The 115,343-nt window shown below is 59.3% G+C and carries 95 protein-coding genes, 1 other RNA gene and 4 pseudogenes (1 of these 100 running past the window's edge); 61 read left to right on the forward strand and 39 right to left on the reverse strand.

Going from position 1 to position 115,343, the window contains the following annotated elements; all coding sequences use genetic code 11:
- Positions 1-348: 348 nt before the first annotated feature.
- Positions 349-1,041, reverse strand: coding sequence for a cell division protein FtsZ (locus tag V5D86_RS01425; RefSeq protein WP_414594918.1), 693 nt, complete (start codon positions 1,039-1,041; stop codon positions 349-351).
- Between the two features lie 116 nt (positions 1,042-1,157).
- Positions 1,158-1,517: a ribbon-helix-helix domain-containing protein gene (locus V5D86_RS01430; RefSeq protein ID WP_414594919.1), complete on the reverse strand. Its 360-nt coding sequence runs from the start codon at positions 1,515-1,517 to the stop codon at positions 1,158-1,160.
- A 415-nt stretch (positions 1,518-1,932) separates the two neighbouring features.
- Between V5D86_RS01430 and leuS the strand changes: the two genes are divergently transcribed.
- Genes leuS through V5D86_RS01445 form a run of 3 tightly spaced genes read left to right on the forward strand, consistent with a single transcriptional unit; the run spans position 1,933 to position 5,803 of the window.
- Positions 1,933-4,827 (forward strand): leucine--tRNA ligase, encoded by a 2,895-nt coding sequence (leuS, locus tag V5D86_RS01435; RefSeq protein WP_414594920.1) that lies wholly within the window; start codon positions 1,933-1,935, stop codon positions 4,825-4,827.
- Between the two features lie 2 nt (positions 4,828-4,829).
- Positions 4,830-5,285, forward strand: coding sequence for a nitroreductase family protein (locus V5D86_RS01440; RefSeq protein ID WP_414594921.1), 456 nt, complete (start codon positions 4,830-4,832; stop codon positions 5,283-5,285).
- Positions 5,282-5,803, forward strand: coding sequence for a GNAT family N-acetyltransferase (locus V5D86_RS01445; RefSeq protein ID WP_414594922.1), 522 nt, complete (start codon positions 5,282-5,284; stop codon positions 5,801-5,803). The genes V5D86_RS01440 and V5D86_RS01445 overlap by 4 nt, the downstream gene beginning before the upstream one ends.
- A gap of 6 nt (positions 5,804-5,809) precedes the next feature.
- Here V5D86_RS01445 and V5D86_RS01450 read toward each other — a convergent pair whose 3' ends face one another.
- The 4 genes from V5D86_RS01450 to V5D86_RS01465 all read right to left on the reverse strand — a co-directional run bounded on the left by V5D86_RS01450 (position 5,810) and on the right by V5D86_RS01465 (position 9,716).
- Positions 5,810-6,352: a UbiX family flavin prenyltransferase gene (locus V5D86_RS01450; RefSeq protein WP_414594923.1), complete on the reverse strand. Its 543-nt coding sequence runs from the start codon at positions 6,350-6,352 to the stop codon at positions 5,810-5,812.
- 798 nt (positions 6,353-7,150) lie between these two features.
- The gene (locus V5D86_RS01455) at positions 7,151-7,975 is read right to left on the reverse strand and encodes a hypothetical protein (protein ID WP_414594924.1); all 825 of its coding nucleotides are present in this window, start codon (positions 7,973-7,975) and stop codon (positions 7,151-7,153) included.
- Positions 7,972-8,685: a hypothetical protein gene (locus V5D86_RS01460; RefSeq protein WP_414594925.1), complete on the reverse strand. Its 714-nt coding sequence runs from the start codon at positions 8,683-8,685 to the stop codon at positions 7,972-7,974. Before V5D86_RS01460 ends, V5D86_RS01455 begins: the two co-directional genes overlap by 4 nt.
- 35 nt (positions 8,686-8,720) lie before the next feature.
- On the reverse strand, positions 8,721-9,716 hold the full coding sequence (locus tag V5D86_RS01465) for a PhoU domain-containing protein (RefSeq protein ID WP_414594926.1): 996 nt from the start codon (positions 9,714-9,716) through the stop codon (positions 8,721-8,723).
- Positions 9,717-10,050: 334 nt separating this feature from the next.
- Here V5D86_RS01465 and V5D86_RS01470 point away from each other — a divergent pair, with 334 nt between their 5' ends.
- From V5D86_RS01470 to phoU, 4 genes are all read left to right on the forward strand, one after another.
- Positions 10,051-10,905: a phosphate ABC transporter substrate-binding protein gene (locus V5D86_RS01470; protein ID WP_414594927.1), complete on the forward strand. Its 855-nt coding sequence runs from the start codon at positions 10,051-10,053 to the stop codon at positions 10,903-10,905.
- Positions 10,906-10,925: 20 nt separating this feature from the next.
- On the forward strand, positions 10,926-12,944 hold the full coding sequence (gene pstC / locus V5D86_RS01475) for a phosphate ABC transporter permease subunit PstC (protein ID WP_414594928.1): 2,019 nt from the start codon (positions 10,926-10,928) through the stop codon (positions 12,942-12,944).
- A 149-nt stretch (positions 12,945-13,093) separates the two neighbouring features.
- The gene (pstB, locus tag V5D86_RS01480; protein WP_414595143.1) at positions 13,094-13,870 is read left to right on the forward strand and encodes a phosphate ABC transporter ATP-binding protein PstB; all 777 of its coding nucleotides are present in this window, start codon (positions 13,094-13,096) and stop codon (positions 13,868-13,870) included.
- Between the two features lie 5 nt (positions 13,871-13,875).
- The gene (gene phoU, locus V5D86_RS01485) at positions 13,876-14,523 is read left to right on the forward strand and encodes a phosphate signaling complex protein PhoU (protein WP_414594929.1); all 648 of its coding nucleotides are present in this window, start codon (positions 13,876-13,878) and stop codon (positions 14,521-14,523) included.
- A 37-nt stretch (positions 14,524-14,560) separates the two neighbouring features.
- Here phoU and V5D86_RS01490 read toward each other — a convergent pair whose 3' ends face one another.
- Positions 14,561-15,130, reverse strand: a complete 570-nt coding sequence (locus V5D86_RS01490) for a zinc ribbon domain-containing protein (protein ID WP_414594930.1) — start codon at positions 15,128-15,130, stop codon at positions 14,561-14,563.
- Positions 15,131-15,494: 364 nt separating this feature from the next.
- Between V5D86_RS01490 and V5D86_RS01495 the strand changes: the two genes are divergently transcribed.
- The 6 genes from V5D86_RS01495 to V5D86_RS01520 all read left to right on the forward strand — a co-directional run bounded on the left by V5D86_RS01495 (position 15,495) and on the right by V5D86_RS01520 (position 18,952).
- Positions 15,495-16,028, forward strand: a complete 534-nt coding sequence (locus V5D86_RS01495) for a helix-turn-helix domain-containing protein (protein WP_414594931.1) — start codon at positions 15,495-15,497, stop codon at positions 16,026-16,028.
- A 1,061-nt stretch (positions 16,029-17,089) separates the two neighbouring features.
- On the forward strand, positions 17,090-17,518 hold the full coding sequence (locus tag V5D86_RS01500) for a 30S ribosomal protein S19e (protein WP_414594932.1): 429 nt from the start codon (positions 17,090-17,092) through the stop codon (positions 17,516-17,518).
- A gap of 12 nt (positions 17,519-17,530) precedes the next feature.
- Entirely contained in the window at positions 17,531-17,860 is a 330-nt protein-coding gene (locus tag V5D86_RS01505; protein ID WP_414594933.1) for a DNA-binding protein, read from the forward strand.
- A 2-nt stretch (positions 17,861-17,862) separates the two neighbouring features.
- Positions 17,863-18,018 (forward strand): 50S ribosomal protein L39e, encoded by a 156-nt coding sequence (locus tag V5D86_RS01510; RefSeq protein WP_178197285.1) that lies wholly within the window; start codon positions 17,863-17,865, stop codon positions 18,016-18,018.
- A gap of 5 nt (positions 18,019-18,023) precedes the next feature.
- Positions 18,024-18,287 (forward strand): 50S ribosomal protein L31e, encoded by a 264-nt coding sequence (locus tag V5D86_RS01515; RefSeq protein ID WP_414594934.1) that lies wholly within the window; start codon positions 18,024-18,026, stop codon positions 18,285-18,287.
- 5 nt (positions 18,288-18,292) lie between these two features.
- The gene (locus V5D86_RS01520) at positions 18,293-18,952 is read left to right on the forward strand and encodes a translation initiation factor IF-6 (RefSeq protein WP_414594935.1); all 660 of its coding nucleotides are present in this window, start codon (positions 18,293-18,295) and stop codon (positions 18,950-18,952) included.
- A 599-nt stretch (positions 18,953-19,551) separates the two neighbouring features.
- Here V5D86_RS01520 and V5D86_RS01525 read toward each other — a convergent pair.
- The 3 genes from V5D86_RS01525 to V5D86_RS01535 all read right to left on the reverse strand — a co-directional run bounded on the left by V5D86_RS01525 (position 19,552) and on the right by V5D86_RS01535 (position 21,582).
- Positions 19,552-20,040, reverse strand: coding sequence for a hypothetical protein (locus V5D86_RS01525; RefSeq protein ID WP_414594936.1), 489 nt, complete (start codon positions 20,038-20,040; stop codon positions 19,552-19,554).
- Positions 20,037-20,756 (reverse strand): TIGR04255 family protein, encoded by a 720-nt coding sequence (locus V5D86_RS01530; protein WP_414594937.1) that lies wholly within the window; start codon positions 20,754-20,756, stop codon positions 20,037-20,039. Before V5D86_RS01530 ends, V5D86_RS01525 begins: the two co-directional genes overlap by 4 nt.
- Positions 20,757-20,940: 184 nt before the next feature.
- On the reverse strand, positions 20,941-21,582 hold the full coding sequence (locus V5D86_RS01535) for an MBL fold metallo-hydrolase (protein WP_414594938.1): 642 nt from the start codon (positions 21,580-21,582) through the stop codon (positions 20,941-20,943).
- Positions 21,583-21,697: 115 nt separating this feature from the next.
- Here V5D86_RS01535 and V5D86_RS01540 point away from each other — a divergent pair, with 115 nt between their 5' ends.
- From V5D86_RS01540 to V5D86_RS01560, 5 genes are all read left to right on the forward strand, one after another.
- A complete protein-coding gene (locus tag V5D86_RS01540) occupies positions 21,698-22,828 on the forward strand; it encodes a DUF373 family protein (RefSeq protein ID WP_414594939.1) in 1,131 nt (376 codons plus the stop codon).
- Positions 22,815-23,474 carry a 6-hydroxymethylpterin diphosphokinase MptE-like protein gene (locus tag V5D86_RS01545; RefSeq protein WP_414594940.1) on the forward strand — a complete coding sequence of 220 codons (660 nt, stop codon included), beginning with the start codon at positions 22,815-22,817 and terminating at the stop codon, positions 23,472-23,474. Before V5D86_RS01540 ends, V5D86_RS01545 begins: the two co-directional genes overlap by 14 nt.
- 80 nt (positions 23,475-23,554) lie before the next feature.
- Positions 23,555-25,165: a site-2 protease family protein gene (locus V5D86_RS01550; RefSeq protein WP_414594941.1), complete on the forward strand. Its 1,611-nt coding sequence runs from the start codon at positions 23,555-23,557 to the stop codon at positions 25,163-25,165.
- Positions 25,166-25,179: 14 nt separating this feature from the next.
- On the forward strand, positions 25,180-26,139 hold the full coding sequence (locus V5D86_RS01555; RefSeq protein ID WP_414594942.1) for a magnesium transporter CorA family protein: 960 nt from the start codon (positions 25,180-25,182) through the stop codon (positions 26,137-26,139).
- On the forward strand, positions 26,115-27,098 hold the full coding sequence (locus tag V5D86_RS01560; protein ID WP_414594943.1) for a methanogenesis marker 2 protein: 984 nt from the start codon (positions 26,115-26,117) through the stop codon (positions 27,096-27,098). The genes V5D86_RS01555 and V5D86_RS01560 overlap by 25 nt, the downstream gene beginning before the upstream one ends.
- Positions 27,099-27,417: 319 nt before the next feature.
- Here the strand turns inward: V5D86_RS01560 and V5D86_RS01565 are convergent, their stop codons facing one another.
- The 3 genes from V5D86_RS01565 to ffs form a co-directional block, all read right to left on the reverse strand.
- A complete protein-coding gene (locus V5D86_RS01565; RefSeq protein WP_414594944.1) occupies positions 27,418-32,151 on the reverse strand; it encodes a hypothetical protein in 4,734 nt (1,577 codons plus the stop codon).
- Positions 32,152-32,603: 452 nt separating this feature from the next.
- A complete protein-coding gene (locus V5D86_RS01570) occupies positions 32,604-37,598 on the reverse strand; it encodes a hypothetical protein (protein ID WP_414594945.1) in 4,995 nt (1,664 codons plus the stop codon).
- Between the two features lie 487 nt (positions 37,599-38,085).
- Positions 38,086-38,394: signal recognition particle sRNA (gene ffs, locus V5D86_RS01575), an RNA gene on the reverse strand.
- A gap of 524 nt (positions 38,395-38,918) precedes the next feature.
- Between ffs and V5D86_RS01580 the strand changes: the two genes are divergently transcribed.
- From V5D86_RS01580 to twy1, 7 genes are all read left to right on the forward strand, one after another.
- Positions 38,919-39,047, forward strand: coding sequence for a hypothetical protein (locus tag V5D86_RS01580; protein ID WP_414594946.1), 129 nt, complete (start codon positions 38,919-38,921; stop codon positions 39,045-39,047).
- Positions 39,040-40,674 carry a sodium:solute symporter family protein gene (locus V5D86_RS01585; protein WP_414594947.1) on the forward strand — a complete coding sequence of 545 codons (1,635 nt, stop codon included), beginning with the start codon at positions 39,040-39,042 and terminating at the stop codon, positions 40,672-40,674. The genes V5D86_RS01580 and V5D86_RS01585 overlap by 8 nt, the downstream gene beginning before the upstream one ends.
- A gap of 110 nt (positions 40,675-40,784) precedes the next feature.
- Positions 40,785-41,114 carry a hypothetical protein gene (locus V5D86_RS01590; protein ID WP_414594948.1) on the forward strand — a complete coding sequence of 110 codons (330 nt, stop codon included), beginning with the start codon at positions 40,785-40,787 and terminating at the stop codon, positions 41,112-41,114.
- A 24-nt stretch (positions 41,115-41,138) separates the two neighbouring features.
- Positions 41,139-41,933 (forward strand): ABC transporter ATP-binding protein, encoded by a 795-nt coding sequence (locus tag V5D86_RS01595; RefSeq protein ID WP_414594949.1) that lies wholly within the window; start codon positions 41,139-41,141, stop codon positions 41,931-41,933.
- Between the two features lie 4 nt (positions 41,934-41,937).
- Entirely contained in the window at positions 41,938-42,477 is a 540-nt protein-coding gene (locus V5D86_RS01600) for a zinc ribbon domain-containing protein (protein ID WP_414594950.1), read from the forward strand.
- Positions 42,408-43,868, forward strand: a complete 1,461-nt coding sequence (locus V5D86_RS01605) for a replication factor C large subunit (RefSeq protein ID WP_414594951.1) — start codon at positions 42,408-42,410, stop codon at positions 43,866-43,868. The genes V5D86_RS01600 and V5D86_RS01605 overlap by 70 nt, the downstream gene beginning before the upstream one ends.
- Before the next feature lie 4 nt (positions 43,869-43,872).
- Positions 43,873-44,820 (forward strand): 4-demethylwyosine synthase TYW1, encoded by a 948-nt coding sequence (twy1, locus tag V5D86_RS01610; protein WP_414594952.1) that lies wholly within the window; start codon positions 43,873-43,875, stop codon positions 44,818-44,820.
- A 555-nt stretch (positions 44,821-45,375) separates the two neighbouring features.
- Here the strand turns inward: twy1 and V5D86_RS01615 are convergent.
- From V5D86_RS01615 to V5D86_RS01625, 3 genes are read right to left on the reverse strand one after another with little or no spacing between them, the layout of a single operon-like run.
- Positions 45,376-45,654, reverse strand: coding sequence for a DUF1294 domain-containing protein (locus tag V5D86_RS01615; protein WP_414594953.1), 279 nt, complete (start codon positions 45,652-45,654; stop codon positions 45,376-45,378).
- Positions 45,655-45,656: 2 nt separating this feature from the next.
- Entirely contained in the window at positions 45,657-46,067 is a 411-nt protein-coding gene (locus V5D86_RS01620; protein WP_414594954.1) for a flavodoxin family protein, read from the reverse strand.
- Positions 46,068-46,085: 18 nt separating this feature from the next.
- Complete coding sequence (locus tag V5D86_RS01625) at positions 46,086-46,643, reverse strand: flavodoxin family protein (protein ID WP_414594955.1); 558 nt, start codon at positions 46,641-46,643, stop codon at positions 46,086-46,088.
- A gap of 151 nt (positions 46,644-46,794) precedes the next feature.
- Between V5D86_RS01625 and V5D86_RS01630 the strand changes: the two are divergent.
- Positions 46,795-47,052, forward strand: a pseudogene (locus V5D86_RS01630) (winged helix-turn-helix transcriptional regulator); the annotation flags it as partial.
- Positions 47,053-47,090: 38 nt separating this feature from the next.
- Here the strand turns inward: V5D86_RS01630 and V5D86_RS01635 are convergent.
- Positions 47,091-47,492, reverse strand: a complete 402-nt coding sequence (locus tag V5D86_RS01635; protein WP_414595144.1) for a secondary thiamine-phosphate synthase enzyme YjbQ — start codon at positions 47,490-47,492, stop codon at positions 47,091-47,093.
- 999 nt (positions 47,493-48,491) lie between these two features.
- Here V5D86_RS01635 and V5D86_RS01640 point away from each other — a divergent pair.
- Positions 48,492-49,442: a hypothetical protein gene (locus tag V5D86_RS01640; protein ID WP_414594956.1), complete on the forward strand. Its 951-nt coding sequence runs from the start codon at positions 48,492-48,494 to the stop codon at positions 49,440-49,442.
- Here the strand turns inward: V5D86_RS01640 and sfsA are convergent.
- On the reverse strand, positions 49,391-50,128 hold the full coding sequence (gene sfsA, locus V5D86_RS01645; RefSeq protein ID WP_414594957.1) for a DNA/RNA nuclease SfsA: 738 nt from the start codon (positions 50,126-50,128) through the stop codon (positions 49,391-49,393). The two genes, V5D86_RS01640 and sfsA, sit on opposite strands and share 52 nt — an antisense overlap.
- 54 nt (positions 50,129-50,182) lie before the next feature.
- On the opposite strand from sfsA, the gene V5D86_RS01650 reads away from it, so the two are divergent.
- The gene (locus V5D86_RS01650) at positions 50,183-50,839 is read left to right on the forward strand and encodes an exonuclease domain-containing protein (RefSeq protein WP_414594958.1); all 657 of its coding nucleotides are present in this window, start codon (positions 50,183-50,185) and stop codon (positions 50,837-50,839) included.
- On the opposite strand, the gene V5D86_RS01655 is transcribed toward V5D86_RS01650, so the two are convergent.
- From V5D86_RS01655 to V5D86_RS01665, 3 genes are read right to left on the reverse strand one after another with little or no spacing between them, the layout of a single operon-like run.
- Positions 50,840-53,428, reverse strand: a complete 2,589-nt coding sequence (locus V5D86_RS01655; RefSeq protein ID WP_414594959.1) for an HAD-IC family P-type ATPase — start codon at positions 53,426-53,428, stop codon at positions 50,840-50,842.
- Between the two features lie 48 nt (positions 53,429-53,476).
- Positions 53,477-56,398, reverse strand: coding sequence for a UvrD-helicase domain-containing protein (locus tag V5D86_RS01660; RefSeq protein ID WP_414594960.1), 2,922 nt, complete (start codon positions 56,396-56,398; stop codon positions 53,477-53,479).
- Positions 56,391-59,069 carry a PD-(D/E)XK nuclease family protein gene (locus tag V5D86_RS01665; protein WP_414594961.1) on the reverse strand — a complete coding sequence of 893 codons (2,679 nt, stop codon included), beginning with the start codon at positions 59,067-59,069 and terminating at the stop codon, positions 56,391-56,393. Before V5D86_RS01665 ends, V5D86_RS01660 begins: the two co-directional genes overlap by 8 nt.
- A gap of 162 nt (positions 59,070-59,231) precedes the next feature.
- On the opposite strand from V5D86_RS01665, the gene V5D86_RS01670 reads away from it, so the two are divergent.
- Positions 59,232-59,888, forward strand: a complete 657-nt coding sequence (locus V5D86_RS01670) for a hypothetical protein (RefSeq protein ID WP_414594962.1) — start codon at positions 59,232-59,234, stop codon at positions 59,886-59,888.
- Between the two features lie 322 nt (positions 59,889-60,210).
- On the opposite strand, the gene V5D86_RS01675 is transcribed toward V5D86_RS01670, so the two are convergent.
- A complete protein-coding gene (locus V5D86_RS01675) occupies positions 60,211-60,642 on the reverse strand; it encodes a PaaI family thioesterase (protein ID WP_414594963.1) in 432 nt (143 codons plus the stop codon).
- A gap of 84 nt (positions 60,643-60,726) precedes the next feature.
- On the opposite strand from V5D86_RS01675, the gene xseA reads away from it, so the two are divergent.
- Positions 60,727-62,064 carry an exodeoxyribonuclease VII large subunit gene (gene xseA / locus V5D86_RS01680; protein WP_414594964.1) on the forward strand — a complete coding sequence of 446 codons (1,338 nt, stop codon included), beginning with the start codon at positions 60,727-60,729 and terminating at the stop codon, positions 62,062-62,064.
- Positions 62,061-62,312 carry an exodeoxyribonuclease VII small subunit gene (gene xseB / locus V5D86_RS01685; RefSeq protein ID WP_414594965.1) on the forward strand — a complete coding sequence of 84 codons (252 nt, stop codon included), beginning with the start codon at positions 62,061-62,063 and terminating at the stop codon, positions 62,310-62,312. Before xseA ends, xseB begins: the two co-directional genes overlap by 4 nt.
- On the opposite strand, the gene V5D86_RS01690 is transcribed toward xseB, so the two are convergent.
- Together V5D86_RS01690 and V5D86_RS01695 are read right to left on the reverse strand one after the other, a co-directional pair.
- Positions 62,305-63,162 carry a DUF4435 domain-containing protein gene (locus tag V5D86_RS01690; RefSeq protein WP_414594966.1) on the reverse strand — a complete coding sequence of 286 codons (858 nt, stop codon included), beginning with the start codon at positions 63,160-63,162 and terminating at the stop codon, positions 62,305-62,307. The two genes, xseB and V5D86_RS01690, sit on opposite strands and share 8 nt — an antisense overlap.
- Positions 63,155-64,201, reverse strand: a complete 1,047-nt coding sequence (locus V5D86_RS01695; protein ID WP_414594967.1) for an AAA family ATPase — start codon at positions 64,199-64,201, stop codon at positions 63,155-63,157. The genes V5D86_RS01690 and V5D86_RS01695 overlap by 8 nt, the downstream gene beginning before the upstream one ends.
- A 61-nt stretch (positions 64,202-64,262) precedes the next feature.
- On the opposite strand from V5D86_RS01695, the gene V5D86_RS01700 reads away from it, so the two are divergent.
- The gene (locus tag V5D86_RS01700; protein WP_414594968.1) at positions 64,263-65,096 is read left to right on the forward strand and encodes a tetratricopeptide repeat protein; all 834 of its coding nucleotides are present in this window, start codon (positions 64,263-64,265) and stop codon (positions 65,094-65,096) included.
- On the opposite strand, the gene V5D86_RS01705 is transcribed toward V5D86_RS01700, so the two are convergent.
- Together V5D86_RS01705 and V5D86_RS01710 are read right to left on the reverse strand one after the other, a co-directional pair.
- Complete coding sequence (locus V5D86_RS01705) at positions 65,097-66,659, reverse strand: TrkH family potassium uptake protein (protein WP_414594969.1); 1,563 nt, start codon at positions 66,657-66,659, stop codon at positions 65,097-65,099. It abuts the gene before it with no gap.
- A gap of 133 nt (positions 66,660-66,792) precedes the next feature.
- Positions 66,793-68,016, reverse strand: a pseudogene (locus tag V5D86_RS01710) (NAD-binding protein); the annotation flags it as partial.
- 192 nt (positions 68,017-68,208) lie between these two features.
- Between V5D86_RS01710 and hisD the strand changes: the two are divergent.
- From hisD to V5D86_RS01765, 11 genes are all read left to right on the forward strand, one after another.
- The gene (gene hisD / locus V5D86_RS01715) at positions 68,209-69,465 is read left to right on the forward strand and encodes a histidinol dehydrogenase (RefSeq protein ID WP_414594970.1); all 1,257 of its coding nucleotides are present in this window, start codon (positions 68,209-68,211) and stop codon (positions 69,463-69,465) included.
- Between the two features lie 4 nt (positions 69,466-69,469).
- The gene (gene ppk1 / locus V5D86_RS01720; RefSeq protein ID WP_414595145.1) at positions 69,470-71,569 is read left to right on the forward strand and encodes a polyphosphate kinase 1; all 2,100 of its coding nucleotides are present in this window, start codon (positions 69,470-69,472) and stop codon (positions 71,567-71,569) included.
- Positions 71,553-73,187 (forward strand): HD domain-containing protein, encoded by a 1,635-nt coding sequence (locus V5D86_RS01725; protein ID WP_414594971.1) that lies wholly within the window; start codon positions 71,553-71,555, stop codon positions 73,185-73,187. Before ppk1 ends, V5D86_RS01725 begins: the two co-directional genes overlap by 17 nt.
- Positions 73,188-73,356: 169 nt before the next feature.
- Positions 73,357-74,631 carry an Nre family DNA repair protein gene (locus tag V5D86_RS01730; protein WP_414594972.1) on the forward strand — a complete coding sequence of 425 codons (1,275 nt, stop codon included), beginning with the start codon at positions 73,357-73,359 and terminating at the stop codon, positions 74,629-74,631.
- Positions 74,632-74,731: 100 nt separating this feature from the next.
- The gene (locus tag V5D86_RS01735; RefSeq protein ID WP_414594973.1) at positions 74,732-75,412 is read left to right on the forward strand and encodes an SPL family radical SAM protein; all 681 of its coding nucleotides are present in this window, start codon (positions 74,732-74,734) and stop codon (positions 75,410-75,412) included.
- A gap of 99 nt (positions 75,413-75,511) precedes the next feature.
- Positions 75,512-77,137 carry a thermosome subunit alpha gene (gene thsA / locus V5D86_RS01740; RefSeq protein WP_414594974.1) on the forward strand — a complete coding sequence of 542 codons (1,626 nt, stop codon included), beginning with the start codon at positions 75,512-75,514 and terminating at the stop codon, positions 77,135-77,137.
- Between the two features lie 187 nt (positions 77,138-77,324).
- The gene (locus V5D86_RS01745) at positions 77,325-78,119 is read left to right on the forward strand and encodes a recombinase family protein (RefSeq protein ID WP_414594975.1); all 795 of its coding nucleotides are present in this window, start codon (positions 77,325-77,327) and stop codon (positions 78,117-78,119) included.
- The gene (locus tag V5D86_RS01750) at positions 78,098-78,955 is read left to right on the forward strand and encodes a recombinase family protein (RefSeq protein WP_414594976.1); all 858 of its coding nucleotides are present in this window, start codon (positions 78,098-78,100) and stop codon (positions 78,953-78,955) included. Before V5D86_RS01745 ends, V5D86_RS01750 begins: the two co-directional genes overlap by 22 nt.
- 174 nt (positions 78,956-79,129) lie before the next feature.
- Positions 79,130-79,639, forward strand: a complete 510-nt coding sequence (locus tag V5D86_RS01755) for a hypothetical protein (protein WP_414594977.1) — start codon at positions 79,130-79,132, stop codon at positions 79,637-79,639.
- A gap of 182 nt (positions 79,640-79,821) precedes the next feature.
- A complete protein-coding gene (locus V5D86_RS01760) occupies positions 79,822-80,574 on the forward strand; it encodes an SDR family NAD(P)-dependent oxidoreductase (protein WP_414594978.1) in 753 nt (250 codons plus the stop codon).
- Entirely contained in the window at positions 80,571-81,161 is a 591-nt protein-coding gene (locus V5D86_RS01765) for a GNAT family N-acetyltransferase (RefSeq protein WP_414594979.1), read from the forward strand. The genes V5D86_RS01760 and V5D86_RS01765 overlap by 4 nt, the downstream gene beginning before the upstream one ends.
- 2 nt (positions 81,162-81,163) lie before the next feature.
- Here the strand turns inward: V5D86_RS01765 and V5D86_RS01770 are convergent, their stop codons facing one another.
- Both V5D86_RS01770 and V5D86_RS01775 read right to left on the reverse strand, forming a co-directional pair.
- Positions 81,164-81,658: a 4Fe-4S binding protein gene (locus V5D86_RS01770; RefSeq protein WP_414594980.1), complete on the reverse strand. Its 495-nt coding sequence runs from the start codon at positions 81,656-81,658 to the stop codon at positions 81,164-81,166.
- Between the two features lies 1 nt (position 81,659).
- Positions 81,660-82,301, reverse strand: coding sequence for a rubredoxin-like domain-containing protein (locus V5D86_RS01775; RefSeq protein ID WP_414594981.1), 642 nt, complete (start codon positions 82,299-82,301; stop codon positions 81,660-81,662).
- 203 nt (positions 82,302-82,504) lie between these two features.
- Here V5D86_RS01775 and V5D86_RS01780 point away from each other — a divergent pair, with 203 nt between their 5' ends.
- Positions 82,505-83,743 (forward strand): excisionase, encoded by a 1,239-nt coding sequence (locus V5D86_RS01780; RefSeq protein ID WP_414594982.1) that lies wholly within the window; start codon positions 82,505-82,507, stop codon positions 83,741-83,743.
- On the opposite strand, the gene V5D86_RS01785 is transcribed toward V5D86_RS01780, so the two are convergent.
- Positions 83,736-84,593 (reverse strand): EamA family transporter, encoded by an 858-nt coding sequence (locus V5D86_RS01785; RefSeq protein ID WP_414594983.1) that lies wholly within the window; start codon positions 84,591-84,593, stop codon positions 83,736-83,738. The two genes, V5D86_RS01780 and V5D86_RS01785, sit on opposite strands and share 8 nt — an antisense overlap.
- A 146-nt stretch (positions 84,594-84,739) precedes the next feature.
- On the opposite strand from V5D86_RS01785, the gene V5D86_RS01790 reads away from it, so the two are divergent.
- From V5D86_RS01790 to V5D86_RS01810, 5 genes are read left to right on the forward strand one after another with little or no spacing between them, the layout of a single operon-like run.
- On the forward strand, positions 84,740-85,030 hold the full coding sequence (locus V5D86_RS01790; RefSeq protein ID WP_414594984.1) for an STAS domain-containing protein: 291 nt from the start codon (positions 84,740-84,742) through the stop codon (positions 85,028-85,030).
- Positions 85,031-85,049: 19 nt separating this feature from the next.
- Complete coding sequence (locus tag V5D86_RS01795) at positions 85,050-86,474, forward strand: ATP-binding protein (protein ID WP_414594985.1); 1,425 nt, start codon at positions 85,050-85,052, stop codon at positions 86,472-86,474.
- Positions 86,467-87,648 carry an acyl-protein synthase gene (locus tag V5D86_RS01800; protein ID WP_414594986.1) on the forward strand — a complete coding sequence of 394 codons (1,182 nt, stop codon included), beginning with the start codon at positions 86,467-86,469 and terminating at the stop codon, positions 87,646-87,648. Before V5D86_RS01795 ends, V5D86_RS01800 begins: the two co-directional genes overlap by 8 nt.
- 32 nt (positions 87,649-87,680) lie before the next feature.
- Positions 87,681-90,104: an acyl-CoA reductase gene (locus V5D86_RS01805; RefSeq protein ID WP_414594987.1), complete on the forward strand. Its 2,424-nt coding sequence runs from the start codon at positions 87,681-87,683 to the stop codon at positions 90,102-90,104.
- Entirely contained in the window at positions 90,101-91,810 is a 1,710-nt protein-coding gene (locus V5D86_RS01810) for an MATE family efflux transporter (RefSeq protein WP_414594988.1), read from the forward strand. The genes V5D86_RS01805 and V5D86_RS01810 overlap by 4 nt, the downstream gene beginning before the upstream one ends.
- 104 nt (positions 91,811-91,914) lie before the next feature.
- Here the strand turns inward: V5D86_RS01810 and V5D86_RS01815 are convergent, their stop codons facing one another.
- The 6 genes from V5D86_RS01815 to V5D86_RS01840 all read right to left on the reverse strand — a co-directional run bounded on the left by V5D86_RS01815 (position 91,915) and on the right by V5D86_RS01840 (position 100,116).
- The gene (locus tag V5D86_RS01815; RefSeq protein ID WP_414594989.1) at positions 91,915-93,348 is read right to left on the reverse strand and encodes a PP2C family protein-serine/threonine phosphatase; all 1,434 of its coding nucleotides are present in this window, start codon (positions 93,346-93,348) and stop codon (positions 91,915-91,917) included.
- Between the two features lie 99 nt (positions 93,349-93,447).
- Positions 93,448-94,527 carry an acyltransferase family protein gene (locus V5D86_RS01820; protein ID WP_414594990.1) on the reverse strand — a complete coding sequence of 360 codons (1,080 nt, stop codon included), beginning with the start codon at positions 94,525-94,527 and terminating at the stop codon, positions 93,448-93,450.
- A 733-nt stretch (positions 94,528-95,260) separates the two neighbouring features.
- Entirely contained in the window at positions 95,261-96,397 is a 1,137-nt protein-coding gene (locus V5D86_RS01825; RefSeq protein ID WP_414594991.1) for a hypothetical protein, read from the reverse strand.
- Between the two features lie 25 nt (positions 96,398-96,422).
- A complete protein-coding gene (locus V5D86_RS01830) occupies positions 96,423-97,223 on the reverse strand; it encodes a hypothetical protein (protein ID WP_414594992.1) in 801 nt (266 codons plus the stop codon).
- Positions 97,224-97,404: 181 nt separating this feature from the next.
- Positions 97,405-99,156, reverse strand: a complete 1,752-nt coding sequence (locus V5D86_RS01835) for a DUF4261 domain-containing protein (RefSeq protein WP_414594993.1) — start codon at positions 99,154-99,156, stop codon at positions 97,405-97,407.
- Positions 99,157-99,216: 60 nt separating this feature from the next.
- Complete coding sequence (locus tag V5D86_RS01840; RefSeq protein ID WP_414594994.1) at positions 99,217-100,116, reverse strand: hypothetical protein; 900 nt, start codon at positions 100,114-100,116, stop codon at positions 99,217-99,219.
- A 96-nt stretch (positions 100,117-100,212) separates the two neighbouring features.
- Here V5D86_RS01840 and V5D86_RS01845 point away from each other — a divergent pair.
- The 3 genes and pseudogenes from V5D86_RS01845 to V5D86_RS01855 all read left to right on the forward strand — a co-directional run.
- A pseudogene (locus V5D86_RS01845) lies at positions 100,213-101,049 on the forward strand (pyridoxamine kinase); the annotation flags it as partial.
- A 24-nt stretch (positions 101,050-101,073) separates the two neighbouring features.
- On the forward strand, positions 101,074-101,559 hold the full coding sequence (locus V5D86_RS01850) for a GNAT family N-acetyltransferase (RefSeq protein WP_414595146.1): 486 nt from the start codon (positions 101,074-101,076) through the stop codon (positions 101,557-101,559).
- 1 nt (position 101,560) lies between these two features.
- The gene (locus tag V5D86_RS01855) at positions 101,561-103,267 is read left to right on the forward strand and encodes a YgiQ family radical SAM protein (RefSeq protein WP_414594995.1); all 1,707 of its coding nucleotides are present in this window, start codon (positions 101,561-101,563) and stop codon (positions 103,265-103,267) included.
- Positions 103,268-103,387: 120 nt separating this feature from the next.
- On the opposite strand, the gene V5D86_RS01860 is transcribed toward V5D86_RS01855, so the two are convergent.
- Positions 103,388-103,708 carry a hypothetical protein gene (locus tag V5D86_RS01860; RefSeq protein ID WP_414594996.1) on the reverse strand — a complete coding sequence of 107 codons (321 nt, stop codon included), beginning with the start codon at positions 103,706-103,708 and terminating at the stop codon, positions 103,388-103,390.
- 248 nt (positions 103,709-103,956) lie between these two features.
- Between V5D86_RS01860 and V5D86_RS01865 the strand changes: the two genes are divergently transcribed.
- Both V5D86_RS01865 and V5D86_RS01870 read left to right on the forward strand, forming a co-directional pair.
- The gene (locus tag V5D86_RS01865; RefSeq protein ID WP_414594997.1) at positions 103,957-104,826 is read left to right on the forward strand and encodes a tetratricopeptide repeat protein; all 870 of its coding nucleotides are present in this window, start codon (positions 103,957-103,959) and stop codon (positions 104,824-104,826) included.
- Positions 104,827-104,875: 49 nt separating this feature from the next.
- Entirely contained in the window at positions 104,876-105,541 is a 666-nt protein-coding gene (locus tag V5D86_RS01870) for a tetratricopeptide repeat protein (protein WP_414594998.1), read from the forward strand.
- 160 nt (positions 105,542-105,701) lie between these two features.
- Here V5D86_RS01870 and V5D86_RS01875 read toward each other — a convergent pair.
- Positions 105,702-106,550, reverse strand: a pseudogene (locus V5D86_RS01875) (tetratricopeptide repeat protein); the annotation flags it as partial.
- Between the two features lie 34 nt (positions 106,551-106,584).
- Here V5D86_RS01875 and V5D86_RS01880 point away from each other — a divergent pair.
- Together V5D86_RS01880 and V5D86_RS01885 are read left to right on the forward strand one after the other, a co-directional pair.
- The gene (locus tag V5D86_RS01880) at positions 106,585-107,163 is read left to right on the forward strand and encodes a hypothetical protein (RefSeq protein ID WP_414594999.1); all 579 of its coding nucleotides are present in this window, start codon (positions 106,585-106,587) and stop codon (positions 107,161-107,163) included.
- Positions 107,164-107,165: 2 nt separating this feature from the next.
- On the forward strand, positions 107,166-107,867 hold the full coding sequence (locus V5D86_RS01885; RefSeq protein ID WP_414595000.1) for a hypothetical protein: 702 nt from the start codon (positions 107,166-107,168) through the stop codon (positions 107,865-107,867).
- A gap of 27 nt (positions 107,868-107,894) precedes the next feature.
- Here the strand turns inward: V5D86_RS01885 and V5D86_RS01890 are convergent, their stop codons facing one another.
- Both V5D86_RS01890 and V5D86_RS01895 read right to left on the reverse strand, forming a co-directional pair.
- Positions 107,895-109,985, reverse strand: a complete 2,091-nt coding sequence (locus V5D86_RS01890) for an AAA domain-containing protein (RefSeq protein ID WP_414595001.1) — start codon at positions 109,983-109,985, stop codon at positions 107,895-107,897.
- Between the two features lie 74 nt (positions 109,986-110,059).
- A complete protein-coding gene (locus tag V5D86_RS01895; RefSeq protein WP_414595002.1) occupies positions 110,060-110,503 on the reverse strand; it encodes a hypothetical protein in 444 nt (147 codons plus the stop codon).
- Between the two features lie 116 nt (positions 110,504-110,619).
- Between V5D86_RS01895 and V5D86_RS01900 the strand changes: the two genes are divergently transcribed.
- The 5 genes from V5D86_RS01900 to V5D86_RS01920 form a co-directional block, all read left to right on the forward strand.
- Positions 110,620-111,504 carry a trypsin-like peptidase domain-containing protein gene (locus V5D86_RS01900; RefSeq protein WP_414595003.1) on the forward strand — a complete coding sequence of 295 codons (885 nt, stop codon included), beginning with the start codon at positions 110,620-110,622 and terminating at the stop codon, positions 111,502-111,504.
- Complete coding sequence (locus V5D86_RS01905; protein ID WP_414595004.1) at positions 111,501-112,010, forward strand: YcxB family protein; 510 nt, start codon at positions 111,501-111,503, stop codon at positions 112,008-112,010. The genes V5D86_RS01900 and V5D86_RS01905 overlap by 4 nt, the downstream gene beginning before the upstream one ends.
- A 53-nt stretch (positions 112,011-112,063) precedes the next feature.
- Positions 112,064-112,384 carry an ArsR/SmtB family transcription factor gene (locus tag V5D86_RS01910; RefSeq protein WP_414595005.1) on the forward strand — a complete coding sequence of 107 codons (321 nt, stop codon included), beginning with the start codon at positions 112,064-112,066 and terminating at the stop codon, positions 112,382-112,384.
- 120 nt (positions 112,385-112,504) lie between these two features.
- Complete coding sequence (locus V5D86_RS01915) at positions 112,505-114,589, forward strand: ATP-dependent DNA helicase (RefSeq protein WP_414595006.1); 2,085 nt, start codon at positions 112,505-112,507, stop codon at positions 114,587-114,589.
- A gap of 47 nt (positions 114,590-114,636) precedes the next feature.
- On the forward strand, positions 114,637-115,343 hold the 5' portion of the coding sequence (locus V5D86_RS01920; protein ID WP_414595007.1) for a bile acid:sodium symporter family protein. Its footprint extends 241 nt past the window's final position; the window shows 707 of its 948 coding nt (coding positions 1-707); the start codon lies at positions 114,637-114,639; its stop codon lies off the right edge, out of view.

The raw sequence follows: 115,343 nt of genomic DNA on the forward strand, positions 1-115,343 counted from the left end.
CCCCCCCCCCGTGACTTCCATTTTATTCGTTTTCATGTGTATTCCTCCGGATCTTCTCCGGTGACCGGACACTCCGGACGCCTCGGCCTCTCTCCAGACCATGGTTTCCCGTGTCCGATCGCGTCGATGCATTCTCGATATAAACCCGAGACCGTAGAGAATTCGGAGGGAGTGTGAGGTTTCGACGTTGTTTCGCACACCATGCAGAACATCGAAGGACACGACGGGTCGGGATCGACACATAGAATGAGGTCGCGCCCGGGGACCGGCATCCCGGCCCCCGGGGCGTAAATAGGAGGACGCGGAGAGGCGGCGCCTCTCCGCATGGGGAGATAAGCTTCAGTCCGATCAGGCGCTCATGAGCGTCTGGATCGGGTGGTCGCATCCTGCGTCCGTCTCGACACCGACCTCGGAGGGCCTTATCCTGGTGTCGCGGAACCTGTCGTTGAGACCGGCGATGCAGCCCATCACATGGGCGCGGATGCTCCTGTTCACCTCTCCGAACGCCTGTGCGACGGTGAGGTCGGCCATCCTGAGGAGGACCTTGTCGTTGTCGACGAGGATGCTGTTCTCGCAGACCGCCTTGATGTGGCTCCAGCCTTCCCTCGCGACGTCCTTGCGCCTGCCTTCCATGGTGAACGGGCTTATGGCGACAGCGAAGGTCATGACCCCTTGCGACTGCGCCGCGTCCAGGACAACGGACATGGCACCGGTTCCGGTGCCTCCCCCGAGACCAGCCACCACGAAGACGGCGTCGTATCCGGAGACGGCCTCGCGGATCTCGTCCATGTGGATGTCCGCGCACCTCTTCCCGAGGGTGGTGTCCCCGCGTGCCCCCTCCCCGTGGAGGACCTCCTTGCAGATGTACAGCTTGAGGTCCGCGCTGCAGGAGTGGAGCGCTTCCTTGTCGGTGTTGATCGATATCGTGTCCACTGGGCAGCACTCGTCCATGAACGAGCTCACAACGTTGCACCCGGCACCGCCGACCCCCACGATTGCTACGCGGGCCCCGGCCGCATTCCCGATACTCTGTCCGATCATCCGTATCACCCAATGGCTTGATTCTAGTTCCTAACAGGTTTCACCGGCACACACCGGCCCTCCGTTCGCACGGTTCCCATCCGGGCCGAGTGTGCCATTCCCATCCCTTTTTCTCTTCACTTTAGCGCGGCGTTCCTCTGTGCCGTCCTCACCGCGTTGGCGATGACATCATCCTCGTACGATTCGGGAATGATCTTGTCGAGCACGCACTTGCGGACGTACGCCTCCTCGTCGATCTGCAGTCCGCTCTCGACGAGGTTGTGGAGCACATCCAGCTGGAAGTCGCTGAAGCGGACGAAGATCCCGCTTCCCGACGCTGTGTTGCCGTCCGTGTTCTTGATGGACACGTAGCACTTGATCGCGTCGCGGATGAAGTCAGACCTGGTGCCCACGTCGTGCTCAGCCATATAGTCCTCCATCATCTGGATTTCTTCAGGTCCCATCCTGAGCGTGACCTTGGTTCCTTCGTCAGCCATCCTTCATCACTTCCGCAGTAGGGAATACATCCCATCCTTTCCCATCTGCGAATCATACAACATCATGGGGGTATTTAAAACTGTCTGACAAACGTAAGACGCTTGTCCGACGTTCCGAGGAGAAAGGAGCGCCGATCCCGTGGTTTCCGCCGATAATCGGACGACAGCGCCCGCTCATCGGTAAGTGTACGTTAGGTTCGGATAGTAGATAAAGGCTTTGAGAATGCTTTTCCGATGATCTCCGGATGATTGTCTTACGTATTGTCGGAAACACGTAAGACACGCCCCCATCCCACGGGTCCGGGCCGCGGACGGTCCCGTCCGACACGTCCGACAGCCTGTCGGACACGGACCCCCCGTCCCCCGAACGACACATATTAATTGGTTCTCCTGTTGCGCGTGCGTATAGAAGGGGTTGAAGCAAGCAATGGCGAACGACTACGGCAGCATGGAATCTAAATGGCAGGCCCGTTGGGTCGAGGCAGGCCTCGACAAGGCAGACAGGGTCGACGGCAAGCCGAAGTTCATGATCATCTTCGCGTATCCCGGGGTCACGGGATACCTCCATGTCGGACACCTCCGCGGATACACGTACGTGGACGCGATCGGGAGGTACAAGCGCATGACCGGGTACAACGTTCTGTTCCCCGTGGGGACGCACGCCACCGGGAACGGGGGCATAAGCCTCGCGACGAAGATCGCGAGGCGCGACGAGAAGACCGTCGACTACCTGATGAGGAACGGCTGTCCCCCCGAGAAGCTGGACGAGCTCAAGGATCCCATGTCCGTCGTGGAGTTCTTCAACCAGGTCTATGTGAACGACTACTGGAAGAGGTTCGGGTTCCTCGCCGACTGGAGGAGGTTCACCTGCACCCTGTATCCCGACTACTCCAAGTTCATACAGTGGCAGTTCCACAAGCTCAGGGACGCCGGGCTCCTGATCCAGAAGCCCTACTACGCGCCGTTCTGTCCCAACTGCGGCCCGGTCGCCGTCGACCCCTCGGAGACGGACATCTCCAAGGGTGGCAAGGCGGAGACGCAGGAGTACACCCTCCTGAAGTTCAGGCACGGGGACGAGTTCCTCGTCGCCGCCACCCTCAGGCCCGAGACCGTGTACGGGCAGGTCTGCTTCTGGGTGAACCCCGAGGTCGAGTACAGGAGGGTCAGGAAGGGCGGGGAGGTCTGGATAGTGTCCCCCCAGGCCGCCGAGAAGCTGCAGCTCCAGAAGGACGGCATCGAGGAGATCGGGACCGTCCCCGGCTCCGAGATGATCGGCTGGATGTGCGAGGCCCCCATGATCCACCGCGAGATCCCCGTGTTCCCCGCGTCATTCTGCAACCCCGACGTCGGTACCGGGCTGGTGACCTCCGTCCCCTCGGACGCACCGGACGACTGGATGTCCCTGGAGGCCGTGAAGAGGGACCCCGCCCTCAGGGAGAGGTACGGCCTCTCGCAGGAGCTCATCGACTCCGTAGTCCCGATATCGATCATCGACATCAAGGGATACGGCGACTTCCCCGCCAAGGACATGATCGACCGTCTCGGCATCACCGCCCCCGGCGACGAGAAGCTCGTGGAGGCCAAGAAGCAGGTCTACAAGGACGGATACCACATGGGCCGCATGAAGGACGTCTGCGCCGAGTACGCCGGCATGCGCGTCGACGAGGCCAAGGACAGGATGCGCCAGGCCATGATCGACGCCGGCGAGGCCGAGCCCTTCCATGACCTCTCCGAGGAGGTGGTCTGCAGGTGCGGGTCCCGCGTCCACATCAGGAGGATCGACGACCAGTGGTTCATCAACTACGCGGACGAGGACCTCACCGAGAGGACCAAGGCCCACGTCAAGGACATGGACCTCAACCCCCCCGAGTTCTCCGAGAACGTCCAGGGCATCCTGGACTGGTTCAGGGAGAGGGCGTGCGTCCGTCTCGGCAACTGGCTCGGTACGAGGTTCCCCTTCGACGAGAAGTGGATCATCGAGGCCATCTCCGACTCCACCCTCTATCCGATTTACTACACGATATCGCTGTACGCCAACACCGGACAGATCGCCCCGGAGCAGATGACCATCGGGTTCTTCGACCACGTCATCCTCGGCCAGGGCGATGCCGCGAAGGTCTCCGAGGAGACCGGCATCCCCGTGGAGCTCGTCGAGAGGATCAGGAAGGACGTATCGTACTGGTACCCCCTGGACATCAACCTCGGAGGGAAGGAGCACATGACCGTGCACTTCCCGGTGTTCCTGTTCAACCACCAGGCGATCCTGCCGGAGGACATGCAGCCCCGCGGGATCACCGTGAACTGGTACGTCACCGGCAAGAACAGCGACAAGATCTCCAAGTCGAAGGGAGGGGCCCAGCCCATCCCCGGGGCCGCGGCCAAGTTCGGGGTGGATGCGATGCGCCTCTACTACGCGCACGTCGCGTCCATGTTCGTCGACGTCGAATGGAGCGAGGACACCGTCATGACCTACAAGCAGAGGGTCGACAGGGTGTACGGCGCCGTGTCCGACCTCATCGCCGGCGAGTCCGACGCCCCCGCGGGGGAGATGGACTCCTGGCTGCTCTCCAGGTTCAACAGGCACATACAGGGGATCCGTGCCAGCATGGAGAAGTACGACCTGAGGCAGATGTGCACCACGGTCTACTTCGACATGCTCAACGACATCCGCTGGTACACCAGGCGCGGAGGCAGCAACAGGGCGACCATCCAGAAGGCCCTCAGGATCTGGATCCAGGCCATGATGCCGGTCACCCCCCATACCGCCGAGGAGCTGTGGGAGCAGGCCGGGTTCGAGGGCCTGGTCTCCGCGCAGGAGCTCCCCGAGGCGGACCCCGGGCTGATGTCCGCGTCCTCCGAGCACGGCGAGGACATGCTCCGCGACCTGATGTCCGACATCACCGAGATCAGGAAGATCGCCGGCATCGAGGCTAAGCGCATCGTGCTGTACACCTCCCCCGAATGGAAGAGGGAGGTCATGAGGCGCGCCGCGGCCATGAAGGAGGCCGGGGAGCTCTCCGTCCCCGCGCTGACCAAGGCATGCATGACGGACGAGGGGATCAAGAGGAACGGCAAGGCGGCGCAGGAGCTGGCGAAGAAGGTCGCCATAGACTTCTCCAGGTCCGACCTGTCCTCCTGGGTCCCGGTGTACACCACCGACGAGTTCTCCCTTCTGGACTCCGCCAAGGGGTTCCTGGCCGACGAGCTGGGTCTCCAGGTGGACGTCTATCCCGCCGATTCCGCCGAGTACGACCCCCAGAACAAGGCGAGGCAGGCCGCCCCCGGAAGGCCCGCCGTCCTCCTGGAGTGAGGATGTTCGCCGACATCGCCCGCACGAGGAGGAGCTGTCGCATGTTCAGCGACGAGCCCCTCTCCGAGGACGAGATCGACACCCTCCTGGAAACGGGGGCTTTGGCCCCCACGTCCAGGAACCTCCGTCCGGTGAGGCTCGTCCCGGTGAGGGACGCGGACGTCATCAGGAGGCTCTCGGGATGCAAGGACTCCGGCGCGAAGGCGCTGGAGACCGCCCCGTTCGCGATAGTCGTAGCCGCGGACCCCGCGGTGGACACGTGGGTCGAGGACTCGTCCATAGCGTCCATCTTCCTGCAGATGCAGGCGGAGGACATGGGCATAGGCTCCTGTTGGATACAGGTGAGGATGAGGTCCCGCGGGGAGACCCCCGCGGAGGACCTCGTGCGCGAGGCCGCGGGCATCGACGGGAGCTTCAGGATACTCTCCATAATCGCGTTCGGCAGGAAGTCGGAATGATAGCCGTCGGGCTCCGCGACGCGGACAGGGCCCGCATGGAGGCCCTGTACGCATCATCCTTCCCGGAGAACGAGATGACCTCCACCGCGCGTCTCGACGCGCACGTCCTGCGCGGTGACGCGGAGTGGATCGGACTGTATGACGACGGGTTCGTCGGATTCTCGTATGTGGTGTACGACGGGAGCCTGCTGTTCATCCTGTATCTCGCGATAGACCCGGGACGGAGGGGGGAGGGGCACGGCTCGAAGGCCCTCGAGGCCATAATGTCGAGATATCCCGGGAGGAGATGCTTCCTCAACATCGAGGACCCAGATGTACCCTGCGACAATTCCGGACAGCGCCTGAGGAGGCTCTCGTTCTACGAGAGGAACGGATTCTCCGTGACAGGGAGGATGACGGCCGACGGCGTGGACTTCGTCAGGATGAGCATCGGAGGGCCGGTCTCCGACAGCGAGACGGACTCGTTCGGGAGGGAGCACAGGCTGGACCTTCTGTTCGGGGCCCCGGACGGAACGTGACCGGGCTCATCCCCATCTGTTGTAGATCCTGCGGTCGATGCCGACCTGGTCCAGGCATCTTCCGACCACTATGTCGATGACATCGTCCACCGACCTCGGACGGGGATAGAATCCCGGATTGGCGTCCATGATGACGACGCCCAGCCTCGCGAGCTTCAGCTCGTTCTCCAGCATTATCGCGCTCTTCGGGGTCTCCCTGACGAGGAGGATGAGCTTCCTGCCCTCCTTTATGCAGACCGCCGCCGCCCTGGTGATCAGGGTGTCGGCTATCCCGTTGGCGATCTTCGCGACGGTGGATTCGGTGCAGGGAGCTATGAACATGACGTCGAAGCGGAAGCTCCCCGACGCGATCGGCGAGAACATGTCCGAGTCCTCGTGCACATGGGATGCCATTGAGTACACGGTCTCGGGCTGTATGTCCGTCTCCGCAGGCAGGACCTGCTTGGCGGTCTCCGACATGACGAGGTGCTTCTCGCCTTCGAGCTCCTGCAGGAGCCTCACGCCATACATCGAGCCGGATGCCCCGGTCATCGCCACTACGCTTATCACGGTCCGACCCAAGGCTCCTGGAGATTAAAGACTATCTCATGTCCTGATGCTAAGGTATCAGGTGGGTGTGATGCGGGAAGTGTTCCCACATGATGTCAGTGACATAAGGGGTGTAAGTATGATTGTAAACAAAACGTTTATGTTTAAATCGCAATCTATGCAGAATTGCCGTAAGGCGGGGAGTCCGCATATGTCGTGACCTTCCACTTTCACGGCATATGAGGAATCGCCCCGACAGGAGGTGAGAGAATCGTCCTGATTTTCTTTATCCATCGGAACCACAGGTTCCGCCTGATAATCACGACCGACGAGGTTGTGATCGTCATCGACATCCCATAAGGGGCGTCGAAGAGTGACTCCCTCAAGGAATCCGGTCCCTTCGGGGACCATCATACCTCCACACTTGTCGTATGATTCGATGATATAAAATGATTTATTCTGATAGAATTTTGATTTGTCTCTCTTTCTAAGCTACCAGAAAAATGTCAGATTGAGGAATGGGCAGTGAGCCTTGCGAGCTACATACCGTTTAGCAGGTATGAGTTTGAGAGGTCATCATCAGAAAAGGACGGCATAGTTGCCAATAGGACCAGGATGGATAACACCAGCGAAGGTGAGCAGACCTTGTTTCGATGCCAATGGGTCCAGCGGGTGTGATGCCGCAGGATGCATTCGGGATCGCTGATGGAAGCGTTCCCGCATGATGTCAGTGACCTGAGGGGCGTCGGAGGGCGATCCATTCACGGCGTTGATGAATGCGGGTAGAGAGGGTGCGTGGAATCTTCCTAACAGATGACATCACGTCTTCCGACGGTACGTGTGGCACTGTTCGTCCCTGACCCATCTGTCGGGATCGGCGATCCTGTGCCATATGAAGAAATCCAAGTGGTCGTAGTCATCGTCTATCTCCATGCCGGCGGGATTGTACAGCGTCACGTCGCGGGCTGATATCGTGAACACCCTCAACCTCCCATCGACGTGATGCTGGAACTCTATCACGTAGCGTCCGTCCTCCCTTCCGCAGGTCTCGTACAGTCCCTCGAAGCTGTCGGGGAGGTCTCCATCCACGACCTCTGGGTCATGGAAGACTATGCGTTTGGAGACGCAGAGTCCACCGGTGCATCTCATGTCTATCATTCCGTCAGCCCTGGTGACCGTGACGATGGCATCATGGGTTCCTAGGAACCCGATGCGCCTCTCCATGGACGATCTGCAGGAATACACCCATTCCCTGCATTCCGCCTCCTTCCTATCGATCACCTCGGACAATCTGTCATACTTGGCGGCGATCGCATCATGGAGCTCGGGCGAGACGATGCCGTGTGCGAACAGGTCGGGATGCTCGACCCGTCCGACCAGTTCCGGGTCCCTCTCCCCGTAGTGTTCCATCTGCCTGTCCACGAAGTCCGACATCTCCCTGCGGACGTCCTCGTCCGTGGGAATCGGGGTCAGGGGCTCGCAGTAGGCGTCGATGAGCGAGCGGAACGCTTGTACGTACCATTCCCGGAACAGGGAGGAGCGGAGTTCGTCCGGATCAGAATCCACGCGCGGGTCCGGAGCGAATTGCGAAGGATCGATGATCTTCCAGTGGGCCTCCGCCCACTCCGAGTCATGGAATCTCATGGGGATGCACCCTTGGAGACGGAGAATCCGTCGCATTCTATCGTCAGGCAGTCCCCGTCGCGGTCTGCGAGCTCTATCATCCACACGCCGTCCTTGCGGTACATCTCCAGGTATCTGCAGTATATGGAGTCGGGGAACGGGGCAGGTCCCCGCACGCCTCTCAGGACTATGGAATAGGGGCTGTGTTTCCATCCCATGTGGACGGTATCGCCCTCCGTACGGCATTCGTAACGATGTTCCAGCAGGGCATGTGCGAGCATCTCCGCATCCGCCCCGAGTCCCGGGACCTCCTCCAGGATGTGCCACGCCCATCTCCCGTAGGTCTCGTCGGCCTCATCTCTCAGAGGTCTCCGTATCCCGTCCAGGGCATTGCGGACTTCCGGTGAGCATACACCGAGGCAGAACAGGCGGGGGTCGGCCACGAGATGGCGAACCTCCTCCGGGATACCATCGATCCTCGCGGAGACCCTCCTCTCGGCGATGGTTTTCGCGCACGAGACCACATCGTCGGACGTTGGGAGGGCGAGCGTCCGATCGGACCTCATCTCATATGAGAGATGCTCCAGCGCCTCCCCGTAGAGCGATAGGACGACCTCATCGTACAAATCCGGGTCGAAGACGGACGCCCTCGGGTCCGATCTCATGAACGGGAATTCCAGGCCGGATGCCCGGTCACACAGGTCGAACCATCTCCGGGTGAGTATCTTCATCGGCACTGGACACCGTATGCCGCGTAGATAACCGTTCAGTCCATGGCCGAGTTTATTGCGATCTCCGCGATGTCCATGGAGTACTCGGCCACCCTCTTGACCGAACCGGCGATGAGCTCCGTGGCCATGGCGGGCTTCCCGCTCAGGGAATCGGCGAGGTCGCTGAGCTCGAGGGACCTCTTGACGAGCCTCTCCCCCCGCTCTATGCACCTGTTGGCCGCGTCCATGTCCTTGTTGGACCAGGTCCCGACCGAGTCCACCATGAGTGCGATGACGTCGCGCCCGGTGGCAATGATCTCCCTGTCCAGGTCGGTTGGGTCGTCGATCAGCGGTCTGAAGTTGGATGCCAGGAGGACGGCGTGGTCCCCGATCCTCTCGAGGGAGCGGCTGATGTACCCGCACCTGGAGATCTCGCACAGGTCCAGCCCCATCCTGCGGGACAGGCCGGTGTCCCTCTGATGTATGTTCACCTGACGCGATATGAGCCAGTCTATCCTGTCCACCTCGCGGTCCCTGTCCACCATGGGGTCCAGGAGGGACACGTCGCCGTTCTCCAGACCGTCCATGATGTCGTTGAGCATGTTGCGGACAAGGACCTTCATCCTGTCCACGGACTTGGCCGGCCTCATCTCCCCGCGGTCCATCAGGTCCTTGATCATGATGCTGGTGTCGCTCTCCTCCATGATCTCCAGGCCTATGGCGATCTGTGCGAAGGAGGACGCGGTGCTGGCCGCGAGGCTGGAGAGTCCGACATCCGAGTGAAGGATTATGGAGTCGTGGCCTGCGATGTAGGCGCCCACGAGCTTCCTGTAGAGGAAGTCCTTGTCCTCCACCCCGTCAGCCTCGATGGTCTTCGTGGACCCCTTGGGGGAGGTGCTCGTCCCGCCGGGATAGATGATCATGCTCCCGTCCGCCTGCGGCTGAAGCCCGACGGTGTCGTTCTTCTTCAGATTGACCGAATCCGCCCACTCCTTGGGGAGCGTGATCATGAACGACGAGCCGCCCGTTATCTGAATCTTCCTTAGGTCCATCTCTATCCAACCGTCTCCGTATGGAGTATGGGGTCGCAATGGGCAATGGAATATATATTATTCTGTGTCGAATATATACGATTGAAAATCCCGTAGGATTCGGATGTTCTTTTAACGAGATCGAGACATTTTTCTACGTTTATATCTCCTTAAAATAAGGTCCCTCTCGTAGATTGTTGCTGATTTCCGTCGAATATGGCGAGATTCAGAAGCTTAAACTCAATATAATATATACAATATATTGAAATCTATATTTCTCTTTAGGAATCAATATAATAAATCGAGTAACTATATATTCAAAATACCAATAGCGTGTTTTCGAGGTGTAATAACCTTGGACAACAAGATAATTGCAATCGCCGCAGTCGCGATCATCGTCATTGCAGCAGTCGGGATCTACATGGTCGCCGGCAACAATGACGGTGACAACACCGACGAAGGCGACAAGGTGTCTCTGACCATCGGTGGGTCCACCACTATTGAGCCCATCATGGGAGAGCTTGCCAAAGTGTACAGCGAGAAGAACAACAACGTCTCGATCAACGTCCTGGGAGGAGGTTCCGGTGTCGGAGCGTCCAACACTGCAAACGGTACATTCGACATCGGAATGTGCTCCAGGAACCTTAAGGCAAGCGAGGTCGAACTCGGACTCAAGGAGACCAAGATCGCTCTCGATGGAGTCGCAGTCATCGTCAACGGGGCCGGAGTGTCCGACCTCACCCTCGAGCAGATAGCCAAGATCTTCAGCGGAGAGATCACCAACTGGAACCAGGTCGGCGGAAACGACAGGACCATCGCAGTCGTGATCAGGGATGACTCCTCCGGAACCCGCGAGTGCTTCGACACCGCCATGAAGGGCGCCGTCGACGGATGGACCGTGAAGTCCGGAGTCCCCGAGCAGAGCTCCACCAACGGTGTCATCAGCATGATCTCCAGCACCCCCGGGTCCATCGGATACGTCAGTATCGGTGCCCTGAAGGGAATCACCTCTTCCAGCGTCGATGCCATCTCCGTCAACGGAGTCGAGGCCACCGAGGAGAACGTCCTCAACAAGACCTACGACATCCAGAGGGAGCTCGTCCTGTGCACCAAGGGAGATGCCACCGGGCCCGCAGCAGACTTCATCAACTGGATCCTCAGCGCCGAGGGACAGAAGATCATCGCCGAGGAGTTCGTTCCTCTGAGCTGATTCACTGACAGGTGAATACCATGGAAACGTATCAGCGCGGTCTTGCTAGGAGAGGAGTGGCGGACAGTGATCAGTTGATGAGGTACGTGCTCACCGCTGTTGCCAGCGCGGCCGTGCTGATCATCTTCCTCATAATCTTCTTCATAGCTTCGAACAGCGTCGATGCCCTGAAGGACATCGGCCTGTTCAACTTCCTCTTCGGCACCGAATGGGATTCCCATGCGGGGATCTACGGTGCCCTCCCGGTCATAACGGGAACCATCCTTGTCACACTGGGCGCGATCGCATTCGCTCTGCCCATCGGACTCGGGAGTGCCATCTTCATCTCGGAGGTCGCACCCGCCCGCTTCCGCAACATACTCAAGCCCATCTGCGAGATCTTCGCAGGGATCCCCTCGGTCGTCTACGGTTTCTTCGGACTCGTGGTCCTGGTGCCGTTCCTGAGGGAGACCTTCCCGGACCAGCTCCTGTACGGGTCGTCCTGGCTGGCCGGCTCCATACTGCTGGGCATAATGGCCCTGCCGACCATAATCTCGGTCTCGGAGGACGCCATACACTCCGTGCCCCAGTCCTACAGGGAGGCCTCCCTGGCCATGGGCGCATCCAGATGGGAGACCACCATCAAGGTGATCGTGCCCGCCGCGATCTCCGGCATATCAAGCGCGGCCATCCTCGGTATCGGAAGGGCCATCGGAGAGACCATGGCGGTCATGATGGTCACCGGGAACACGCCGATCTTCCCCGACCCGATATGGAACATATTCTCCCTGCTGACGACGATAACCGGAACGTTGGCATCCGAGATGCCCGAGATCGTCGTGGGGAGCACGCACTACTCCGCGCTGTTCCTGCTCGCCCTCGTGCTGATGGCCATGGTCTTCATCATCAACCTGATGGCACGCGCCATCATCAACAGGACCAAGAGGAGGCTCGGCGAGATGCCCGAGTCCAAGGGCGGCCTGATGGACAGGCTGTCCGAGCCGTTCACGAGGGTCTACGGGACACTGTGCGACTCGGCCGTCGGGAGGTTCCTCTCCGCGAAGAGGTCCGTCATTGTCAAGTCCTGCGTGCTGACCCTCGCCTTCGTCCTCGTATGGATGATGTCCTCGCTCTTCATAGGGGACGTGTACTCGCTGGCGGCAGCCGCCGCGATCGTCGTCCTGTTCGCCGGGGTGAAGAAGGTGTTCTCGATAGTGGACTCCAAGGTCACCCAGAGGGTGGCCCACGGGGGACTCGCGATCATCATGGGGTTCGTGCTGTTCCTCCTGGTCGTGATCCTCGGGCACATCTTCGTCAACGGTCTCTCCGTGATCTCGTGGGACTTCCTCACCGGAGGCATAGAGTCCCAGGGACGCGAGGGAGGGATCTACCCTGCGATCATCGGTACCCTGCAGCTCATAGCCGGTACCGTCGCCATAGCCCTGCCGCTCGGGATAATCTCCGGGGTCTACCTCGCGGAGTACTCGAAGGACAACACCTTCACCAGGATCATCAGGGAAGCCATCGACATACTGAACGGGACCCCTTCGATCGTGTTCGGACTGTTCGGGTTCGCCGCCCTGGTCACCGCGGCGGGATTCGGATACTCCCTGATCGCCGGATGGATAACGCTGTCGATCATGATCCTCCCGGTCATCATCCGCACCACGGAGGAGTCGATCAGGGCCGTCCCCAGGGAGCTTCGCGAGGCATCCCTCGCGATGGGGGCCACGAAGTGGCAGACCACGGTCAAGGTGGTCCTTCCCGCGGCCTTCGGCGGTGTGATCACCGGGTCCATCCTCGCAATGGGCAGGGCCGCGGGGGAGACCGCGCCCATCATGTTCACCGCTGCGGTCGGTTTCAGCACCGCCGGTACCGCGGACAGCATATTCGACCCGGTCATGGCACTGCCCTTCCACCTGTACCACCTGGCCACCGAGGTGGCCGGTGCCACCGACATGCAGTACGGGACCGCATGCGTCCTGCTGATGATCGTCCTCTCGATGTTCCTCTTCGCATCCGTCCTCAGGGCATACTACAACAAGAAGATCAAATGGTGAGTAAAGTGAGATTCAACCTCAGAAAGAACGATGGGGCCGCGCAGGAAGCGGTCCCGACGGTCGGGGCGCCGGAGAACACGGCCCCCGACAACGTCAGCGGTCCCGCAGAGGACGCGAACTTCCTGGCATGGAAGAACAACGCCGACCCGATGGTCGCGAGGATCGACGAGGGGGACAGGTGCATAGACATCAGGAGCATCAACCTCTGGTACGGGAAGAAGCAGGCACTGTACGATGTGGACCTCCCGATTAAGAAGAACGCCATCACCGCGCTGATCGGCCCTTCGGGATGCGGCAAGTCCACGCTGCTCAGGTCGATCAACAGGATGAACGACCTCGTGGACGGCTGCAGGATCGAGGGGCAGATGCTCTTCCACGGGAGCGACCTCTACGATCCCAGCGTGGACCTCAACCAGCTGAGGTCGCGCATCGGGATGATCTTCCAGAAGCCCAATCCGTTCCCGATGACCATCAGGGAGAACATAACCTACGGGCCCAAGATCCACGGTATCAAGGACAAGAAGGAGCTCAACGAGATCGTGGAGCGCTGCCTCCAGCAGGCCGCGATATACGACGAGGTCGCAGACCGTCTCGACACCTCCGCCCTGGGACTCTCCGGAGGACAGCAGCAGAGGCTCTGCATAGCACGTGCCCTCTCCGTCAATCCGGAGGTCATCCTGATGGACGAGCCCACCTCCGCCCTGGACCCCATCGCGACGTCGAAGATAGAGGACCTCGCGATCCAGCTGAAGAAGGACTACACCGTTGCGATCGTCACCCACAACATGCAACAGGCCTCCCGTATCAGCGACTACACCGGGTTCATGTACCTCGGCAAGATGATCGAGTTCAACGAGACCGAGCCGATGTTCAACAAGCCCGAGAAGGAGATGACCGAAAGATACCTCACAGGAAGGTTCGGGTGATACAGATGCAGAGATTCGAAGACGATGTGGATTCGGTGTTCAAGGACACCTGCGACATGGCCGACCTCGCGGCGGACATGCTCAAGCGCGCTGTCCGTGCGATAGTGGACGGGGATGTCGGCATGGCCGAGTCCGTGATAGCGGATCAGAGGAGGATAGACTCCTACGACGACTCGATAGAGGAGTCCGCCATCCGCATACTGACGATCTACCAGCCCACGGCGGTGGACACCAGGACGGTGGCGACCATCCTGAAGTCGATCACGCAGCTGGAGAGGATCGCCAAGTACAGCACGAACATCGCGAACGCGACCAAGTACCTCAGCGACAAGCCGTCGTTCGAGGTGGTGGACCTCATAACCCCTGTGGGGGACACGGCCATGAGGCTGGTGGACCTCGTCATCGGGGGGTTCAAGGACCGCTCGGTCGAGGGATTCCCGAGGATCACCGAGATCGACGATTCCCTGGACGATGCGATGGTCGTCAGCATATCGAGGGTGGTGGAGTTCATCAACACCCACGAGAACAGCGCGGACGTGTGCACATACTACATCTCCGTCCTGAAGTTCCTCGAGCGCGTGGGGGACCACGCGTGCAAGATGGCCGAGAAGGTCTGCTTCATGGTCACCGGGAAGCGTGCGACCATAAGGTGAACGCCCGGGGGGTCATCCCCCCGGTAAAACGATTTGCTCAGGATACGAAGGTATCCTTCTTCACGAACATCAGAACGGTCATCACCAGTCCGATGGCGAACAGGGGGATGCCGAGCGATGCGAACATCGTGAATGCGCAGATCCCCAGGCACATCACCGTGGACGCCGCGCACAGCATGATGGAGACCTTCCAGTTCTCGCCCTTCCTGCACATGGCGAAGCATGCCACCGCGAGCACGCCGCTCACCGTCAGGCACGCCATGCTCAGGGTCATCAGCAGGGCCATGTCGGGCGTCCACGCGGGCATGATGGTCCATGCATCGATCCCGCTGATCTCGGACATCTGGTTCACCAGGTCCACGTACGTGGCCTCGTCGAGCCCGATGTACGTGACGACGTCCATCAGCCCGATTATGGTCGCGAATATCCCGTACACAAGGATCATCGGCGCCAGACCGAACCTGCCGGTCTTGGCCTGCGGCCTTTGGACATACGGATCTACATCGTCTCCCACCGTGGCCCCGCATCCGGGACAGAACGTGGCCCCTTCGGGCAGCGTCGCGCCGCACCGGGTGCAGAACGCGGGACTCTCGTCGTTGTTTCCCATGATTCGGGGATTTCACGGTTGCTATAAAAGGATGTCATGGATCGGTACGGATGTCGGGTAAGCATCCGTCGATCTACATGACTGCAGAGGATGACGGACCATACGGTTTCCAAGCTGGATGTATGTGATATCCTGGATGTAACTATTTACCCTTAATATCATAATAGCATAATAGCCTGTAATATGTATACAAAAAGAATATAAATGGATGGATGATTCATTGACATGGTTAGATGCATTGCGTAAAGATTCTGCTGGACCGTTCTACGATTCACGAGGAGCATCCATGCCACGCTATGCTTCCGCTTTCGCTGTTTGACGAGGAAGAGGGGGGGGGGCCAAGGTCAAAATTCAGGCATGTTCCATGCTTGATGCCGGTTCCGGTTACTCCATAATTCATATCACAGACCCGTCTGATTCCATGCCCACGGGGCACTACGAGTCCTCTCATGGGGAGTGCACGGTGTCCAAGGTCTCACGGACACAGTATCATGCATTCGTCCTCAATCGCAAGTGCATCCTGTCCACTCTGATCAATGAGTCCGGATGCTTCCTCTCGTCTGCGGTCCCGCGCACGGACACGCTCATAGAGTGGTCCATAATAGGCCCGAACAGTCCCAGCATCAACTCATTATTGAGGAACATGCGCGATGCAGGATACCAGTACGAGAAGGTCTCCAGCGAGGCCCTGGTGAGGGACACCGTCCTGACGTCCAAGCAGGACGAGTACTTCAACATAGCATTCGACCTGGGGTACTACAGCGTTCCCAAGAAGATCGGACTCGACGACCTCAGCAGGATCCTGGGCTGCTCCAAGTCGACCCTGAACGTGGTCCTGAGGAACGCGGAATACAACATATTCAGGTTCTACAGGGACTCCTACCGCGGGACCGGATGACGTGAACATGTTCGTGGTTTCGATTATAACCCCGCATCGCATGGTCAATATCAGAGGTCGATGGGATCCCTTTAGTCATGGGGGAGTCCGTGCGGCCGTTGACGCCACGGGACGGAGGGACATGGTGCCTCCCGTGATTGGCCCTGTCCGGATGTCGCTGTGAGGGACGGACGGTACGGGGCGGTCAAACAATTGACGGGCCTGGATTTCTTGTTTTCCTCCGGGTCCGTCGAACCCATGGTCATGCGGAAGGTCGCACCCATCCTCTCCGTTAACGTTGATTCGGTGCAGTATAACGATTTCACAAGTCTTGATTTGGTGCAATTTTTCCATTTCGTTAACGTTGATTTGGTGCAATTGTATATTTGTATCACATACCGTCAGGCATGGTGAAGATCGAGCTGGAGCGCCGACCTTCCCCTCATTGGTGGCACGGAGTGCCGCCCTGACGGCCTCCGCCTCCAGGAAACGGTCCAGTTCCGCTATGAAACGACCTTCCGCTCCATTGTCCCTCTGCCAATTCCTTTTAGAACCTGTTCCCTTCCTGCTCATGACGGCCACCCTACGGCCGTCCGTCTCCTGCCCCTCGAAAGGCCATTGCCGTGGCCAGGCAGGGGGCGTTTCTTCGATACTCGGATCGCTTCAGAGACGGACTTCCATCATTCCTTTTAGTGATTGAATTATAATCAATCAGCTTTGCTGATTGATATATATTCAATATCATAAAGGTTTGCAAAAATACCACAGACTTTTTGAAGAAACAACCAGATTGAATTACAGGATCGAAGAATTAGGAAGCGCACTAGTCCTCGGCATCATTATATATGTATTCATCATGCGGTGGAATCACGGATATCAGGCGACCGTGGTTCGCGGTCGTTCTGCCGTGGGGGAAGTTTCTTCCCCAGGCCGTACGGGGGCATGTGCCGAACGTGCGGAGCTCGAAGATTGGTTCTATCCATTTGTCTTGACTATTCTAGCAATGCTTATATACAAAATCAGCCTACCACGCGCCCGTAGCCGTTCCGTGACTCGATCGCGGGGCGGTGCGAGGTATCAAAATGGTTACCGTCTACGACGTTCCCGCCGAGGCACTCATCCTCAAGACGGCCCAGAAGCTCAAGGAGAACCCCAACATCGTTCCTCCTGAGTGGGCCGAGTTCGTGAAGACCGGCAGGCACACTGAGAAGGCTCCCTGCCAGGAAGACTGGTGGTACAACAGGGCTGCCTCCATCATGAGAAAGCTCTACGTGAAAGGCCCTATGGGATCCTCCAAGCTCGCAGCCGAGTACGGTGGATACGCCGACAAGGGATCCATGCCCAACAGGGCAGTCAAGGGAAGCCGCAACATCGCCAGGAAGTGCATGATGCAGCTCGAGGCCGCAGGCTACCTCGTCTCCAAGGACAAGGAGGGCCGCGCAATCAGCCCCGCCGGACAGTCCCTTCTGGACAACACTGCGAAAGAGGTCTACGACGAGATGAAGGCCTGAGGTGGATTCAGCATGGAAGACCCCGAACTGGAAGCATTGAGACAGAAGAGGTATGCCGACCTCCAGCAGCAGGCCCAGAATCAGGCCGCGCAGCAGGAGCAGGCCGCCAGGATGGAGGCGCAGAAGCAGGGTGCGCTCAGGCAGATCCTTACGCCGGAGGCCCGCGACAGGCTCGCCAACATCAGGCTCGCCAACCCACAGATGGCAGCCTCTGTCGAGAATCAGCTGATCCAGCTTGCCCAGAGCGGCAGGCTCAGGGGAGTCATCGATGACGCCATGCTGAAGAACATCCTTGCCCAGATCACCCCTCAGCAGAGGGAGATCACCATACAGAGGAGATAATCATGTCAAGCACTAAGGCCCCCGCAATGAAACAGAGGCTGAACAAGAAGGTCAAGCAGAACCGCCGTGTCCCCGCATGGGTCATGATCAGGACCAACAGGCAGTTCCTCCGCCACCCCAAGAGAAGGTCGTGGCGCATGAGCAAGATCAAGGAGTGATTACGATGGCAGACGAGATAGAGAGAATCATGGTCATTCCCCTCAGGAAGACCAAGCAGGCCCCCCGCACCAGGAGGGCGAACCGTGCCGTCAAAGAGGTCAGGGAGATCGTCAAGAGGCACATGAGGGTTTCCGAGGAGAACGTCTGGATCGATGCCAGCGTCAACGAGAAGCTCTGGGAGAACGGAATGCGCAACCCTCCCAACAAGATCACCGTCAAGGCAGTCAAGTTCGAGGACGGCCTTGTGGAAGTCTCCCTCGCGGAGTGATTCAAATGATGAGGCTCTCGCGTTACGGGGGGAATCCCAACATTGCCGTGTTCGCCACCGCGAACGAGAGCCTCGCCCTTACCGCCGCCGACGCCTCGCCCGAGTTCGAGAGGACCCTTGGCGAGGTGCTCGGCGTCGATGTCGTGAAGCTCTCCGTCGGCGGATCGTTCGTCGTGGGCTCGCTCGTGGCCATGAACTCCAACGGTGCCATGGTCTCGATGCTCGCGGACGACGGGGAGATCGCAAGGATCTCCGCCAGGATCCCCTGCACCCGTCTCGATGACAGGCTCAATGCTGCGGGGAACAACATCCTCGTGAACGACCATGGTGCGATAGTGAACCCCGACTACTCCAAGAGGATACTGGATCAGATCCAGGACGTCCTCGGGGTAGAGGCTGTGCCTTCCCTGATCGGTGGGATCAACACGGTCGGTTCCGTATGCAGGGTGACCAACAAGGGTTGCATCTGCCACATGGACGCGTCCGACGAGGAGATCGCCCTGATAAAGGACGTCCTCAAGGTCGATGCGGTCCGCACGACCGTGAACCACGGTGTCCGCGCCGTCGGCGCAGGCGTCATAGCCAACTCGAAGGGAGCGGTCATAGGAGACGAGACCACGCCCATAGAGATGGGGAAGGTCGAGGACGGACTCGCTCTCTATTGACCCGGGGAATCCCCCGGGTCGTTCTTTAGATTTCATCGATTTTTGTTATCGTCTAGATTATTCTCAACTTTTAGTTGAAAGTTGAATTGCCAGAATGCATCGGATCTAGGGATTGGATACGAATCCTATAGATCATATGTTTCTGTAAGTGCGGACTCGACAAAAGAATGGGATGGGAATAATATCGATATCGAACAACGGCTTCAAGAAATGAATCCGCAGATGCTTTCGCATGACATTGCCAGTTTTGCTGCGAAGCGTCTGGCATCTATCGGGTCGTTCCCTATGAGTATATTGCCGTGGAACCTGTTATGTTTGGTAGGCTTACGCTCATAGTCCACATCGAAATCATTCTTCATCCTATCGATGGTGCTTCTCAATATGACTGCATATCCTCCTTGGAATAATGGTCTTCCTTCCCGACTTTGGGACCTGAGAAGGTCGAGTGCTTCCTCGCAATCATACCAGTATATAGACATCTCACGCTGCCATCTTTGCGTATGGATTCATCGAAGAAGAATGCGGATCTATAAGGCGGCGCATCGTTCGCCCATTCTTTCCTTTTGATTCCGCGAATCATTCTCGGAGGGTATTCGGAATCAGGATTCATTGCCATAGGTTCTCACTATGTTTGCGATCCTCATCATTCCTTCAATATCCAGCTTGTATTTCTCATCGACATCGTTCATGACTGTGTCGCCCACAATAAACCATGCGTCAGAGTTCTCATCGTTGTGGATGAGCAGACCTATTCTGAAGTGTGCGAATATCCACTCGAAATATATCTCGTCTGGACATACGTCGATCAGGATTTTTGGAAGATTGAAACGGACATCGTACAGGTTGATGTAGAAATCCAGGTCATCGATCAGGTCCCTAGCACGTCTAGAGCATTTCCGACCATTAGGGATTGTATCTCTGGCTTCATTGAATATGGATGCATTGATGCTAGATCTTTGACTGTAGAATGAGTCGCGGTTGCATCCTGCTGATCCTTGGATGTTGAAGTTGCTATGTCCAATCCCATCCGTAATCATCTGGGTGGGATATGGCATGATATGTTGGAATCCCCAGTGTGTTTGGGTCATCTCATCATCTCCATGAGTTTGTCTGTGATCATCGATTCGAACAGTTCATAGCAGATATTGTTGAACTTATCGAGGATGTTGAAAACATCATCCACATTCTCGCCCTTATCTGTGAACACGTCGTTGTCTATCAGGAATCCGACTTCTCCATCATCATTGAATCTTATTTGTCCAGATGTGGTGCAACATTTGGATTCTTTGTATTCGTACTCTATCCTGGAACTGTACGTGTTCGTGGAATTTGCATGCACACCCATGAGACCGAGTGTGTGGACATCGATGAGATCGCTCCATTCGGGCAAATCACTTGGATAGGTGGCTAATCTGCTCCTGCGGATCGTATTGATGTATCTGAGGCCTATGCGCGTCGTACTGTCGAGTTTAAGATGCTTGCAAACGATATCCATGACGTCGTGCAACCTGTCTTTGAAATCATCCCAGTTCTGGTAGGCACATGTGGATATGGATAGGAACCCTCTTGTTATGTTGACCTTCCATCTACGATCATCGGATTCGAAGCAGTAATTGTTTATGGGGCTGATGCCAGGGGATGGCAATGGTTCTCCTTCTACGGAAATGCTACTGAAGGGGTACCTCGATCTGAGGTCTTCTTGGATTGCACCCATTCTTTCATCGATACCGAATATCACATTGAATCCGATTTGGCATACTACGACATCAATCTGATTCTTGTGAAGTATCCTCTCCCTGTTCATGCACTTACATGGAGTTGTAGATATCTTGTTGATATAATTTTTCGTGCTGCTATTATGCTATATAAAACGGCGTTATTGATGAAATGCACCCGATGATGTTCCAAATACATCCATCTTACAGGCAGATCGATTTTTGTCCTTTTCTTCGGTGATGTTTTGGCGTCAAGCCTCTGAAACCCATGCATCACCTGCTGAAGACCCAGCACTCCTTCATGTCGGACATGTCGTCCGGAAGGATGTCGATCTCGTTGCCCATGTACTCGACGGTCTCCTCAGGGAGTATGCCGAGGAAGTCGTCCAGAGGGGACAGGGGGAGCGAGAGGCCCCCGACCCTGTAGTGCATGGGGACGATGACGTTGGGGTTCACGAGCTCCAGGAACGTCCTGATCTCGGGGATGGTCATGGTGATGACCTCTCCCACCGGCACGAACAGGAAGTCGATGCCCTCGATCCTCCCGATGACGTCCGGTCCGGGGACGCATCCCAGGTCCCCGCAGTGGCAGAACGTGAGACCGTCCATCTCGAAGCGGTACATCATGTTGATCCCGCGGTCCTCGCCGTTGCGATGGTCGTGGAACGTCGGTATGCCCTCCACACGGAGCCCCTTGACCTCGAACTCCCCCTCCCTGCACATGATGTCCGTGTGGTCGCCGCGGATCGAGCGCGCGGAGGAGTGGTCGTAGTGCCCATGGGTCATGAGGACGACGTCCGCTGATGCGGTAGGCGGCCTGATCCCGATCGATTTCCCGTCATGCGGGTCGATGACGACTGTGATGCGGGAATCGGCGAACTCGAAGCATGAATGCCCGTGGTGGACGATCCTCATAGCCCGCCCCAACGGCATCGGCCATATAAGGATGCGCGTCCGATCGCGGCCCGGAGCGTACGGAGGGCGTAGCGTCTGTCGCAAGTCATTAAAATGGGGAAGCGAATCCTCAACCATGAAGAAGACTCTGGTCCTGGTCGTCGACAGGGACGACGACTTCGGTGTCAAGGGCAAGGTGAACACCCCCGTCATAGGTGTCCAGAACTGCCTCGACGCGGCCACTGCCTTCGGAATAGCGGATCCAGAGGACTCAGATCTCAACGCGCTCTATGCGGCGGTCAGCGTCTGTCTCGAGCTCCAGGAGGACGGCCATCAGGCGGACGTCGCGCTCATCTGCGGCGACGAGAAGGTTGGGCACAGGTCCGACCTCGCACTGGTGTCGCAGCTGACCGAGGTGCTGGAGGAGATCGAGCCGGACAGCGTGGTCCTCGTGGGGGACGGGGCGGAGGACGAGTACATCTACCCGATCATCTCGTCCCGTGCGCACGTGGACTCGGTGAGGAAGGTCTACGTCAAACAGGCCCCGGGCCTGGAGGGGACGTTCTACATCCTCACGAAGATGATGGCCGACCCCGACAAGAGGAAGAGGTTCCTCGTCCCGCTGGGGTTCATACTCCTCATGATATCGCTGTTCTTCATCGTCCCCGGTGTCCTTCTGATGATATCGGAGAACGACATCTCGTCACTGACCAACATGTCCGGGTCGCTGGTCGTCCTGTTCATAGGTCTGATACTCATATTGTACGGGTACGATGCGATGGAGTGGCTGCACAGGGTGAAGCGGAGCATGACCTCCGTGGTCGTCGGGAACACGACGTCCGTGATCTTCCTGTGCATATCCGCCGCGATCGTCATCGTGATGGCGGCCTATGCGGCCATAGAGATCGGGAACCTGTACCTCAAGAGCGACATCCTGAGGGTCCTGTACTTCGCGTCCGCGATGATATGGCCTGTCATAATGGCCATTGTGATCTACCAGATCGGGATGCTCATAGACGCGTTCGTCCAGAGGAGGGAGATCGTGCTCTCGTCCATCATGGGGTTCACCGGCCTCCTCTCGCTCGGCCTGGTGGTGTTCGGAGTCCTGGACATAATCATGTCCTCCATGGGCCTGCTCGTGTCCGTCAACGCGGGCATAGTGGAGATCGTCGCCGGTGTCGCCATATCAATCCTCAGCAACTTCCTGAAGAGCAGGCTGCTCCCGCTCAGTATCGTACCTGAGAGGCAGGAGGATGAGGTATTCTGAATGGGAGCCCCTGTACTCCGGGATACTGGAGGACATGGGCTATTCCCGGGAGGAGGACGAGTCCTCCGTCCGCGTGCTGAAGGCGGTCACGCTGAACTCCGACCTGGTGGACCCGGACGACGTGAGGGAGAGGTTCGGTCCCGAGGCCACGGTCTTCGGGGACGCGGATCGCCTGGAGTCGGATGTCTCGGCCCATCCCCCGGTGGGGACGCTGATATGCTCCGGGTCGGCCGTGGGGAGGGTGATGGCGCTCGGCATAATGCCGGATGCGGTCGTAACCGACCTGGACGGCGACATCGGTCCGCAGCTGGAGGCCAGCGCCCGCGGGGCGGTGACGTTCGTCCACGCCCATGGGGACAACGGGGACCTCGTGATGTCCTATGCGGGGCTGTTCCGCGGACCCGTGGTCCTGACCACCCAGTCCAGGCCGGAGAACACCGTCTTCAACTTCGGCGGGTTCACGGACGGCGACAGGGCGGTCTGCATCGCACAGGAGATGGGGTGCAGGCGCATACTCCTGGAGGGGTTCGACCTGGACCGTCCGCGTGCGAAGGAGGGCTCCGACCCGGCGGTGAAGGCGAGGAAGCTCCGCTGGGCGGGGAGGGTCATGGATTCGTTGCGGGACGTTGAGATCGTTCGTCTGTGAAACAGCGCGGGAGGCGGAGCGTCTCCCCCACTCCGATATATATATATTAGGATGGCATCCCGCGGATAGGGAGATTTCTAATGAGCACGGCGTATCTGGTTCTTATCATCCTGCTTGTCGCGTACATCCCCATCTGGATATGGGCATGGCGCAGGCCGGAGGCCGCTGCCAGGTGGCATCTCCAGAAGTACGGCCCCTGCATCATGATCAAGACCCAGCTCGGGATGAGGACAATGGACCGCTTCGCCAGGTACAAGCGGTTCTGGCACGCCTTCGGGTTCTTCTCGAAGATCGTCTCCGCCGTCCTGTTCCTGATGATGATGTACATGCTCATCGTCGCCGTCATCGCCCTTCCGGAGCGTCTCGCGTCCGGTTCGTCGATCGGCATCGAGTACGCCCTGGCCATACCCGGGTTCAACCCCATACTCCCGCTGAGCTACGGGGTCGTGGCCCTGGTGGTCGCGATGGTGGTTCATGAGCTGGGCCACGGGATACAGGCGAGGGTCAATGGCATGCGCGTGGACTCGTCCGGGCTGCTCTACGGCGTGGTCCCACTCGGGGCCTTCGTGGAGCCGAACGAGGAGGACCTCAGGAAGGCCGACCGCAAGGCGCAGATCGATGTCTACGCGGCGGGGATCACGGTCAACACGATAGTGGCGGTGCTGAGCATCGTGCTCATGCTGCTGTGCTGCAGCTTCGTCACCACGGACCACGGCTCGACGCCCGGCGTCTACTCCATCGATGCGGAGTCCCCCGCGTACGACGCGGGCATACCCACGTCGTCGCTCATAATCGGCATATCGGACGAGGATGGGACCCTGCTGTCCGGGACGGATCTGACCGGCACGGCGTCCGGCGACCTGACGACCACGTCCTCCGGGAACGCGGCATCGGTCGACTTCGACTTCGATCCGACCGAACGTTACATACTGACATACCTGTACCACGACGAGACGTTCCAGACGGAGCCTGTCCAGATGGGCGCGTTCGTCAAGACCATCACCAAGGGCAGCCCCGCGGACGATGCCGGCATCGCCGCCGGGACGTTCCTGTACAGCCTGACGGTGGACGGTGATGAGACGATGATCGGCAACCCCGGCGACTTCACCTCGTTCATGAAGGGCACCCACGGGGGGCAGACCGTCACGGTCACCACCGTGTCCAAGATGGACGACCAGGGCAGCTACGTGATGACCTCGGAGGAGGTCGTCCTGACAGACAGGAACGGGATAGGGTTCTTCGGGGTCTCCACCACGACCGGCGGGATGACCCTGACCACCCCGGACCTCATGATGGACCGCGCGACCGACCCGTTCTACAACGCGGACTCCGCGTACGGGATGTTCACGTCGTTCTTCTCGTACCTGTCCGGACCGTTCAACGGCATGGACCCCATATCGGATGACATCCGCTGGTGGTACGACGCCCCGGGCGGGGACCTGATGTGGATGGTCATAACGATGCTCTACTGGCTGTTCTGGCTGGACATCCTCCTGGCGATATCCAACGCCCTCCCCACGTACGTGCTGGACGGAGGGTTCATATTCGCGGGAGGCGTCAGCTGGCTGTTGGAGAAGCTCAGGATCGGGGACGAGGAGCGCAGGAGGAGGATGACCGACAACATCGCCGGCAGCATCTCCAGCGTCGTCCTGTTCCTGTTCGTCCTGGTGATCATATCCATGGTGCTCTGAGGAGGTGAGGGTCGATGATGGAGGTCTACGAGATGAGGGAGGGCCGTCCCGTGAGGACGGACGAGATAAAGAAGGATGTCTGGATCAACCTCGTCGCCCCCACGGCGGAGGAGATCGACACCGTCCAGGCGTTCCTGGGCGTGGACAGGGAGGCCCTGACGTCCGCACTGGACGACGAGGAGGGGTCGAGGACGGAGGTCGCCTCCGACTACACGCTGATCCTGGTCGACGCCCCTACCAGGGAGTGGAGGAACAACCGCGAGGAGTTCACCACCTACCCCGTCTCGATAACCGTCACCGACTCGGCCATCGTCACCGTCTGTCTCCAGGAGCTCTTCGCGCTGTCGAACATCGCCACCGGGAAGAGCAAGAGCAAGAGCGTGTACGACGTGTCCAACAGGTCGCGCTTCGTGCTCCAGATCCTGTTCAGGATCGCGATCAACTATCAGACCGACCTCAAGTACATCGAGGTCAAGAGGATGGCCATCGAGGAGTCCATCCGCAAGGCCACCAGGAGGGACGACCTCTTCGAGCTCCATGAGCTGGAGTCCAACCTGGTCTACTTCAAGACATCCCTCAGCGTGAACGCGTCCATCATCGAGAGGATGAGCAAGCAGTCCCGCTTCGTCTCCACCATGGAGGACAGGGACCTCATGGACGACGTGATAATCGAGACCAACCAGGCCCTGGAGATGACCATGACGTACAGTCAGATCATCAAGGGTACCAGGCAGCTGGTCGAGGCCGACCTGAACAACTCGCTGGCCAGCGTCATGAAGTTCCTGACGTCGATCACGCTGATCATCTCCATCCCGACGATGCTCGCCAGCTTCTACGGCATGAACGTCGGCCTTCCGGGGGAGAACTTCCAATACATGTACGTGGTCCTCTTCGTTGCGATGATCGCGCTCTGCGCGCTGTCGATCTGGGGACTCAGGAGGAAAGGACTGTGGCGTCGATCACAGACATCGTAGATTCTATACGCGCCTATCCGGGCGTTACCAGGAAGAACGCGATCCACAGGATCGTGGACCTCCTGCCGACGACGGGGTTCCCCCAGGTCGTCGCGGCGGAGGGAGAGGACGCGGCGGCCTTGGATGTGGGGGACCAGTACATCCTGTTCGCCGCGGACGGCATAATGGAGTCCCTCGTCACGACGGACCCGTACTATGCGGGGTACTTCGCCGTCCTCGTGAACGTGAACGACATAGCGGCCATGGGTGGCAGGCCCCTGGGTATGGTGGATGTGATGTCCATCGTCCACGGTGCGGTGTGCAAGGAGATCATCCGCGGCATGAAGGAGGGGATACGCAAGTTCAACGTCCCCATCGTGGGAGGCCATGTGCATCCCGACTGTCATTACAACGCCATCGACATATCCATCGTCGGGAGGGTGGCCAAGGACGCGCTCCTCAGGAGCAGCACCGCCGTGCCCGGCGACGACATCGTCTTCGTCATAGACACGGACGGGTTCTACCCGGACAACCTGCACTACGCGTTCGTCACCACCGTGCAGAAGTCCGACGAGATCGTCAGGGACCAGATGGAGGCCGTCGCCGTGGTCGGCGAGAGGCATCTGGCCCATTCGTGCAAGGACATGAGCAACCCCGGCAGCATCGGGACACTCGGCATGATGCTCGAATCGTCCGATGTAGGTGCTGTCGTGGACGTCACGAGGATCCCGAGACCCGAGGGGGTGGACGAGATCAGATGGTACCTCTCGTACCAGGGATGCGGGTTCTGCTTCGCATGTCCCCCGGAGAACTCCCAGGAGATCATCGACATCTTCGGGGAGGTGGGCTGCGAGGGGGCGGTCGTCGGGAAGGTGGACGGCACCGGGGTCCTGAAGCTCACCGACGGGGTCGAGACAAAGGACCTCTTCGACTTCAGCAAGGACATAATCACGGGATGCCGTCCCAAGGGCGGGCAGTGATCCCGTCACAAACACCATTCATTTTTCCTTTCAACAGGATATTTGCATATTTCTCATGGGAGAATTGACCGCCCTGTTTTTTGCAGGGCGTAAGTAGGTCCGACGGAGGAATACGCATTTTTCCGACACCGGGGACCGGTTTAGCGGCATTTAGTGATGCTGTGATGTTGTGAGCGTGATGTGTGACGTCCCGTGCCCAGAGAGGCACGGGGAAGGGTGTTTGCTGTTCAGGATTGGGCTGGTGCCGGGGCCCTTACGGGCCCCTGTGTTTGCTCTTCAGGTCAGTGGGGATAGCCTTCGCTCATCCGTGTGTTCGCGATCAGCTCCTCATGAGCCTCATGGCGACGATGATGGCCATGACGACGATGAGGACGACGAGGATGATCAGCAGGTAGTCTGTGATGGTCATTCCGCCGTTGTCGCCGGAGTCGGGTGCGTCGGGGACGTATCCGGACTTCTCGATGCCGGTGAGCTGGAGGGTGACGACGGGATTAGACTCGAAGGCAGTATCAGTGTCGTACTCAGTGAACTTTCCAGAGATGTTGAAGTCCATTCCGTTCAGTGTGCAGGTGGCGCCTTCATAGACGGCCCCATTGATCGCCATCTTCGCTTCTCCGCTGAATCCGTTGGCGAGGGTGTATGTGATGGTGTGCTTTCCTGCAGAGACGGTAGCCTGGTAGAATCCAAGAAGCGGGTTGTACATCATGAGGTTACCATCGATGGAGACATCGTTGACACCGACGTTGGCGAGAACGCGGACGACATAGACATCGTACTCGATCTTCGCATCGACCTTGTCGACGGACCCGATCTTCTCTCCGTCCTTGATGGAGGTTCCGTCAGCCTTCACCCATCCATTGGGGTCGGCGTTGGGAACGACGTACTTGATGTCGTTTATGTCGACCTTGTTGGCGGCGGATTCGTTGAAGTCGTATACTGTGACGAACTTCTCGTCCTCGACGTAGAACTCGGTGCTGGGGATACCCTTCACGACATCGGCGGGGATCGTGGATCCATCGGAGACGACTGCCATGTTCTTGACGGTCATCTCTCCGGAGACGGATGCCGCAGCACCGGTCTTCCCTTCGTCGATGACCTTCTTGGCCACACCTATGTACAGGTTGTTGACGACGATGTTGCCCTGTCCCTTGCTGTCGGTCTTGGCGACGGCGACGAGGGATCCGAAGACCTCGATGTTGTCGGATGTCAGGGTCTTCTCGTTCTGGACGGTGACGGTCCCGTTGATCACGAGGTCGGCGATCTTGGACTCGACATCCGCGACGGACAGCTCTCCGTCGACGGTCATCATGGCGATGTCTGCCTTTCCGAGAGTGACCTTGCCGACAGCGGTGAAGACAGTGGTCTTCTTGGCATCGGTGTATTTGTCGAACCCTCCGGTGACCTTCAGGGAGACGACGTCATCTGCGGTCACGGAGGCGATCTTCATGTCGGTTCCGGCGAGTCCGGAGATGTCTACGGACCCGACGCCGTTGGCGATGGTCCCTACGAACGTCTTTCCGGCAGCGAATATGATCTGGGCGTTGTCCAGTGTGATGGTCCCTGCGGAGAGGTTGTTCTCGACGTAGATCTTCGCAGGCTTGTCTGTGGTGGACGCGAAGGTGACGTCGCCGATGGCGAGCTCTCCCCTCAGGTTCATGGTCTGGTCCTCTGCATCCGCGATCTTGGCGGCCGCATTGGCGACGGGCTCTGCGATGTTGTAGGTGGTTCCCTTCTCGACGATGGAGTAGAACGCTCCTGCGAGTCCGAGTGCCGCGGGGATGCTGCTCTCCTTCGACTTGATCATTCCGTTGAGGACGACCTTCATGTTGTCCTTGAGGTCGTCGGTGCCCACGATGTGGGTGTTCACCTTGATGGTGCTCTCGTTGATGTACAGGGTCCCGTCGACGGTGAGGGTGACTCCCTTGTGGATGCAGAGCTCATATCCCTTGGTGTCGAGGGTGACGCCGGCGGGGATCTTCATGGACTCCTTGATGCAGGTATTGTTGCTGAGCTCGACGACCTCGTTCTCCTCCGCGTTGTTGAGCGCGTAGGCGAGTCCGCAGTATGTGATGTCCTTCTCGCCGGCGATGGTGACATCGCTGGTGATCGTGGCGGGGTTCTTGGTCCCCTTCACGTCCTCGATGTAGAGGACGCCGTTCACGACGATCCCCTCTCCTTCGCTGTTGGTGTTCTGGAGCTTGGACCCGGTCTTGAAATCGACCTTGGACTCCTTGGCGATGGTCAGGAGCCCCTCGTTCTTGACCGTCACATCTGCAGGGATGGTGACGGACTCGGTCTTGATGGTGTTCTCTCCCTTCATGGTGATCTTCTTGGCACCATCGGCGAGGGCGGTCTCGAGGGTCGTGTAGATGTTCTGCTTCTTGACGCCAGTCGTTGCAGGAATGTCGTACTTCGCAGCATTCACTGTACCGCTTCCAGTGATGTCCGATCCGACCAGCGTGATCTTTCCAGACACAGTCAGGTCATTGTTCCCAGAGGCAGCAAAGGTGAATGCACCCTCTTCGACAACCGATACATCTCCAGAGACGATCATGCCGAAGTCACCGGAGTTGGCAGTCTTGATGGCAACATCCTTTCCAACGGAGAACTCTCCTGCGATTATGTTCCTTCCTGTGAATCCCACATCCACATCAGTGTGACTGTTAGGAACGTCACCTTCTTTGAGATAGGAGGATACGACGGATCCAGCGATGTCGAACTGCTTGTAATACTCGGTTGTTGTCGTGATCTTAGTATTCTTCACGATCTGGGTCGTTATAGTGAGACCCTCTATGGACCAGTCCGCGACAGGCGAGAGGACCACGGTGTTCGTATTGTCATTCGTATACTGTTTCTTAGCTGTATCAACAATCTTGAGGTCAGATATAATGAGGTCGTAGACAGTACCGTTGTTGTTCCAGCTCTCCAGGGACACAATCTCCACTTTCGCTCCGTCGGCAACCTGGTGTATCGTCGTGTTGACCCTGATGTTCCCATTGATGATCACGAGTCCTGCGTTTTCGAACGTACCCTTGAGTGCACTCTGTCCATTCAGCTCGAACGTCGCATCTGCATTGTTCTTCACGACGGATGTTTCATTCGGGACAAACCTGGATGTCTCTCCAACGATGATCTGACCGTCGTTGATGAGATTCGCCCCATTAACTGTCATCGTGGCGTTCATAGAGTCTGTTGTCTGATTGGTGAGAAGTGTGTAATCCAGAGAGATCACTCCGTTGTTGATCACCTTAGCACCGTTGGAGGCCGCAAGACCTCCGATGTAATTTGCCATTCCACCGTAAACGGTAGCTATCGCTTCCTTATCGGACTGGACTACGACCGTTCCATCGTTCTCAAGGGATGCGGTTCCATTGTATATGACAAGTTTCGCCCCATCCTCGATGGTCAGGGTCATCCCCTCGGGGATGATCAGCTTTCCCTGGATGATGATGACAGTCCCATCGGCGAGAGTGGTGTCTCCGCTCAGGGTGATGGTCTGGTATGCTCCGTAAGGGGTCTCGGTCTTCCATTCTCCGCTGATGGTTCCATCCTTCGCGACCTGGGACGCATCGAAGGTTCCGGGTCCAGTGATCGCGGGGAGGGTGACGTCCTTGTCGGTGAGATAGACGATCCCCTCATTGTTGACGATCGCTCCGCTCATGTCGCATCCTATGGTGAGCTTCCCTGTGGGTCCGACATTGATCTCCTTGCTCTGTCCCTCATATGTGCCCTCGACCTTGAGAGCTCCATCGACGGTTATGTTACCTTCCAGGGTGAGCTTTCCCTTGACCGTGACGTCTGCTCCGATGACCGTGTTCGTGGACACGGTGAGATCGTCGACGATGACCTTTCCCTGGGTGAGGTCGAGGGATCCAGCGACGAACTTCGCGTCGGAGTCCACGGTGGCGTAGGTGAAGACGGTTTTCTCACTCTCTGTAGTGACATTCCCGAATGTCATGGTGCCGTCTTTGCTAGCGGTCTTGGTCCCGGTGATGGTTCCGGCGATGGAACATCCGGCCTCGACGTAGAGCTCCCCGGCATCCTTGACGGTCAGTGTCGTAGCGCTACCGGGATTGCCGTTGCCATCTTCTCCGTAGAGGATCAGTCCTCCGGGGATGGCGATCTTGTTCTCTCCGTCAGCGGCCCTCATGTTGAGGGAGTTGTACTCGACATACAGCTTTCCGCTGATCTCCGAGCCAGATCCGACGATGTGGACACCGTCGGCCTTGAGCACAGAGTCCTTGTCAACCGTGAGTTTGCTCGCTTTCAGGGCGAACGCGTCATCGGACCCTCCGTTGAGTCCGCCGGTCTCCAGCAGCTCCAGGTCTATGTAGGATTTGATCAGGGTCACTCCGCCGGTGCAGGTCTTCGCCTGGATCGCCTTCTCGTGTCCACTGAGTACGAAGGGAGCTTCTGCAGATCCGCAGTCAGTGAAGATCAGAGTGTTCGAACCATCCATCTGGATCGCACGGTTCCCTGCGGTGATGAAGCCGTCGACGTTGGTGAATGCCTTGTTTGCGCCACCGTAGATTCCGAATGATTTCTCGTTGTCCACGGACACGGTCATCTTCAGAGTGAGGTTGGTGAATTTGAGCGTCTTTTCTGTTGTCTCAGTGTAGAACGCAGCCATACTCAGAAAACTTGCTATGTCATCTGTGGGTGCACCGGTTAGGGTGACGACTAGTGTTCCATCTTTAAACTCGAGATTCTCAGAGAACGTTATGAGCTTCGGAAGGTTCTCACCAGTGATTGTCAGGGTCTTCCCGTTGAGATCGATTGTTTTCCCCTCGGAGAAGATGGTAAGGGTGTTAGAACATGTCAGTGTTAGGTCGGCACCGAGGTTTATGGAAGTACTTCCAGTAGTGGTCAAAGCATTAGTGAGAGCTTCAACGGTTGTGATAGCTCCACTGGAACTGGTGCTGCTCTCAACACCAGTATTCGCGTCGCTGTCCTCGGCGACTGCAGGTACAGCCGCGAACACAGCGAACGCGATCGCCAGAACGGCGACGGCCGCGAGGAGTTTCGAGCGGGATAGCCCCCCCCCCCACAGCATCCATTTTGGTTGTTTTCATGTGTATTCCTCCGGATCTCTCCGGTTTCAGGCACCTGATGTCTCATCCATCTCCGTTCTCAGGTATACACAATGCCTAATCCCGCCTAAGTCCCGTCGGATATAAACCCCGGATCCCCGTTGATTCGAGCGCCGTGTGCGGGAAACGCGGTACTTTCGCATGAGACCTCACATGCCGTCGTGTTGACCGCCCTGTTTTTTGCAGGGCGTAAGGAGGTCTGCGGAGGAATACGCATTTTTGAAACCGCAGTCCGGTTTAGCGTCATTGCGCGAGCATGTGAGGTGTGAGCGTGATGGTGACGTCCCGTGCCCCGGAGGGCACGGGGAAGGTGTTTGCTCTTCAGGATCTATGTGGGTCTCGGGGCCCTTCCGGGCCCCTGTGTTTGCTCTTCAGGTGATTGGTCGATAGCCTTCGCTCATCCGTGTGTTTCCGATCAGCTCCTCATGAGCCTCATGGCGACGATGATTGCCATGACGACGATGAGGACGACGAGGATGATCAGCAGGTAGTCTGTGATGGTCATACCGTCGTCACCGGAGGGTGCGACGGGGGTGACGGGTGCGTCGGACTTCTCGACACCGGACAGCTGGACCATGTACTCCGTACCGGTTCCCTCCGCCTTGTCGCCGGATGCCTCGAACGAGGTTCCGCTGACGTCCTTGCCGTTGACCTTCATGGTGACGTTGCCGTTCCATCCCTGTGCGAGATCGAAGGTTATGGTGTAGTCCCCTGCCTTGACGGTCGCCATGAATCCCTGGATGGTCTTTCCACCCTCGTCTATGGATCCCTTCTTCATGATGTCGCCGTTGAGGTACACGTTGGCGATGCCGTCGTTGGCGTAGACGAAGACGTCGTAGATCTCGTAGTTGACCTCGGCGTAGACGGTCTCGTAGTCCTTCTCTCCGACGGGCTTGTCGTTAGCGGGCTTCTTGTCGGCATCGAGCCACTTTCCGGTGAACTCTGCGTTCTTCACAGGAGCCTTCTCGATCCATCCGATCTGGAATCCGCCGGTGCTGTCGTAGACGGTGATCCAGACGGATCCCTCGACATCGTACGCGGTGGACTTCATGTCCTTCATGGACTCGAGGGTGGACTCGGACAGAGAGGAACCGTTCAGGACGACGATCTCAGAGACGTCCAGCGGTCCGTTGACGGTCGCCGCGGCTCCGGTCGTTCCGTCATCCTCAGTGTCAATAAGATCGTCTATGTCAACACCGATCATCAGACCCTCTCCGTTGAGAGTTCCGGCTGCGGTGGTGTCGGTCTCTGCTGCGACATCGAGCGTTCCGAAGATAGAGACGCCGTATACGGTCATGGTCTCTCCGGAAGCGACCTTGACGGTTCCGTAGATGACGGTGTCGGCTATGGCTGGGAGACCGTAAGACGATGCATCGTTCTCCGAGAGCGTCGCCTTCGTCGGAACGACGACGGTGGCGTCAGCGGACACCTCGGCAGAGACCAGATCGAGAACCGCGACGGTTCCCGACTCGATCTTGAGAGATGCCTTGTCATCCTCGTCGGAGGCATCTCCTTTGATGACCATCCTGTCCTCGTCCCCGTCCTCGGAGGAAATGACCAGGTATCCCACCTTGTTGGCGGCGACGGTCGCATCCGCGACGGTAACGGATCCGGTGAACGTTCCGTAGATGTAGATGGAGGCCTCGTCAAGCGTGATCGAGGATGCGGTCAGTTCCGCACTTCCGATGACATTGATCGTTACGGGCACATCCTCGGTTCCGATGAACTCGACATCTCCGGCCGTGTTCTTTCCGTAGACGTATATGGTTCCGCCATTGATCTCGGCCTCGACATGTGCCGCGACATCGAGAGGGGACACGTAGTCGTAGTCTCCGAGGCTGTTGACGATGGTGTAGTAGGCTCCGGCGATCTCGTAGGTCGCGTAGTCGACGGGCTCCATGCTCATGAAGGTGCCGTTGACGACCATCGCGGAGGTCTTGTTGAGAACGGAAGCCTCCTCGGCGAAATCGGTCTGGGGTGTGACCTCATGGGCGGTCTTGAGCGTACCGTTGACGGTCAGGGTGACACCGTCGTTCAGTTCCAGGTTCTTGGAGTTGGGGACGTCGAGGGTGACACCGGCCTTGATCGTGGCGTTGGCGTCGAGGACGACGGTCTCCTCGGAGGTGATGGTGACGACATCTCCGGACTCCGCCTCGTTCAGAGCGGTGTAGATGTTGGTGTATCTGGAATCGACCTCTCCGATGACGGACACATCGCTGACGATCTTCCCGGCCCTGTTGTCCTTCTTGTTCTCGAACACGAGGGTTCCGTCGACCTCGACGTTTCCGTTCCTGATCGTGGCACCGTTCTTGACGGTGACGACGACATCCCTCTTATCTTCGTTTCCGATGACGATGGTGCCGTTGTTCCTGACGGTGACTCCTGCGGGGATCTCGAGGGTCTCGTTGACCTTGACTTTCCCGGAGGTGGTGATGTCGGTGGCCTTGGAGTCGATCGCGGCCTTGAGGGTGGTGTAGTTGTACACGGTCTCTCCCTCGACGGTGGTCTCGTACATGGCCGCGTTGACGGTGGCGGTCTTGATCTTCTTTTGTGTTTGAATCAGTCCAGTGACGGTGATTTCCCCGCTTCCATTGATTTCCTTGTCGGTATTGGCGGTGAGGGTTCCGGCGACGGACATCTTCCCGTTCACGGTGAGGGTCACGTCTGCGGGCACCACGAGGGTCTCGGGGACCAGGATGCTGGGTCCGGCGACGACAACTGCGCGTGCGTCAGGATCGTCGTTCGCTTCAGAACGCTCATCGGCGATGCCGAGGGTTCCGGAGAGAGCGATGTGGTTCTTGTAGACAGTCTTGTTCTCCTTGTCTTTGTAAGAGGTTATGCTCTCGGTGATGACGATTCCCTTGAATCCAGTCTGATTCTCGGTGATCTTCAGCTCGATCGAGTTGGGATTGGTAACGTATGCGGTATCCTTCTTGAACTCCATTCCGAGGTCGGTGATGGTCAGGGTGTTGTCGTTGTTTCCAGTAAAGCTCTTGATCTCGACGACCGCGCCGTTGGCAGCCATGTTGATCGCGACATTGCCATTCAGGACGGCTCCGTTGAGCGTGACGGTTCCCTTATTGGTGATCCCGTCGTCACCGGTAGTGACCGCAGTACGGACATCCAGGATTCCGCCTGCCTCGACGGTAAGTCCCTCGGTGATCGTCAGGGAGGATTTATCCCCGGAGTCGGCGAGGATCCTTCCGTCGGCCTTGATGGTGACGGTGCTACCGATCGTGACGGCTCCCTCGGACTCGATGGACCCGGCGACCTTGACATTGTCCGCGTCTCTGACCTCGAGGACAGCGCCCTCTTCGACGATGATTCTTCCGTCTATGACCATGGATGCGGCGACGCTGTCGATGATGAGCTTCGATCCACTCTCGATGGTCAGGGTGACACCTTCGTTGACGTGGAAGCTTCCCTCGACGGTGACGGTAGAGTTGTTCTTGATGTTCAGGGTGTCTACGATGGTGACGCTCTCCAGCTGACCGTATGTCTTGTCCGCGGAGATGTCCTCTCCGACGTTCTGTGGGTTCTGGGCCTGGCTGAGGTCGATCTTTCCGCCCTCATAGGCCTTGATCGTGATCTTTCCGGAGATCTTCGCCCCGGTGAACGCCTTCAGTGCAGCCTTGTCACCGACGGTCATCTCCACGGGTTTGTCATTCAGGGGGACGATGGTTCCGTAGATGTAGTTGTCCTCACCCTTGAAGGAGTAGCTGGTGATGTTCTCGTCGAGCTTCACGACGGCACTGCTGTTGATGGTGACGTTCTCGAAGATGACGTTCGTGTTATCTGTATTGCTCTCTTTATCGACGATGACCAGGTTCCCGTTTATCTCGCCAGTGATCTTGACGTCGTTCTTCCAGACCGTGATCTTCCCCTCATCGATGGTTCCGGTGATCTTGATGCTACCCTCGGTGAACTCGAAGCTCCCGCTGAATAGTCCATCCTCGGCCTTTCCGATAGGTCCGAAATGGGCGATGGATCTGTCGGTGTCACTTGTCTCTCCATTCCTCAGGAGAATGTCCAACTCGCCGTTGTTCACGAACTTTCCGGTACCAGTGATGCTGATCTTTCCGGTACTGTTCGTCGTGTCGTCCCTGGCCATAGTCCCATTGTTGGTCAGAACAACACCGTCTCCGACCTTCAGACTCTTTCCGCTCGAGACAACAATCGTGATCCCTTGGGGAATCTCCAGATCGGACGAGAGCTGGATGTCTTCAGTGACCTTGATGCTCGGAACGTTGGCATTGATCATCGTGACGAGCATCTCCTCAGTCTTCACGGACTCAGGTGTGGTAATCGGAATCTCAACTTCTTCTCCGTTGATTTTCGCGCCCTTGTAAGCTTTGATCGTCCCAGTGGGGGTAACTCCACTGGTCTCGGACCCGGGTGTGGCGGTGAGTGTCGCCCCAGATTTCAGGTCGACCTTCGCGGTGGAATCCTCTGTTTCGATGACTCCTCCGTTGACGATATTTCCTCCGTTACTGACCTCGAGGGTCATAGACTTGGGGATGGTCAGCGTGGACCCTGCATCGATCGAGAGGGTCACGCCGCTGGGGATCGTGACCTTCCCGGTGAGCTTGGCCTCGCCGAACACGGTGATTATCCCGTTGTTCTCAGTGACACTTCCTTTGATCCCGATCACATCGGCGGCGGCTCCAGTGGTCTTCGCCACTGTCGCGGCCCCGTAGGAGAATTTGATCCCGTCGGTTCCGCCCGTCACATCGATCATCGTGACCTTGCTGTTCCCGAATCCGAGTGTTCCTGAGAACTTGGCTCCGTTCGAGATGGTGACAGAGGCTCCGGGCTGGACGGCAAGGACCTTGCCGTCGGTGTCGATGGTGTCGGTTTCGCCGATGGTGAAGGCGGAGGTTATCTTACCTCCCTCGAACCAGACGGCCCCCATCCCTTTACTCTGTATATCAGAGGTCTTCTGCCATCCGTACTTCTCGAAACCGGCAGCATCGACCTTCCCGGCTTCCTCGCTCCAGATCTGGAATCCTGTGCCGAGGTCGTTCTCTCCGGTCAGGGTGAGTTTCGAGGTCTTGTCCACGTTGATGGCTCCCCACTGGTTTCCGTTGGCGGTGATGTCCATGGCTGTGACATTGGAACCGTTCACCTGGATTCCGGCGGCCCCATTGTTGTTGGACGTGACGTTCACGAGCGTCACATCATCAGATTCGTAGATGTTGATCCCGTGGTGGTTCGTGGAATTATTTGCGAGTGATCCCTTGAGGGTCAGGTCATAGATCTCAACGGCTCCGGTGCTGCTGATGAACATTATGTTCTTGTTCTTCGCACCGTCCAGGGCCGTGATGGAGTGACCGTTTCCGTTGATGATGACATCCTCGGCTCCGGTGATCTTGATCTTACCCTCATTATTAGTAGAAGTCTCGTCGGTCAACTTGATTTCGAAGTCTCTCAGAACGTCAATAGTGACGGTGTCGCCGGCTTTTGAAATCGCACTGTTGAGTTTAGAAATCTCTGTAGCGGTGTATGATGTTGGTTTCTCATCACCGATGGTCACCTCGAGCACTTTGGCCGTGTCGTTCTCGGTGACACCCGTTCCGGTATTCGCATCGCTGTCATCGGCAACTGCAGGTACAGCTGCGAAGACCGCGAACGCGATCGCCAGAACGGCGATAGCCGCGAGGAGTTTTGAGCGGCATAGCCCCCCCCCGTGACTTCCAATTTGGTTGTTTTCATGTGTATTCCTCCGGATTTCTCCGGTCAGGCACCTGAACTCTCATCCTCTCCGTACTCAGGTATACACAATGCCTGTCACCGCCCAACGGTCCATCGATATAAACCCTTGCGTGGCGGTTCTTCGGTGCGTGTATCAGGAAAACATGTTGTTTCTCATCGGGAAACATGGAATAATCGGGAATAAGTGCCTGACCACAGGGGTTGACCTAGCCTCTCGGTCCAAGTTTGCCATTCTGCTCCTCGACCCTGCCACCCCGCAAACGTCAGTAGTCCGGAGTGAGGCTGCTCCCGTCAGGACCTGACCCGGTTCCCCCGGTTGATGCGTGAACTGCGACCCTCCGGCCGTATTCGTCGCAAACTCCGACTCTGCAGGACAAGATTTCATTGTCGCTCGATGGGCTTGAACTGTTCAGCTGGGCCGTCCCCTGCTGTCACCCCCGCGTATTGACGATTTCGGGTATAGGGCACGCCAAGCGCCCCGGTCAAGCCAGACGACACCCCAATATGCGACCTCATTAAAAACACTATGGAATGTATGTGCACGATGGGTATTCCCTCACACACGGTTGAAACACTCGTCATGAGTATGCTGAGAAGATCAATATCTTCTATCCGCCAGGTGACTTAATCTCAACGACCTGGTCGGTCAATCCTCGTATGCGGGAGATATATCCCGGATTGCATCGGTCTCTTTGGGATCGGATGTGGTTTCATGGACGGACGGTAACTTGTGAATCCGAAAAATAGGCATGGACTCCTGGGTACACCATAAAGGTGCAGTGCCATGGGTGTGCTACTTATCGACAAGGGGTATGTCCCGATATATGTCAGAACTTTCGATTAGCATTTCCGACATAAAGTCTGATGTGCTGGAACACAGGGGTATTCGGTCTCATCTATGGATGCTGAATGAAACAGCCGGCAGATGGACCATATGTCCAATCATCACCCTTTAAGTACCAGAGACACATGCTCGGATTAGCGTGCTAAGTGTTAGCACGGTACATACGGTGACAAAATGGCGTTCTTCGGACTGACCGACCCATGGATAATCGGAGGATATGTTCTCAGCATACTGAGCGTGATCTTCTGCTGCGGATATGCTGTGATCAGAGGTATAAGGGCGGAGGATGAGGAAGATGAGTGACGGTGTCGATCTGGTCACGTTCGGGTCCATGGTCGCCGTCTTCGTCGTGGTGACCCTCGTCCTCGGATGGTACGGTTACAAGAACACCAAGAGCAACGAGGAGTTCCTTCTCGGAAGGAGCAAGGCCGGGCCGGTCATCCTCGCCCTCTCGTACGGTTCCACCTTCCTCTCCGCGTCCGCGGTCATAGGGTTCGGCGGACAGTCCGCCGTCCACGGTATGTCGCTGATGTGGCTGTGCTTCCTCAACCTGTTCGTCGGACTCATCGTGGCGTTCCTCGTCTTCGGAGGGCGCACCAGGCGCAAGGGCAGGGAGTACGGCGCGTCCACGTTCGCCGACCTCCTCGGCAAGATATACCATTCCAAGGGGATCCGCGGGTTCACCGCGGTGCTCATCATCGTGATGATGCCCATCTACGCCGCGGCCGTCCTGAAGGGCGGGGTGAACTCGCTCGCCACCATCACCGGCCTGAACGAGTACTACGACATCATACTGATCGCACTGTCCGTCATAGTAGCCGTCTACGTCGTGTACGGCGGGATCATCGCGGTCATGTACAACGATGCCCTCCAGGCCGCGATCATGTTCGCGGGAATGGTGGTCATCCTCCTCGTCACCTTCTCCTACTTCGGAGGGGTGACCGTCGCGAACACCAGCCTCGGGGACCTCTGGGGCACCGTCGGGGAGTCCGCCAACGGGACGCTCCCGGGATTCAACGGATGGACCAGCTTCTCCGACTTCGGGTCGATGGAGTGGATGACCGTGGTGACCACGTTCCTGCTCGGTGTGGGCATTGGGGCGCTCACCCAGCCCCAGCTCGCCGTCCGCTTCATGTCCGCCAAGACCGACAGGGACCTCAACAAGTCCCTGCTGGTCGGGTCGATATTCATGATGGTCATCGTCGGGTCCGCCTACACGGTCGGGTCCCTGAGCAACGTGTACTTCTTCAACGAGCACGGGACCATAGCGTTCGACTACATCACCGGCCTCGGCCTCGGGACCGACTTCATCATCCCGCAGTTCATACTGGAGATCTTCTCCAACGCGACCTTCGGGGACATATTCGTGTCTCTGTTCCTGCTGTCCCTGGTATGCGCCGCGATCTCCACGATCAGCGCGCTGCTCCACACCATCGGGGCCGCGGGAGGGTACGACCTGTTCACCCTGTACCAGAACTGGAAGGGAAGGCTCAAGGGCGACTCCCAGAGCATCAACCTCAACAGGGTATGTATCGTGGTGATCATGGTTCTGATGGTCGTGTACTGCTACCTGATGCCCAAGGACATCATCGCCAAGGCCACGTCGGTCTTCATGGGGATGACCGCTGCCGCGCTCCTGCCCGCATACTTCCACGGACTGTACTCCAAGAGGCCCTGCAAGAAGGCCGCCCTGGCCAGCATCGCCGTGGGCACCGGGTCCTACCTGTTCCTCGCACTGTTCATCAACAAGGGCACCAGCGTGTTCCTGCCGATCTGCCAGCTCCTGACGGGGAGCCCCGTGCTGTTCCCGGACTCCATACTGGCGTCCGCGGACCCCTTGATCATCTCCCTCCCCCTGTCCATAATCGCCATGGCGGTGATGCTGATCATGGAGAGGAGGACGGCCTCCGCGGAACCCGATGTTTCGTGAACAATAGAAACACTCTTAATTTCAAAAAACAGAACTTAAATAGGATGTTGCGTCATCCTGCCAAGCACACAAACCTTTGTGTGTATTGGCAGGATGGCGTGTGATAGACAATGGCTCAAAGAAAGACCACCGGTGCTGCTATTTTCGAGGAGAAGCACATGATCTCCATCATCTTGTATCTGGCCACCAACGGTCCGAGCCGCAAGATAGACATCTACGAGGGCGTGTCGTCCAACCCCCGCATGCCGGACAAGCTGAACGCCCTGGAGAGCACCGGGCTGGTCGTCCAGTACATGGACCCCGTGTCCAGGTCCACCATCGTCAACCTCTCCGACATGGGCTCGCAGGTGGCCGACCTCCTGATGTCCGTCGACAAGCTCATCCGCACCGCATCCCCCGCCGACGTGCGATCCGACCTGCGACCGCTTCGCGAGGGTTAAGTATCCCGCGGTATTCGTGTCAGCATGGACAAGGCGCTGGAGCTCAGGAACGTCTCGGTGGTCAGGGGCGGCGACCGCATCCTGAGCGGCATAGACCTGGACATCTTCAAGGGCGAGAACGTCGCCGTCATCGGTCCCAACGGCTCCGGCAAGACCACACTCATAAAGCTCCTGCGCGGGGACATCCGTCCCTACTACGACGAGGACAGCCCGGCCGTCATGCGCATATTCGGCCAGGACCGCTGGAACCTGTTCGAGGTGCGCGGTAGGATGGGCGTCGTCTCCATGGACCTCCAGTCGATGTTCAGGGCCGACACCACCGTGGCCGAGGTGGTGTGCTCCGGTTTCTTCAACAGCCTGGACGTCTTCAGGAATCACTCGCTCACGGACGACATGAGGAGGGCGGCCCTCGAGGCGGCGGTCACGATGGGGATAGAGGACCTCATGTCCCGCCCGACCGAGAACCTCTCCTTGGGGGAGATGAGGAGGACGTTGATCGCGAGGGCGCTCGTGACCAAGCCGGACCTCCTGGTCCTGGACGAGCCCATGACCGGGCTGGACATAGTCATGAGGTCCAAGTTCAGGGCGATGTTCGACATACTCATCGGGACCGGGGTGAGCATAGTGATGGTCACCCACGAGCTCACGGACATACCATCCAGCGTCAGGAGGGTCGTGATGGTCCGCGACGGGGCCATCTTCGCGGATGGTCCGAAGGAAGAGCTCCTGACCGATGATAAAGTATCCGATTTATACGGCGAGCCGATCGAGGTCGAGGTGTCCGACGGTATATACAGGATGCACCTTCGGGGAGCTTGATCGAATGACCTTGATATGTGGAGAGTGCGGCGGCGTCATACCCGCGGACATGGACTTCTGCCCCCGTTGCGGCAGCCTCCGCTCCAACGCCCGCGTCGTCAACGACGGCAGGACGGTCGGGGAGTGCCCGAGCTGCGGAGGACCGCTCGGCCCCGACGACCTTTACTGCGGGAGGTGCGGTTCGAAGATCAGTACGGGAACGGCATCGCAGGGCGTCATGAGGCCCAGAAAGAACGCCAACCTGGCGATAATGTTGGCCCTGATCCCCGGGTTCTTCAACGTCTTCGGCCTGGGCCACTTCGTCCTGAGGCAGTACTCCCGCGGGATCATGTTCCTCGTGATCTCCGTGGTGCTCTGGTACCTGGGAGGATGGAAGCCGTTCCCGAGCTCGCTGCTCCTGACCGTGCTGACGATATGCGTCTTCTTCTACCAGGCGATGGACATACTCCGCCTGTCGTACACGAGGGAGGGCCGATGCCGGACTGGACCGAGAAGTACCGCCCTCAGACGCTTGACGGCATCATCGGCAACCCGACCGCGGTGAACACGCTGCGCGCGTGGGCCAGGTCCTGGGAGTCCGGCATCCCCGAGATGCGCGCGGTCGTCCTCATGGGCCCTCCGGGCGTGGGCAAGACCACGTCCGCCGAGGCGCTGGCGAGGGAGATGGGCTGGGGCATCGTGGAGATGAACGCATCGGACCAGAGGAAGGGGTCGGCCATCGAGGGGATCGCCGTGCGCGGGTCCCAGTCCAACACCTTCGACTCCGACGGCTCCTATCTGGACGCGGGGTCCGGGGGGAGGAAGCTCATCGTCCTGGACGAGGCGGACAACTTCTTCGGCAACAACGACCGCGGTGCGATACCGGCCGTCAACGAGCTGATAGCCACCACTAAGCAGCCGGTCATACTGATAGTCAACGACTTCTACGGTCTCAGCAGGAAGAGCAGCGCCATAAAGACGAAGACGTTGCAGATAACGTTCAAGAGGCCCATGGCCTCGACGATCGCAAAGGCACTCTACAGGATCGCCGAGCAGGAGGGCGTCGAGGTGGACCCGGAGGCCATGGAGGCCATCGCGGAGAACGCGTCCGGGGACATGCGCGCGGCCGTGAGGAACCTGGAGTCCATGGCCATAGGCCAGGACTCGGTCACCAAGGAGATGTCCGACGGGCTCTCCCACCGGGACAGCAGGACCGACCTGTTCGGGATGCTCTCCGCGGTCTACCGCAGGACCGACCCGGCAGGCGCCCGCAGGGCCCTGCGCGAGGTGGACGAGGACCCGCCGACGAAGCTCCTCTGGATCGACGAGAACCTCCCCACGGAGTTCCTGGACCCGGGGGACCTGGTCCGCGGGTACGACAAGCTCTCCAAGGCGGCGATCTATCTCGGACGTGCGGGGAGGCGCCAGTACTTCGGGTTCTGGTCGTACGCGTCGGACTTCATGTCCATCGGCCTCGCATCGTCCAAGATGTCCGACAAGGTCGGCAGGGAGAGGATGAGGTTCCCCGGGTACATGACGAAGATGTCCCGCAGCAGGGGCATCCGCGGCACCAAGGGCACCCTGGAGCTGAAGCTGGCCGCGGCCATGCACACCACCGCGTCGCGCGTGGACCGCGACGTGGTCCCGTACCTGTCCCAGGCCGCCGTTGCCGACCCGGCGCTCCGTGCGGGCCTAGTGGCCGACGTCGGTCTCGACGAGAACGAGCTGGGATTCCTGATAGGGAAGAAGTCCGACTCCAAGGACGTGAAGGCCGCCATGTCCGAAGCGGAGCGGATCCTGGAGGAGCGCGCGCTGGCATCCCGCGCATCGATGCCCGCGCCCGAGCCGGTCCGTATCGACGCGCCGGTCAGGGTCGAGCCCCCGGCCGCGCCCGAGCCGGAACCGAAGGCCCCCGAAAGCAGACCAAAGGCTCAACGCAGCCTATTCGATTTCTGATACCATGGAAGAAGGTTACCGCGATCTCCTGATCAAGCAGCAGTACAGGCTGTACAACGACCACTCCGCCGTCAAACTGTGCCATTGGATGAAGGAGAGCATGCTGAGGGAGCGCCACTGCTACAAGCAGGACTTCTACGGCATCCAGTCCCACAGGTGCCTCCAGATGACACCCGCCATCAACGAGTGCAGCCACCGCTGCACCTTCTGCTGGAGGGTCCAGGAGCACGACTTCGAGGTGAAGGAATGGGCGGAGCCCAAGGACATGCTCGACAACCTGATCGAGCAGCAGAGGAAGCTCGTGTCCGGGTTCAAGGGCGACCCCAGGTGCGACATGGAGAGGTTCGAGGAGGCCAGGAACCCCAACCAGGTCGCGATATCCCTGGCCGGGGAGCCGATAACCTATCCGTACCTGTCCGAGTTCCTGAAGGAGTGCCACGGCCGCGGGATGACAACGTTCATGGTCACCAACGGCACCTACCCGGAGAGGCTGGAGTCCCTGGACGTCCTCCCGATGCAGCTCTACGTCACCGTGGCGGCACCGAACCCCCAGGTGTACAGGAGGGTCTGCCGTCCGAAGATATCCGACGGGTGGGAGAGGATCATGCGCACCCTCGAGCTCCTGCCATCCCTGGACACGAGGACGGTCATCCGTCACACGCTTGTGAAGAACGAGAACTTCGGATGGCTGGACGAGTACGCGGCCCTGGACAGGATCGCGGACCCGGACCTGGTGGAGCCCAAGGGATACGTGTTCGTCGGCGGTTCCCGCACGAGGCTGACCATAGACTGCATGCCGTCGTTCGCGGAGGTGAAGGACTTCTCCAACCAGCTCGGGCAGAGGATAGGCATGTCCATCATCAACGAGCGTGAGGACAGCCGCGTGGTCCTGCTCGGACAGCCCGGCATGGAGACGGACGTCCGCAAGCTCCACGGCCTGGACCTGATGTGACCTTGGCGGCACTCCGATGGGTCAGGCGTTCCAAGCACAGGGTATTTAAGCTCAATCATCGGTAAAGACGTTGCAGGTCGCCCCCTCGGCGACTCACTGGGGGATGTGGTCCCTCGATCACTCACCCCTACATCTTCTGCGATTCGCTGTCGATCCGGGAATGTCCTGAGTCCGTACCATTCCGATTCGGATCCGTTCCTGAGGAGCTTCGGTCACACCATCCTGATAAGGCTGAGATCTCACAGAAGCTCGTCGTCCGTAAGCCGTTATGACCCCGGGATGCAACCAGGATTGCTGTTTCCATCGGGATACCGATGCACGAATCCAATGATGTTTGCATCGATCGCGTCAAGCCACATATGGGGGACAAAATCCCTCACGAGTCGTTGCCGGCAGTGTATTCGCTCCCGTTCCTGTGGTTGCTTCCCCAGTTGTAGAGGCCGTCCAACTCCAGGATCAGATCCTTCCCGAGTGCCGTGAGCTCGTACGTGACCGATAGGGGAACGGTCCCATCGGTCGGAGAAAAGGAGAAAGGCCCTTACGGGCCATGTTTGGTCAGAACGATATCGTTCCGTTGTAGATCAGATATCCGATGACGAGTATGTGGACCACCAGGAACAGGTAGACAAGCTTGAACTTGAGCTTCCTGGTCTTGTGGTGGGCCAGCTCCATGCCGAGGACGCCGCCGAAGGGTCCGAAGAGCGCTCCGATTATGAGCGTGGACTCCTTGGTGCGCCATTTGTCGGCCTTCGCCTTGTGCTTGTCCCAGATGTACATCGCGAACACCGCGACGTTCACGAGGACGTACACGGCGACGATCGGAAGCAGAGGCAAGCTCATCCGGATCGGAGCCTCGCAATGAACTCGTCGACTGCGGCTGGGAATCCGGCCTCGTTCATCTCATCGCTCTTGGTGTTGAAGTACACCGCGTCGGGGATGCCGAGCTGCTCCGCGATCTTGTCGCGCTGGGCGTCTCCCTTCTCGTCGTTGTACATGCACTCGATGAAGAGGTAGGTCTTCTTACCGGCGAGGGCGTCCCTGTTGGCCTCGAGGAACTGGACGAGGGGCTTGTAGGGCTTCCCCGCGTGAACGCCGGTCCCGAAGAGGACCGTGTCGTAGTCGGTCATGTTGATCTTGGTGATCTGCTTGAGGTTGAAGATGTCGGCCTTCAACTCCCTGGCCATGTACTCGGCCACCTCTTTCGTGTGCTTCGTCATTCCGCTTGCGTAGATGATTGCGATTCCCATCCTGTCTCACTCCATTGTTCAGAGCTTTCCAGCCAGTGCCGCGGCCTCCGCGAGGACCTCGGCATTGTCCTTGGCGGGTCCGGAAGGGCCCTCCTTGTAGTTGATGGAACCGACAATCTCGCACTTAAGGAATCCGCTCATGACGCCGCCGATGCCCTTCTCGATGTTGTCCGCACCGGCCCCGGACCCGGAGGTGACGACCACTGCGACCTTCTTCCCCTCGGGGATGTTGGCGACGAAGTTCCCGTCCTTCATCCCGACGTATCCGTAGAAGCGGTCCTCGAGGGTCCTGTACTGGGCGCATGCGAGGCCGAAGTAGTCGGGGGTGGAGAGGATGACCGACTCGGATTCGGCGATGGACTCGAGCACGGGGGTGAGATCGTCCTTCCTGACGCACTTCCCGGCCTTCTTGCATCCCATGCAGGCCTGGCATCCCTTGACGTTCTCGAGCTGGTTCAGGTAGAATACGTTGACCTTCTTTCCGGCGGCCTCGAGGGTCTCCACCATCTTTCCGACGATGGTTGCCCCGTTTCCGTTCTTCCTGGGCGAAGCGATGATTGCTGTTACTTCAGACATGTTTTACCTCAGAGGACTCTATATGTTTTTCATTATAAATATTCGCCTACATAATGTTATTAAGAACCGAAGCGATACCATCATCATGGACTCCGGAACATGCATATCGAGTATGCCGAACGCCAGGTACAACTGCTGTCTGGACGCGGCCATGTCCGTCATAGAGGGCAGATGGAAGTGTACGATCATCTGCATGCTGACGAAATACGGTCCGATGAGGTTCTCCGAGCTCGAGAGGAAGATCGGGGATGTCTCCTCCAGGATCCTCTCCAAACAGCTCAAGGAGCTGGAGGCCGACGGCATGGTAATACGCACCGTGTACCCGGACAGGAAGCTGAAGGTCTCTTACTCCCTGTCCGAGAGGGGCGAGTCCATACTGCCGATACTGGCGGACCTTGCGGAATGGGGCGCCAGGAACAATATGGTCCAGGTCATAGTCCCGACCGCTCAGCACTCCCAGACCTTGACGGCGACGGAACGGGTCCGAGGACCGTCGAACTCGCAGAGGAAGACCCCCTGCCACGTTCCGAGGACCAGGCGGCCGTCCGATACGATGATGTTCACCGATGGCCCAACGCATGACGTCCTCAGGTGCGCATGGGAGTTCCCCTCGGCGTGCCTGTACTCGTCGCGATCGGGGAACGCCCTGTCAAGGCCGTACAGCAGGTCGGTCTTGACGTCCGGGTCCGCGTTCTCGTTTATCGTTATGCCGGCGGTGGTGTGCATGGAGAACACCGTGCACATCCCGTCGGTCACACCGCTTCCCGAGACTATGTCCCGGACGCGGTCCGTGATGTCCACCATCTGCTCCCTTCCTGTCCTCACGGATATGACTGAGTGCCCTGACATGTGTGATGGATGTGGCGCGGGTATATCAATGAAATCAGCGATAGTAACGGCAATGGCATACAGGCTTGTCTGCATAGGCGACGACCGTTCCCGCGAGCTCAGGACGAGATGTTCCAAGTTGAACCTCTACACCATGAAGGCGGACATAAACGGCGTCTGCGTCCAGCTCTACACGGAGAAAAAGGACTACATCGACATGTGGTCCGACAACTTCTATCACATGTCCGACAACGTCCGTTCGCATGCCAGGATATACTGCATGGACGATCCGGACACGGACCTCCATGCCGAGTACGATGTCGCCACCAGGACGATGTTCCTGTTCAACTTCGACTACTATGGATGGGTGAAGAGCATCGCCCTCGGGATCGCAGGGAACATCCTGGAGGACGCCCATTCCATCTACTCCGTCCACGGGGCCGCACTGGACCTGGACGGGAAGGGCGTGACGCTCATAGCGCCGTCCAAGACCGGCAAGACGACCCAGTCGTGGGGCCTTCTCAGAGGGGAGAACACCCACCTGATCACCGACGACTGGTACTTCGTGTCCTTCGGGTCGGGCAGGCCCACCGTGGAGGGGTCCGAGAAGAACTGCTACATCGATGCGGACATCGGGGACGTGTGGGAGGAGTACAGGCCGCTGGTCAAGGAGGTCCGCTTCGACAACAAGGGCCGTGGGATCGGGAACGTCAGATGGGTCGCGGGCGAGGGGTCCGTCATCCGCAGCACGTCCATGCGCTACGTCTTCCTGCTCAAGAGGGACTACGACTGCGAGGCCGGGGTCACCCCCATGGACGCGGAGGATGCCCTCGAGTACCTGAGATGCCACGACTACTGCAACCCCCACCAGCTGGTCCGTGACGACGCCAAGATGGCGTTGCGCGAGGAGTTCTTCAGGAGATACCTGTCGGAATGCGAGACGTTCATGGTCAACACCACCGGGACCGCCGAGGAGACGCAGGCGTCCATCAGAGAGGTGCTGAGGGACAGGTGTGGGATATGAGGGCCCCGAAGGTACCCGTCCCGACGGAGCGTCTCAAGGGTGCCTCCAAGAAGATATCGGATGCGATAGGCACGTCGGCCACATCGGCCAAGAACGTGCTCGACGCGGAATTCAAGAAGACCAGGGCGAGCAGGGTGGAGATGCGCCACGAGTTCTCCGTCATGTGGATCTCCTTCTTCGTCATCATCGTCTCCAGCGCGGCGTTCTTCCTGATCGGATGGCTGTTCGGCGAGGGGGAGTGGACGTTCAGGGACTTCTTCTACAACATGGGATGCAACATCCTGGCGATGTTCGTCGTGGTCCTGTGCCTGGACACGCTGGTCAACCGCAACAGGGACTCGCGCATACAGAGGGATGAGGCCAGGAAGATCCTGAGGTACAACCGCCTCATCAGCCCGGAGATCGACATGTACCTGGTGAGGAAGAACATGGTGATCACCCCCGCCGGCAGGCAGGTCCGCAAGTTCCAGGTGGACTCCTCATTCACCGTCCAGGACATGAGGGACATGTACGGCCCCTCCGAGCTCGTGTCCGACGTGGGCATATCCAAGATCAGGAGGTACGCGCATTATCAGAGCGTCCTCAGGGACCTCTTCGAGAAGCTGATCGAGAACGTCGACTTCACGTTCTACCCCGAGGTCGCGGACGCGGCCATGAAGTACCTGAATGCGACCTCCTACGGGGAGGCCGCCCTCAACGCCGTCGTCAGCTACGAGGACTCCCGCGCAGGGACGCGCTCCATGAAGGCCATGGTCATATCCATGATCCGCGAGGAGCCCGAGGACGGCAGCTTCATGAACGCCAACGCCACCATGAAGAACATCTACCTCCTGCATCAGATGATAAACGACCAGGAGAAGGCCGTCTCGGAGTACATCCGTATGATAAAGACCCTTCAGGAGATGGACCCCAGCGGGACCGTCAGGAAGGAAGTCGAGTACGAGTGACCTCGGTCCATCCTGTACGGGATCGTCCCGATTATCTCCATCCCGTTCTCCGATACGCTGCATTCCAGGCAGACTATCCTCACGCCGCCCCTCTCCGCCTCCTTCAGGGCATCCGAGAACACCGGGTCGGTCTCGCGGTTGGGCGTGAAGTACCTCATCCCGCACATCTGCACGACGAACACCACGTACGCATCGAACCCTTCCCTCACGCAATCGACGAGGCCGCGGACATGCTTGGTCCCGCGTTCCGTGGGTGCATCGGGGAACATGCACACGCCGTCGTTCTCAAGCGTGACCCCCTTCACCTCGGCGAAGATCCTGCGACCGTCCGATTCCACATAGAAGTCGAACCTCGAATCGCCATGGGTCCTCTCCTGATGTACCTCGGGACTCTTCCCGAAGATGCCGCTCTTCCTTGCATACGATGCGAACGCCCTGTTCGGGGCCTGGGAGTCTATGTTCACCAGGAGGTCCCCCTTGTAGACCGCGACGAGGTCGTACCTGTACTTCCTGTCCGGGTTGCCGGAGTCCGACAGGATCACCGTCGCGCCGGGGACCAGGATCTCCCTGCATCTGCCGGTGTTCTTCACGTGGACGAGGATCTCGTCGCCATCGAGGACCACCGCCGCCACGAAGCGGTTGGGCCTCCTGACGAATTCGGCCCGTACGGTGCGTTCGTACTCCATGGTCCCCCGATGCACGGACCGTAAGTGTTTTTTGCGGTAGCCGTATGGCGGCCCATGGACGGATTCATGACCTACGAGAGGATCAAGACTTCCAAGGGGGACTCGTTCCGCATCGTGGGGGAGGAGAACGCCTTCGATGGGATCCTCGTTCTGGACACGGAGACAACCGGCCTGGAGGGAGCCCCCAAGGATGTCGTGGTCGACGTCGGCATCTGCCGCGTGGACCTGCAGAGGGGTACGGTCGAGGATGTGTACTCGTCCGTCCTGGGATACGACACCTCGGAGTGGGACGACTATCTGAAGAACGCCTGGATCTTCGAGAACACGGACATGTCGCTGGAGATGGTGGAGTCCGCTCCCCCCGCGCTGTCCGTCATCGCGGACGTTCGCAGGATCCTCAGGAGACAGCCCGTCACGTCGTACAACACCGGTTACGACTTCGGCAAGTTCCTGTACGAGGAGCCCTGGTCGATGCGCGGGTGGTTCATCGAGTGCTACGACATAATGAAGGCCGCGACGGATGTCTGCAAGATCCCCAGCGAATACTACTCCGGATACAAGTATCCGAAGCTGGACCATGCATACTCCAAGATAGTCGAGGGTGACCCTGCCGGAATCCACGGGACGCAGGACCATCGTGCCCTGTCGGACGCGAGGATGGCTTCCCATCTGATGATCGCCCTCAACAGGATCGGCAAGTACCGTCCCTGATCAACCCTTCTTGCGGAGGGACGGGATAGACGGGATGGAATCCGTCTCCTCGATCACATCCCCCTTGCTGTACTCCTCGCTCAGCTTCTGCATGTAGTACTCCTCGAACCTGTCGATGAGCCTCCTGAGGAGGTTGCGCCTGATCACCAGGACCTCCAGTGCGAGCAGCAGCAGCGTGAACCCTAGCAGCAACAGGTACGATCCCGCAGGGAACAGGGTGAATCCTACCAGATTCACGGCTATCTCGGGGAAGAATGCGTACATCGATGTGATCAGGGCGAGTATGAGGGCCGTGATGACTATCGGCACCATGCTCTTGTTCGTCCTTCCGTCGTAGGACATGAACTTCCAGCGGGGGCAGATTATGAAGATCTGCAGCAGTCCGGCGACCGAGGCGAACAGGACCATGGCTGAACGGGCCGCGATCTCGCTCACGCCGGAGTTGTGCCATGACAGATGGTCTATCAACGCCTGTTCGCTGGCGTACCCGAACCTCTCCGCCATGGCCGCATAGTCGATTACGAGCAGTCCCGCATCCGAAGCGTACCACGTGAGCCCGTAGACCGCGAGCGAGAACGCCGTGATCATAAGGGCCGACGGGATGCAGTATCTCAGGACGTCCGGGAGGATCAACTCCCTGTTCTCGTCCGGCTTGGCGAATATCGTCATGAAGAACGCCATGATGGACACGGAGATGAACGCGTAGAAGGTGTTCTGTATCGGGATCATTGGGATCTTGCCGAACAGAACGAAGAGGGTGACGAACATCACGGCGAGGGTGAAGTTGCGGGTAAGGTACAGTTTCAGTATGTCTCTCATCCCGGACACCGTCCTCCTCCCCTCGACGAGGGCCTTGGGGAGCGCCGCGAAGTTGTCCTTCACCAGGATCATGTCCGCTACACCGCGGGCCGCACCGGACCCCGACTCCAGGGAGACCCCGACCTGTGCGGTCTTGAGGGACTTGACGTCGTTGACGCCGTCCCCGATCATGGCGACGTAACGGCCCTCGGCCTTCAGCGTCTCTATGACCCTCTCCTTGTTCTCGGGCTTCATCCTGCCGAATATGTTGCATCTGAGGGCCGTCTCCTTGAACTGCTCCTGGTCCATGGCCTCGAGCTCCGGCCCGGAGACTATCTCCCTCTTCCCGGGTATGCCGGCTATGGAGAACAGCGAGTCCACCGTCACCGGGTCGTCGCCGGAGATGACCTTCAGGTCCATCCCGTTGTCGAGGAACACCTGGATGGTCTCGCGGCAGTCCGGACGAACCTCGTCGCGGATGGATATCACCGCGAACGGTTCCATCGGACCGATCGTCGGATTGTCATCGGCATCGTGCAGGGGGCGGTCGTCCCCTCTGCACATGACGACCGTCCTGAGGCCCTTGCGGGACTCGGAGTCTATGACATCGGGGATGTTGCCGGCCTGCTGCACGTGGGGTGCGAGGGATGTCCATGCCCCCATGTATAGCGTGTACCTGTCCGAACCGTCAACGACGCGTACCGCGCTGTACTTCCTCTCGGACGAGAACTGGACCTCCTCCGTAAGCTGGACGCCGACCGCTCCGAACTGTGCCGTCAGCGCCTCTACGGTGCGGTTCTTGCTGCCCGTCGTCCCGGTGAATACGGAGATCAGATGCTTGGCATCCCCTTCCGGGATGAGATACTCGGCGGATTCGAACTGCAGCTTGTTGGTCGTGATCGTCCCGGTCTTGTCCATGCAGACCGTGTCCACGTGGCTGATTGACTCGACCGAGCTGGACCTCTGGAGCAAGACTCCGGAGTCGGCCATGCGCATGGCCGCGATCATGTATGTCAGGGTTATCAGGAGGAACAGCGCGATCGGGACCACGTCGAGACAGAGGACGACCGTCTCGAGCAGGTCATTGAAGCTGGTATCGGTGAAGAACGACCTGATGATCGTGATGACGAAGAGTATCGCGGCGATGGCCATGAGCATCTTCGTGACCGTGCCGGTCTCCATCTGCAGAGGCGTCTTCTTGGACGTGAACTTCTTCGCGCTGGAGAGCATCTTCGATGCATAGGCATCCTCGCCGAACCCGGTGACCACGTAGTAGAGCTCCCCTATGACGCAGTTCGATCCGGAATATATGACGTCCCCGACCTTCTTGCGGACGGTGCTGGACTCCCCGGTGAGAAGGGACTCGTCCATCTCCACGGAGCGACACTCTTTGATTATGCCGTCCACCATGGCCTGATCCCCGGCCCTGAGGATGACTACATCATCCTTGACGACCTCGCTCTGGTCCACCGTGACCTCCGTACCGTCCCTCAGGACGGTGACGCGCGGTCTCGTCAACAGGGAGATCTTGTCGAGCCTTCTCTTGGCGCGCATCTCCTGTATCGTGGAGATGAGTATGTTGACAATGATGATCCCCGTGGCGGACACCGCACTGATGAGGTTGTTGCACAGGAGGAGCAGGATGCCCAGTACGAACAGTATGATGTTGAACGGGGTGAACGCGTTCTTCACGAATATGTCCGTGTAGGTCCTGCTGGTCCTCACCTCGGAATCGTTGACCAGCCCTTCGGCCTTCCGTTTCGCGACTTCCTCCGAGGTGAGACCCATCATGATATCCTAGCTAATCTGGTATCGTATATTAGTGGTTCGGGCGAAACTTCACTCATCCAGCAGGTTCTCCCTGGCCCTGGGTATGACGATCTCCTCGATCCGCTCCATCGTCAGGGGGTCGAACTCCACGGTCCTTCCCTGGGAGACGTAGTCTATGAAGCAGCGAACGGGAAGACCCTTGTAGTACTGTCTGGCCGTCTCGGCGTACACAGACAGTTGCAGCTCATACTCCCTCTGGAAGCGGTCCGTGAGGTCCGTCTTGTAGTCATGTATCTCGACGCGGTCATCGAACAGGAGCAGCAGGTCTATGGTCCCCCTGAGAGCGAATCCCGCGCTCTCCACCGGGAGTCTGCATTCGACCTCGGAGAACGACTTGAGGAAGCCGTCCATGCCCTTGCGGCTCAGGACGTTCCTGAGTATGTACTCCGACTCGACGGGATACCTGCCGGAAGGTGCCAATCCGCGCTCGAGGTACTGGGCCTCGAGGTGGACCGCCGTCCCGTACTCCTTGCCCTTACCTCCGATCTCGTCCGCGTCGGACATCCCGCCCATCCCGTCCTCGAACTCCAGGCGCATGACGCTGTGTACCCCCATGACGGGTTTGCGCTTCTCATACCCTGACACGTCCGGCCTCTGGATGAGCTCCTTGGCATGATCGCACCCGTCCAGTTCGACATCCCTGATGGTGCAGTAGTTCTCTCCCGAGAGACCCTTCATGAACAGCGAAGGGTCGCCGGATATCATGGTCACGTACTGCTTTGCGCGGGAGACGGCCACGAACATCAGCCTGCGCTCCTCGTCATAGTCCCTGACGCGGGTGGCCCTGACCATCCTCGTCCTCCAGGACTTGGCGATCTTCGAGTAGTCCCCGTACTCCCCGATGGTCCTGCCGCACCTTATCCCGCGTACCGGGTCGAAGGTGATCGCATCGCGGTCCCCCTGGGTGGAGGGCATGGTATGGGCGTCCAGATATGGTATTATGACGATGGGGAACTCGAGGCCCTTGGACTTGTGCATCGTCATGATCCTGACGGCATCAGAGCCCAGGTCCATGTCCACGGGATAGGATGTCTTCGAGGAGATGTCCTCCTCTATCATGGATATCAGGTCGGATATCGTGAGCAGGGAGTTCCTGTGCGCGGACGACAGTATCGTGATGATGGTCTGTGTGATGTCGTTGTCCAGCCCGTACCATCCGAATATCGATGACAGCAGCTCCGTAACCCTGCGTCTCTTCGCGTACAGCTCCTTCCTCTGTGCGTGTATCTGGCGGGGGACGCGCTTGCTGTCCTGGGCCTTCCGACATTCCACCATGGAGTATCCCATGTCCACCATGATCGGCACGAACCCCCAGGGGTCCTGCTCGTTGTTGAGGTATCTGAGCCATGCCAGTGCGAGCTTCCCCTCGCGCGTGGACATGACCTCCACATCGCCCTGCATGAATGCGGGGATGCCCTGGCCGTTCAGCGTCTCCAGCACCATCCTGCAGGAGCTGGTCTTCCTGCAGAGGACCGCTATGTCGCCGAATCCGACCGGATGCTCCTCTCCTGTCCCGGTATCGACGATGCGATAGTCCCCTGACCCGATGTAGTCGCGGACGACCTTTGCGACCGTCTCCGCCTCGGACTCCTTGCCATCGCATCTCACATACCATATCCCGGTGTTCCTTCCAAGCACGTCCTGGTGCTTGGCACTCAGACGTGCGAGGTTCCTTTCGACCTCGTCCGGATCGATGGGATCGTCCGTCTTCCCCTTCAGCTTCATGCACTCGAACGATGTGTCGATGATCAGCTGGGACGACCTGTAGTTCTCCCTCAAGGCGAGTTTCTTCACATCAGGGATGCTGAACTGCACACGCTTCTGATCGTCGTTCAACTGTCTTCTGAGGGTCTCGGCCCTGTTCCTGAAGTCCAGGATGTTCTCCACCGAGACGAACCTGAACCCGTAAATCCCCTGCTTCCAGTCCCCGACCACGCAGAGGTTGGGCTCCTTCAGTATCATCAGGGTCATCATAAGCTGACTGGCGTTGGTGTCCTGGAACTCGTCGATGATTATGTACCTGAACGAGTTCATCGCACGGACCCCGCTGTTCGAATACAGCACGGAGAATGCCAGCATCGCCGTAACACCGAACGTGAGACGGTCGTCGGAGATGCATCTGCGGATGTAGTGCCAATAGATGTCGTGGATGAACCTAAGGAGGTCGGACCTGTCCTCGTCGGCGGATTCGGACAGGGTCCTGTCGTCGTATGCGGGAGCATCCCTGTCCTCCGGGAACACATCGTACTCGTTCTGGTCGAAGCCGCTCATGAACGACTTCGCTAGTTTGGACATCCCCCTGGTATTGAGGTCGTCGTTGAGCATGCGAAGGTCATGGAGAACCTGCTGGGTGTCGCCCGTCAGCTCCTTCCCGTTGTCCCCTCCGAACCATCCGGTGCCCCTGATCGGGAATATGCCCCTGGCCATGAGCCTGTTCACGATGCTGTAGAACTCCTTCGGCATCTGACTCGCTATGACCGCCCATCTGCCGTAGTCCTCCCCACGGGAGTCTAGAAAGTTGTCCAGGAAGGAGTTGAAGTACGCCCTGTTCAGCGTCTCGTTCTCCACCATGGCCGCGGCGTGGGTCAGCTTCTCCTCTATGCTGAATAGCGATCCCGTCTCCTCGGGGGACTCCATGACCACGGAGAGGCAGAACGCGTCGAACGTCTTCACATGGATGAACTTGGACTCCTCGCGCATCCCCTTCTCCGTGAGCCTGGACCTTATGCGGTCCTCCATCTCCGATGCGGCATTCTTCGTGAACGTCAGCATGAGGATGTCGCTGGGGGACACGTCCTCCCTAGATACCAGGTTGACATAGCGCTGGACGATGGTGTGGGTCTTCCCCGTCCCGGGCCCTGCATCCACGACGACCATCCCATCCAGCGTCTCGGCGATCTCCCTCTGGGAAGGGTTCAGTCCGTCACTCATCGTGACCGCCCCCCTCTCCCGAGTCGTTCTTCGCCGGGATGCTCATGCACGCCTGGTAGTACTGGCAATCGGCGCAGTCGACCGCCCCTCTGGGCTCTGCGGGATATCCCGTGTAGGCCTGGCCCATGGCGGTGTCATGCAGTGCGTCGAGCTGTTCCAGGAAGCTCCGGAACGTGTCCGGTAGGATGACTACCTCTGACCCGATGGATGGCATGCGGTCAGTCGCAAGGTCCGCCAGTTTCCTAAGCGAGTGGGATGCCAGGTCACGGTTCGTCTTGCCGCTCTTCTTGCCCATGACGGCCAGGACCCTGTCGATCGCATCGTCGTCCTCGCTCCAACTGTCCGGATCTGATGGCATCCTGTCGTCGAGGATCCCCAGGATGCCGCGGGCATACGGCTTCGCATCCTTTTTCAAGGACGATTCCAGCATCCGGACGGCCTCTTCGGACCTCATGAACGCCTCCCTGTCCGCGGACGACAGCACAATCGTGCGGACGTTGTTCCTGATATCATAGTCCTCGGACACGGAGATCACGTCGTTCTCGGTGGCATAGAACTGGTAGAACGTAGTCGCGGGATCCTCGAGGTCCCCGGCGAGCGCTAGGTAGATGATAGGCTGGAACTCCGGATATCTGGCTATCTGATCCAGGCTCATCCCGCTCACTATATCCTTGGGTGTCTTCTTCCTCCCCGTCTTGTAGTCTATTATGGCGCCGTTGTGGTGCAGATCGAAGTATCCGTGTATGGGATGGCCGGCGGAATGATGGTCCACCTCGCAGATGTCGCTGGTCATCTCCAGTCCGAGCTGCAGCATGAACCTGTTCGGATTCGGCTTCGCCTTGTTGGATACGTTGAGCTCGGCCACGGGATCCAGGAGGTCGATGTACCTCATGGTGTTGACCATCGCCATGCGGATCCTCTTGGAGTCGAGGTCCTCCATCAGCGGCGTGGAGAGTCCGGCATAGCGGTCCGAGATCATGTTTACGAAGGAGTCTACCCCTCTCTCACGGACCACTTCCGGGTAGCACACGTACAGTTCCGCGAACTCGTGTATCAGGTTGCCGAACTCGCTGGTGTCCTTGTCCGGGGACGGGAGAAGGAAGTTGAACATGTACTTGCGGGGGCATGCGACGTACGCGTTGAACGACGACTTGGAGAACTCCTCGTCGAACTCCTTGGAGTTGTCCAGTTCCAGCGATCCCTTGTCCGGGATGAACTCCTCCGAGGACGTGGCCCATCTCCCTCTGACCAGGGATTCGGCGAGGTCTGAGAAGCTTGAGCTTCCCCCTCCGTCCATCAGGTCGAAGGTGGAGCACGGTCTGGCAGGCCCTCCGTTCTTGAACGAGTTCACGCAATATATGCGCCTCTGGCCCTGTTGGAGCAGCGCCTGCAGACGGATTGCGTTCTTCTCGGCCTCCGTCTCTGGGTCCAGGTGCCTCTTCCCCACGACCGGGACGTTCCACTCCTGCTCCATGCCGAGGTATATCATCACGGGCCTGTCGACGAAGACGGAGTTCTTGCTGTCTGTGAGAAGGACCCCTTTCCTCTCGTTGTCGGGGATCTGCTCGTTGTGCTTCAGGTTCTGGATGTTCTCCACGGCGAACCTTATCTCGGACAATCTGTCCGGAGTGACGATGACATCGGACATCTGGAGCTCTTCCAGCAGAAGTCCAACCTGCGGACGTGCGGATGCGTCGCAGACGGAGTTCTTGACATCGTTGAATGTCATCCCCTTCTCGAAGATGTCCCTCATAGTGGTCCACAGCTCGAACGCCCTGTCCATCATGTCATCCTCGGTCTGCCTGTGAAGGAGATACTCCTCGCGGTTCCTCTTGAAGAACCCGTTGTAGTTGGAGAACAGCTCCTTGACATCCTTGACACGGAGGGTGTTGAAGCTCATGGACAGGGACAGGAAGCTGATGTAATCCCTGATCTGGGCGAGGTCCTTGACGTTCAGGGAGTTGATGAAGGGAATCCCGCGACGGTACAGGGCGGCCCTGACGGCATCGGCTATCGCCCCGCCGGCGTTCAGGACTATCGCGAAGTCCTCCGGGTCCCCGTTGGCGACGATGTCCGCGGCGTTCTCTGCCAGCTGGCGGTCGTTCCCCACCTCGTATATCGTGTCTATGCGGAACTCATCGTCCGAGAAGATGTCCACGAACTCGACGTCGATGTGGTTGGGGACCACGTGCTTGTCCAGGTCGTCGAACAGTTCTACGCCGACGATCGCCACTCCGCCGGGGATCTCGTAGAACCAGGAGACACGCTTGTCATCAGGCTCGAACTCCGACATGGCCCTCTCCAGGGTCGGCATCCGCCTGTACGATTCGTATATCCTCCTGGCGTTCTTCGTGTTGATGTACGCCCTCACGTCGGCGGTGTGCGTCCTGATGTCCCTGATGTTGAGGATCTCGCTGTACACGTGCCTCAGCCCGAGCCCGGTCTCCTTGGACACCGCGGCGATCAGCTCCATCTCCGACATGAACGGCCTTCCGAGTATGGCGGGCCCCAGCTCCATCGCGATGTGCCGGGGGGTGTAGGCCAGCTTACCTATCCTGGCCGTCCGGATCCTGGCGTTTATGGCGGTCTCCAGCGGTGCATCGTTGGTGATTACCAGACCGAAGTCCTTCACCTCCTCGTACAGTTCGTCGATGGTCTTGAGCCGCCTCATGTTAACATCCTCCCGTATGGCCTCATGGCTTATGATTCCAATCCCGTCCATGCATCGGTAGGATAAGAACACCTGTCTGTTATCTCAGTAATGTCTGTAATGTGTCCCCATTTGCGTATTGACAATATAAACAGAAATATCGGTGACCGTGCATGCAGTCCCATGGACGACGTGTACGTGGTGGAGGTGGCATCGACCGGTCCCGCCGGCATCCCGAAGGACGAGGTCGCCGAGATCGCCGTATGCCGTGTGTTCTCGGACGGGTCGGACTTCGACACCGTCTACAACGACGGCGTCGCCCTGGACCCGAGGGACCTGGGCAAGGAGCCCCTGGATTTCATGCATGAGAACTTCGGGATCGAGCCAGAGGACCTCTACGGAGGATCGCCCAGGGAGAGGGTCACGTCCGACTTCCAGAAGGTGGTCTTCGGGAAGGAGTGCACGTCATACAACGTGGGTGCGGTGTTCGGGAGGTACCTCAGCTTCGAGCCGTGGGACTCCACCCGCAACCTGACGCTCCTGCCGTCCATCTCGGTTCGCATGCCGTCGGACCTGAGAGGGCCGCCCGACAGGGAGCACGTGCTCATCAAGGAGGCGTACGACAGGCTCTGTCCGGGAGACCCGGCGATGATAGGCGGAGGAAGGAGGGCGATACATCTGGCGCAGATGTCCGCCTCCGTCCTCGCCGTCCTGAGAAGGGAGGGGCTGTTCCGATCGGAGCCCCATCTTCATGACCGCGACGCCGAGGACGATGTCGGCGAGCGATATCAGGTACACGACCGCGTAGAGGATGTAGAACGGGACCGCTATCACCCATGATATGCCGGGCACGATGAACGTGAGCGCCAGGGCGGCGGAGAACAGTAGCAGCCCCCCTAGGAGGAACATGGCCCCGCGCCTCCTCCCGAGATACAGCTGGCCGAGTCCCGTTATCCCGAACAGCCCGAGGACCAGGTTCAGGAGTACCGCGACCTTGCGGTTCCCCTTGAACCCCCTCCCGCCATCACGGTCCCTCTTGGACTCGGGCTCGCTCCGTCTGGGGACGTTCTCCTCCAAGGGTATCTTCTTGAAGCACTTAGGACACGTAATGCTGTTCGATGGAACGAGCTCTCCGCAGTGTGGGCAGCGTCTGTCAGTCATATCACTCAGTCCTCATGACGAAAGCGGTGTACGTGGCCGAGGCCAGAAGCTTTCCGTTCTCCCCGTATGCCCTCACATCATATATCTCCAGCGACCTGGAGCGGTTGACCGGGACGCAGACCGCGCGGATCCTCCCGAATGCGGGCCTGTAGAACGACATGAAGGAGCCCTGTCCCGTACAGGGATGGGTGAGGTTGCTGGCTATGCCGAACGCATGGTCCATCAGGCTGTAGATCGCCCCGCCATGGCCCCTGCCCATGCTGTTCATCAGCTCCGGCCTCAAGTCCAGGGAGCATTCCACCCTGTCCCTCTCGATCGACTCTATCTCGATCCCCAGGAATCTGGCGAATGGGGCCTCATACATCTCCACTGCCGTGTCTATGAAGCACTTCGTGTCATCTGACATTCTGTCCAGGATGTCCTGTCTGTCCATGACGGTTCCAACGCGTCATGGTATTTGGGGATTGCAGGCATCCGTTCGAAGGTTCCTAATACGCCACCGCCATAGCATCGGGGCATGGGAGAGCCACTCTCGGTCACGCAGCTCAACACGCTGGTCAGGAACGTCCTGAATTCCAATCCTGGACTCTGCGACATCTGGGTGAACGGAGAGGTCTCCAACCTCAAGAGGGCGAGCTCCGGCCACTACTACTTCACTCTCAAGGACTCCGGGGCCGAGATCAGCTGCGCCATGTTCGCTGGCGCCCGCTCCAGGATCGACTTCGAACCGAAGGAGAACATGAAGGTCTCCGTCTTCGGGAAGGTCGACATCTACGTCCAGAGGGGGAACTACCAGTTCATAGTCCAGACGATGCGCCAGTCCGGGATCGGGGACCTCTATCAGCAGTTCGAGAAGCTGAAGAGGAAGCTCCAGGACGAGGGACTGTTCGACCGTTCCCGCAAGCGTCCCATACCCCAGTATCCGAGGACCATCGGGGTGGTTACCTCAGAGACCGGCGCGGTCATACACGACATCATAACCACATCATCCTCAAGGTATCCGGCGGACATACTCCTGGCGCCGGCCCAGGTCCAGGGCGAGGGCGCGGCCAGGACAATCGTCGCCGGGATCGAGCTGCTGAACAGGGTCGGCGTCGATGTCATCATCGTCGGGAGGGGAGGCGGTTCCCTGGAGGACCTGTGGCCGTTCAACGAGGAGGTTGTCGCCCGCGCCATCGCCGCATCGGGGGTCCCCATCGTCTCCGCCGTCGGTCACGAGACCGATTTCACGATATCCGACATGGTCGCCGATGCCAGGGCCCCCACCCCTACCGGGGCCGCGGCGCTGATACTCAGGGAGAAGGCCGAGATCCGCGCGGAGGTGGACAGGACCATGTCCGGGGCCGACCGCGCACTGGGCGCCGTCATAGAGAGGATGAGGGGGAGGTTCGAGGTCCTGGATGCGAGGCTGTCGCCGGAGTACGCGGCCAGGGACCTGGACATGAAGGGGATGCACCTGGACGGTCTGAAGAACCGCTCGGACCAGGCCCTGACGAGGGCCCTCGCCGACATGGGATCCAGATTCGCGCTGGCGGATGCCAGGCTGTCGCCCGCGAGCGCCATGAGGGACATCGAGCTGAAGAGGTCGAACGTCGAGTCCGTCTCGGCGAGGGCGGTCGCAGGGTCCTCCGCCATCGTCGACAGGGACGCGTCGTCGCTTTCGGAACTGTCGGCACGCCTGTCGGCGCTGAACCCCCTCCGCGTGATGGAGAGGGGCTACGGCATAGTCGTGAGGCCAGACGGGAGCGCGGTCACATCCGTATCAGGGATGCTGGTCGGAGAGAGGATAGAGATACGCCTGAGGGATGGTACAGCGAAGGCATCCGTCAGGGAGATAGAGGAGGCAAGGAAATGACAGACATGGATGTGTTCAGGGAGGAGGTCGCCGGTATGACCTTCGAGGCCAGCATGGAGAAGCTCGAGGGGCTCGTCAGGGAGCTCGAGGAGGGCGGCACGGACCTCGACAGGAGCCTGGAGATCTACGAGATGGCGGTCGTGCTCAGGAACCACTGCAAGTCGATATTGGACGACGGGCAGAGGCGCATACAGAAGATAATGGAGACCGCGGAGGGCACGGTCACCGAGGACCTCGACGTCAGCTGAGGTCCCACAGAGACAGATTCCTCATCTCCGCGAAGGCCTGGGTGTCACGATACAGATCGGTCTTCCTGAAGTCCTCGTCGGAGAACGCAAGGCGGAGGGCGCCTCCCAGCGACCCTTCGTCGAGGTCCGCCGCATTGAACGAGCCGAAGGTCTTCCTCAGCCCGATCAGCAGTATCTCTATGGTATCGTGACCGCGGGCGGCCTTCCAGAGGTCGTCCAGGCGTTCGGCCTCCTGACTCAGCGTGCTGACGAGCTCCCTCCTACCGACCCTCACCGAGCGGGAGTTGTCGAGCACCTCCGAGACCATCTCGTTAGCGTCCAGGCCCAGTGTCCTGGGGTTGATGAACCTGTGGAAGTCGAGGTTCTTGAAGCTCAGGTTGAGGCCCCTCTCCCTCGATATGTACATGAAGAGGCCTATCGGGTAGCTGGATGAGACTATCGCGTCGCGTATCGGCCCGACCGTCTCCTCGAACCTCTCCCTCTTCTCGATGTCGCAATACTCGTCCAACACATCATCGAGGGCATTGCTGCGGATGGCCATCATCTCCATGTCCCTGCAATCGGTGTGGAACAGCGGGGGCTTCGCGTCGCGTCCCCGGATCCTCTCGAGGTCCGGGTCCACGATGCCGATGGTCCTCCCGTCCCCTCTGCGGGACGTCATCTCGCGGACTATGCCGCGGACGTTGTCCTTGGAATGGGCTATGCGGATCCTCGTGCCGTCGGCGTCCGCGAACTTTCCGAACAGCCTGCAGTCCGTTATGCCCTCGACGATCAGGAACGTCCCGTCATAGACGGTGCGCTCCATGGAGAGCTCGTTGCATATGTCCTCGGCCGTCAGATGTTCACGCATCTGCAGGCCTCAGCTCCACGGCATCGTCCCACCTGTCATGGATGATCTGCGGGGAGTGGGTGGCGACGATCATCTGTATGTCACGCACCCTGCAGATGTCGGAGAAGTAGCTGCCGAGGACCTGCTGCCAGCTGACATGCAGGGATATCTCCGGCTCGTCCAGGATGACTATGGACCCCTGGGGGGTGTGGAACAGGAGGGCGTAGAACATTATGAGGATCTGCTTCTCCCCCGAGGACAGCTTTTGCAGGTCCAGGGAGGTCCCGTTGTCCATCGATATGCCTATCTTGCCCCCTTCCGAGACGGACATGGTCTTGTTGAGGTAGATCTCGTTGACGATGTCCTTGTAGATTATGATCGACTCGGCAAGGATGTAGTTCCGCTCCACGTAGTCCGAGATGGAGCAGGCCAGCTGCTCGTACCCCGCACGGTCCTTCCCGATCTCGTACCTCGAGGGAGGGAACTTCTTCCCCGCGGGTATGTCCGGCTCGAACCCGGCATCCTTGATGAAGTCCAGCTTCGCCTTGAGGTCCTTGCACCAGAACTCCAGGTCCCCGTCCGGCATGTCGGCCACATCGTCCCTCTGATGTATCTCGAGCTCCGTGTGCTCCTTCGCGTAGCGGATGGTCTCGAGGAGCTCCTGGGCATAGACGTCGAGCGTCGATGCGAGGTGTCCGTCCCCTCTCCTGACCGCCAGCCTCTCCGGCGGGATGTAGACTGTGTCCACGATCGCGCTCATCTCCGCAGCCGTCAGCGTCGTCTCCACATCGCTCCTCTGCATCTGGATCAGCATGTCGCCCTGGAAGTTCTGGATGATCAGGACGCTCCCCTCGTCGAACCCGATGTCGAGCCTCTCGAACGGCGTCCCCTTTAGGTACTCGATGTCCCCGCGGAGGGCGGCGTAGAGCATTCTCATGAGCGTGCTCTTGCCCATCCCGTTGGGGGAGTGTATGAATGTGAGGGGCTGCGAGAGGACGAGCTCATAATCAAACTCGTTGAAGAGCTTGAAGACGGAGACGGACGTTATCTTCATGGTCATACATGAAATGCAGTTTGCTGTATATAACGCATTTTTTAACCAGTACCAGTATCACCGATGCATGGACACAGACTCAGCATTCGACGAGATCCGCACCCTCATCTCGCAGGGCAGGGGAGCGGAGGCCGTCGATAGGGTGAGGGACCTGGCTACGGCGGATCCCGCCCCCATGACCAGGATAAAATGCCTCTCCCTCCTGAAGGTGGTCGGCGATTCGGACGTCTCCAAGACCATACTCTCCATGATGATGGACTCCCTTCCGGAGGACAGGGAGACGCTGATCCAGATCGCTGGTGCCCTCAGGGGACTGGACTTCCCCTCCAGCGCATACTCCATCCTCAAGGGCATAGAGCAGGACGACCAGGTCCGCACCCTCATGTGCATGTGCCTCGAGGACCTGGAGGAGTACGAGATGGCCCTGGAGGTCCTCGATTCGATCCAGCAGCCCAGGCCGTTCGACCGCGTCATGCGCTCCGAGGTCCTCAGCGCCCTCGGGAACCATAAGGAGTCCGTAGAGAACGCCGAGCTGCTGCTCGCCGAGATGCCGGACGACTTCGATGTCCGCCGCGCGTACGTCTCCGCACTGATGCTCGCGGGACGCGACAAGGAGCTCACCAAGTTCGTCAGGGGATGCCTCAAGGAGAAGGATGCCGACGCGAACGCCCTCGCGGCGTATGCGATGAGGGTCCTCGGCAACATCAAGGCCGCCGCGGGGTACGCGACCAGGGCGATAAAGCTCGACCCCAGGAACGTCAGCGCCATGGAGACGCTCGGCATCTGCCTCGCCCACAAGGGCGAGTACGAGAAGGCCCGCATAGTCGCCGGCGCCATCAACGAGGTCTCGCCCGGGAGCAAGGCGGCGCTCAACGTGCTGAGCTTCTGCGACGGGAACTGATCATCTCTTCTGGCTCTCCAGACCGTACCTGTCCAGGGCATGCTTCGCCTTGTGGCGGGCACGGCTGTTGAGCCACACATCCTTCCAGAATCCAGGCGTGAACAGGATCAGCGCGGTGACCACCTCGAGACGGCCTATCCACATGAGGAGGACCATGAACAGCTTGATCCCCCCGTCCATGGAGCCGAAGTCGCCGGTGGGCCCGAAGTTCCCGAATCCCATCCCCCCGTTGGAGATTGCGGATATGGACAGACCGAACGAGTCCACCATGTTGTATCCGAACGCCATGAACCCGACGGCCGCCACGATCATGGTCGCTATGTACATCATGAAGACCACGAGGGCCCCTCTGACGATCGAGTCGTCCACGCTCTTGCGGTCGATCTTTATCGTATAGACGGCGTTGGAGTGCATCGTCCCGCGGAACCCGTTCTTCACGTACTCGTAGATGATCCTTATCCTGCTGAACTTGATACCTCCGGACGTGGAGCTGGTGGACGCGCCGATCATCGCAACGATCATGAGCAGTATCATGCACTGCGACGGCCACAACGTGAAGTCGTCCACGTAGAAACCCGTGGACGTCCCCAGGGAGACGGTCGTGAATATCGCGTTCTTGAAAGTCTGATAGATGCTCTGGGAGTCCAGGGCGATGCCGTTGACGTTCGCCGCTTGGTACATGAACAGGCAGATCACCAGGGATATGGCGATGAACCATGCGACCATGATCCTGAACTCGGAGTTGCCGCGGTACACGCCCTTCTCGCGGATGTATATCGCCCTGTAGTGCAGGTAGAAGTTCGTCCCTCCGAGGAACATGAACAGTATCGTTATCCATTGGACGGCATCGGAATACGTGCTGAGGCTGGAGTTCACGATGGTCAGACCGCCGGTGGATATGGTCGTGAGCATGAGGCACATGGACTCCAGCGGACTCACGCCGCATACCAGCAGAAGGATGAAGTTGAAGGCGCTGAGCAGCAGGTAGACGAAGATGAAGGACTTCGCGGCATTGGATGCGCGCTGGGAGTACTGCGAGGAGCCGGAACCCGCGAGCTCGTTGTGGAACAGGTCCCGCCCGTACCCCACCATCGGCAGGAAGTACAGGAAGATCAGAACGACGGTTATACCCCCGATCCACTGGGTCAGGGACCTCCAGATCAGGAGGCTCGTCGGTTGTAGGTCCAGGTCGCCGATGACCGTCAGTCCGGTGGTGGTGATCCCGCTCACCGATTCCACCAGGGCATCGATCGGTTTGAACCCGGACAGCAGATAGGGGACCATGCAGATCCCGAACATTATTATCCAGGTCATGGCCACCAGCAGCAGACCGTTGACCGAACGGAACGTGCGGGATTCCGTACAGGTCATGTACTGTGCGAATCCGATCAGGAACAGGGGGGCCGTGAGGATCAGGAACGGCCTGACGTCCTCACCGAACGAGAGTGCGAACGCCGCAGGGATCAGCAGGACCAGCGCGAAGAGCATCTCGACCTGTCCGAGGATCTTGAGGGTGGTGTTCTCCCACCTGATGCACTTTCTGCGGAAGGCCTTCCAGTTCACCAGATCACATCTCCGGGGGAGCTCCCTTTCCGAGCGCCTTCACCACTTCGGGCTCCCTTGCCCCGCATGAGAACAGGATCAGCGAATCGTCCGACCCGATCCTGGTGTCCAGGAGGGGATACGTGATGGAGCCGCCCCTCTCTATCGCGACCACGCGGAGCCCGTCGGGCAGGTTCAGGTCACCGACGTAACGGCCGGTGAGCTTGGAGTCGCTGTCCACGACATGGGTGAAGAACATCCCGTCGGAGCTCTGCATCCTGGTGATGGCGAGCTCGTCGGAGACCATGCACTTGATGATCTCATTGGATATGATGCGGTCATATCCGATTATAGTGTCCAGGCCCGTGTATTTGAATATGTCCTCGTACTCACGCTTGAAGAAACGGGAGACGACCTTGGCCGCGCTGTGCCTGCGGGCGGACATGCATATCAGGAGGTTCGTGTCGTCCTTGCTGGACGTGGACACGCACGCATCCGTCTTGAACACGTTCTCGTCGTTCTGCACGCCCGGGTCCGTGTAGTCCGCGTTGATTACGACGACCCCCGTGAGGAACCTGGAGAGCCAGCGGCATCTCTCAGGGTCCTTCTCGATTATCTTGACGTACCTCTTCTTCTGGTCCTCGGACAGGATCTTCGCCAGGTTCATGCCCACTATGGATCCTCCGAGTATGCAGAACTCCCTGGAGACCTCGTCCACCCCTACGATCTCGTTGAACTCGACGATTGACTGCTCGCTCCCGAAGACGCACAGGCGGTCCCCCGCATGTATCTCCATGGTCTCCGGGGTGGTGTAGGTGGCGCCGTCACGGTACAGCGCGAATATCGTGCAGTCCTTCGGCGTCGGCAGATGGAGGACTATCTTCCCCACGATGGGATGGTACGACTCCACCCTGAACACGGCTATGGCCACCTTGAGGGACTTGACGGCCTCGTACTCTATTATGTTCTTGAGGATGCAGAGCTTGTACATCTTCTCTGCCGTGACGAGCTCCGGGGAGATGATGTAGTCCACTCCGGAGTGCGCGGAGTCCCCGGTGTCTATGATGAAGTCGGGATTGTCGACGGTCGCGATCGTGCGTATCGCCGGTTTGATCCTCTTCGCCATGATGCACACGAACAGGTTCTCCGAATCGGAGCCGAGGGTGGACACGATGACGTCGGCGCTGTGGTTCTCTATCGCATACTTGAGAACACGCGGGTTGGTGCCGTCCTCCCTGAGGACTGAGACGTTGAGGCGACCCTTCAGCTTATCGGCGACATCCTCGTCCTGTTCGATGATCAATACATCGTGGATGTCGGAGATCGTCTCGGCGGAGACGAATCCGACGACTCCGGCCCCGACTATGATGACCTTCATTCGATAGACGACGAATGAGAAGAGTATATGTTTCTATCGGCGGGAATCCGCATCGTCATCCCAGGATTCCGTCACGTGTCCAATCGGACGTACGCGATTGTCGAACCGCGTGGGTCCAGACGGTCGTCGGAAAACGCCAACGCGCGGTTCCCAACCCAATGATATTTACGGAACCGTTCATTTAGCGTGTCTATGTGGCAGCAGGTCAACGAAGACTTCTGGAAGGAGAACCGCGAATCCAAGGTCGGACAGGTCGAGGAGACCGTCCGCGGGATCATCGATCAGGTTCGCGAGGACGGGGACCAGGCACTCAGGGACCTGGCCAAGAAATTCGACAAGTACGACCTCAAGGACATAGCCGTCTCCAGGGAGGAGATCGAGAAGGCGTACGAGCAGGTGGACGAGGATGTGGTCGAGGAGCTCGAGAACGCCGCGTACAACATACAGAGGTTCCACCAGATGCAGATGCCTGCGGGGATGTGGCTCAGGGAGGTCGAGCCGGGTGTGACCCTCGGTGTGAAGTCCACCCCCCTCGAGAGGGTCGGATGCTACATCCCGGGAGGACGCGCCTCCTACCCGAGCACCGTCCTCATGACCGCCATACCTGCGAAGGTCGCAGGGGTGGACGAGGTTATCATGTGCACCCCCGCCCCGATCAATCCCCTGACGCTCGTCGCCGCGGACATCGCCGGAGTGGACGAGATATACAAGTCGGGCGGGGCCCAGGCGATAGCCGCCATGGCCCTCGGTACGGAGAGCATCGAGCCCGTGCAGAAGATCGTCGGTCCCGGGAACGTGTTCGTCACCGGTGCCAAGATGATGCTCCGCAACAGGGTGGAGATCGACTTCCCCGCCGGACCCTCGGAGATAGGCGTTCTCGCCGACGATTCCGCCGTGCCCGAGTTCGTGGCATCGGACCTCATAGCGCAGATGGAGCACGACCCGTCATCCGCCTCGCTCCTGGTCACGTGCGACCCGTCCCTCCCGGACAAGGTCTGGAAGATCATAGAGAGGGATGTGAAGGACGCTCCCAGGAAGGAGATCATCGAGAAGGCGATGGTAAACTCCGGGTACATCGTGGTGGACGACATGGACCTCGCGATAGAGACCATGAACGGCATAGCCCCCGAACACCTCTCCATACAGGTCCGCGACCCGCTCGACGTCCTCGGCAAGGTCAGGAACGGGGGGTCCATCTTCGTCGGGCCGTACACGCCCGTCGCCGCCGGCGACTACGCGTCCGGTACGAACCACGTGCTTCCCACATCCGGGCACGCCACTACGTGCTCCGGCCTCAACGTGTCCCACTTCATGAAGACCTCCACCGTCCAGATCCTGACGAAGGAGGGGCTGGCATCGATGGCGTCCACGATCGAGACGCTCGCCACCGCGGAGGGTCTGCACGCCCACTGCGAATCGGTCAAGGTCAGGAAGCCCATGGAGGATTGATATCCTGACGGGCCGCAGGAAAGAGACGGATGCCCTCGCCGCTTCCGCGGCCCCGGACCTCTACGATTCGAAGCACTACATAAACAGGGAGCTCTCGTGGCTCGAGTTCAACAGGCGCTGCCTGGAGGAGGCGCAGGACAGGACCAACCCCCTCCTCGAGCGCGTGAAGTTCCTGGCGATATGCTACGGGAACCTGGACGAGTTCTACATGATCCGCGTCCCCGGGCTCATATCCAGGACCCCCATACCCGGTCCCGACTACCAGTCGGTGAGCTACAACTCCCTGATGGAGACCGTGTCGGAGACCGTCCAGTCCCTGGTGTCCCAGTACTCCGCATGCTGGACGTCCATAACGGAGGAGCTCGCCGAGGCCGGGATCCTCATCAGCAAGGTGGACTCCCTGACGCCCGACCAGCAGGCCTGGGTGGCCAACTTCTACAAGCAGAGGGTGCACCCCCTGCTCACGCCGCTCGCACTGGACGTCACCCACCCGTTCCCGTTCATCTCCAACAACTCGCTGAACATAGCGGTGAGGATGTACGACAAGAGCCACGAGCAGCTGTTCGCCAGGGTGAAGGTCCCCGTGGGGACGATCCCCAGGTTCGTGCGCGTGCCCTCGTCCAAGGGGGAGCAGTACGTCCTCCTGGAGGACATACTGGAGAGGCACATATCGTCCCTTTTCCCCGGCCTCGACGTGGTCGGGGCGTACATGTTCCGCGTCACCAGGAACGCCGACGTGAAGGTCACCATCGACGAGGCATGCGACTTCATGACGGCCGTCGAGGAGTCCCTGGAGGACAGGGACATAGGCTTCCCCGTGCGCATGACGGTGGAGCGCTCCATGCCGAAGGACATGGTCAAGCTGTTCGCCAGGAACCTCAAGCTCGGGGACCTCCAGGTCCACCGGACGGACGGCATCAACCTCGGGGACCTGTGGGAGCTCGTAGGCCTCAACTATCCCAAGCTGAAGAACAAGCCCTTCGACCCGTACACCCCGCCGGAGTTCGGGGAGGGGATAGACCTGTTCGAGGCCATCCGCTCGAAGGACTGGATCCTCTTCCACCCGTACGAGTCGTTCCAGACCGTGGTGCGCTTCGTCACGGCCGCGGCGGAGGACCCCTATGTCCAGAGCATCAAGATCTGCCTCTACAGGATAGGTAAGGACCCGTACCTGGTCAAGGCGCTGATGAGGGCGAAGGAGAACGGCAAGACCGTGTCCGTCCTGATGGAGCTCCGTGCCAAGTTCGACGAGAGCAACAACATCCTCTGGGCGAGGGAGATGGAGAAGATCGGGGTGCACGTGGTCTACGGGCCGGTGAACCTGAAGGTCCACTCGAAGCTCCTCCAGGCCGTCAGGCTGGAGGGCGACAAGCTCGTCCGCTACACCCACATGAGCTCCGGGAACTACAACTCATCGACAGCCAAGCAGTACGGGGACATATCGTTCCTCACGGCGAACCCCGAAATAGGGGAGGACGTGGGAGAGCTGTTCAACGCCCTGACGGGATTCTTCGGCCCCAGGATGTACACGCACCTCCTGGTCGCACCGCTCACCCTGAAGAGCTCCCTGATAGACAAGATCAAGAGGGAGATCGAGGTGTGCAGGACGACCGGGTCAGGGTACATAGCGATGAAGGCCAACGGTCTCATCGATTCGGACATAATAGCAACGCTCTACAAGGCGTCCATCGCGGGCGTCAAGGTCGACCTCAACATCCGCGGCCTGTGCTGCCTGCGCCCCGGGGTGCCCGGGATCTCCGAGAACATCCGCGTCACGAGCATAGTGGACAGGTTCCTGGAGCATTCCAGGATCTACTACTTCGAGAACGGCGGCAGGTCGGAGATGTACATGGGGTCCTCGGACATGATGCCCAGGAACCTCCTGGCGAGGGTGGAGGTGCTGTTCCCCATACTCGATCCCAAGATGCTCGAGAGCATACGCGACAACATCCTTCGCATCCACTTCGAGGACAACGTGAAGGCGCGCGAGCTGCTGCCCGACGGGACGTACCGTCTCGTCACCCGGCCGTCCGGCAAGCGCAAGATGAGGTCGCAGGAGTGGTTCCTCGAGAACAGGGGTTGCTGGCATGGAACAGAGGAATGATGCCGAGACCGTCGGCTTCATCGACGTGGGGACCAACTCCGTACATCTCCTGGTGGTGAGGTTCTACCCGGAGTCGTCGGGCACCCCCATATTCCAGGACAAGGAGTCCCTGCGTCTCGGCAGGAGCCTGTACCAGGACGGCCGCATAGACCGCGAGTCCATAGACAAGGCCGCGCTGGTGATCCGCCGCTTCTCCCAGATATCCAAGAACCTGGGCGCCGACCACGTCATAGCGTTCGCCACGTGCGCGGCGAGGGAGGCGGAGAACCGTCAGGAGCTCATCGACTCCGTCGCCGACGAGGTGGAGCTGAAGGTCATCCCCGGCACCGAGGAGGCCAGGCTCATCGCGCTCGGCGTCTTCGGGGACACGGGGCCGGACGTCCGCACGATCGAGCTGGACATCGGCGGCGGCAGCACCGAGATAACCATACGCGAGAAGGGGGAGAACCTCTTCATAGACAGCCTCAGCATGGGGGCCGTCAGGTTCCATTACTCGCTCGGCGTGGACTGCACCAGGCCGGTCTCCAGGGAGGACTACTCGTATCTGCTCCGCAACGTGGACATGGCCTCATACCACGCCGTTAACAAGGTCCGCATGCTGGGATTCCGCAAGGCCGTAGGCTCGTCGGGCACATTCATCGCCCTCGCGGAGATGTGCGCCTTCCGCCGCCCGGACCATGACGCGTCCTACCTGAGGTTCGACGAGCTCCATGAGCTCATGGCGGACCTGTGCAGGATGACGCTGGAGCAGCGCCTGGCCGTCCCCGGCATGGGGAAGAACAGGGCGGACATCATCATCCCCGGCGGCGCCGTGGCCGAGGAGCTCATGTCCCTGTTCGGCGTGTCCGAGATAGAGATCAGCAACAACGGCATGAAGCAGGGCATGATGCTGGAGCACCAGCTCCTGCGCGGACGCGCGGTGTTCAGCGCCCGCGACTCGTCCGTAAGGTCGCTGGCCCATCGCTGCCAGTACGACCGCAGGCATGCGGAGACCGTCCAGCGCAACGCGCTATCGTTCTTCGACCAGACCCTCCAGCTCGGGATCCACGACCTGGACGGCCAATGGAGGAGCCTCCTGTCCTGCGCATGCATCCTGCACGACGTGGGCGAGCTCATAAGCTACTCCAACCACAACGTCCTGTCCCAGATAATAATCGAGAAGTCGGAGCTGCAGGGGTTCACGTGCCAGGAGATCCACGCCATGGCGCTGATGGCGAGGTTCCACCACAAGAAGTTCCCTGGGCCCAAGGACTCGAGGTTCGAGGGGCTGTCCAAGGGCGAGGTCAAGGCCATACGGACCTGTGCGATGATGCTGAAGGTCGCCGACGTCATGGACCGCCACAGGAACAACGCCATCAGGTCGTTCAGGCTCCGCGTGGACGGCAACGACCTGGTCATAGACCTGTCGGCTGACGAGGACCCCAGCATGGAGATGTGGAGCCTGGAGCGCATCGCCCCCGACTTCCTGAGGCTGTTCGGAATGGGCCTGGTGCCCGTCTCGTCGGACACCCTGTCCGCCAGGCGCTCGGAGCTTCCCCCAAGGCGTTTCCGATGCCTGTTTATAACGGATTCCGGTAAAAATGCCTGGAAATGGAATATTTCGAACAAACTAATTTAAACTGCTAGGGAATGACCAAAGTAAAGCGGAAGCTGGTCCCCTTGCAGGAAGAGATTCCAAACTGGCTTCTGCTTCACCCTGTTTATGCGCCTTGCTGTGTGACGGGGTTTTCCATCATCATCCCGCCGAATGCAAAGGGTCGGGACTGCCATGGGAGGTGTGCGCCACGGTGATCAACCCCAGATACTTCGACGAGGGAGACTCCCGCACGGGCACCACCATGAAGGCGGGGCTGTGCTCGATATGCAAGGGCGCCCATCGCCTGTGCGGGAAGGAGCGCTGCCCGCTGATGATCAAGTTCTACTCCCAGCAGAGGACGCGCCCGCTCATCGACTCCAGGGACCTGGCCGGGTCCAGTCCCCCTGCCGTGTTCGTGGGGAGGTACGGATATCCGAAGGTGGACATCGGCCCCCTGCTGCCACCCGAGTTCGGGGACACCTCCGAGATGGGGACGCCCGAGAGATGGGTCGGGAAGAGCATAGACGAGATCGTCGACATGAGGTTCCGGCTGGTCCGCGGGAAGTACAGGATCGACGCCAGGGACTTCTCCAAGGGAGGGCGGATGGTCGACAACGTCCAGGAGATCGCACTGGCCGCGAAGTCCATAGACGTGGAGGCCAGCTTCTCCCAGAAGCCGAAGGGCCGCGTCGTGCTGGACGACAACATCGAGCCCTTCGGGCCGTCCGCGAGGCTGGAGGGCATGCGCCTAGGCAACGGGAGGTTCGAGAGGAACCTGGAGAAGAGCTTCTACGACACCGACATGAGGGCGGTGGACGCCGTCGTGAGCGCGTATCGCAGCGGGACCCTGATCTCCGAGATCCAGAAGGCGTTCTCCGTCGGTACGATGGGGATCGGCCGCAACCGCAGGTTCGTCCCCACGAGATGGAGCATCACCGCCGTCGACGACATGATCGGGAAGGACCTGCTGAAGACCACCAAGTGGAACCCCACGATAGACGACTTCAGGCTGTACAGGTGGCAGGAGCTGGACAACCGCTGGGCGATCCTGCTGATGCCGTGCACATGGAGGTTCGAGCTCATAGAGGCGTGGTATCCCGACACCACCTGGAACCCCACCGGCAGGACCATAGACATCATACACGACAGCGAGATGTTCGACGGACGCTCCGAGTACGCCCACATAGGGGGTTGCTACTATGCGTCCAGGATGGCCGTGAACGAGCTGCTGATCGAGGAGGGCAGGACCGCCGGCGCCGTTATCATGAGGGAGGCCCATCCCGGCTACGTGATGCCGGTGGGGGTGTGGAACGTCCGCGAGAACGTGCGCGCGGCGCTGAGGACCGAGCCACTCCACTTCGAGACGCTGGACCAGGCGCTGACCTCGGTGGAGGAGATGATGGACATCAAGCGCGACACGTGGATCAGGAATTCCGATGTGATGCGGGACTGGATGGTTCAAAGGAGGATCGAGGACTATTATTGACACGACCCTTGCAGAGTTCTCCGGCGAGGCGCTGGAATGGGACGGGGAGTTCCGCATAGTCGAGTGCGGGAGGGCTCTGTCGCCCTCGGGCCTGGACGAGATGGACTACGCCCTGAACCCGTACGGGGGGTGCGAGCACGGGTGCATATACTGCTACGCCCCCGGCCACACCCATTCAGACCTCTCGACCTGGAGGGTGGTCCGTGTCAAGAGGAACGTGGCCGACCGCCTCTCTAAGGAGCTGCCGTTCGCGGAGGGGACGATCGGGATCGGCACGGTCACGGACCCGTACCAGGCCGCGGAGAGGCGCTTCCGCCTGACCCGCTCCTGCCTGGAGATACTGAGGGAGAACGACAGGGAGGTCCACATACACACCAAGTCGGACCTCGTCCTCAGGGACATGGACATCCTCGGCGGCATGAGATGCGTGGTGGGGATGACGGTCACCACCGCCGACGACCGCTCGTCCAAGATGACGGAGCCTGGGGCGCCTCTCCCTTCTGCGAGGCTCGAGGCCCTCGGGGCGCTCCTGGACGCCGGGATGGACGCATACGCCTTGGTCGCACCGGTGATGTCATCCCTGGAGGGCAGGGAGGCAGACCTGGCGGACGGCCTCGCGGCCACGGGGGTGAGGGACGTGTTCATCGAAGGGCTCAACACGCGCCTCGTGGACATGACCAGGATGGACAGGATGCGCATCTCCCATTCCGCGAGGGCGGAGGCGGAGCTCGCCCGCCAATGCCTCAGGCGCGGATTGACGGTGAACGGCAGGTCCGGATAATCCAGATGGCCGTCCAGTATCTACCATGAATCGGTTTTCTTCAAAATACTTTTATAGAAGAACTAAATTGTCGAACGTAGAAATACAGGTGATATTGCCATGTACGGTTCTGGAAATCAGCCCGTTATCGTGCTCAAAGAGGGCACCGAGAGGAGCAAGGACAAAGAAGCACAGTTCAACAACATCAGCGCGGCCAAGGCCGTCGCGGACGCGGTCAGGTCCACCCTTGGACCCAAGGGAATGGACAAGATGCTGGTCAACACCATCGGAGATGTCGTCATCACCAACGACGGAGTGACCATCCTCAAGGAGATCGATGTCCAGCACCCCGCCGCCAAGATGGTCGTCGAGGTCGCCAAGACCCAGGACGCCGAGTGCGGCGACGGTACCACCACCAGCGTCGTCATCGCCGGAGAGCTTCTCAAGCAGTCCGAGTCCCTCATCGACGCCAACGTCCACCCCACCGTCATCACCAACGGATTCAAGATGGCCGCGGACAAGGCAGTGGAGATCCTCAACGACATCGCCATCGACGCCAAGAGCGACAAGGTCCTCAAGACCGTCGCCGCCACCGCCCTGACCGGCAAGTCCGTCGGGGACGAGGAGGAGACCCTGGCGGAGATCGTCGTCAAGGCCTGCAAGTCCGTCGTCGAAGAGGGCAAGGTCGACACCAAGAACATCCGCATCCAGAAGAAGGTCGGCGGAGTCATCGGTGACACCTACCTCGTGCAGGGAGTCGTCATCGACAAGGAGAAGGTCCACAGCAGGATGCCCACCCACGTCGAGAAGGCGAAGATCGCCCTGTTCTCCTGCCCCCTCGAGGTCAAGAAGACCGAGTTCGACGCCCAGATTCAGATCACCGACCCCACCATGATGTCCTCCTTCCTCGCCGAGGAGGAGAACACCCTGAAGGCCATGGTCGACCAGATCAAGTCCGTCGGAGCCAACGTCGTGTTCTGCCAGAAGGGAGTCGACGAGCTCGTCCAGCACTACCTCGCCAAGAACGGCATCCTCGGATACAGGAGGCTCAAGGAGTCCGATCTCGAGGCCATCGCCAAGGCCACCGGAGCCAACATCGTCGGGAACGTCATGGAGCTCACCAAGGCCGACCTCGGAACCGCCGGGGCCATCGACGAGACCCAGGTCGGAGAGGACGGAATGGCGTTCATCACCGGATGCAAGAACCCCAAGGCGATCACCATCTTCGTCCGCGGCGGTACCGAGCACGTCCTCGAGGAAGTCGAGAGGGCGCTCGAGGACGCCATCCGCGTGGTCGGAGTCGCCATCGAGGACGGGAAGGTCGTCGCAGGCGCAGGTGCGCCCGAGATCGAGCTCGAGCTCAGGCTCGACGACTTCGCGGCCTCCGTCGGAGGAAGGGAGCAGCTCGCCATCGAGAAGTTCGCCAAGGCCATGGAGATCATCCCCTGGACCCTCGCCGAGAACGCGGGAATCGATCCCATCGACAGCATCATCAAGCTGAAGAACGCCCACGAGAAGAAGAACGCCAAGGCCAAGTACTTCGGTCTCGACCTCGACACCGGAGAGGCCGTCGACATGAACGCCAAGAACGTCCTCGAGCCCCTCAGGGTGAAGGTCCAGGCGATCAACTCCGCTCAGGAGGTCGCCAACATGATCCTCAGGATCGACGACGTCATCGCTTCCCGCAGGGCACCCCCCATGCCTCCCCAGGGCGGAGCACCCCCCATGGGAATGCCCGGAATGTGATTCCATAAAACCTCAGGGGTCTCAGGACCCCGCCCATATACCGGTCCCGGGTCCTCCCGGGACCCTTTTCTCCCCCTCGATGCCGATAGGAACGGCCATTCACGAGAGCTGCCGAGAGCCTCTGCAGTCCGCATTCCGCCCCTATTAAATATCGATGAGGACAATGCGTCCCCGGGATGGATGCACGATGCGTGCCGCACTATACGCCAGGGTCTCCACTGACGATCAGGCGGTCGAGGGATTCTCGCTCGATGCGCAGATAAAGAGGCTGGAGGCATACTGCAGGGTCCGCGGATGGGATATCGCGGACGAGTACAGGGACGAGGGTTTCTCCGGTAGGAACACCAAGCGTCCAGAGTACGATCGCATGATGAGGGAATCGGACGGATGGGACGTCCTCCTGGTCCTGAAGATGGACCGTATCCACAGGAACAGCGTGAACTTCGCCCGGATGATGGACGACCTCAGGGACATAGGAAAGGAGTTCAACTCCGTACAGGAGAAGTTCGACACCACCACCGCCATGGGCCGCTTCGTCATGGACATCATGCAGAGGATAGCCCAGCTGGAATCGGAGCAGATCGGCGAGAGGACGTACATGGGGATGGAGTTCAAGGCGCGCAACGGGACCGGCCACCTGGGCTCCGGACATCCGTACGGCTACACCTACACGGAGGACGGCCTCGAGATCGTCAGGGACGAGGCGCACACCGTCAGGGCGATATACAACATGTATGTGCGCGGTTCCACCATGGACGACATAGCCGGGTTCCTGAACAGTGCGGAGATACCCGCGAAGAAGGGCGGGCAGTGGAACAAGCAGTCCGTCTGCAACATCCTCCACAACCCCCTGTATGCGGGCTACATCGATTGGAACGGCATCATACGCCGCGGTGAGCAGGATGCGATCATAGACCGCTCGACGTTCGAGAGGGTCAACGGCCCGCTCGAGCTAAGCCGATGCGCGCCGCGATATACGTGAGGGTCTCCACCGAGGAACAGGCAGTGGAGGGTTATTCCGTCGGGGCTCAGAAGGAGCTCCTGCAGGACTACTGCCTTGCGGAGGGATGGGACGTCACGGCCGTCTACGAGGACGACGGCTACTCCGGCCGCAGCGACAAGCGCCCGGCATATCGCCGCATGATGGCGGAGATGGACCTGTGGGACGTGGTCGTGGTCATCAAGATGGACCGTATCCACAGGAACAGCCGCAACTTCATGAACATGATGGACACCCTGGAGAAGCATGGCAAGATGTTCGTGTCGTCCTCGGAGTCCCTGGATACGACGAATGCGCTGGGCCGCTTCGTCGTCGACATGATCCAGCGCCTCGCCCAGCTGGAATCGGAGCAGATCGGCGAGAGGACGTACATGGGGATGCGCGAGAAGGCGGAGACGCTCGACTCCGCGGACACGGGCAAGAGGACTATGGGCTTCACCCCTCCGTTCGGATACAGGCTGAGGGACGGGGCGCTCGTCGAGGACGAGGACGAGCTCCCGATAGTCCGGAGGATGTTCGAGGAGTATTCCGAGGGAAGGACCGTGGACCAGATATGCTATTCCCTCAATTCCGAAGGGATCCTCACGCGCAGGGGGAACCCATGGAACAAACGCAACATGGCCAACATCCTGCACAACCCCGTCTATGCGGGATACATGAGGTGGGAGGACCTCCTGATCAGGCATAGGGCGACCGCTCCCCTGACCCCGGGCGAGTTCAACGACGTCCAGAACAGGATGGCCTCGAAAGTGCGCGATCCATCGAAAAGGACGGTGCATCTGATACCCACCGAGGATGACTTCCTGGATGAGTTTTGACTCATTGTATATTAATCTGCTTGTCAACGGCACTTTTTTGAGTACTTCAAAAGGATTCATCCATCCATGGTCCAAAAAACATACTGGCTAAACATCTGTTGGACGTATGCTATTATATACCATGGACGTTGAATTCATGGATGGGTCCGACATCGGGCCCAAGGAGGAAAACTCATGACTGATGAATGCAAAATATTGGATCCCACGGCGTTCGGATTGTTCTTCGTGGCTCTGATCTCTCTTCCGATAGCACTGGTGTGCTTCGATACATACTTCGATCTCGGACTCTCCCAGGTTGCAGACAACCTCAGCGGTCTCCTGATAATAGCTTCATTCTTCATCTTCGTTGCAGCCATCGCTGCATACAAGGCGAACTCCAACTTCGGGTTCATCGTGTTCGGACTCGTCGCCATCGGAGTGTTCTGTGCCGGTGCCGGATATGCCGGAACCATCATCGGAATCACCCTGGCCCTGATCTACGTCATCGCACTGATCTGGTCCTACCATGCCGGCACCCCCAAGCTGCTCACCCTGATCCTGCTCACCACCGCTCTGATCTTCCTGTTCGGAAGCTTCGACGGCGAGATCTTCGTGCTGCTCAAGGCCCTTGCCGCACTGGCCAACTTCGCGCTCACCCTCTACCTCGCATTCGCCCTGGCAGACGAGCACCTCCCCTGCTTCTGAAGCGGGGGTCCAAACCTCTTGCCCCTCACGGGGCCAACCCTTCCCCTTCTGAAACATTATATAAAGTCGTTCAGAATCCCCGTGGACATGAAGACTGAGACTAAAAAGAAGGTCCTGGCATACGGAATGGTAGGGATCATGATCCTCGTCGCCGTGACCGTCGCCGCGTCCGCACTGCTCGGATGATTGCGATAGTCACCGGCGCCTCGTCCGGGATGGGCGCCGAGTTCTGCAGGGCCCTCGATTCGAGGGGATACGAGTCCATATGGGTCGTAGCCAGACGCGCGGACAGGCTCGAGGAGCTCGCGGCATCCATGGAGACGCCTTGCAAAGTGATCCCCGCAGACCTGTCCACGGTCGAGGGGCTGGACTCCCTTGCGTCGGAGCTGCGCTCCGGACGGTTCGGGATAGGCGTCCTGATCAACTGCGCGGGCCTGGGAAGGTTCGGCACCAGCTGGGAGGTCCCTCGCGATGACACCAGGGCGATGATCGACCTGAACATCGCCGCATTGACGGATATCACCCACCTCTGCATACCTTTCATGGAGCGGGGTTCGGGGATCGTCGAGGTGTGCTCCGCATCGGCATACCTCCCCTTGGAACGCCTTAACGTGTACTCCGCGACGAAGGCGTACGTTAGGTCCTACTGCAACGCCCTCAGGAAAGAGTTGAAACCTCTCGGCATATCGGTTCTCGAGGTCTCGCCCGGATGGGTCGGGACGGACTTCATAGCCCTGTCGAAGAGCGGGGCCGATGTGCCGGACCGCGTCTTCAGGCACAGGGTCGCGGCAGAGGACGTCGTCAGGACCGCGATGAGGGACCTGGACAAGGGGAGGAAACGCTCCGTATGCGGGGCCTACAACAAGCTCCAGGTCTTCATGTGCACCCATCTGCCCTCCGTCGCATCCTATGTATGGGGAAGGTCCCTGAGATGATGCGCGAGATGCGACCCGGGGACATAGCCCCGATCGCGGAGATGGCCCGTAGGATATGGGAGATGGACGCCTATGCCGACATAGGCAGGGAGTCATCGTTCCTGTACGTCAAGGGACTGTACGACAGGGGGACGTTCGGATGGGTATGCGAACGGGACGGAAAGGTCCTAGGATGCGTCATAGGCCGCATCTGCAACACGATATCGTTCCCATCGGACATCATGTCCACGATCCGCACGGTCCTCTCCATACGGAAGAGGAAGGGCTACAGGGACATGGTCGACGACGAGAGGACGATCGACCGGACAGACAGGGAGCTCTACTCCGGCTGCGGGAAGGGGTTCGATGGGGAACTGGTGCTGCTTATAGTGTCCGAGGAGGCCCGCGGCATGGGACTCGGCAGGCTCCTGTTCGAGAAGGCGGCGGACGAGTTCAGGTCCCGCGGTGCAGAGGAGATATTCCTGTACACCGATGACGACTGTGACTTCGGGTTCTATGACAGGATGGGCGCGAAAAGGTTGAATGAGAAGAGCGTCAGGCTGTCCAACGAGGACCTCCTGATGATGCTCTACTCATTCAGTTTGTGACGTCACTCGTTGAATCTCAGGAGCTTCAGGAGCTCCTCGGCCGCTGCCGAGGCCTCTCCCAGGCCCTTTGCGGACAGGGCCTCGAGCAGCTCGCGGACGTTACCGCTCTGGGGGAGCATGTATCCCGATTCGCGGACCAGGTCCTCTGCCATGAGACGGTTGGACCTGACGAAGGCCTCCATCAGCTGCCTGAGCACGGGGTCCTCGGCACCATCGGCAAGGCTCTTGGCGATGTTCTCCTGTACGGCCTTGCTCTGGGTCATGGACTGGAGGGACTTGCACATCCCCTCGTTCTTAGGCTGCTGCCTGGGATACTCCCTGGGGATCAGGGATATCGCACCCGAGGGACAGGATCTGGCACAGTCGCCGCATCCGGTGCACTTTGCGAAGTCTATCTGCCCGGTCTCGGTGTCGGTGGCCCCGGTCGGACAGACGTACAGGCACATGCAGTCCTTGGTGCAGAGCCTGAGGTTCCTTGAAGCATAGAGTTCGGTCATCTCAATCCCTCCTCTCGATCATCAGTATCATGAATCCGGGGACCTTGCACACCGGACAGACGGACGGCGGCTCGTCCCCGATGTAGATGAACCCGCAGATGTCGCAGACGTAGACGTTGGTATGGTCCAGGAAGTGCGGGTTCTTCAGATACCTCTCCAGTATCGACTCCATGATGATCGTGACCTTCTCGCTCCAGGTCAGGACACGGAGCGCTCCGCGGTCGGATACCACCGCGGACATCGACTTGGCACCCCCATAGTTCCCAAGGTCGGAGTTGATCCGGGACATCAGCTCCTCGATACCTCCGTGATCCTCGACCACAGACTGTGATTCGAAGTACTTCGAGATCTTCGTGAATAGCTCGGCCTCGCGGGACAACTGCTGCTTCGAGCATCCGCGGGCGAGGTTGGAGCACAGTGCGCTGAGCTGTCCGGCCGATAGCTCGCGGAGGTCCTCCGCATCCCAACCCGAAACCGTAGGTGTCACTGTGGGGACAGGCTCGTCATCCTCCTCGACAAGCTCGAATCCCTCCTTTCCCTCCCCGCAGACCGGGCATACCCAGTCATCGGGGAGATCGGAGAACTTGACCCCCTCCTTGGACTCATCGTATACATAGCCGCATACGCCGCATTTGTATTTCATGGGCCTGCCACACAGGTAATCGTTTATAAGGTAAATCGACCACGACGATGTTTTTAAGCTTCGTGTAGGTCCACCCCGCAGGACAAGGTTTGAAGGTCCCCATCCCATGGACAGATGGGTCATCAAGCCAATGGTTGCGAAATAATAATTTCATGAAAATATAGTAAATAAAGATATCAACTAAAATAAATACGTTCATACAGTTGAACCTTCTAATAAACTATTATTCCGTGGCCACCATACGCCCGAACATGGGTAGGGCCTTCGGATCGTATCAGACCCTGATGCATCACGATCACAAAGTCGCTGACATCACCCTGGATCCGAACGGCAACATCGTCTCGATAAGACGCATCATCGACCGGGACCGCATGCCCTGGGGCGTGATGACCGACACGGACGATGTGCTCAGGAGACTCGATGAATGGTGGGGATATCGCTGCATCCCCGAGAAGCGCAGGCATGTACCGCATGCGACGGACGGATCCAACCTGAGCACCAGGAGGGCCCTCATGGCATCGTCCGGAGCTTCCAACCTGTCGGACCATTATTGGATACGTCCCGAGAATGACGATTCCGGCTGGGATGACGTGAACTTCTATGACAACGATTTCAGCGAAGACGCTGGTCTGGCGTTGCTCGGTCTCATGGACGCATCCGATACGAATCGCTCTCCTGATTATTCGACGGACGGGGTGCTTCCGAAGATGTGGAGGGCGGACAGGACACTGCTCAAGGGCGGGACCGGCAGATGCAGGCAGCAACCCGTCAACGAGGTCATCGCGTCGGAGATCATGCGCCGTCTGGGCATCCCGCACGTCGAATACAGCCTGGAGCACATCGGGGACGAGCCGTACTGCTCGTGTCCCACACTGTCCTCGGACAGCGTCGAGTTGATACCTGCCAGATGTCTCGCGCATACGATCCGCCTCAGAGACGGCCGCACGATATACTCCCACTTCGTCGAGACCTGCGAGCTCATGGACGTCCCGGACACCCTGGAGTTCATAGACAGGATGATCGCGGTGGACCATATACTGGGGAACTCCGACCGTCACTACAACAACTTCACCGTCATGAGGGACCCCCACTCGCTTGAGGTCCTGGGCTTCGCCCCGCTGTTCGACAATGGATCATGCCTCGGATTCGAATCCCCCACTAAGGACATCCCTCCGAGGTCCGTCAAGGGAAGGACGTTCAAGAGGAACCTGGACGACCAGCTCAGGCTCATCCGCGACACGGGCTGCGTGGACCTGTCCAGACTCGACGGGATCGAATCGTCCGTTCGCAGGATCCTGAGTGGGTCGCGGGGGAGGATCGGGGACGAGAGGGCGGACGCCGTGGTGAGTATGCTCCGTCATAGGATCGATTCCCTGCAGGACCATCTTGACGAGTCACCGGGATTCCACGACGATATCCGGGACGACATCCCGGTCAGATGACCATCAGCATGGTCCCGGCCACGATGAGGGCCAGTCCGAACAGGGACCTCCTGGTGAGCCTCTCCCCAAGGACGAGGAAGGAGAACACTATGGTCACGAGGATGCTCAGCTTGTATATCGGCAGAACCACGCTGGCGGGCCCTTCCTGCAGGGCACGATAGAAGCACAGCCACGACGCGCCGGTGGCGACACCGGATGCGAGGACGAACCCCAGCTCCTTCCGGGGGATCCCCCTCACCTGGGACTGCTTCCTGGTCACGAACACCATGACCCATGACATCGCGAGGACCACCACCGTGCGGATTGCGGTGCCCAGGTTGGACTCTATGCCCTCGATCCCGACCTTTCCGAGTATGGACGTCAGGGCGGCGAAGAACGCGGAACCCACTGCGAACAGGAGCCACGACTGTCCCTTGCTCCCGACGGGCGCATCCTTCCTCTCGATCATCAGCATCGTTCCCGCCGATATGGCGACGACCCCCGCCACCCCGACCACGGAGATGGACTCCCCCAGGAAGATCAGGGCCAGCACTATCGCGAGGACTATGCTCGACTTGTCGATGGGGACCACCTTGTTCACATCGCCCAGCTCCAGGGCCTTGAAGTAGCAGAGCCATGACGCGCCCGTGGCCAGACCGGAGAGCACGAGGAACGCCATCGTCCTGGGATCGATGTATGGCAACTGGTCCTGTGACCCGACGATGAAGACCATCGCCCATGCGAACACCAGGACCACGATCGTGCGGACGGCGGTGGCCACCGTGGAATCGATGTTCCTGATCCCGCACTTGGCCAGTATGGCGGTAATGCCCGCGAAGAATGCCGAACCGACGGCGAATGCCAACCACATGTGCAGGTACCTATTCGGACCGACATGGTCCTATTTTAATTTCTGTTAACTTCGACCCCAGGATCCAGGTCTGGATGCCCTTTGGAACCACGATCCTATGGACAACATTCGGATGCTCCTTTATATCCACAATTGCTAACGGATTCATGGACTTCAAGAAAACAGTCGACGGCGACAGCATCACGTTCGCCGTGAAGGGCGACCTCGACATGACCACATCCCCCTCGTTCACCAAGTTCGCCACGGGCGAGACGGCCGGTATGAGGTCGATAACCGTGGACCTTGCCGAACTGGACTACATATCCAGTGCCGGGCTGAGATCCATAATGGCCCTGATGAAATCCGCACCGGGGGCGGATTTCAAGGTGATCAACACATCCGGAATAGTCAGAGAAGTGTTCGAGATATCCGGATTCGACCGCGTCCTGGGGGATTGATTGGATCGAACTCTTCAGCATGGACGTTCGTGCCGAACCGTTCTCGATACCCGTGGTCCGCAGCGTCGTTAAATCGTACGCAACCAACCACGGTCTGTCCGATTACGACACCGGACGCTTCCTCATAACCATTGAGGAGGCCATGGCCCAGGTCATCGAGTTCGGGTTCCCCGACAACCACGATGCGATGTTCAGGGTGTCCGCGTCCGTGGACGACATGGACTTCAGGATCGTCATAAAGGACAAGGGCATCCCTTACGACTACGACTACCTGTCCCGCTCCGAGGACACGGCGGCATCCATGAGTCTCCTGAAAGGATTCGCGGACAAGGTCCAGATAAGATGTCTGGGTGCGGAGGGGAGGGAGCAGACGCTGATAAAGCGCCTGACCGCCCTGCCCGAGTACAGGGACAACCAGGACGAGGATGCCGGACAGACGGAATGCGGGTCCGGCACATCCGCACTGGGACCGTCCGACATAGAGTACTGCATGCTGAGGCCGGAGCATGCGATAGAGGTCGCCCAGTGCATATACGACGAGTTCGGGTACAGCTACATACACGACATAGTGTACTATCCCGACGAGTTCTACGCCGCCACCCTACGTGGCGAGTGCATATCCATGGTGGCGACCGCACCCGACGGGGAGGTCGCCGGACATCTCGCGCTCGTCGGGTCCCCCACCCTCAAGGGCACCATGGAGATCGCGATGGGCGTCGTGAAGAAGAAGTTCAGGAACTGTTCGATCATGAACGTCCTGACGGAGAAGCTGATGAAGCACGGCCGCGAGATAGGCCTCACATCGATCAACTCGCACCCTGTGGTGTACCACGTCTTCACGCAGAAGATCTGCAACAAGACGGGGATGCATCCCTGCGGGTTCGAGTTCAACATCGCCAACGAGGACATGGAGACCTCCTTCGACTCCGGCTTCAGGGGATGCGTGGCCGTGGCCGTCCATCCCATCAGGGATGTGCACAGGAAGATCTACGTCAGCGAGCGTGCGCTGCCCATCGTCCAATACGTCATAGACGCCGGCAACTACGACAGGGAGGTCGTGACGGAAGGGTGCGCCCTTCCAGACGGCGAGTCGGAGGTCACGATGGACGTGGACACGAGGACGGACGCCGGCCTTATCGTGGTCGACCGCGTCCGTTCCGACATCGGATCGGACCTGCGCGCCAGGGACCACTACATAAGGTCCCAGAAGTGCATGGTGTCCCAGATATTCATCAACATATGCGACCCGTGCGCCATAGCGGCGTACGATGCGTCCATAGACCTCGGGTACATCTGCACGGGGATGTTCCCGGGATGCTCGAACTGCGACTACCTGATGATGGAGTCCATAATCTATTCTATAGCGGAGTATGACAAGATGCAGACTATCGAACCTTTCAGCGGACTGCTGAAGCTCGTCCGGGAGGGTGATGTCGATGGATGATCACCCGGACTACCACATCCGCCAGCTGGATTCGCCTGATGTCCAACTGCCCCCGGAGCTGAGCGCGGTCCAGAGGCTGTGGGCCCACGAGGACCCGTACGACATCGAGGGGACGGACGACGTCTTCGCGGAGGCCATGAGGCAGGTCGTGAAATGGCATGCCGCGCGCTGCGACTACTATTCGGACTGGCTGAGGCGCAACTCGTTCGACCCCGACACCATCAGGACCGTCGAGGATGTGGAGAGGATCCCGTTCCTGCACGCCAACTTCTACAAGACGCACACGATACAGTCCAAGTCGCCGGATGAGTACGTCATCACGCTCACGTCGTCCGGGACGTCCGGACAGAAGACGCAGATGTTCTTCGACGAGTGGAGCATGTTCGCCTCCGACAAGTCCGCGGACGTCCAGTTCGGATGGTACGGGAGGATCACGCGGACCCCGACCAACTTCATGATGTACTCGTACGAGCCCGCCCCCGGGGTGAACACCGGGACCCTCCGCACCAGGCAGATGATGAGGAGGTATGCCCCGGAGAACGGCCTGGAGTACGCCCTGAAGTTCAACGGTAGCGGGCATGATTTCGACCTCTTCGGAAGCATAGACGCCCTGCTCCGCTTCGAGAAGGAGGGGCTGCCCGTGAGGATCCTGGGATTCCCGGCGTTCCTGTACTTCACACTGGAGAGGATGAGGGAGATGGGCTATCCCCCGCTGAAGCTGAACCCGGAGTCTCTGGTGATGATGGGCGGCGGATGGAAGGGGTTCGTGGACAAGCAGCTTTCCCCCACCGAGTTCAGGCAGTACATCAACGACCGTCTGGGCCTTCCCCACACCTGCTGTCACGAGACGTACGGTGCGGTGGAGCACGGCGTCGCATATACGGACTGCGACGAGCACCACCTCCACATGCCGATATACAGCCGCGTCATCATCCGCGACCCGGTCACATTGGAGCCGGTGAAGGACGGGGAGGCGGGATTCGTGAACGTCATATCGCCGATGAACACCGGAGTGCCCGTACCCAGCCTGCTGCTCGGGGACATGGGCATAATGCACAGGGCCGGGACCTGCGGCTGCGGCAACGCCGCCCCATGGTTCCAGATACTCGGAAGGGCCGGAACGAGCAAGAACAAGAGCTGCGCGATAGCCGCGTCCGAGCTCCTGAGGAGATGATCATCATGTCACATATCTGGAGAGGAACTAGAATGGAGTCCCTGGACGGCCTTCTGGAAGGGTTGGACGCCGAGATCGACGAGACCATGAGGGGCATGCTGAGGACCTCCGATGTCCTGGAGGCGTGCGAATCCCTGTCGGAGACCATACGTTCCGGCAAGGCCGGATTCCTTACGGAAGCCCTCCTGCGCGACGGCATACAGGACCCCGTCCCGACGCTTACCGCACTGGCGGACGCCCTGTCCAGGGAGTCCCTGACGGTCAAGCTCATGTCCGAGCTCGGCAGCGACGAGCCCTTCGAGATAAGCCGCGTCGACAACGGGAAGCAGCATTTCGAGGGATGGTCCCCGGTCGGTGTGCTCCTTCACATAACCGCGGGGAACTCGCCCATTGTCGCCCCCATGGCGGCGGTGGAGGGTCTCCTCACAGGGAACATAAACCTCCTGAAGGTCGCCAGCAACCTGGGCGATTTCGCCACCGAGGTGCTGCTGTACCTGAGCGGCTTCCACAACCTGGGCGAGTACATCTACCTGCTCCGCATCCGTTCGTCGGACAAGCCCACGATGAGGTTCCTGATGAACCGTGCGGACTGCATCAGCGCATGGGGCGGCGAGGAGGCCATAGAGTCCATTCGCAAGGATGCCCCGCGCGGGACGCCCGTCGTGGAATGGGGGCACAAGATCAGCTTCGCCTACATCACGCCGGAGTGCCTCGACGAGGCGACCGCCGACAAGCTGGCCGCCAGCATATGCCGCAACGAGCAGCAGTCCTGCTCCAGCCCACAGTGCGTCCTGGTCGACACGGAATCCCGCGACGACGTGGACCGTATGGGGGATCTGCTGGCCCGTGCCCTCGACAAGGCAAGGGATTCGCTGCCACGCAGGAAGCCCGAACCGGCCGAGGCCGCCGAGATAACAGCCACCAGGGAGCTTCACAGGGCGGACCTGTACTACAACGACGGGGACGTGATCGAGGATCCCGAGCACACCTACCGCATCCTGATAAGCTACACCACCAAGTTCATGCCGTCCCCGTTGTACAGGACGGTATGGCTCTCGCCGCTGCCCAGGAGGGACCTCACATCCTCGCTCAGGAGCATGAGGCGCTACCTGCAGACGGCGGGTGTGGCCTGCTCGCTGAACGACCTGGAGCCGATCACCACCTCGCTCTTCCGTGCCGGTGTCCAGAGGATCACCCCTCTGGACTCCATGAGCGCCAGCTACTCGGGCGAGCCCCATGACGGCGGTTACGCGCTCCCGAAGTTCGTCAGGCGCGTGTCCATGCGCCTGGAGATGGAGACCAACGGCATAGTCGGCATGAGGGAGCTCAGGACCCCCGACAACACGCCCCCCGGGGGCCCCATACAGGGGAAGAAGGACTATCCTCCGATACCCGAGGGCGGCGTCCGCGTTCTGACCAAGAGCGGAGGCACGACCGCCGCCCCGATCTACTGCGGGTACAGCGACAACGACTATCGCAGGTACATCGTGGAACCCGCGGTCAAATCCATGATGGCCCTCGGTCTCGACCCCGAGAGGGACGTCGTGGCGGACCTGCTCAGGGCGGGGTCGCTCTACGGCGGGATGAACTTCTTCATATCGATATTCGACCGGATGCATGTCCGCAACCTGAACATCAGCGGTCTGGACGATGTCAACCTCGTCGCCAAGCTCATGGTGGACGGGAAGGCCACCGCCGTCCTCGGCGCACCGAGCTACATCATCAAGGTGTTTCAGGAGAACCACGACCTCCTGAAGGGATACGGGAGGGTCCGCAAGATCTTCTTCGGAGGGGAGATGTTCTCCGCCGGACAGGTCAGATGGCTGGAGGAGGAGTTCGGCATCGAGAGCATCCAGTCCATACTGTACGGTGCGAACGAGACCGGCACAATGGGATACGGATGCAGGTTCTGCGACAGGGACGAGTTCCACCTGAACAGCGAGATCCAGAAGCTGGAGATCCTGAGGACGGATTCGGACGAGTCCGTCGGGCCCGGCGAGACCGGCAGACTGGTATTCACCGGCTTCCTGAGGGAGGAGGGACGCACCCAGAGGTACGAGATCGGCGACCTCGGCGAGTGGATCCCCGGGGACTGCCCCTGCGGCAGGAAGGAGCCCCGCTTCAAGCTCCTGGGGAGGTACGGGGACGTCATGCGCATAGGCGGCACGTTCTTCAACTTCCGCAGGATCTCCAAGCTCCTGACGGACTGCCTAGGATACACCGGGAACCTGCAGGTCATCCTGGACCACGACGGTCTGAAGGACAGGATGGTCGTGTGCATCGACGACGGGTCCTTCGACACCGAGGCGGCCTCGGCCGCACTCATGGAATACGACTCGTTCGCCAAGACGGTCCCGACCGGCCTGATATCCTTCGAGGTCAGGGACGTCGGCAGGGACGGGTTCGTGGTGAACAACGTGAGCCTGAAGATCACGCCGGTGGTGGACAGGAGATGAGCGGCAGGAACCCGTACCTGGTGAACCGCGCCTTCCGCACGTTCGCCGTCTCCACCATACTGGCCGTCATGGCCACGTCCATGGGATTCTTCATCAACGGGGTGATAGTCGGCAACATGATGGGGGAGCAGGCCCTCTCCGCCGTGAACCTCGTCTCGCCGCTGGTCCAGCTGTTCAATGCCATAACCGCCCTGCTATGCGCCGGAGGGGCGACCCTCTGCGCCGTCCTGATAGGCAAGGGCAAGGGGAAGGACACATGGGGGGTCTTCAGGTCCGCCATGGTCATAATGGGCGTGATATCGGCTGCCATGATGGCCGTCGGGCTGTTCGCACCGGACATGGTCGCCTCTGCGATCTGCTCCAGCGATGCACTCCTGCCCATGGTCGAGGAGTACGCGTCCATCGCCCTCATCGGTTCCGCGGCGTACCTGTTCATGCCCGGTCTGGCCATGTTCGTCAGGGTCGACGGATCGCCGAACACGGCGACGCTGGCGCTTGGGACCGCGAACATCGCGGCACCCCTGCTCTGCGTGGCCCTCGTCGGCTCCGGCTTCGGCATCGCCGGTGCATCGGCCGCCCTTGTGCTGGGATACGCGATCGGTACGGTCATACTCGTTCTGCATTTCTTCAGGAACAGGGGCACCAGCCTGTTCAAGCCGTCCTCCGGCGCCCCCGGACACATCCCAGAGCTCCTGGAGTACGGGGCGCCCATAGCATTGGCGTCCGTGATGATGGTCGTCAAGATGCTGGTCATGAACATGCTCACCCTCCAGTACCTCGGAGACGGAGGCATGGCCACGATGGCCCTCGCCATGAACACCCTCATGCTCGCATCCATGCTGATCGGCGGAATCTGTCAGACGATACAGCCGATAGGCGGAACCCTCTACGGGTCCGGCGACTCGGAGGGCATCTCATACCTCACACGCACAGTGGCCGTCGTCCTCGTCGCATCGCTCACGGTACTCGTCGTGGTCGTCATGGCCGTGCCCGGTCTGTTCTGCACCCTGTTCGGGGTCACGGATCCCGAGATCGTCGACTCGTCGATAACCGCACTGAGGCTGTTCGCCCCGTGCATACTGCTGTACGGAGTGAACTATGCGATCATGGTCCTGTACCAGGTCCTCGGACACAGGCGCATCTCCATCATGGTCTCCGTGGTGCAGCCGTTGTGCGTCATCGTGACCGCATTCGTTCTCGCCCCCGTGGACGGGGAGCTCATCTGGGCTTCCTTCTGGATCGGCGAGCTGGTAATGCTAGTCATCGTCGCGCTGATGTCCGCCGTCATGCGCAGGCGCGACAGCGGGCTCATGGGTCTGCTCCTCGGAAGGGTCCCCTCCGTCCCGATCGAGTCCGTATCGTTCTCCGGTGACGGGTCCGACATCCCGTCCGCGCTGGAGGCCGTCTCCTCGTTCCTCGCCGAGCACGGTGTGGACGCGGCGAAGGCATCCCACATCCGCCTCTGCTGCGAGGAGCTTGCAGTCAACGTCGTCGAGCACGGGATCTCCCGCAACCCCAAGAGGTTCGCGGACATGGTCGTCAGGATAGGCGACGAGGTCTCGGTCATCATACGTGACGACGGTGCGCTCTTCAACCCGATCGAGTACGACGGCGAGGGCATCGGGATAATGATCGCGAAGGGCGTGTGCAAGGACATGACCTACACCCGTGCCATGGGACAGAACAACGTGAGGGTCACGTTCTGAGACGGACACAGTCTCCCTTACGGGCGTTGAAACGATTTATCGGCACCTGCGATCCAGGGTTCGCAGGTGCCGTCTTTCTCTACGATCTCCGACTTCCAGTGCGATCAGGATGCCACGATGGAGAGCATGGTGATGTCGTCGGTCTGGTCGCGTCCCTCACCGAACGATGAGACATCGGATGCCACAGCGGATGTGATGTCCTCGTCATCGGACTCCTCCAGCAGCCTGACCAGCCTGTCCGTGCCATAACGCTCCTTGTTCCATCCCTCGGCCTCTATGACGCCGTCCGTGTACATCAGGACCGCATCCCCCGCACCCATGCCGATCGACCTGTTGGAGTAGTCGTTCTCGAAGATCCCCAGAGCAGGCTCATGGTCAACCTCCATCAGGGTGACTCCACCCCCGGTCCTGAGCAGAGGTGCGGGATGTCCTGCGCACGAGTACGTCAGCGTCTTGGTCCTGGGATCCGCCACACAGAGGAACGCGGTGGCGAACATGCACGAATCGTTGTCCTTCATGAGGCGCTTGTTGCACTCGGTGAGGCATCTTCCAGGATCCAGTCCGGATTCCAGGAGGAAGAGCATGATCTCCTTGACCCTCATGGCCATAAGGGCGGCGGGCACGCCCTTCCCGGACACGTCCGCTATCACCAGGGCGGTCCTGTCATCGGAAAGCGGGATTACATCATAGAGGTCCCCGCCGACCTCCTTCGCAGGCAGCATGAACTCGAACACACGGAACCCCACGACATCGGAACAGGCATCCCTGTTGGGGACCACCGACCTCTGGATCAGGGCGGCCGCCTCCAGTTCGGTCTTATATCTGTCCACCTCCAGGGATCCCGTCGTCCTCTCGAGGAAAAGCACTATGCAGACGACGTACAGGGCGATCAGAAGGAACTCCGTCAACAGGGATGAGAAGTCCATGTTCGCGGAGTAGATCTGGTCGGAATAATCCAGGACATAGATCGCGAAGATGATTATCGGGAATCCGAGACGACGGGACATGTCACCTCCTGCCATGGCGATCACATTCGCAAGGCGGGCGGGCATGACACGGTACAGTATCGCAAAGACCACTATGTTGAATACCAGGTGCACCGCTATGTTATGGGTATCGCTCTCCGGTCCGAAATGTCCCAAGAGATACGCGACATGATATATGCTGAAGGCCGACGTATATACCGTGAAACAGAGCGTGGACATCAGCAAGGACGTGAACACCTTCGACGACAGCTTTCCACCATATGCGCCGCACGTCACCCCGGTCTCGGCGATCAACAGGATGAACATCGAGAACAGCACGGCGACACGGACGACGCCGTGATACTCCGGATCATATATGGCCGAATCAGGTAGCGAGTTCATCATCCAGACTATCAGGATGAACAGCGTGGCAACGGCATAGGAACCGATCCATATGGCCGCGGTGATGTTACGGGAATACCTTCTGTTCAAGGTACGGTCTATCAGGACCACTATCCCTGAGAAGGGCAACAGGACGGTCACTATGATTATCAGAAACAGTTCAACTTGCATTACACGCAGGTCCCTACCATATCGGCATCTCAATCAGAATGAGCAGCGATATAAAACCAATGGAGACGGGATGCATCCGCCGTCACATTGGACGATCGTTCAGGTCGACGCACCATCCTCGAGCAGGGAGTTGTACCTGCCGATGACCCTGTCACATAAAGACTGTGCAAGGTAGCTCAGGACGAGGGTTATCGCCAGGGAAGCGATCATCGGGAGATAGAACTCGTCTATGAGCCCGGGATAGAAGTAGTTGAACGTCGGATAATGCAGGAGGTAGAGCGGATACGACATCGTGCCTATGAATGCCAATATGTCCCTATGTCTGCCCGGACTCATCAAAAGCCCGCATATCGAGGCCAACAACAGCATCGTAGCCCCCTCATCCGCGAAATCGGAGGCCATCGAGACGATAACCATCAGGATCGATGCCATCGACATCACTGGAACCAGGTATCTGCTCTTTATGGAGCAAACGGCCCATAGTATGATGCAGAATGCCATCCCTCCCACGGATGTAACCACAAAGTCCAAAGTGGATGATGATGACCTGGTCGTCAAGGCCAGGATTGCGAAACAGACGATTAGGATTCCCAGACCATGCCTCTCGAACAGTTGACGGACTCCCGCGGAATACTGGACCCAGATCACCCCTAGGACGAAGGATGCACCGGATGCGTAATAAAGCGGCGAGCCGAAGTAATCGGACATCAGGAACATGGCCGCCGTACAAGCTATCGTCAATGCTACGCTACGGGTCCTCTCCGATCCCATGAAGCCTGTGAGGAAGAATATGATGTAGAACACCACGAGCTCCGCAACATACCAGTGGGGTGAGCCGAAGAACATCCTCTCGACATCCGGCAGTACATTGTCGGCACTCAGATGAACCACAGCCCATGCCAGGGATGAGACCAGCATTATGATCCAATATTGGATCATCAGCCCCATCACCCTCTTCTGAAGAAACGTCTTCAGATAGTTGGCCTTGTTCCTTCTGCTATACTCCAGGCCGAATCCCGACATGAAGAAGAAGCCTGCGACACAAAGATGTCCGATGTCCGGAAAACCGAATCCGAACGCCCATCCTGCATGAAAGAGGAATATTCCGAAGAACAGTATGGCGCGGAATATCAGTGTGTCCTGATAGGACATCGTCGAGTCTTTGATCTGCAGATTCATCTGTTTGCACTAAGTAGTTAAGACTATTAAACTACATCTAATAACCATCCATTATTATTTTATTATGTAAAGATATTAACTAAATTAATTATAGTATTGATAGATTCTATTGATTTTTGGGTATACACTGCAAAATTCTCAAATAATTCATTCGAAAACCCTACAATATCTACACGATCTCCAAAATGTTCAAAATACGCAAAAAATCTAGGGTAAATTGCCTCAAAACATCAAAATCAAGTGTATATTCGGGAGGCCGTCGTGGACAAAAACATGGTTAAAATCCATTATATTTTTGAAATTCCGTAAGAAAAACATCAATTTTCAAAAGTAATCGATATTTCCACTAGAAATCATGATTTTCTTCAATAATTTTTAAAATATTCTATATACATTATAATTTAATTGAATAAAGATATTAGCTAAATTAATAATAGTAGATTGCCTTAGATAGATATCAAACATCAATCATCGATAATAATATATTATGTAAAGTAATTAGCTAAATTAATTATAATATGTAGGAAATATACATCGTGTACGGTAAAAACTAATCAGAAGAACATTACTCTGGATTATGTCAATAATTTATTACAAAAATAATTATATGAAAATAATTTATGAAGATAAGCAATCAGCTTAAATTATAATGATATTATAAAATCAATGAACAATTATAGAGATATGAGGTAAAAGAACGGGCCGGAAGCGATCCGGCCCATGTGTTCGAAGATCAATCCCTGAGCGAGTCGCTCATGTACATCATCATACCCTGGAGGCTGTTCAGCACCTGAGCGTAGTTGTACTCGATAATGGACTCGTCCGGAGTCAGCATCTGCGTGTACTCCTCCTGATGCTTCGGATCGGGGGAATCGGTCGCGATGCGCATTATCTCCTTGAAACCGGAGACCACACTGTCCGTGACGTCGAAGTCTATCTGGAGGATCGCGTCGCATATCGCGATGTCATCCTTCAGGAATTCGATGATGTCATCGCACACGTCCATGTCCATCTTCCCGTCCATGGCCGCCTCCACGATGGAATCGATCTTGGACTCCTTCATGTCCCTGACCCGACGCACGGAATCCATATTGCCGTTCGTGAGGAACTGCTGACCCATGGGTTCGACGGGATCCTCTTCGGCCTCCGCCTCTGGAACGACCTCGGGATCAGGATTGTTCCCGACGACCTCCTCGACGGGGTCCGCCACGGCATCTGCGGACGACTCCAGCTCAGATATCCTGGACATGGCCTCCTGATAGGCAGGCTCCAGGACGGACAGCTTCTCCTCGGCGAGCTGGAGGTCGGTCTTCAGTGATGCGATGCTGGACCTGAGCTCGTCCGCCTGTCTGCGGACCTCGTCCCTGTCGGAGGTCACCTCCCTCAGCTCGTCCTCCAGGGTGGCATTCTCGGTCCGGGAGTAGTCTAGCTGCTGGGTCAGCTGCTCCACCCTCGCACGGCAGCCCGAGAGCTCGTCCTTGAGCGAGGATATGGCATCGTCGGAGGAATTGTCGGGACGGAGGGATTCGACCGCGTCGGAGATCAGGCCGCGGACGTACTCCTCTATGTCCGGCTGATCAGGCACACCGATAGGGGCGGCCTTCATCGAGTTGAAGCGGTCCTCGTCTTCGCGCTCGGAAGGCGACAGCCTCTCCGCGTACTCCGGTGCATCGATGGCATCCAACTCTATCTCGGCCTCGCCGAGGGTATCCAGGAGCGTATCGCACGCATCTATGTCATCCCCCAGGGAGACTATGATGTCTATGTACGTGTCGACGTTCCCGCTGTCGATCTTCGCCATCGAGGCGAATATCATGATCTCGTTCAGTTTTCTGTCCCTGACCCTGGCAACAAGATCTGCATCCCACATGCATACCGCATGGGAAACGGAGGATTTAAGCAGGATGCTTAATCGATGATGCGGATCGATGCGGACCGTCGGATATCTCCGAGGAACCGGGGAGTCTGGAGTTCATGATGCATCTGGCGTACATCATGGCGATGAACCTCCCGAGATCGGCACGGAACGCCTCCAGGTCCGCCCTCTCATCGGGTCCGAGGATGTCGAGGAAGATACGGTCGAAGTCATGGGTGTCGACGGTACCTAGGGCATCGACCGCGGAGGAGATGTCCTCGCTCGTCACGCTCTTCAATCCGCTGATCCGGAGGAGTATCGCACACTGGTTCCCCGTCGCGACGGCATAGTCCAGGGAATCGCCCAACACGTCCGGATCCTGGCCCATGCATCTGTCCACGATGGAGCGCATCGTGTGGCGCACGCTGCGGATGACTGCCACGTCCTCGGCGGTCGGCACCCATCCATCCGTGTCCGCGATGTCCGCCGCATGCCTGAGGAAAGGGTATTGGAACGCGAGCTCATCGGTCATCCACGTGAACTCCCCCTCATCCTCGGAATCCCTGTCCTTGAGGGATGCGAGATATCCGTCCATGAAGGAAGGCATGGGCTTGAGCCCCTCGTTCTCCAGGAACTCGAGTTCCGCGGAGATGTTCGACAGGTCGTTAGTGGCCAGCGAGAGCATGACCTTTGCGCGTGATATGTGCTTGACCAGCTCGGAGACGTATGACCTCCTGTCATCCTCGCTCATCCCCTTGTCAAACGTGGCGGTGGCCACTTCGATGCCCTTACGTATCAATATCCTGTTCAGGACCATAATGTCACGGACGTCGAATATCATCTGAAGCACATCTTTAACTAATTTATGAAATATCTATATTCAATATATTAATAATGTAAACAGCTTAACTCACTTGAAATCGAACGATTCATCTCCGGAACATGACTGTCCAAGGCCACGATGACTGGAACGTGCGGGTCGTTCCCGTTCGTGCCACCGATGATATGCGACATCGATGGCGTCACTCCGGATATTTCAATTTCAGTGTCATGCCGTCGATGGCGACCCCGGGGGACCTTTCGACCGTGATCGTATGCTCCGCGTCGAATCCGATCTCGTCCCCATCCGAGAGGATGGTGTCGTTCTGCAGAAGGTACCCTGCGACATTGTACAGGAAGTCCCTGAGCTCCATCGGCGTGCGGTCCCCGGTGACCTCCATCTCATCCATCCCGAAGGTGGACATCCCTCTCGTGTAGACGGTGTAGCCCCCTTCCGAGCGCGAGATGCCGAACCACACCCAATCGTCCAGGGGGAGCTGTCCCTCGCGTATCTGATCGGCGGTCTCCAGGAACACCTCGGGTTTCACGACGGTCCCCTGGTAGTAGACCCCGATGGCATTGGGGAGCTTCGCGGCCGCGGCGACCATCTTCGTGTGGGTCAGGGCCGAGGGCACGGGAGTCATGCCGTGATTGATCAGTGCGACCATCAGATGGGACGTGTGCCTGCGGGTCGTCTCCACGGCCTCGGGCCACATGTAGTTGTTGGCGGCGTTCTCCTCCGCCTCCCCGTCGGGGACCTTCGTCCTGAAGAGACTGTACGCGACCAGGTTGCCTTCGTTCTCGAACACCAGGTTGCCTTCGTCCTCCTTCTCCCTGCAGCGGACCCCCCAGTCGCTGGCGAGGTTGCCCTTGACCTCTTCGCAATCCCAGGAGTCCCCGGTCAGCAGGACGAACGCCACGAACGGGCCTCCCCTGTGCTCCATCTTCACCAGCTGGAGGTCGGGCCCGAACATCGCGTTGACGGGCTCCCCGCCACCGATCGATCCGAAACTGAGCATCACGGACATGTCACGGGCTATGGTCAGCGCGTACAGGGGCATGTCCGGCGTCACATGGTCCAGGCCCGCACGGGCGGCCGATTCCATCTCATGCACGGAGTCGAGGACCCTGACGATATCGGCAGCATCCAACTTGGAGAGGAACGCCTCGTTCATGGCGAGGGACACCAGGACCTGCCCGTTGCCGCCGTCCGTCATGAACGTGCAATAGGGGTGGTCGGGGATCCATCCGCTGGGATGGACGGCGGTCTTGATCCTCCTCAGGTTGGCACTGTCCGTGAATATGCCCATCACGGACTCCGCCCTGGAACGGACATCGTCATCGTCGTTCGTCAGGAACTCGTGGACTATGTCGTCACCGGGAGTGACGTACCTCTCGCCGTCGAATATACGGAACTCCGTCTGCTCGAGGGTGCGGGAGTTCTCGATGTCGTCGATGATCTCCAGGAACTCCGGGTCGTCCTCATGGATCTCGAGACCTTTGCGGGCGGCGGCGAGGGCACCCTTCCTGTCGCCGTAGTGGGACCTCATGCGTGCGAGCATCGCCCAGTTGGGCGTGTACATGGGCTCCTCCTCGACGCCGCGGGCGAAATAGTCGAAGGCCTTGCGGGGCTTCCCGGTGTACATCAGGGCCACGCCGTACCTGTAGAACCACGTCCCGCAATTCGACGACAGGTCCTCCACGCGGGAGAGCCAGTCGACCGTGGTGCAGTAGTGCTCGTAATCATCGATGTTGTTGCACGTGTAGGCGACCCAGAGTGCGAACTCCATGTCGTGCTGGACCTGTTTCTCCGTGAACCTTCCGTCCGCCATGCCCCTCGACATTATGCCGCCGAGGCATTCGAGCATAGCCTCGAAGTCGATGCTGTCGCCATTGGCGATGGATTCTATCTCTCTGACTTCCTCATCACGGAGTATTCTCTCAGGCCCGCTCATGCTCCCAGTGTATGCGGGGTCCTATTTTAGGGATTGGTCGTGGATGTACTCCGGGGACGGTCATCGGAGCATGTCGTCCATCCCCGCGGCGCCCCTTCCGACGCCGATCTCCATGGCGCGGATGAGGTGCTTCTCGGCCTCCTCGACCCTTCCGGCCTTCATGAGGACACTGGCAAGGTCATGGTGCAGGGATATGAGCGGCTCCTGGTCCGGCAGGCCGTGGTTCTCCAGCAGGCCCTCCATGACGTTCACCGCTACGGTCAGGTCCACGATCGCCATGTCATTGTCGCCGATGCTGGATTCGGAGTCGGCACGCATGACCAGGATCATCACCAGGGAGTCCGTATCCTCCAGGACCCCGCGCTCCATGAGGTCCGTGCCGACCTCGATGGCATCGGTGCACGACCGTATGGACGAATGTACGTCGTTGAGGGCATCGTATGCCTCGGCGGACAGGCCGTGGAGCTCCATCCTCCGGTTCTGGAACCACGGGTCCCGGGATTCCGTCATGGACAGCCCCTTCTCCACGAATACCCTGCAGTCCTCGGGGTGGCCGCAGTCTATGAGGTCCTCGGACGCGGTTATGCAGAGACGGACTATGGACCTCTGGTCGTAATGCCTGGACCCGGCATCGAGGCCGTCGAGCTTAGATGCCACGTGATAGTACTCCTCCACCGGGTCCCCGTCCTGGTCGAAGACGAGGGACGCCATGGCCGAATGGATCCTCACGTACGTTCCGGGATCCACCTCCGTACCTGACGACACCAGGTCATCGGCAAGCTCCGAAGCGGTCTCGAAGTCGTCGAGCGCCGAGGTACGGTACTCCATCATCGCCAGCACGCGACCGCGGTTCACATAGGCCTCGAGCAGTTGCTCGAGGTCCTCCGACGCCTCGAGTTCGTGGACCCTGTCATTGAGCTCCCTCAGCGATTCTTCCAGATGAGCGTCCGCCTTCTCCATCACGGGATTATCCCGTCGCGACGGTATAAGAATTGTCTCTGTCACGCGACACCGCGACATCGCCATCTTAAGATATCTGATACCCATGGCGCGACCATGAATCATGAAAGGATCCTGGCCATCCACGACATCTCGTGCGTCGGCAGATGCTCCCTGACCGTCGCACTGCCCATCATCTCGGCAGCAGGAATCGAATGCTCCGGGCTGCCCACCGCGGTCCTCTCCACGCACACTGGCGGATTCAAAGGATTCACATACAGGGACCTCACCGAGGACATGATCCCGATCGACGAGCACTGGAAGACCCTGGACATAAAGTTCGACGCGTTCTACACGGGATTCCTGGGATCGTTCGAGCAGATCGACATAGTCTCCAGACTGTTCGACGACCTGTCCGATGAGGACACGACGATATACGTGGACCCTGTGATGGCGGATGGCGGAAAACTGTACGCAGTGTTCGGGCCGGACTTCCCCGCTGGCATGAGGAGGCTCTGCGAGAAGGCCGACGTCATTATGCCAAACCTGACCGAGCTCTGCCTGATGCTCGGCCTCGAATGGAGGGAGGGGCCGTACACCCGCGAGTACATCGGCTCCATGCTCGAGAAGGCGCGCGCCTTCGGTGCCAAGAGGATCGTCCTGACCGGCATAAGCTACGAGAAGGGCAGGCTCGGGGCCGTCTACATGGACTACGAGACCGGCGAGACCGGCGAGGTCATGAGGGACGAGATCCCCGGATACTACCACGGGACCGGGGACGTGTTCAGCTCCGCGCTGGTTGGGGCCTGCGAGAACGGGCTCTCCCTGAGGAACTCCGTCGAGGCGGCCGTCAACCTCACTGTCACCAGCATCGTACGCACGTACAACTCCGGGGAGGACATACGCTACGGGGTGAACTTCGAGGTCGGCCTCAAGGACTACATCGCGGAGATCGACGCGTCCCGCCCGGGCATCACAATGGAGCCGATACACGACGATGACGACATCAGGATAGTGTCGTCCGTCGCGCACAGCGTGTGGACCGAGGCATACGAGGGGATCGTCCCCGTCGAACAGACCCTCTACATGCTGGACAAGTATCAGAGCTACGAGGCCATATCCAAGGCCATCTCGGAAGGGTACACGTATCTGGCCATAAGGGACGGGTCCAGGATCGTCGGATTCTGCGCGTACGTCCCCGACGAGAAGGGGATGTTCCTGTCCAAGATCTACATCCTGAAGGACCACAGGCACAGGGGACTGTCCAGGAAGGCCCTCGGATACGTCGTCTCGGAGGCCAGGGACCTCGGGAAGGACGTGGTCCACCTAACGGTCAACAGGGAGAACAGCCACTCGATCGAGATCTACAAGAAGCTCGGGTTCGTCATAACAGGATCCGTCGACAATCCCATCGGGAAGGGATTCGTGATGAACGACTACCTGATGGAACTGAAGGTCCAGTGAGATGTTCATACCTGCCACCAGGGAGGACATGGACGCCCGCGGATGGGACTCCCTGGACATCATCCTGGTGTCCGGCGACACGTACACGGACAATTCGTACAACGGGTCCGCCATGATCGGCCACTGGCTCATCGACCATGGGTTCCGCGTCGGGATGATCGCCCAGCCGGACGTGTCCTCGGGAGGGGACATCACGCGCCTGGGCCAGCCGAGACTGTTCTGGTCCGTATCGGCCGGATGCGTCGACTCCATGGTGGCCAACTACACCCCGACGAGGAAGTTCCGCAAGGACGACGACTTCACTCCCGGAGGGGTGAACGACAGGCGTCCCGACAGGGCCTGCATCGCGTACACGAACCTGATAAAGAAGCATTCCAAGGGAAGGCCCATCGTCCTCGGGGGGATCGAGGCGAGCCTGAGGCGCATCGCCCACTACGACTTCTGGTCCGATTCCGTCAGGAGGTCCATCCTGTTCGACTCCAAGGCCGATGCCATCGTATACGGCATGGGGGAACTGTCCAACCTGGAGATAGCCAGGCGCATGCGCGACGGGATGGACTGGAAGGACGTGCGCGGCGTATGCCACATCTCCTCCGGACGCCCCGAGGGGTGCCTGGTACTCCCTTCGTACGAGGACGTCAGCAGGAAGGAGGAGCGCAGGGCGTTCATGAGGGCGTTCGACACCTTCAGACACAACCAGGACCCACTTACCGCCAAGCCGCTGTGCCAGCAGCACGGGGACCGCTGGCTCGTCCACAACCGTCCCCAGAGGGCCCTCACACCGGACGAACTGGACTCCGTCTACGAATCTGACTACGAGAACGCGGTCCACCCCTTCTATGCGAAGATGGGCAAGGTGAAGGCCATGGAGACCGTAAGGAACTCGATAACCACCCACCGCGGGTGCTACGGTGACTGCTCGTTCTGCGCCATATCGGCGCATCAGGGGACCACCGTGGTGTCCAGGTCGAAGGAGTCCATACTCCGCGAGGTGAGGGCGATGGCCTCCAGGAAAGGGTTCAACGGCACCATCCAGGATGTCGGCGGCCCGACCGCCAACATGTACAGCATCGAATGCTCCAAGAAGCTGTCGAAGGGACGCTGCGAGGACCGCAGGTGCCTGGTGGGGAGACCGTGCCCGAAACTGCCCATAGACCACAGGTGCCAGATCGACCTGCTGGACTCCATATCCGGCATCGAAGGGGTCCGCAGGGTGTTCGTGAATTCCGGCATAAGGCACGACATGATCGTCCACGACCGGACCTCCGGGGGAGAATACCTGGACTTGCTCGTGTCGAGGCACGTCTCGGGACAGATGAAGATCGCTCCTGAACATGTCTGCGACGATGTCCTGAAGATCATGGGCAAACCTGGGAGCGACGTGCTGATCGATTTCAAGGAGATGTTCGACTCGTCCTGCGACAGGATGGGGAAGGACGAGTATCTCACCTACTACTTCATCGCGGCCCATCCCGGATGCACGATGGATGACATGAACAGGCTGTCCTCATTCTGCCACGACCGCCTGGCCGTGACCCCGGAGCAGGTCCAGGTGTTCACGCCGACGCCGTCCACCTACTCCACGGCGATGTGGTGGTGCGGATGCGATGCAGAGAACAGGTCCGTCCGCATCGAGCGCTCCATACAGAGCAGACAGAAACAGAAGGATGCCGTCGTCAGGAGAAGGGATGGGCGCAGACCTGTCTGACCTCCTCACCCGGAGGTGCGCCGGCCTCGTGCCGAGGGTCGAGGCGGAGTTCGTCCGGAAGAAGGACTTCTACTACGCCTGGGGACTCAGGGGGGATGCCGCCATGGTCAGGATCTGCGACTACCTGGAGGATGCTCCCGAGGGGGTCCTGGGGGACATCGGCGAGATGGCCGTCAGGAGGGCGAAGGGACTCGACTGGTCCACGCCCTCGTCGCTCCTGTCCCATGTGAACGCGGATGACTTCTCCGCCAGGAACCGGCCGACATACGTGGCGAGGAGCAGGAACCTGCTCAGGACGGACGCGGGCGACCACGCGTTCATCCCGGACTCGGTCCAGCGCCTGTTGGATGCTGGCCTCCTCGAGGCGGACGACATCCACAACTCGTACTTCTCGTGGACGCGCGGGGACAGCCACCGCAGGCTGGGATTCTGCGCGACCATGTTCCGCGTCGTGGGGATATCCTCAGCTCTGGACTCCCCCGACGTCCCCGATCGTGTGCTGGACTACGTGGTCTACCACGAGTGCCTCCACCTCAGACAGCGCTACCGTGCCGAGAGGCGCGTGCACGATGCGGAGTTCCGGAGATGGGAGCGGAGCTATCCGGATTGGGAGGGATGCGAGCGGTTCCTCCGCGGGTTTGCAAGGAGACGATGCGAAGGTTTTGTATCTGATGCTTCGATGGTCATGCATGGAGCAGCAGGGATTCATCTTCGAGGGAAGCGACGGCAAGGTGGAGCTGAACATAGATCAGGTCCAGGAGATGGCCGCCAGGAACGACCCCGACGGAGTCTACGCCCTGGCCATGGCCTACATCTTCGGATGGGACATAGACATGGACGAGGCCAAGGGGTTCGAGTTGCTCAACAAGGCCATCGACATGGGGAACACCGACGCGATGGCCCTCATGGTCCGCCTGTACATGCAGGACGAGTACGACGGCATCGACAACGAGAGGGCCGCCGAGCTCGCCGTCACCGCCGCGAAGGACGGGATACCCGATGCCCAGATGTATGCCGGCCTGGCCTACATGGACGGCGTGTACGTCGAACAGGACTACTCCAAGGCGGCCAAGCTCCTCTCCCTCGCCGCCAACCAGGGCGAGCAGGAGGCCAGGACCTCCCTCGCATACCTCTACGAGAACGGCCTGGGGGTCGTCAGGGACGAGACGAAGGCGTTGAAGATGTACCGCACCGCCGCACGCGGAGGGAGCATAAACGCGATGTACCACACCGGCGTATGCTACGAGTTCGGGGTCGGGACCAAGGTGAACCTGGACCTCGCCAAGGAATGGTATCTCAAAGGGTCCCAGGCAGGGGACGCGTTCGCGACGGAGCGCCTCGGTCACCTGACGCTGGAGGAGGACCCCTCCGCCGCATTCGAACTGTTCCTGAGAGCCGCCCTGGAGGGGGTCCCCACCGCCATGGGGACCGTGGGATTCTGCTACCTCTCGGGCACCGGCACCGAGGCCGATCGGGACGAGGCTCGCAAATGGCTCAGGATGGCCGCGGACAACGATGTCCCCGAGGCTGTGGACGCGCTCCGGTCCCTCGAACAGTGAATGCCCTGCAAACGACCATTAACGATGGCGTGTATCACGGTCCGATATCATGGCTACGGGAATCTCACTCGAACAGGCCGCCAGGGATGGAGATGCGGATTCGCAGTTCCAACTGGGTGTACAGTACCTCTATGGAACCGACGTTCCCAAGGACCCTTCCAAGGCAGCGGAATGGTTCAGGCTCGCAGCTGACCAGGGCTATGTCCCGGCCATCAGGGAGCTCGGCATACTGATCGCATCCGGGGAAGGGGTGGATCCCGATCCGGAGGAGGGTGCCAGACTCATAGGCCGCGCCGCCGACGAGCTCGATCCCAGTGCGATGTACCACCTCGGGCTGATGTTCGAGAACGGCATCGGGCTCCCTGTCGACAGACAGAAGGCCGTCAGGCTTCTCGCGTACGCCGCGATGATGGGATTCCCCGGCGCGGAGGTCGACGCCCAGCGTCTGGACGATATACTCACCGAGGAGCGCAACAGGAAACTGAAGTCGCGCCCGGTCATAAAGCTCATGCTGTCCGACGTGGACGTGGAGGCCGCCTGCTGCGGACCGATGCTGGAGGACCTGCTGGCCCAGCGCACGGTGTTCACGGAGAGCGAGTCCGGCCCCGCCCTTCTCGGAGAGGACAAGTTCGGGATGGACACCGTCTTCCAGGAGTGCCCGTACTGCGGCGCCAGGATCCAGATCGTTCCGAGGGACAAGGAGTACTTCGGCTAATCATATTGTCCCTGAGGAAATCCGCGGCATCGACGGACCCTATCTCCGCAGCGAGCTTGATCAGCCCGATGCCGCGGCCCCTCATCACATCGACGCCCTCTCCGTTGTAGTACATGAGGCCGATCATGAATATGCCCAGTGGGCTCCACTGGAGGGCGGCCCTCTTGAAGAAGGACATCGCGGAGACGTGATCGCACGGGACCCCGGTCCCGGAATAGTACATCATGCCGAGCGCGATGGTCGCATCCAGGTCGCCGCCGTCCGCGGAGGATATTAGCATCCTGGCCGCCAGGGCCTCGTCCTTATGGACTCCGTCCCCGTTGAGATACCTCATGCCGATCTGATACAAGGCATGGGGCTCCCCTTTGCTGGCAGCCTCGGCATACCACATCATGGCACGGTGCGGGTCGACCTCGACCCCGTCTCCCGTCTCATACATGCGGGCGATATTGAACATAGAATCCAGGTTCCCCTGCTCCGCGGAGAGCCTGAAGAGACGGTATGCCTCTTTCTTGTCCTTGCGGACGCCCATCCCGTTGAAGTACAGGATCCCCAGGTTGCACTGTGCTCCCGGATGGCCCTGGTCGGCCGCGAGGAGGTACCACTTGGCGGCCTCCATCTTGTTGACCTTTATCCCTTCGCCCTTGTCGCACATGTATCCGAGACCGTACTGGGCCTCCACATAGCCCTGATCGGCGGCCATGCGGTACCACCGTATGCCGGCGACCTTGTCGACGGGGACGCCGATCCCGTAGCAGCAGAAGAACCCGAAGGTGTACTGGGCCTCGGGATAGCCCGCATGCGCCGAGGCGGAGATCAGAGAGACCGCGGTGCCCATGTCGCGATCCACCCCTTCACCGTTGTAGTACCTCTGTCCGAGGAGGTACTGGGCCTCGCGGTCGCCGCGCTCGCTACGGGACGTAAGTTCCAACAGGGAATGTTCTTCCGACATGCAATCGCACTCACATCCCATCCGCACATGATTAAGCTTCTGACAGTTTCCACCCATTCGCTATTAATCCCTTGAACGACATTCGCGTCACATGGCAGAGAAATCCAACTCTTCATCCGACGATGGGTACACCATCGAGGAAGCTGTCGAGATCATCGACAGGGCTATCCAGAGAAAGAGGTCTGAGATTGCTTCGTTGGAGAAGAAGGGGAATCGTCTGAGGAACGCAGACAAGAAGGCCCTGAACAACGAGCTTATCGAGTATCTGAGATCAGACATGAATGCCTACATCACCGTCATCGCCGACATGAGCGACGATGAGACCCTCCTCGAGGGGATCGACCTGGATGCGGACCCGGTCCCCGCACCGAGCAACTACTCGGACTACCTCGACGGCCTATCAGCCGACGACCTGGAGAACGAGCAGGAGGCCGAGGAGCTTCGCGCAGACTATTGCGATGGGGTCGTCGAGGACATGTGCCTCCAGATCGGGGAGTCCGCACTGAGATCCAAACAGATGATCAAGGCGATGCTCGAGGACCCGTATGCGATGGAGCAGCTCGGGGAGATCATATTTTACGACGACTACCTTTACGATCTCTTCAGATCGATTTCCGAGGAGAAGCCCAAGGAAAAGAAAAAGGACAAGAAAAAGAAGAAGAAGGATTGACGATGCCGTCCAGCAAATACGACAGGGAGCTCAGGTTCATAGACAACGAGGTCGGAAGGCTCAACAGAAAGCTGAAGTCGATGGTTGATGCCGTTCCGGACACCCCCTCCGAGGCCGCGAAGAAGGCCGACGAGATACTCGGCGTCAAGGAGAAGATATCGGAGCTCGTGACGAGGAAGAGGGAGATCGAGGACGCCTTCATCAAGGCGGGCCTGGACGTCCCCAACATCGACAGGAGCATGAATGCCACCGTCCACAATGCCGGAGGGTTCGAGATCGTCTCGGCGGAAGAGGCCGAGGCCAAGGCGTTCCCCGCATCCGCGCGCCGCCTGGAGACTGCGGACGACGTGTCCGCGGAGATCAAAGGCGTCACCGACGAGCTCATGAAGATCGAGGTCCGCATCGCGCAGGCGGAGATCGATGACGACGAGTCCGAGAAGCAGAAGCTCCAGATGATGGCATCCTCCCTCCGCGAGAGGCGCGAGACCCTCATCCAGACCGCCAAGCAGATGAGAGCCGAGAAGACGGACGGGCCCGCCTCCGGGCCTGCGGTGGATGACAAGGTCAACGAGCGCATCGATGCCCTCGAGGCTGACAGCCGCGCCCTTCGCAGCCAGGTATCGGAGGTCAGGAACAGCCTCCAGGACGTCAAGGACCAGCTCAGACAGATCCTCAATGCCCTCAACATAGAGGAAGAGGACTGAACCCCTTTAGGCGGGCACACGCCCGCCTCATGCCCCATATCTCTCTGATTCTCTCAACAGCCCGCACAGGAGTTCCCCGTCGCGGGCGATCCAGAAGTCCCTGTCGCACACCAGGATCAGCCTCCTCTTCGCACGGGAGACCGCAGTGTTGATGACCTTCATCCCGATGTCAGTCTCCGAACTGGTGAACCTGAACGGCACGTCCCTCGAGATTGTCCCGTTGTCCGCCACGCTGAGTATCACCGTGTCCCACTCCCTTCCCTGAGAGCCGTGGACGGTCATGACGCAATCGTGATACCTCTTGGGGATGCACCTCTTGATCTCGAGACACTGCATCGAGTACGGGGTCAGGATGCAGATGTCGACGGGGTCCATGCGCTCCCCATCGATCAGCGAGCGGATCGCCATCGCCTCACCCTTGTTCTCCCGATTCTGTCTCCTGTCGCATTTGGCGTCGATGTAGTACATCCCGAGGTTCCCCTCCCCCGATCCTGCGACGCCGTTGTGGTACACGTACGAATCGAGTACGGAACCGAGGTTCCTTCCGAACCTGTGGGTGGATGTCAGGTCATGACGACAGGTGATGCTGAATACGGGGCCGTCACCGTTCAGGAACCCGTCGCGCAGGCTCTCGAACGGCTCTGTCAGCACGGCCTCCGAATGGAGCGCGGAGAGGTCCCACAGGAACGAGAGGCCCAGTGACCTTCCCTCGGCGGTGCCCTTCAACACCTCCTCGCGATCAAGCTGGGATACGGGCGGAAGCTGCATGTGATCCCCCAACATGGACACGGGGACCCCGCAGCTGAATAGTGTCAGGGCAGGGATCAGTCCGCAGTATCCGGCCTCGTCCAGGAAGATGCGGTCGACGTCCAACTCCATCCTCCCGTCCTCGGCAGACCCTTTTGGACGGAAGCGGGATATGAACTGATGGGGAGTCCCTGCGACTATCGTCGCCGCAGATATCCTGTTGCCTGTGGTCCTGGAGCGGAACGCATCCGCCTCCTCCCCGATCTCTGCGATCTTCTCGGCTATGTCCCCGTCTGACCAGTCGTCGTATTCCGATATCGACGCGGCGGGCCGTTGCCGGTGATACAGCCCGTCGGACACATCGGAGAGCCTGGAGGACAATGGGATATCGTCGGCCTCCAACATGAGGGACAGGTCCGACCTCATCCTGCAGACGGACAGCACGGAGTCCAGCGGACCTGCCAGCTCCGGATGGGAGCCTACCAGGTCGTCACGGTCCCAGAATCCTGCTTCGATGTGCAGGAGCGCCGCGAGGTCGTCACGTACGGAGTCGCATGCCCTCTCGAACAGGACCTCCTCCAGGTTGTCCAGGGACCTGAGGCAGTCGTCCAGTCTGCGCTGGGCCTGACGGTCCTCGCACATCGACGGATACTCTCTGAGGAAGTCCCGTGTGGGTATCCCCAGGCGGACGATGCCATCCGGACACTCCCCTTCCGGAAGCGCCCTCAGGACACCGCGGAGGACCTGTTCGACGGAATTGTTGGTGGGTGCGAATATAGCTACCCTCTCCCCGGCGGCGAGGCACCCGCGGATGCACGAGGAGAGGACGAACTGCGTCTTCCCCGTACCCGGTGCTCCCCATACATAGGACATGCTACTCTTCAGGACCCCGTGCGATGCGGCGACCTGCTGGACATTGGCCTCCGCACCTGTCGGGAACACCGGGATGGCATCCACGGACGGCACATCGGGTATGCGGATCATGTCCCCGTAGCGCTCATAGAACTCACGGACGGCGGATATCAGGAACTTCATGTCGGTGAGCACGCTCACCCTCGCCCCATCGGAGATCCTCCCGAGCACCTCCTCCCCGGGACGGATGACTATCGTCTTGGAGATCTCGTCGTATCTCGTGAACCCGGCGGCATCCTCGTCGATCTGGTCGCTGTCGACCCTCAGTATCAGTCCGGACGCGTCCGACAGACGGGCCGCCAGATACAGGACCGCATAGCCGTCCCCAACGTCGACGCCTGACACCTGGGTCTCGGACATCCCCAACGGCGGGTCCGTGACGTACTGCTTGAACGAAACGTAATCATACAGCTGCCCCGCAGACGAGGATACCATCCTGGATATCTCGAAGCCATCCATGGGGGAGGCTCCGTGCGGGCCTTATTTAGAATTCTCGGCCCCGGTAAACATTACCGGGGCCGATGTGTCCCCGCTCAGGAGTAGAAGCTGGCCCAGTTCTGCTCTATGTCCTTGTCCTCGAACTTGGGGACGTTCTCCGAGAAGTCGTCCCAGTCCGCAGGCTCCCTGGACAGGAGGACGAACGTGTTGTTCCCCGAATCGAACTTTATGGCGTCCGGGGAGACCATGATCTTGACGTTGAAGAGCATGCTGAAGTTGAGATCCTTGTACTCCCCGTCGGGATCCTGCACCGTCATGTCACGACGGATGCTGTTGACGCGGATGGTCTTCTTCCCGAGGATTCCCTTGACCTCCTTGGTGACCCTGTCCAGGAAGAACCCCGAACCCAGATCCAGCGACCAGAACTCCACAGCCGGGCTTCCGTCTGGGGAATCGGTCTTGATCCAACCCGTGTAGTCGTTTTTGCTGGTACCAGCATAAATGCGATATTGGACCTCCTTCGATATCATCTGAATCACGATGGGCTATACGGCACCGTTATTTATGGAGTGCGTCAGCACGCTCGGCATGCATGTGTCGGGGATTGCATACCGGCAATGGCCAGCTAATTATAATTAGTCGGGAATCAGGGGGTATGTTCGCCGATGCCTGCGCTAAAGCGGCCGAGTATTCCAGGCCAGTCGTCATCTCGACCAGGCATCAGGACAGGTCGGTCTCGACGGAGTGCGGTACGTTCATCGTCCTGAATGACGAGGGCTGGATCATGACCGCGGGACACATGTTCGACTCCTATCTGAAGTACCAGGCGGACCTGAAGAAGGTCGAGGAGATCAGGCAGCTGAATGATGCCCGTAGCTCGCGTCCCGGGTCCCCCAAGGGGGAGATCAAGGTGGACTCGTCCCTGATCATCAACCACTCGTTCTGGTGGGGATGGGACGGCGTGCGCCTGAAGAACGAGATCCTTCTGGTGAGGGACCTCGACCTCGCCGTCGCGAGACTGGAGCCGTTCGATCCCGGATGGGTGAGGGAGTATCCCGTCCTCTGCGGCCCGGACCGTCCCCGCCCCGGGACCAGTGTCTGCCGCTCCGGATACCCGTTCATGAACGTCATGTCCACATGGGATGAGGAGAACAGGAGCTTCCACATACCTCCCCTCCCGAGGACGGAGATGATATTCCCGAACGAGGGCATGCACACCCGCAACGTGATGCAGGGCAAGACCAACGATGGGAACTACGACAAGCTGTATGTCGAGACATCCACACCGGGGCTGAGAGGACAGTCCGGAGGCCCCATCTACGACAGGGACGGACACATATATGCCATGCAGGTCCAGACCAGGCACATGCCCCTCGGATTCCACCCCACCGTCGAATACGATGGCCGCACGGTGGTCGAGAACCAGTTCCTCAACGTCGGACTGGGGATACACGTAAGAGTGATCAGGCAGATACTGGACGAACATCACATCCGGTACAGGTCCGAGAGTGACAGCGAGGAGTTCAGGATAGTAGGATGACAGAGATGGAAGAGCCCCTGTTCAAGGTGTCCACGGCGTATACGCTGTCCCAGTACCGCAACTACAACCGTACCGTCCAGAGGGAGAACGGTCTCAACAGGAAGCTTGTGCTCTCGATGCTGCTGTACGTGGGGCTTGGGGCACTGATGTCCGCCTTGTTCCGCTCGTGGTTCCTCTTCATCCCCCTGGCCGTCCTCGGAGTGCTCAACTACTACATGTCCCTGAAAGGCATCAGACGGGCGGAGATGGCACAGTATCAGCAGGAGCAGCTCGTGGGGACCGTCAACTACGAGTTCTACCCCGACAGGGTCGACGTGACCACCATCAACGGGAAGGCGTCCAACTACTTCTCCAACGTCTACACCGTCCTCGAGAACGACGTCGCGTTCTACATCATGATGGCGAAGAACTCCGGGATCATACTTCCGAAGGAGGACTGCACCCAGTCATTGGAGGAGTTCCTCCGCTCATCCCTGAAGATCAGGAAGGTCCGTTCCGCTGTTTGATTGCCAACCATAACCAAACTATAATCTTTAAATCTAAGACTAGATACATAATTATGGATGACAGTTACTGTCAGCGCATAGCAGCTGTCGGTAGGGCCCTTTCTGACCCATGCAGAGTGGCTATTCTCATGAACTTCAAAGGAAGAACACTCTCAATCAGCACTATGACCGAAGAGATGGACACTTATCAGTCGAACCTGTCTTATCACGTCTCCATCCTCTACAAGGCCGGGCTCCTTCAACGCGTGGACATGGGCAGATGGCACTACTACGCCGTGGACCAGGAGGCCATCTCCGAACTCGGGGACTTCTCCAGCACATGCTGCAAGAAGGCCAAACGCAGGAAAGGTCCGGACAACCACGACGATCCGTGAACCGAGGAACCTCTTGGATGCAGGGATGCCCATGCGACCAGAGCCAGGGTGGCCCCGCGCCCGGTATCCGACTGTGGTCATGCCCAAATCATTTTCAACGGGTTCTGACTCCGCCACGGCATGATGGGAATGTTCTGTCCGAGGTGTCATGCGCTCGTCTCCCCTGCCGAGGTCAGGTGCAGGACGTGCGGCGCTCCGTTGGACCAGCTGGTGGAGAGCAACCAGTCGGTGCTGGACTTCTCATCCGAAAGGAAGAGGGCACCGGATGCGGTACTGGCGATCGAGGAGATCCCCGAGGCACCCTTCATGCCCTACAGGCCCCGCGGGTGCCAGCTCGATATCATCAACGACATGGTCACCGCCCTGGACTCCGGGAAGCACTTCGTGATGGAATCGGGCACCGGGACCGGGAAGACCATCATATCCCTGGCCGCCGGCCTCGACCATGCGACCCGCACCGGGAAGAAGATAGTGTACCTCACCAGGACGATCTCCCAGAGCGACCAGGTGATGAGGGAGCTGCGTTCGATCTCCAAGATCAGACAGATAACCGGCGTGGCCATCACCGGCAGGGCCAAGTCCTGTCCCCTGTTCCGCGGAGTGAAGGACTATGACTCCATCCCTTCCAACGTCCTCTCCATGATGTGCGAGGACACGAAGGAGAAGAGCAGGCACGGTAAGGCTGGGGGATGCAGGTACTTCGACCGCATCCAGATGTGCCTTCCCCAGATCGAGAGCTACGTCAGGACGGAGTTCCCCACATCCGACGAGCTCGACAGCTACTGCGTCAGGATGCAGGTCTGCCCGTACGAGGCGAAGAAGCTCCTCATGAAGGATGCCGAGGTCGTCTCCGCGCCCTACGTCCACATCCTGGACCCCGACATAAGGGACAGCCTGATGACGAACCTGGACTGCGTCGGATGTCCCGAGAACCTTCTGATAATCGTGGACGAGGCCCACAACCTCGTTGATGCCGCACGCGAGAGCGAGACCTTCCGGATAGACCGCGCCATGGTGGATGCGGCCATAGACGAATGCACCACGTACAAACGCCCCCCTATGGTCTGGGGAGACGTCGACGTGAAATCGTTCCTCACCTTCCTGAAGGCGTCCATAAGGTCCATAGCCATAGAGCTCGTGCCTCCGATGTCCAAGAACGACACGGCTGTGATCCAGGGGAACGTCCTGGAGGACAGGATCATGGGGAAGTTCGGCATGGGCCGGACCGACCTCGACTCTGCCATCGAGACGCTGATAGACCTCGGCGAGGCGAGGACGGAGCTCCTCATGGAGGCCGAGGACAGGCACATATCCGAGATACAGGAGGTCGCGGTGTTCCTCAAATCCTGGTGCGAGACCGCATCCGAGAGGTTCGTGCGCACCGTGAAGGTGGACAAGGACGGGGAGTACCTCAGGGCCAGCTGCATAGATCCCCGCGAGATATCCATGTTCCTCAACTCCACCAAGGGCACGGTGCACATGTCCGGGACACTCCAGCCGCTCGACCAGTATGCGAGGGTGATCGGACTCTCCAGCAACTGCACATTCCGCAAGTACCCGTCGCCATTCCCGCCGGAGAACCGCCGCGTCGTCTACACGGAGGACCTGACGATGAGATGGCAGGACCTTCAGAACGACCCGTCGCTATCGGGGAGGATCGAGCGCACGATCGCAGAGCTCTGCAACTCGGTGGAGAAGAACACCCTGGTGTTCTTCACCTCGTACAAGTCGATGAACAGCATGCGCGGCTATCTCGAGTCGCACATCGATAAGAAACTGTACTGGGAAGAAGCCGGGAAGGGTTCCATGCAGAGGAACTGGAGCTCGCTCTCGTCGTTCCGCTCCCGCAGGGACGGCGTCCTGTTCTGTGTGATGGGCGGGAAGTTCGCCGAAGGCATCGACTTCCCGGGAGAGGAGCTGTGCTTCGCCATCGTCGTAGGGATCCCCTACCCGCCGCCATCCCCCGAACTCACCGCCATGTCCGACATGTTCGACTCGAAGTACGGTGCGGGAAAGGGGTGGACATACTGCTCCGCGGTCCCCGCCCAGAGGAAGATCAAGCAGGCCGTCGGCCGTCTCATAAGGACGGAGACTGACAGGGGCATGGCCGTCATACTCGACAACCGCGCGTCCCGCTTCGCAAGGGAACTGGACGCCAAGCCGACGAGGGACCCGGTGGGCGAGGCCGCATCATTCTTCAGATGAGTAGTTCGGAAACCCGTTTATATGATGCCCAGATAGACGGCGACATCATGCCTATGGTGAACGTCCTCTACGACATCAAGATCTGGGTGTTCCTGGGGATAGTCCTCGCCCTGGTGTTCGGTTTCGACAACCCGTGGGCGGCCACGATCCTGATGGTAGTCCTCATAGCCCAGATGGCGGTCTCCCTCGACGGGATCGAGTTCAACAGGCATGACTTCAAGACGTACGACCGGAAGATAGTCGCATGCGTCCTGGCATGCTTCGGGATCAACACGCTGCTGACCCTGGCCGCAGGACTGTTCTTCATAGAGGACGACCACCTGTGGACAGGATGGGTCATGCTGTCATCCGTGCCGTGCGCGGTCTCCGTCGTCGTGGCCTCGCTGGTGATGAGGGGTGACGCGAAGATGTCGGTCCTCTCCCTGACGGCGGTCTACCTGTGCGCGATCGGGTTGACACCGCTGATCACGAAGGTCCTCCTGGGGAACGCGGTCGACCCGCTGGAGATCCTCAAGTACATCGTCCTGTTCATCGCAGTGCCCTTCGGACTCTCCTTCGGGATCAAGAGGCTCCACCTCCCCAGAGGCTTCAAGAGCGTCTTCATCAACCTGATGATGCTCCTGATGGTTTTCATAGGGCTTGGGAGCAGGAGGGACTTCATCTTCAACGACTTCGACGTCGTGCTGTATCTCATCGTGGCCTGCGTCCTCAGGACGTTCGTCCTCGGCATCATACTCGTGTTCCTCTTCCGGAG

This window comes from Candidatus Methanoprimaticola sp. MG2 (assembly GCF_047501175.1).
In the GTDB taxonomy this organism is placed as follows: Archaea; Thermoplasmatota; Thermoplasmata; order Methanomassiliicoccales; family Methanomethylophilaceae; genus Methanoprimaticola.

Coding starts and splice junctions, on each gene's coding strand:
- V5D86_RS01425 (WP_414594918.1), bottom strand. CDS start 1,041: ATGATCGGACAGAGTATCGGGAATGCGGCCGGGGCCCGCGTAGCAATC.
- V5D86_RS01430 (WP_414594919.1), bottom strand. CDS start 1,517: ATGGCTGACGAAGGAACCAAGGTCACGCTCAGGATGGGACCTGAAGAA.
- V5D86_RS01440 (WP_414594921.1), top strand. CDS start 4,830: ATGTTCGCCGACATCGCCCGCACGAGGAGGAGCTGTCGCATGTTCAGC.
- V5D86_RS01445 (WP_414594922.1), top strand. CDS start 5,282: ATGATAGCCGTCGGGCTCCGCGACGCGGACAGGGCCCGCATGGAGGCC.
- V5D86_RS01455 (WP_414594924.1), bottom strand. CDS start 7,975: ATGAGATTCCATGACTCGGAGTGGGCGGAGGCCCACTGGAAGATCATC.
- V5D86_RS01460 (WP_414594925.1), bottom strand. CDS start 8,685: ATGAAGATACTCACCCGGAGATGGTTCGACCTGTGTGACCGGGCATCC.
- V5D86_RS01465 (WP_414594926.1), bottom strand. CDS start 9,716: ATGGACCTAAGGAAGATTCAGATAACGGGCGGCTCGTCGTTCATGATC.
- pstC (WP_414594928.1), top strand. CDS start 10,926: ATGGAAACGTATCAGCGCGGTCTTGCTAGGAGAGGAGTGGCGGACAGT.
- pstB (WP_414595143.1), top strand. CDS start 13,094: ATGGTCGCGAGGATCGACGAGGGGGACAGGTGCATAGACATCAGGAGC.
- phoU (WP_414594929.1), top strand. CDS start 13,876: ATGCAGAGATTCGAAGACGATGTGGATTCGGTGTTCAAGGACACCTGC.
- V5D86_RS01490 (WP_414594930.1), bottom strand. CDS start 15,130: ATGGGAAACAACGACGAGAGTCCCGCGTTCTGCACCCGGTGCGGCGCG.
- V5D86_RS01495 (WP_414594931.1), top strand. CDS start 15,495: ATGCTTGATGCCGGTTCCGGTTACTCCATAATTCATATCACAGACCCG.
- V5D86_RS01500 (WP_414594932.1), top strand. CDS start 17,090: ATGGTTACCGTCTACGACGTTCCCGCCGAGGCACTCATCCTCAAGACG.
- V5D86_RS01505 (WP_414594933.1), top strand. CDS start 17,531: ATGGAAGACCCCGAACTGGAAGCATTGAGACAGAAGAGGTATGCCGAC.
- V5D86_RS01510 (WP_178197285.1), top strand. CDS start 17,863: ATGTCAAGCACTAAGGCCCCCGCAATGAAACAGAGGCTGAACAAGAAG.
- V5D86_RS01515 (WP_414594934.1), top strand. CDS start 18,024: ATGGCAGACGAGATAGAGAGAATCATGGTCATTCCCCTCAGGAAGACC.
- V5D86_RS01520 (WP_414594935.1), top strand. CDS start 18,293: ATGATGAGGCTCTCGCGTTACGGGGGGAATCCCAACATTGCCGTGTTC.
- V5D86_RS01525 (WP_414594936.1), bottom strand. CDS start 20,040: ATGACCCAAACACACTGGGGATTCCAACATATCATGCCATATCCCACC.
- V5D86_RS01530 (WP_414594937.1), bottom strand. CDS start 20,756: ATGAACAGGGAGAGGATACTTCACAAGAATCAGATTGATGTCGTAGTA.
- V5D86_RS01535 (WP_414594938.1), bottom strand. CDS start 21,582: ATGAGGATCGTCCACCACGGGCATTCATGCTTCGAGTTCGCCGATTCC.
- V5D86_RS01540 (WP_414594939.1), top strand. CDS start 21,698: ATGAAGAAGACTCTGGTCCTGGTCGTCGACAGGGACGACGACTTCGGT.
- V5D86_RS01545 (WP_414594940.1), top strand. CDS start 22,815: ATGAGGTATTCTGAATGGGAGCCCCTGTACTCCGGGATACTGGAGGAC.
- V5D86_RS01550 (WP_414594941.1), top strand. CDS start 23,555: ATGAGCACGGCGTATCTGGTTCTTATCATCCTGCTTGTCGCGTACATC.
- V5D86_RS01555 (WP_414594942.1), top strand. CDS start 25,180: ATGATGGAGGTCTACGAGATGAGGGAGGGCCGTCCCGTGAGGACGGAC.
- V5D86_RS01565 (WP_414594944.1), bottom strand. CDS start 32,151: ATGCTGTGGGGGGGGGGGCTATCCCGCTCGAAACTCCTCGCGGCCGTC.
- V5D86_RS01580 (WP_414594946.1), top strand. CDS start 38,919: ATGGCGTTCTTCGGACTGACCGACCCATGGATAATCGGAGGATATGTT.
- V5D86_RS01585 (WP_414594947.1), top strand. CDS start 39,040: ATGAGTGACGGTGTCGATCTGGTCACGTTCGGGTCCATGGTCGCCGTC.
- V5D86_RS01590 (WP_414594948.1), top strand. CDS start 40,785: ATGGCTCAAAGAAAGACCACCGGTGCTGCTATTTTCGAGGAGAAGCAC.
- V5D86_RS01595 (WP_414594949.1), top strand. CDS start 41,139: ATGGACAAGGCGCTGGAGCTCAGGAACGTCTCGGTGGTCAGGGGCGGC.
- V5D86_RS01600 (WP_414594950.1), top strand. CDS start 41,938: ATGACCTTGATATGTGGAGAGTGCGGCGGCGTCATACCCGCGGACATG.
- V5D86_RS01605 (WP_414594951.1), top strand. CDS start 42,408: ATGCCGGACTGGACCGAGAAGTACCGCCCTCAGACGCTTGACGGCATC.
- twy1 (WP_414594952.1), top strand. CDS start 43,873: ATGGAAGAAGGTTACCGCGATCTCCTGATCAAGCAGCAGTACAGGCTG.
- V5D86_RS01620 (WP_414594954.1), bottom strand. CDS start 46,067: ATGGGAATCGCAATCATCTACGCAAGCGGAATGACGAAGCACACGAAA.
- V5D86_RS01625 (WP_414594955.1), bottom strand. CDS start 46,643: ATGTCTGAAGTAACAGCAATCATCGCTTCGCCCAGGAAGAACGGAAAC.
- V5D86_RS01635 (WP_414595144.1), bottom strand. CDS start 47,492: ATGTCAGGGCACTCAGTCATATCCGTGAGGACAGGAAGGGAGCAGATG.
- V5D86_RS01640 (WP_414594956.1), top strand. CDS start 48,492: ATGAGGGCCCCGAAGGTACCCGTCCCGACGGAGCGTCTCAAGGGTGCC.
- sfsA (WP_414594957.1), bottom strand. CDS start 50,128: ATGGAGTACGAACGCACCGTACGGGCCGAATTCGTCAGGAGGCCCAAC.
- V5D86_RS01650 (WP_414594958.1), top strand. CDS start 50,183: ATGGACGGATTCATGACCTACGAGAGGATCAAGACTTCCAAGGGGGAC.
- V5D86_RS01655 (WP_414594959.1), bottom strand. CDS start 53,428: ATGATGGGTCTCACCTCGGAGGAAGTCGCGAAACGGAAGGCCGAAGGG.
- V5D86_RS01660 (WP_414594960.1), bottom strand. CDS start 56,398: ATGAGTGACGGACTGAACCCTTCCCAGAGGGAGATCGCCGAGACGCTG.
- V5D86_RS01665 (WP_414594961.1), bottom strand. CDS start 59,069: ATGAGGCGGCTCAAGACCATCGACGAACTGTACGAGGAGGTGAAGGAC.
- V5D86_RS01670 (WP_414594962.1), top strand. CDS start 59,232: ATGGACGACGTGTACGTGGTGGAGGTGGCATCGACCGGTCCCGCCGGC.
- V5D86_RS01675 (WP_414594963.1), bottom strand. CDS start 60,642: ATGGACAGACAGGACATCCTGGACAGAATGTCAGATGACACGAAGTGC.
- xseA (WP_414594964.1), top strand. CDS start 60,727: ATGGGAGAGCCACTCTCGGTCACGCAGCTCAACACGCTGGTCAGGAAC.
- xseB (WP_414594965.1), top strand. CDS start 62,061: ATGACAGACATGGATGTGTTCAGGGAGGAGGTCGCCGGTATGACCTTC.
- V5D86_RS01690 (WP_414594966.1), bottom strand. CDS start 63,162: ATGCGTGAACATCTGACGGCCGAGGACATATGCAACGAGCTCTCCATG.
- V5D86_RS01695 (WP_414594967.1), bottom strand. CDS start 64,201: ATGACCATGAAGATAACGTCCGTCTCCGTCTTCAAGCTCTTCAACGAG.
- V5D86_RS01700 (WP_414594968.1), top strand. CDS start 64,263: ATGGACACAGACTCAGCATTCGACGAGATCCGCACCCTCATCTCGCAG.
- hisD (WP_414594970.1), top strand. CDS start 68,209: ATGTGGCAGCAGGTCAACGAAGACTTCTGGAAGGAGAACCGCGAATCC.
- V5D86_RS01725 (WP_414594971.1), top strand. CDS start 71,553: ATGGAACAGAGGAATGATGCCGAGACCGTCGGCTTCATCGACGTGGGG.
- V5D86_RS01735 (WP_414594973.1), top strand. CDS start 74,732: ATGGACTACGCCCTGAACCCGTACGGGGGGTGCGAGCACGGGTGCATA.
- thsA (WP_414594974.1), top strand. CDS start 75,512: ATGTACGGTTCTGGAAATCAGCCCGTTATCGTGCTCAAAGAGGGCACC.
- V5D86_RS01745 (WP_414594975.1), top strand. CDS start 77,325: ATGCGTGCCGCACTATACGCCAGGGTCTCCACTGACGATCAGGCGGTC.
- V5D86_RS01750 (WP_414594976.1), top strand. CDS start 78,098: ATGCGCGCCGCGATATACGTGAGGGTCTCCACCGAGGAACAGGCAGTG.
- V5D86_RS01755 (WP_414594977.1), top strand. CDS start 79,130: ATGACTGATGAATGCAAAATATTGGATCCCACGGCGTTCGGATTGTTC.
- V5D86_RS01760 (WP_414594978.1), top strand. CDS start 79,822: ATGATTGCGATAGTCACCGGCGCCTCGTCCGGGATGGGCGCCGAGTTC.
- V5D86_RS01765 (WP_414594979.1), top strand. CDS start 80,571: ATGATGCGCGAGATGCGACCCGGGGACATAGCCCCGATCGCGGAGATG.
- V5D86_RS01770 (WP_414594980.1), bottom strand. CDS start 81,658: ATGACCGAACTCTATGCTTCAAGGAACCTCAGGCTCTGCACCAAGGAC.
- V5D86_RS01775 (WP_414594981.1), bottom strand. CDS start 82,301: ATGAAATACAAATGCGGCGTATGCGGCTATGTATACGATGAGTCCAAG.
- V5D86_RS01785 (WP_414594983.1), bottom strand. CDS start 84,593: ATGTGGTTGGCATTCGCCGTCGGTTCGGCATTCTTCGCGGGCATTACC.
- V5D86_RS01790 (WP_414594984.1), top strand. CDS start 84,740: ATGGACTTCAAGAAAACAGTCGACGGCGACAGCATCACGTTCGCCGTG.
- V5D86_RS01795 (WP_414594985.1), top strand. CDS start 85,050: ATGGACGTTCGTGCCGAACCGTTCTCGATACCCGTGGTCCGCAGCGTC.
- V5D86_RS01800 (WP_414594986.1), top strand. CDS start 86,467: ATGGATGATCACCCGGACTACCACATCCGCCAGCTGGATTCGCCTGAT.
- V5D86_RS01805 (WP_414594987.1), top strand. CDS start 87,681: ATGGAGTCCCTGGACGGCCTTCTGGAAGGGTTGGACGCCGAGATCGAC.
- V5D86_RS01810 (WP_414594988.1), top strand. CDS start 90,101: ATGAGCGGCAGGAACCCGTACCTGGTGAACCGCGCCTTCCGCACGTTC.
- V5D86_RS01815 (WP_414594989.1), bottom strand. CDS start 93,348: ATGCAAGTTGAACTGTTTCTGATAATCATAGTGACCGTCCTGTTGCCC.
- V5D86_RS01820 (WP_414594990.1), bottom strand. CDS start 94,527: ATGAATCTGCAGATCAAAGACTCGACGATGTCCTATCAGGACACACTG.
- V5D86_RS01825 (WP_414594991.1), bottom strand. CDS start 96,397: ATGTGGGATGCAGATCTTGTTGCCAGGGTCAGGGACAGAAAACTGAAC.
- V5D86_RS01830 (WP_414594992.1), bottom strand. CDS start 97,223: ATGATATTCGACGTCCGTGACATTATGGTCCTGAACAGGATATTGATA.
- V5D86_RS01835 (WP_414594993.1), bottom strand. CDS start 99,156: ATGAGCGGGCCTGAGAGAATACTCCGTGATGAGGAAGTCAGAGAGATA.
- V5D86_RS01840 (WP_414594994.1), bottom strand. CDS start 100,116: ATGGAGAAGGCGGACGCTCATCTGGAAGAATCGCTGAGGGAGCTCAAT.
- V5D86_RS01850 (WP_414595146.1), top strand. CDS start 101,074: ATGGAGCCGATACACGACGATGACGACATCAGGATAGTGTCGTCCGTC.
- V5D86_RS01855 (WP_414594995.1), top strand. CDS start 101,561: ATGTTCATACCTGCCACCAGGGAGGACATGGACGCCCGCGGATGGGAC.
- V5D86_RS01860 (WP_414594996.1), bottom strand. CDS start 103,708: ATGGTCGCGCAGAATCCCAGCCTGCGGTGGCTGTCCCCGCGCGTCCAC.
- V5D86_RS01865 (WP_414594997.1), top strand. CDS start 103,957: ATGGAGCAGCAGGGATTCATCTTCGAGGGAAGCGACGGCAAGGTGGAG.
- V5D86_RS01870 (WP_414594998.1), top strand. CDS start 104,876: ATGGCTACGGGAATCTCACTCGAACAGGCCGCCAGGGATGGAGATGCG.
- V5D86_RS01880 (WP_414594999.1), top strand. CDS start 106,585: ATGGCAGAGAAATCCAACTCTTCATCCGACGATGGGTACACCATCGAG.
- V5D86_RS01885 (WP_414595000.1), top strand. CDS start 107,166: ATGCCGTCCAGCAAATACGACAGGGAGCTCAGGTTCATAGACAACGAG.
- V5D86_RS01890 (WP_414595001.1), bottom strand. CDS start 109,985: ATGGATGGCTTCGAGATATCCAGGATGGTATCCTCGTCTGCGGGGCAG.
- V5D86_RS01900 (WP_414595003.1), top strand. CDS start 110,620: ATGTTCGCCGATGCCTGCGCTAAAGCGGCCGAGTATTCCAGGCCAGTC.
- V5D86_RS01905 (WP_414595004.1), top strand. CDS start 111,501: ATGACAGAGATGGAAGAGCCCCTGTTCAAGGTGTCCACGGCGTATACG.
- V5D86_RS01910 (WP_414595005.1), top strand. CDS start 112,064: ATGGATGACAGTTACTGTCAGCGCATAGCAGCTGTCGGTAGGGCCCTT.
- V5D86_RS01915 (WP_414595006.1), top strand. CDS start 112,505: ATGATGGGAATGTTCTGTCCGAGGTGTCATGCGCTCGTCTCCCCTGCC.